Source organism: Bacillus sp. LBG-1-113, assembly GCF_020708615.1.
Lineage (GTDB): Bacteria > Bacillota > Bacilli > Bacillales > Bacillaceae > Bacillus > Bacillus mojavensis.
This window is the reverse complement of sequence record NZ_JAJFDG010000002.1, coordinates 57268-171826: the sequence shown is the minus strand read 5'-3', so window position 1 is coordinate 171826 and position 114559 is coordinate 57268. Positions and strand designations below refer to the sequence as shown.

The following is a 114559-nucleotide window of genomic DNA, read 5'->3' as shown; positions in this document are numbered from 1 at the left end:
GCGGAAGCGGCTGGGCCTACGGGAAAGGCGGACCTGCCTTTTACATCATCGCCTACGGCTGCCTGGCTTACATCCTTTCTTATTGGCTCCTGCCTGCGATATGGTCCTATGCGAAACAGCATAAGCTGATGTCGCAGTCCGATTTTTTCATCAAAAAGTACAACAGCCCGCTGCTTGGCGTGCTCGTCTCACTGGTCGGCATCGCCGCTCTTATTCCTTATCTTGTGCTGCAACTGAAAGGGCTTGGATTAATTGTATCGGAAACATCTTACGGAAACATTTCTCCCACTGCTGCCATTTGGATCGGCGTTATTTCAATCACAGTTTACGTTATGGTATCCGGCATCCACGGGTCCGCCTGGATATCCGTTGTCAAAGACATCATGATTTTGGCTGTCGTTTTATTCTTAGGCGTATATTTGCCGATTCATTACTACGGCGGATTTCAAGACATGTTTCAGCAGATTGAAAACGCAAATCCCGGTTTTATTACCCTGCCCGAAACAGGGCAAAGTGCTGCATGGTTCAGTTCAACCGTGCTGCTGACGGCGCTGGGCTTTTACATGTGGCCCCATACGTTTTCCGCTTCCTATTCAGCAGAAAACCCAAAAGTCTTTCGGAAAAACGCCATTATTATGCCCTTATATCAGCTGGTCCTTCTATTCGTCCTTTTTGTCGGCTTTGCGGCTATCCTGCAAGTTCCCGGTCTGAAAGGCGCAGACGCGGATTTATCACTTTTGAGACTGTCTCTTCAAACCTTTGATCCTTGGTTTGTCGGAATCATCGGAGCAGCCGGACTGCTGACGGCGCTTGTGCCGGGGTCTATGATTTTAATGTCGGCCTCCACTTTGTTTGCCAAAAATGTTTATCAAGTGTTTGCTCCCCGCACGACGGAACAGCAAGTATCATTATTGGCTAAATGTTTAGTGCCAGTGATTGCGCTGATTGCTGTGTACTTTACATTCAAAGGCGGGAACACAATCGTTACGCTTCTCCTGATGGGCTACAGCCTTGTCACACAGCTATTTCCGGCCCTGCTGTTCAGCCTGTTCAAGCATCATATCGTGACCAAACAAGGAGCATTCGCCGGCATTATAACCGGTGTCGGAGCCGTTTCTTATATTACGGTTACGGAAACAACAATCGGCACGTTATTTCCGGCGCTGCCACAAGCAGCGAAAGACTTAAACGTCGGCATTGTCGCTTTGCTGCTGAATGTTACGGTCATGATGGCGGTCAGTCTCATGACAAGAAAAACGAAAAACGCTGCTGCTGATCAAGCCGCTTAAACAAGAAAAAAGCAATCTGGACAACAGATTGCTTTTTTTCTTTAGCGTTCGCAGGCGATAAAATCTTTATCACGGTCGCTCTTTTTATTGGCGTCATAAAGCGCCTTTGATACGTAAGGCTTGTACTTCGTTTTTCCGCCTTTATTTTTCACTTTGGACGTACGGGCTACCCCGCCTTTGTATACTTTGTTTAATTCCTTGCAGTTCTTATACGTCTTGACCTTCGTTTTGGCTTCCGCCACATGGTCAGCTCCGTATGAAAAACCGAAAACGAGACCGAGTGACAGCAAAAGCGCCGCGGCTTTTTTCATGACAATATACTCCCCCCATACCCAATATTTAGTTGTTTTATAGCGATTTTATCATAATTCAATTCATTCTATTTTACAAGATAAATATGGAAGGAGCGGCATTTTTTTCGGCTTTCTTTGTCTTGCAGAGATGCAAACTGCCAAAACATGTTTTCCTCACTTTGCTCAAGGGTACACATACGAATGTACACCACACACAAAAAAGGAGCGTTGATGATGTCTGATACAAAACGAAACAATCCTTTAACAGCATTTTTTCACGATGAATTTCCTGAACAATACCAAGAACCGCCCGGCTTGCAGCAAAAAATGAAGCCGGTGCCGGACTGCGGAGAAAAAAGCTATAAAGGAGCTGGCAAACTAAATGGCCGAAAAGCTCTTGTCACCGGCGGTGATTCCGGTATTGGCCGCGCTGCTGCCATCGCTTATGCCCGGGAAGGCGCCGATGTGGCAATCAACTATTTGCCCGCGGAACAGCCTGATGCAGAAGAAGTAAAAGAACTGATTGAAGCAGAAGGACGCAAGGCAGTCCTGATTCCAGGTGATCTGAGTGACGAATCGTTTTGTCAGGATTTAGTCAAACAAGCGCATAACGAACTCGGCGGGCTGGATGTGTTAGCGCTCGTTGCCGGTAAACAGCAAGCAGTGCAAAACATTGAAGACCTTCCTACCGAACAAATCTATAAAACGTTTGAAGTGAACGTCTTCTCCCTATATTGGGTGGTTAAAGCGGCGCTTCCGTATTTGCCGGAGGGTGCGTCTATTATTACCACAACTTCAGTTGAAGGCTACAATCCAAGTCCGATGCTGTTAGATTATGCGGCAACGAAAAACGCCATTATCGGCTTTACCGTTGCGCTCGGAAAACAGCTTGCACCCAAAGGCATCAGAGTGAACTCTGTTGCGCCAGGGCCAATCTGGACTCCGCTGCAAATTTCCGGCGGACAGCCGACTGAAAACATTCCGAAATTCGGCAAAGGGACGCCGCCGTCACCATTAAACCGCGCGGGACAGCCGGTGGAACTGGCAGATGTTTATGTATTCTTAGCTTCAGAGAATTCAAGCTATGTGACATCTCAAATATACGGCATCACCGGCGGAATTCCGACGGCCTGACCTTTAGAAGGAGCTCTCCTTATTTTACTGGAGTGCTCCTTTTTAATATCGATATACAAACTCTACAATTTGAGGTTACATATTAATCACGTTTTTAAATTTGTAAATTTTGTTAACTTCTTGCTGGACAAAAAGGATTTTCCAATTAATTGAAGAAATTTAACTATGTATTAAAAAAAGGAGGAATAACAATGAATAAAAAAATTCTTTCAGGAGCATTAGCTGTCGGACTACTAGTGACAGGAGGCACAAATGTTTTTGCAGCTGAAAACCACACACCAGCACAAAAAGCATCCACAATTAAACCAATGAGTGCTGCTTATACAACCGTAACGGCTAGCAACAATCAGGTTACCTTATCAATCAATGGGCTATCAAACCCGTTCACATCCAAATACTATAATATGGTAGCTTGGACAACTGATGGCGGCCAACCTGACAGCACGAAAAGCAATATCTTAGCAACTAAAAGAGCCGGAGATACAACGTCTATCACTTTATCCCTTGATGAAGTAAAAAGAAAATTGGGTACAGGAACTAGAATTTACGGATGGGCGCAAGCAGCAAATGGAACTTGGTACACTTGCGGAAGTGACTCAATTTCCCTTTAACAATTTAATAAAGAGCTCAATACATTAAAATGTATTGAGCTCTTTAATTTCACCAACACTTTTTTATTTCTGGAATGTCTTAGCTTTATTTCCCTAAAAAATTTCATGCTAAAGCATTCTCAAATCCACTTTTCTCCTTCTAATACCGCTCCCCAAGCTCACGCAAAATAAAATCATAAATCATCTTCGTCCGCTCTTCCTTCGGATACAGCATAAATTCCTGCCGTTTCGGGACACGGTGTTCGATTCTGTCCTGAAATTTGGTTCTGAGCCAGGCTGTCCGGTATACCTGATTCTCGAACGAATTGCATGAGACCGGCAGCTCCAACGTTTTTCCGTTTGAAAACGTCACTTCCGTATCGTCGAATTCAGTCGGTTTGAATTCTTTTACATGCACATGGGAAATCCAGCCGCATTGGGGTCTAGTCGAAGAAAGTGTAGGGAATAAAAAGATTTGGTTCGAAGGGTCCACCATGATTGGCGGTTTGTGAGAAATTTTTGTCACTTCATAAGTTCCCGCTTTTCTTCCCGCGTAGCTTGATCCGAAAAATCGGCAGCTTCGGTCGACAATTTGCAGCGGCTTCATGCTGACGTAAAACATACAGTCTTTTTCAATGATTTTTGAACAGATTTTGCCGTCGATTTCTTCTGGCAGCACGGCAATTGTTGCGCTGTTTACTTCATACGATTCTAGTGGTGCGTCAGTTTTCTGACTCATGTTATGGCCTCCATCCTTTTTCTGCAAATTTTATACTAATAATCTATCATCTGTGTTTATAAAACGACAGGATTTTTTAACAAATGAACTAAAATCATCTTTTATTTATATTTTTTAGTTCTATTTTACTAGTAATAAACCGATTTTACTTTACTATATGATCTCATAACACAGCACTTCGCAGGATATGTCGATAGATTGCCAAGTATTAGTTGTCTAAAAATTATAAAAATTTATTGATTTTTTCGACCGTTATCCATATACTATAAAAAAGGCATTGGGGGGATTCTTTATGAAAGAGAAAAAGTCGTACACTGAGCTCATGAAGTCCCGCAACACGCAAAAAACAAAAGAATTTGATGTAACAATGATGGATATTTACATTCAAATGGTGCTCGATGAATCCTTGTTTAAGCGTCGGTTGACCATGCTGACTGACCAAATCAACAAAGCCTTGGACGAAAAAGATAAAGATGCGTTTCTTACGCTCTCTAAAGAATATGCAGCGCTCAAACAGAGCGAATAAGCCAATCCTTAAGGATTGGCTTTTTTAATTATCCATTTACAATCGTTCCCCCGTTGACATGAATGGTCTGCCCGGTGACGTAAGTAGAATCATCGCTGGCAAGATATAAATAGCTCGGCGCCACTTCCACCGGCTGGCCCGGCCGTTCCATCGGCACATCCGAACCAAACACTTCCACATCTTTTGCGGCAAAGCTGGCCGGAATGAGCGGTGTCCAGATTGGCCCCGGCGCAACCGCATTGACTCGAATGCCCTGCTGGACAAGCGATTGGGAAAGGGATCTTGTAAAAGTGACAATGGCTCCTTTTGTCGCTGAGTAATCGATCAGTGTTTTATTGCCTTTGTACGCGGTGATCGATGCTGTATTGATAATACTGCTTCCTTTTTTCAAATGAGGCAACACAGCCTTCGTTAAATAAAACATAGAGAAAATGTTTGTCTGGAAGGTTCTGATCAGCTGGTGGCTAGTGATTTTTTCAATGCTCGGCTGCACATGCTGCTCAGCGGCATTATTGACCAAAATATCAATGGATGAAAAAGCCTGGCTGGCCTGTCTTACCACCTCGTTACAAAAGGCTTCATCTCCGACATCTCCTGCAATCAGCAGGCACTTCACCCCTTCTTTCTCTACATACTCCTTTGTTTCTTCGGCGTCCTGATGTTCATTAAAATACACAATGACCACATTCGCCCCTTCTTTTGCGAATAACACCGATACAGCGCGTCCGATCCCGCTGTCTCCACCTGTAATAATGGCCGTTTTGCCCGCTAGTTTTTTTGCCTTCTTCGGCTTATCAAATACCGGGCGGGGATCCATCAGATATTCGAATCCCGGCTGCTGGTCCTGATGCTGCGGCGGCAATGTTTTCTTTTTCTCATTCGCCAATGCAATCACTCCTTTTCAACCCTATTATGTTATGAATAAAGCCTGCTTCCTATGTATGAAAAGATAGAAAGTGGAAAAATTAAGAATAAATGATATTGGAGGTACAATGGCTTGGCTAATCAACATTTTTCAAAAGAAGCTCCTGAAACATATTGGAGAACATCGGCGGACTTGCCTTCTTTTCCGGCGCTGCAAGAGGATACGGAATGTGATGTCACTATTATTGGAGGAGGCATTACAGGAATCACGACGGCCTATGAGCTGTCCAAAAGAGGCTTCCGAGTCGTTCTGATTGAAGCAAATCAGGTTCTCAATGGCACAACGGCCCACACAACAGCAAAAGTGACAGCTCAGCACGATATGATCTATGATGAATTTATCCGCAACTTCGGGTTGAACCACGCAAGGCTTTATTATGAAGCGAACCAAAATGCAATTGATTACATAAAAGGGATTATTGATGAACATCAGATCGATTGCGAATGGACCAAACAAGATGCTTACCTTTACACAACAAGTGAAGATGCTGTACAAAAAATCCGCACTGAGCATGAGGCATATACAAAACTAGGGATTGAGAGAGACCTCGTAAAAGATCTTCCCCTTCCCGTCGGCTCTAAGCTGGCGCTTGTAATGAAGAATCAAGCCCAATTTCACCCGCTTCACTTTTTAACCGCGCTCCTTGATCAGATCGTGCAAAAAGGCGGACGGATTTTTGAAGAGACTGTTGCGCTTGATATTAAAAAAGGGGAAATGCCTGAAGTTGTTACAAAAAGCCGGCACGCCATTAAAAGCCGATTTATCGTATGCTGCTCCCATTTCCCTTTTTATGACGGGGGCGGATTATATGCAGCAAAAATGTATTCTGACAGATCCTATGTCCTCGCCGTCAAGCCGAAGATCGACTATCCTGAGGGCATGTATGTAAGTATAGATCAGCCGTCAGTTGCGCTTCGCTACACCATTGCCAACGGAGAAAAGCTGATTCTATTCAGCGGAGTAAGCCATAAAACAGGCCAAGGAAAAGACATGTTGACACATTACGAAACGCTGAGACAATTGGCAGAAAGCACTATTGGAATCGAAAGCATTCCCTATTACTGGTCCACACAGGATCTCGTGACTATCGACAAAATCCCATTCATCGGGCCTATGTCTGAAAACGAAGACAATATTCTCGTTGCGACCGGCTTCAAAAAATGGGGCATGACATCATCAGCTGTCGCAGCTCAGCTTTTGTCAGACCTTGTGGAGAAAAAAGACAATCCATATGAGAGCATTTTTACACCGTCGCGTTTTCATCTGAATCCCGGCTTGCAAAAGGTGATTTCCTACAATGCAGATGTGGCCAAGCATTTCATTAAAGGAAAGCTTGAAAAACCCGACGTCGAGTTTGAAGAGATTGCGCCAGGTGAAGGAAAAGCCGTCACCATTAACGGCAGACGCGCGGGGGCATTCAGAGATGAAACGGGGTGCCTGCATCTTGTTGATACAACCTGCACCCATTTAGGCTGTGAAGTGGAATGGAACGATGGAGAGCACACATGGGATTGTCCGTGCCACGGATCACGCTTTAAACCAAACGGCGAGGTAGTTGAAGGACCGGCCATCAAACCATTAAAACAAATTGACCTTGATTAAACCGTTCAGTGAACTGAACGGTTTTTTTATAAATAATTTCTATCTGGCGTCTTCATTCGTGCTCCCCTTGACCGATAAAAAAGAAAAAGGCTTAAAAAACCAAAAGATAAAATTATTTCCCAAGGGGGATCACTGTATTGTTATTTAAAAAAGATAGAAAAAAAGAAACAGCATATTTTTCAGATTCAAACGCCCAGCAAAAAAATCGCATTCAGCTCACAAACAAGTTCTCAGATGTGAAAAAACAGCTCAAAATGGTCAGACTGGGAGACCCAGAGCTGCACGTGCTGCAGGAGCTTCAGCCCTTAATCCAAGAAAACATTGTTTACATCGTGGACGCTTTCTATAAAAACCTCGACCATGAGAGCTCATTAATGGATATTATTAACGACCACAGCTCAGTTGACCGCTTAAAACAAACGTTAAAACGGCATATTCAGGAAATGTTTGCCGGTGTCATTGATGATGAATTCATTGAAAAACGAAATAAAATTGCTTCTATCCATTTACGAATCGGCCTTCTGCCAAAATGGTACATGGGGGCGTTTCAGGAATTGCTTCTATCAATGATTGATATTTATGAAAAATCAATTTCAGATCACCATGAACTGCTGAAAGCAATCAAAGCGACAACCAAAATCTTAAACTTGGAACAGCAGCTTGTTCTTGAAGCGTTTCAAGCTGAGTACAACAAAACTCGCGATGAACAAGAGGAAAAGAAAAATCTTCTGCATCAGAAAATCCAAGAAACCTCCGGGTCGATCGCAAATCTGTTTTCAGAAACGAGCAGATCCGTTCAAGAGCTTGTTGACAAATCTGAAGGCATTTCCGAAGCATCCAAAGCCGGCACAGTCACATCCAGCACCGTTGAAGAAAAGTCGATCGGCGGGAAAAAAGAGCTTGAAATCCAGCAAAAACAGATGAATCGAATCGATACGAGCCTCGTCCAAATCGAAAAAGAAATGGTCAAGCTGGATGAAATCGCACAGCAAATTGAAAAAATCTTCGGCATCGTCACAGGCATTGCCGAACAAACGAATCTTCTGTCACTAAACGCATCTATTGAATCAGCCCGTGCAGGCGAACACGGCAAAGGCTTTGCCGTTGTGGCCAATGAAGTGCGGAAGCTGTCTGAAGATACGAAAAAAACCGTTTCTACAGTGTCCGAGCTTGTGAACAACACCAATACACAAATCAACATCGTGTCGAAGCATATTAAAGACGTGAACGGGCTTGTCAGCGAAAGCAAAGAAAAAATGACACAAATTAACCGTTTATTCGATGAAATCGTTCACAGCATGAAAGTCAGCAAAGAACAATCCGGAAAAATTGACGTCGATCTGCAAGCCTTTCTCGGAGGGCTCCAGGAAGTCAGCCGCGCCGTTTCTCATGTGGCTGCTTCTGTTGATTCGCTTGTCATACTTACAGAAGAATAATCATCAAAAACCGGCCGAACGCGGGGCCGGTTTTTTTACGCCCCTTTGTAAACCTTCATCAATATTCAGTTGACATAAATGCTGTCTGCATTTATTGTAGAACCATATTTTATTCGTTGCTGGAGGGTTTCATATGAAATTAATAGACATGATGCACATTGCAATCTTTACTGCACTGATGGCAGTGCTTGGCTTTATCCCCCCTCTTTTCTTATCCTTTACACCCGTTCCCATTACGCTGCAGACGCTCGGTGTTATGCTGGCCGGCAGCATCCTCAGACCCAAAGCCGCTTTTTTAAGCCAGCTTGTCTTTTTGCTGCTCGTCGCCTTTGGAGCACCGTTATTGCCCGGCGGCCGTGGCGGGTTTGGCGTTTTTTTCGGACCGAGCGCGGGTTTTCTGATGGCTTATCCGTTCGCCTCATGGCTGATCAGCCTAACCGTTCACAGACTGCGTAAGGTAACGGTGTTCCGTCTCTTTTTCATTCATATTGTATTCGGCATCGCCTTTATTTACCTGCTTGGGATTCCTGTACAGGCTTTTATCATGCATATGGATCTGTTACAGGCGGGTTTTATAAGTCTTTCATTTGTGCCCGGCGATTTATTAAAAGCGGCAGCATCTGCGCTGCTTGCCATTAAAATCACCCAAGCCTTGTCTCTTTCTGATACGATGTATACAAAAGGAGGCTGACATTCTGTGCCCATTACACATACATATAGATCCTTTGCCGATAAAAATCCAAGCCGGATTGCAATCCAGACTGAATCTGAACATATTACATATCGGGATTGGAATCGGCTGGTCACCCAAACCGCCAATTGGCTGCGGACACAGCCAAACGTTCCAAAACGTGTAGCCATCCTGCTCCCAAACAGCCTTGCATTTTTACAGCTATTTGCCGGAGCTGCCGCGGCCGGGTGTACGGCGGTTCCCATTGATACACGCTGGAGTGCGGCTGAATGCGGGGAGCGGCTGGCAGTAAGCGGTGCTGATTTTGTGGTGGCTTCATCTCTTTTTAAAAACAAACTGACAGATAGTCTGACACCCGTTGTTTGGCTGGAAGACTGTATGGCGCATATCGCTGAGGCATCCGCTGATCCGGCTCCAGCCGTTGACCCTGAGCTTCCCTTTTATATGGGCTTTACGTCCGGCTCAACAGGCAAGCCGAAAGCATTTACGCGCTCTCACCGCTCTTGGGTTGAAAGCTTTCATTGTACAGAAACAGATTTTTCGGTCTCCTCAAATGACAAAGTTCTGATTCCGGGAACGTTAATGTCTTCTCACTTTTTATACGGCGCTGTCAGCACTCTGTATCTCGGGGGAACCGTTTGTTTGCTTAAAAAATTCATTCCCGCTCAAACGAAGGAGTGGTTCACACAGAAATCCATCAGCGTACTCTATACCGTACCGACAATGACAGATGCCCTCGCCAACATTCACGCTTTTCCTGACAGCTCCATTACAATCATTTCATCGGGAGCGGACTGGCCGGCAGCATCCAAGGAGAAGCTCGCAGCCAAATGGCCTCATTTGAAGCTGTACGATTTTTACGGCACATCTGAGCTTAGTTTTGTGGCGTATCTCTCACCGGAAGACAGCAAACGAAAACCTCATTCAGCGGGCCGCCCTTTTCATAATGTCCGCATAGAGATTCGCAGCGCCGCCGGGGACCTCTGTCAGCCGGGGGAAATCGGGAAAATATTCGTCAAAAGCCCGATGAAGTTCTCAGGCTATGTAAACAGCCGCACACCAGATCAATCGGAATGGATGACAGTAGATGACATGGGCTATGTTGATGAAGAGGGATTTCTGTACATTGCAGGACGAGAAAACGGAATGATCGTATATGGCGGATTAAATATATTCCCTGAAGAAGTTGAGCGTGTGCTTCTCTCCTGCCCAGAGGTTGAAAAAGCAGCTGTGGCGGGCATTCCGGACGAGTATTGGGGAGAAATCGCAGCGGCCGTCATTTGCGGGAATACAGACACCAAAAAACTGAAAGCCTGGTGCAAGCAGAAACTGGCATCCTACAAAATCCCGAAAAAATGGGTGTTTACAGACTGTATGCCGGAAACTAACAGCGGCAAAATTGCCCGTTCCAGCGTAAAAAAATGGCTGCGGGGTATGGTGGATTGAACGCGGTGATTGCAGATGCAAAACGAACGATTTTCGGAAAAGAAAACGGACTGCTGAAGCAGTTTCTGCCGGAGGATTTGGCCGCTCCTCTCATCAGCTGTCTCGGCCGAAAGTTAGAGGATCAAATCGATGAAGTGATTTTGGGAAACGCCACTGGCAGAGGCGGCAACCTCGCCCGGCTGTCAGCACTTCAAGCCGGACTTCCTTTATCTGTTCCCGGCATGACAATTGACAGACAATGCGGCTCAGGGCTTGAAGCAGTGCGTTCCGCATGCAATCTTATCAAAGCGGGTGCCGGAAACATTTATATCGCAGGCGGCTCAGAAAGCAGCAGCCGATCTCCTTTTTCAGAAAGAGCCCGCTTTTCACCGGACACTGTTGGTGATCCCGATATGGGCATGGCGGCCGAATATACAGCAGCACGCTATGCCATCCCAAGAAGCATACAGGACGAATACGCGCTTCACAGCTATCACCGCAGCTGGAGTGCTCATACCGAAGGATTGTACCGTGAAGAGATTGTTCCTCTCGGGGAGTTGGAATCAGACGAAGCTTTCTTGAAAAGACGGCCGATGGAAGCAATCATTTCTCGTGCAAAGCCGGTGTTTGACACCAGCTCCGGAACGGTTACAGCCGCCAACAGCAGCGGCATATCAGATGGGGCGGCTGCACTCCTTGTCATGGAAGAGAAAAAAGCTGCATCCCTCGGCTATAAACCTGTGCTGCGCTATATCGGAAGCGCCGTTAGCGGCATTCATCCCAACTATCCGTCCGCCGCTCCGGTTGAAGCGATCAGAAAGCTTTTAGCTGCAAACGCGCTGACGACTGACGATATCGGTTTATACGAAATCAACGAAGCCTTTGCCGTTAAAATATGCGTCTGCTCACAAGAACTTGGTATTCCCTATTCGAAAATCAATGTGCGGGGCGGCGCATTAGCTCTCGGCCATCCTTACGGCGCTTCCGGGGCTGCACTGGTCACCAGATTGTTTCATGAGGCGCAAAGACGGACAGGCTGTCAATATGCTGTCGCTGCCATCGGAAGCGGCGGCGGAATCGGTTTGGCTTTATTATTTGAGGTGTTGGCATAGGCTTTTTCATAGGATGCATGCCTCTGATTTAGTATAATAACGATAAGATCAAAGTCAGGAAGGGGATTTTATGACAGCCGTTTGCTTAGTAAGACACGGAGAAACCGATTGGAACCTGCAGCAAAAATGCCAAGGGAAAACAGATATCCCGCTGAACAAGACAGGCGAATGCCAGGCAAAGGAAACCGGAGAATACTTAAAAGATTTCTCTTGGGATATCATTGTCACCAGCCCGCTGAAAAGAGCCAGAAGAACCGCGGACATTATTAATGAATACCTCAATCTTCCTATCGTCGAGATGGATGACTTTAAGGAGCGTGATTACGGGGACGCGGAGGGGATGCCGCTTGAAGAACGGACAAAGCGCTATCCGGACAAGAACTATCCAAACATGGAAACGCTGGAAGAGCTCACGGACAGGCTGATGGGCGGATTGGTAAAAGTAAATCACGCATATCCAAATCAAAAGGTACTGATTGTCGCGCACGGCGCAGCGATTCACGCACTGCTGACAGAGATTTCCGGCGGTGATCCCGAGCTTCAAAATACGCGCCTTGTCAATGCCTGCCTCAGCAACATTGAATTTGCAGAAGAAAAATGGAAAATTAAAGATTATAACATCAATAGCCACTTATCCGGTTTTATTCAATAAGAAAAGACAGGCGTTTGCCTGTCTTTTTTTTATTTATTTTCCGCTGCCATATCATTTTGAAGCTCATCTAAAATGGCATTCGCTCCATCCACACTGCGGCGCAGAGACCATACCTGACGGTCAACATGGTACACATGTCCGTTTTTCACTGCCTTCAGCTTCTTCCACAGAACGTTTTTTTCGATCGGCCGTTTGCCGTCCGCGTCAATATCGTCTGTTTTTCCTGTCATCAGGATGATTACATCCGGGTCTGTTTTCAGCAGCTGCTCAAGTGTCATTTTCATGTTCACAGAGTCGCCGCCATTACCGGTTTTTTTGTTATCGGACGTGCTGATCGCATATTGATAGCCGACTTGTGTTAAAAGTCTCGATGTGAAGAAATTTTCATCTCTGGCCATAATCGTGTCATTTGTATTTCCAATCAAAAGCACAGATTGGCTGTTCGCACTGATCTTTCTCTTTGTGTCATTCAGTTTTTCTTCATGCGCTGTCAGCTTTTTCTCCATATCCTTCTCTTTGCCGACTGCTTTTGCAATGGTAAGCGAAACGTCAATTGTATCCTGATAATCAGCATTTAAATTATTAAGCGCGATCGTCGGCGCGATGTTTTTCAGCTGATCATATACTTTCTTATGACGAGTCGTGTCCGCAATAATTAAATCGGGTTTTAGCGAAGAAATTTTTTCCATGCTTGGCTGTGATCGTGTGCCGACAGATGTGTAGCCGTCAATTTTTTTCAGTACATCCGTGTTGATCAGCTGCTTCGCTTTATTGTCATCCGCCACTCCAATAGGCGTAATGCCGAGATCAAGCAAAGTGTCGATGAAGCCAAGCTCAAGCACAACGACCCGCTTCGGATGCTCAGGCACGTTCGTTTTCCCTAAATCATGTGTTACCGCTACTTTATTTTCTTCACTGTTTTGATTGCCGGCTGAAGAAGAACAAGCCGCCGTCAAGACAGAAAGAAGTAAAACTGTAAGAATAATCAGTGTTTTTTTCATAATATTCCAGTCTCTCCTGTATCTCAATTGAGGTGTCCAAAAGATAGTATAACACGGAATGATAATCATTATCACTATTATTATTGAAAATCAGAATAGAAAGTTTCATTTGGAATGGGGTGACGATTGGGAGGAATGTTTAAAACGGATATGCTTTCATGTGATACAGAAGCTATGAATGAACTTGTATATTCTAGACAAACAAAAAAGCTTGCAGAAATAGCATCTTTTTTTCTGCAAGCCGAAACTTCTTATTTTACAGTTTTACAAGGACCCTTCCTTGAATGTGATTTTGCAAAATATCGTTTAACGCATCAGGTGCTTCTGTTAAAGAGACTTCCTTGTCTACGATGGTCAGCAGCTGATCAGGCTTGAGATCAGAAGACATGCGCTCCCAAACAGCGGCTCTGACATCCATCGGACAGTACACTGAATCGATTCCCAGCAGACTGACTCCGCGAAGAATAAACGGATACACCGTTGCAGGAACCTCTCCCCCGCCCGTTAAACCGCTGACTGCGACAGATCCGCCGTATTGAATTTTGCTTAAAAGCGAGGCAAGCTGCTTCCCGCCGACAGGATCAACGGCTCCTTGCCATTGCTGCTTGGACAGCGCCTTACGTTTTCCATCATAGACATCTTCCCTGCTGATCACTTCATCAGCACCGAGCCGCTTCAAATAGTCAGCCGCCTCCCGGTTTCCTGTGCTTGCGACCACATTGTAGCCGCGTTTGCTGAGCATCGATATTGCAATTCCGCCGACACCGCCGGTTGCTCCGGTGACAAGCACGCTCCCTTTTTCAGGAGAGAGTCCGTTCTGTTCAAGACGATGGACAGATAACGCCGCTGTAAACCCCGCCGTTCCGTACGCCATCGCTTCCTGCAGCGAAAGGTTCTTTGGCAAAGGCACCAGCCAGTCGCCAGGCACTGAAACATATTCGCTTAATCCGCCATGGCGTGAGACACCAAGCTCATAGCTTGTCGCAATGACTTCATCTCCTTCGGCAAAACGCGGATCATTTGAAGAGACAACCGTACCTGCGGCATCAATGCCTAAAATAAGCGGATATTCTCTAACAATATTCCCGCCTGCTTTTCCGGCCAAGCCGTCTTTGTAGTTGATGCCAGAATATGCTGTTTTAATCAGCACGCCGTCTTTCGGCAAATCCTCTGTTGATATGGTTTTGACATTGACTGAAACATCATCTGCATTTTTTTCTGCCAGCAATGCTTGAAATAACGTTGACATTCGGCACACTCCTTTTCATCTTTATCGTAACCGAACATCAGCCAAAAAACCAAATCATGAGGCCTCTATTTTCACTTCTCCGGCACATTAAGACTGTAATGCACAAATGCCGACTCCTCTTCATAGCCGTTTTGCTCATATAAACTTCTTGCCGTCCGGTTGTGATGTTCCGTCTGCAGCTTTACACATTTCGCTCCGTTTTCCGAGGCGTAATCCTTTGCAGCGGAAAGCAGCCGCCGGCCAACTCCCTTTTTTCGTACAGAAGGAGCGACAAATAAATCATTTAATATGTAGATTCTTTTCATAGCCACGGAAGAAAAGGCTGGGTAAAGCTGTGTAAAACCTATGAATTCCCCATTTTCTTCCGCGATAAAAATAGCAGACTCTTTATTTTCCAGGCGTGCTTTCAAAAAAGCCTCTGCTCCTTCCAGATCAGACGCCTGCTTATAAAATTCCCGGTACTGATTAAAAAGCGGCGCAACGGCTGCCGCATCTGCTGTTTCAGCTTGTCGAATGTTCATCCCTTTTCCTTCTCTCTATATGTTGTTAAGAATTTCATTTTATATTTAATAGAATTTTCTGTAAACCACATTGTTCAGAATACTTTTTTCAGCATGCATGGAAAAAATATCACGATAATATCCATTGATCTCAAAGAAAAACATGCAGGTCATTGGAACTGATTTATTCGACAGGGTTCTTTCTGGTCGCGGGAGAATTTAACCTGAAAAAACATGAAATTTCAACATAATGATTATTTACTCATGTCTATTTTCGTTCTTTTCTGTATGTATACAGTTATTTCGAGCCACTATAAAAATAGCGAGAGATGATATACCTAAATAGAAATAAAACAATCTCAAAAAAATGGGTCTACTAAAATATTATCCAATCTATTACAATAAATTCACAGAATAGTCTATCAATAGGCTGCTCTGAAATTGTAAAAGGAGAGGGTAAAGAGTGAGAAGCAAAAAATTGTGGATCAGCTTGTTGTTTGCGTTCACGCTAATCTTCACGATGGCATTCAGCAACATGTCTGCACAGGCTGCCGGAAAAAACAGTGAAGAAAAGAAGTACATTGTCGGATTTAAACAGACAATGGGGGCTATGAGCACCGCCAAGAAAAAAGATGTTATTTCTGAAAAAGGCGGGAAAGTTCAAAAGCAATTTAAGTATGTAAATGCAGCCGCGGCAACATTGGATGAAAAAGCTGTAAAAGAACTGAAAAAAGATCCGAGTGTTGCTTATGTGGAAGAAGATCATGTTGCACATGAATATGCGCAATCTGTTCCTTACGGCATTTCTCAAATTAAAGCGCCGGCTCTTCACTCTCAAGGCTACACAGGCTCTAATGTAAAAGTAGCTGTCATCGACAGCGGAATTGACTCTTCTCATCCTGACTTAAACGTTCGAGGCGGGGCAAGCTTCGTACCTTCTGAAACAAACCCATACCAAGACGGCAGTTCTCACGGCACACATGTAGCCGGTACTGTTGCCGCTCTTAATAACACAATTGGTGTTCTGGGCGTAGCGCCTAGCGCATCGTTATATGCAGTAAAAGTGCTTGATTCTACAGGAAGCGGCCAATACAGCTGGATTATTAACGGCATTGAATGGGCGATTTCTAACAACATGGATGTCATCAACATGAGCCTTGGCGGACCTACTGGGTCTACAGCGTTGAAAACAGTAGTCGATAAAGCGGTTGCAAGCGGTATCGTCGTTGTTGCCGCAGCCGGAAACGAAGGAAGTTCAGGCAGCACAAGCACAGTCGGCTACCCTGCAAAATATCCTTCTACTATTGCGGTAGGCGCAGTAAACAGCAGCAACCAAAGAGCTTCATTCTCAAGCGCAGGTTCTGAGCTTGATGTGATGGCTCCTGGCGTATCCATCCAAAGCACACTGCCTGGAGGCACTTACGGCGCTTACAACGGAACGTCAATGGCGACTCCTCACGTTGCCGGAGCAGCAGCGTTAATTCTTTCTAAGCACCCGACTTGGACAAACGCGCAAGTCCGTGATCGTTTAGAAAGCACTGCAACATACCTTGGAAGCTCTTTCTACTATGGAAAAGGGTTAATCAACGTACAAGCAGCTGCACAATAAGATAAAAAAGAAGCAGGCCACTCCATACCTGCTTCTTTTTTATTAATCGGCCCCCTGTTCTGAGGCCGGGTGTTCTGATGTATTTTCATCGGTTTCCGCATGTTGAATCCGCTCCATGATCGAAGGATGGCTCCCTCTGAAAAGTTTCACGAGAAAAGGCGGATCAACCTGGCTCAGCCCCGTAACAGCCAAATCCTGAAACGTTCTGACTGCGGCTTCGCTGTCCCCTGTCAGCTCAATTCCATATTGGTCTGCCTTATTCTCCTGATAACGGGAAACGGCATTAGAAAAAGGCGTAACGGCAAAACTCAAAACAGACACGATAAGCAATAACAGCGGCAATGCCGCAAGATCATGCCGGCCCTCTACATGAAACAGATTTCGTGCAAAGCGTACCCCCCGCTTGTAAAGCTTATCAACCATATAAAATCCCGCTAGCGACACGATTAAATAGCCGGCCAATCCGATATACACGTGCTTCATGACATAATGGCCCATTTCGTGCCCCATAATAAAGAGAATTTCCGAATCGTCGAGTTTATTCAGCGTTGTATCCCACAGAACAATCCGCTTATTGGCCCCAATTCCTGTCACATAGGCATTAAGCGCGGTTGTTTTTTCTGACATATTCACTTCATACACATGATCAGCCGGGATATCGGCTTCATCTGCCAGTGCTAAAATTTTGCTTTCCAGCTCTTTGTTTTTCAATGGATAAAAATCGTTGTATAAAGGATCAATAATCACCGGCTGAATAAAAAACAGAAACAGCGAAAACGGCACTGTTAACAGCCAGGCGTAAAACCACCATTTTTTTTCATGCTTTTTGATCAGCCAATAAAACACGAGAACGCAGAGCGTAAAGATCGGAAAACTGATCCAAAAGTCTATGACCTGATCCTTAGCCCAGCTAGAGGCTGTCTGCGTCGAAATATTGTAATCAAGCGATACCTGATAGCCTATCCAATCTAAAGGCAGCGTCACTAACGTTGTGATAAGCGAAAGCACAAACACAAAACCAATGATCTTCAAAAAACGAAAGGGCACGGCCGCTTCCATCCATTTCTTGATTTTCTTTGAAACGCCGCTGACCAGCAATACAAAAAACAGAAACCAATCAAGAGGAATACTGATAAAAAATAAAAAGTTCTTCACGTCAGAATACTGTTCGGCGACAGCCAATTGAGACGGCTTCATGAAAGAAGCCGGGTCAGCCTGTGTTCCTTTCACGGCCTCCGGCACAGCGGAATCGCCGGACATAAAGAAATACCAATAGAAAAAAATCCCATACAGCACATATGCAAGCCCTGCACCCGCAATCCACTTGCGCATAACGCCTCACTCCTCACATCTAGATCCATTACTTCTATTGTAATCATAAATCCAATTTCTTAGAACCAAGCTGTGAGTTCGGACTTTTCCGCATGGAATCACCCACTGATGGAGAAACTAGCAAATGTTTGGAGTGATGCAGATGAAAAAATTAGTAGCAGCTATCGTGGTTATCGGTCTTGTGTTTATTGCATTTTTCTACCTTTACAGCCGGTCAGGCGATGTGTATCAATCGGTCGATGCGGAATTGATCACCCTGTCTTCAGACGGGCGGGAAAAGATTGAAATCGAAAAAAGACAGCACGTCAAAGATATGCTGGACATTATGAATCAGGGAAAACAGCTGAAAACTGAGAAAACATCAGCTCCTGATTATGAAGGCACGGTAAAATTTCATAAAGACAGATTTGACTCATTCAGATTATGGATTGACAATAGCCAGCAAGCCGTTTTTTTGAAAGACGGCACGTATTACAAATTAACGCGAAACGATACCAAAGCGCTGCAAAACATCATTAAAAAAGAAGCAAAGGATTAAAAATGAAAAAGCGAAGCCCGCTGCTTCGCTTTTCTCACATTAATGAGGCAACATGTCTTTCAGCGCCCGTCTGAGCATTTTGCCTGTCGCATTTTTCGGAATGTCATCAAGAAAGATGATCGCGGCAGGCCGTTTGTATTTTACCAGATGCTTTTCGCAATGCGCCATCATTTCTGCTTCTGTGACACCAGACCGTTTCGGTACGACATACCCCTTTACCGCTTCGCCGCTTTCAGCATCAGGCACGCCGATGACAACAGCCTCCTTTACGTCCGGGTGGCTGTACAGCACCTCTTCCACTTCACGCGGATACACATTGTACCCGCCTACAATAATCATGTCTTTTTTCCGGTCTACAATGTAAAAATAACCATTCTCATCCCGCCTTGCCAGGTCTCCCGTATAGAGCCACCCGTCCTTTAAGGCGTGCTTCGTTTCCATCGGCATATTATAATAGCCCTTCATCACATTGGGCCCTTTTACGATCAATTCGCCCACCTGGTGATCAGGGACTTCACGTCCGAGCGGATCGACAACCTTGTTTTCGACGTGCAAAATACTTGTCCCGATGGAGCCTGGTTTTCTCCCTCTGTCAAACGGGTTAAAGCATGTGACCGGCGATGCTTCTGAAAGCCCGTAGCCCTCCAAAATGGTTACGCCGAATTTCTCTTCAAATGCTGTAAGCAGCGCGACCGGCATAGCTGCGCCACCCGAGATGCACAGCCGAATAGAAGAAAAATCATCTGCCTTGCCTTCTTCATACTGGAATAAATAATTATACATCGTAGGCACGCCGGCAAAAATGGTTGCCTGCTGCTGCTTTACAAGCTTAAAGACAGATGCAGGGCTGAACTGCGGTTCAATCAGCACGCATGCGCCGCTCATCAGCGGAGCATTCATGCAGACAGTTAAGCAAAAAACATGAAACATCGGAAGAGCGCAGACTATATTGTCTCTCTCATCCATTCCCAAATACCCGGCGACATCGTTTGCATTGCTGAACAAATTCTGGTGGGTCAGCATCGCGCCTTTCGGTTTTCCCGTTGTTCCTGATGTATATAAAATAACCGCTGTATCATCAGGTACAAGCTCTGGATGGCGTGCAGCACCGGGTGTCGGACGGAACAATTTTGTAAACGTTGTCATTTTCATTCTGACCTCGGGATCTGAAGCTTCCGGCTCATTTTCTCCCGTCCGGCATAAAATGACGAGTTCGACCTTTGGCAAAGATTCATGCATGCTTTCATAAATCGGCAAAAGCTGATCTACTCCTACGATTGCTTTGACATCACCGTTTGTCAGCATATAGCCGATTTCTGTCGGCGTGTACGTCGGATTAATCGGCACCACCACAATACCAGCCTTTAATGCGCCGAAAAATGCGATGACAAAATCAGGCGAATTGCCAAGCAGCAAAGCAAGATGGTCCCCTTTTTCCATACCCGCTTCCTGAAGGCCATCCGCAAAACGCTGAATATTGTCATTCAGTTCCTTGTAAGTAATCACTTGATCCCTAAACCTGCATGCGATGCTGTCCGGCTTCTCAGATGCTGTCTCTTCTAATTTCGAAACCAGATTCATTCTCCCACCCCTTAAAGTGAATGAGTAGTCATTCATTATTGAAGATAAGCTTTCCTCTTCATTATAGAGAAACACAAAAAAACACTCAAGAGCAAAAAGCCCCGAGTGTCAGTACTGTTATAGATTCTTCAAAGCTTCGGCAATCGGTGTATCTCCTTCAGTCAGATCAAAAGCCCGATTTTCCGTGTTGGTCTCATCTAAAGAGGCAATGACTGCAGCCGCAACATCTTCACGTGATATATAACCCCGCTCTAGATCTGGAGCTGCGGAAACCGTTCCTGTTCCCGGTTCATTGCGAAGGCCTCCCGGACGAATAATCGTATAGGCTAAGCCGCTGGATTCCAGAATTTTATCAGCATAATGCTTGGCCACGTAATAAGGTTTAAGTGCCTCATTCCAATTTTCACGGCGGTGGGCCTGCAGGGCGCTGACCATAATAAAACGTTTGATTCCCGCGATTTCCGCAGCCTCTATTGCTTTTGCCGCTCCGTCAAGATCCACCAGCAGCGTTTTGTCATAGCCTGTGCTGCCCCCGGAACCCGCCGTAAAAATAATCGCATCACAGCCTTTTGCCGCGGCTGCGATTTCTTCCGGGCTTCCTTCTAGATTTGCTAGCACAGCTTCCGCGCCGGCCGCCTCCAAAGATGCTTTCTGTTCTTCTTTTCTGACCATCGCTCTGACGGAATGATCAGCATTCTCTTTGAATAAAGAAACAAGTCTTTGTCCGATTTGTCCGTTCGCTCCGATTAAAAACACTTTCATGTGAATCCCTCCTGCCTCCATTATTTCAAAACACAAATTTCCTTTCAAACAATGTGTTTCACATTAATAAATCAGATCAAGAAAATCTTCTTTCGTAATGTTCCCAAAATAATGCTTCAGATTCACATCAGCCAGGGCATCAGCAATCACACTGCGCTCATATTGCTTTCCAATCAGCAGGTTTTCGATTTCCGATACATTGCCCACACCGAAGAAATCACCGAAAATTTTGCAGTCTTCAATTTTCCCTTTTTTTACTTCCAAACGTAAATCTATGGACCCAATCGGATAACGCTTCGAATGGTTCAGGTTAAATTTGGGTGAGCGGCCGTAATTCCAGTCCCAATTTTGATAGCGTTCTTCCGAGATTTTGCGAATGACTTCCCAATCTTTTTCAGTCAGCTTATACTCCGGCACATCTTGAATGTGATTTGTATTGAAAATATGTCTGAGCAAATGACTGCGGAATTCGTCGGTCGTCATTTTATCATCAAGAAACTCACTGATGTTTGCCACACGGCTTCTGATTGATTTGATGCCCTTTGATTCAATTTTATCCTTTTTGACTTTTAAAGCGGACACAACATGATCAATGGCTGAATCAAACATGAGGGTGCCGTGGCTGAAGATGCGGCCTCTTGTGGCAAATTGGGCGTTCCCTGATATTTTGCGTCCATTTACCACAATATCATTCCGGCCGCTTAATTCCGCTTCCACTCCAAGCTGATGTAACGCTTGAATCACCGGCTCAGTGAATTTTTTAAAGTTATGAAAGCTGTCACCGTCATCCTTCGTGATAAAGCTGAAATTCAAATTCCCTAAATCATGATACACAGCCCCGCCGCCTGATAAACGGCGGACGACGATAATTCCGTTTTCCTCTACATACTTTGTATTGATTTCTTCTATTGTATTTTGGTTTTTTCCGATGATGATAGACGGCTGATTCACGTAAAAAAGCAAATACGGCTGTTCAGGGTCTAAATATTTCAGGCAATATTCCTCGATGGCCAGATTGATCCGCGGATCATTGATATGTTGATTGTCAATAAATAACATGGTGCTCCTCCTTTATCCTTCCCACACAAAACCAGATTTCGCAATGTTCACTTCCCCGTTAAAAACGGTCTTGGCTTCTTTGCGAAGATTGTCATGCACGCCGAAATGAGGCAAATGGGTCAGCAGCAGCTCGCCCGCTCCCGCTTCTTCTGCAATTCGCCCTGCTTCCAAGCTGTTCATATGGCCTGCGCTTGTCCCGTCTTGATCAGCATAAAAATTGCATTCTGAGATCAATAAATCAGCGTTTGCCGCAAACGGAATAAATGAATCCTGATAGCTCGAATCAGCAGTATACACAATAGTATGGCTGCCGTCAGTAATCCGCATCGCATAACAAGTCACCGGGTGAACCGTTTTTAAAAAGGTGATCGTAAACGGACCGACAGTCAGCGGCTGATCAGGCTGATAGGCAATCCCTTGTGTATGCGTTTTATATGTAAGCTTTTGAAACTGTTCTATATCAGCATCATGTCCGTAAATCGGAAGCGTGTGCTCTCCTTTGCCGAGGAACGATCCGACTTGCTTGGCAAATTGCAGCGGCCCGATGTCGGCAATATGGTCATGGTGATAATGAGACAGAACCACAGCATTCAGCTTTTCCGCCGGGACATATCCAAACAGCTTAGATAACACGGCACTTCCGCAATCCACAAGCAATGAATAATCCCCCAATTGAAACAAGTAGCCCGACGTCGCTTCATTTGCGGCCGGAAAACCGCCGTAGCATCCGATAACTGTAACTTTCATAATGTCCTCCTTCTTTTTAAAAGAAAATTGATCCTCCTTCAATATACCCATTTTTCTAAAAAAAAGCATGTTTTAAACATTGTATCAAAACAGATATTGAATTTTACTTTCTGTTATATTACAATGAAGACATTACAAAGGGGAAAGAGGGATTGGTTATGCTAGGGAAAATTACTGAATTTTTTAGAAACCTGCCTTCGAAAAAGTGCACGGAATGCGGAAAAAAGATAGATGAGCAGCATGAGTGCTATGGAAATATTTGCAACGACTGTATAAAAGTAAGCGATATGTAAAGAGGCGAAAATCTCACGCATACAGTGTGAGATTTTCTTCATTCTTCTAACTTCTCTTTATATTGAAATAATAGTTGGGGTTGGGTCAAAGCTCACCCGTTTTTAGATAATTCTGGTGATTCGCTTTCTATTTTTGAATATTCTATATTTTCGAAATATAATTTACTATAGACGAACCTATTTCTTATCTATTATAATTTGATCTAATAGTGAGATTAAATATATGTCTATTCATGATATATGTTGATACTTTGTTTTTTGGGAGGTAATCTATGAAAAGAATTAGGTTTGGATTAGCCACGCAAATATTCGTTGGACTTATTCTAGGTGTTATTGCTGGCGTTATTTGGTACGGCAACCCAGCACTGCCTACTTATCTGCAGCCAATCGGGGATCTCTTTTTACGCTTAATCAAAATGATAGTGATTCCTATTGTTGTCTCCAGTTTAATCATCGGTGTAGCCGGAGCCGGAAATGGAAAGCAAGTTGGTAAATTAGGCTTCAGAACAATTCTGTACTTTGAGATTATTACGACCTTTGCCATCATTCTCGGACTAGCCCTTGCAAACATCTTCCACCCGGGTACAGGAGTTAATATACACGAAGCTCAAAAAACAGACATCAGTCAATATGTTGAAACAGAAAAAGAACAAAGCAATAAATCAGTGGCAGAAACATTCCTGCACATTGTGCCGACAAACTTCTTCCAATCCTTGGTCGAAGGGGATCTTCTTGCCATCATCTTCTTTACCGTACTATTTGCGTTGGGAATTTCCGCAATCGGTGAAAGAGGCAAGCCAGTATTAGCCTTTTTTGAAGGCGTTTCCCATTCGATGTTCCATGTGGTAAATCTTGTGATGAAAGTAGCGCCGTTCGGGGTTTTCGCTCTAATCGGAGTTACTGTTTCTAAATTCGGACTCGGTTCTCTTCTATCTCTCGGAAAGCTTGTTGGATTGGTATATGTCGCGCTTGCTTTCTTCTTAATCGTCGTTTTTGGGATTGTCGGAAAAATTGCCGGCATCAGCATCTTCAAATTCCTAGCTTATATGAAGGACGAAATTTTATTGGCGTTCAGTACGTCCAGCTCTGAAACCGTTCTTCCGCGCATCATGGAAAAAATGGAGAAAATCGGCTGTCCGAAAGGTATTGTATCTTTCGTTATCCCGATTGGATATACGTTTAACTTAGACGGCTCCGTTCTCTATCAGTCTATTGCCGCGCTGTTTCTGGCACAGGTATACGGCATTGATTTAACGATTTGGCACCAAATTACGCTTGTATTAGTTTTGATGGTGACATCTAAAGGAATGGCTGCCGTTCCGGGAACTTCTTTTGTCGTTTTGCTTGCAACACTGGGCACGATCGGTGTTCCGGCAGAAGGACTTGCCTTTATTGCCGGTGTAGACCGTATTATGGACATGGCACGTACAGTTGTAAACTTGACTGGTAACGCACTTGCTGCCGTTGTCATGTCTAAATGGGAAGGCATGTTTAATCCTGCAAAAGCAGAAGCTGTCATGACCCAATCTAAAGCAGATCAAAACGCAACCATTTCCGGTTAATCAAAAAGCCTGCGGGGTTCTTATCGCCCCGCAGGCTTTTTTTAATCTTGAACTAGCTCAAACAGCTCTGTAATTAAAACGGTCTCCTCATTCAGCTCCATTTCGCCGTTTTTGATCAGCTCCGCCCATGCTCTCCAATGGTCCTCCTGAAATTCATCAATTCGGTCTCCGTTGCCCTCGCCTTTGACTAATCTCATATCAGGCGCTCCAAAGGTCGTTTCAAACACATCTGTCACTTTTATATTGCATCTCGGGTTATCATGTTTATCATAAACGGTTACAAGCTGTCCCGCTGTTTGATATACCTCACTCAGTTCATCATTTGTATATAACGACTTTGGCGCGCAGGTGGCCGTTTTTTCTCCAGCAAGGATTTGCTGGATCAGCTGTTCTCCAAGACCTTCATCGCCTTCCCAGCCAAAAGTGCTTTTCAGTTCATAGATTTTCATTTATTTTCTCCCTCTTATACCATCGGTGATTGCACATAATAATACAGAAGCTTCGCTGTATGGCGGAGGGAAGACTTATGCGTGCGCTCAAAAGCGTGCGAAGCGTCAATTCCCGGCCCGATCAGGCCGTGCACGATATCGTGACCTGATTTGATCGCTGCTGAGGCGTCCGACCCGTAATATGGATAAATATCAAGCTTATAGTCAATATGATGCTTTTCAGCTAAATCGACCAAATGCTTTCTCAGCTGATAATGATACGGACCGCTCGAATCCTTCACGCAAATCGAAACCGAATATTCGTCTGTCGCCTGCCCGTCGCCGATAGCGCCCATATCCACCGCCAAGTATTCAACAGTTTCAGCAGGAATATTGGAGTTTCCGCCGTATCCGATTTCTTCATTATTAGAAATCAAAAAATGAGTCGTATACGGCAGTTCAATGTCTTCTGTTTGAATTTGATGAATTAAGCGAAGCAACAAGGCCACACTTGCTTTGTCATCTAAATGGCGTGATTTAATGAATCCGCTTGATGTAATCTCGACACGGGGATCAAACGAAACAAAATCTCCGACGCCAATGCCAAGCTCTTCCGTATCCTTACGGCAGTGCACAGGCTCATCCAGGCGGATTTCCATATTCTCTTGATTGCGCTCCGCTTTTCCCGCGTCTTTGTACACGTGAACAGACGTTTGGTGCATTAAAATGGTCCCCGTATACGTTTTACCCGAGGCCGTTTCAATTTGGCAATACTCCCCTTCAATCGAGTTGTAGCGGAAACCGCCGATCAAATCAATTTTCAGCCGGCCGTCTGGCTTAATTTCTTTCACCATTGCGCCCAGAGTGTCAACGTGCGCCGTCAGCATTCTGTGACGGGATGTATCGCGGCCCGGAAGTGTGGCAATCAAACCACCCTTATGGTTCAGAACCGTTTCGACCTTCCATTCTTTTAAAAGGTGTTCAACGTATTTGATCACCTCATATGTATTCCCTGTCGGACTTGGGATAGACACAAGTTCTTTAATCAGCTCCATCGTTTTCCGAACGGACGTCATCGGACATTCCTCCTTTTATTTTCTATTTAAAATATACTCTTTTCCTGATAGACCCGTCCAATCTTTTCCTATCAATCTAGCATATGCTGTAGAGAGCATGGGAAGAGGAGGGATATCTATGTGCTGTCGTCATTCACATGAACGGAAACATCATTGTAATTTTTGGTTTGATGATTTTTGGTTCTTTGACGAGTGGTTCGATAAAGATTTCCACGACCATTGCAAGAAAGAGAAAGAATGCCATGACCCTTGCGAGAAAAAAAAGAAAAAGAAAAGAAATTGCTCTTGCAAAAAACGCTGCCACTCTTGCTGTCATTGCTAAGGACTGAATCAGAAATATTCTGATACCCCATGCCTAAACGAATATTTCATTCATATTTTTCCAAGCGGGCTGTTACTGCTGCTTGGATTTTTTATTGAAACAGCCTTTTTGCCTTTACAATCCAAACCACTGATGCCGCGGCTATCACAGCAACGATGAGTTCAACAGCCGCCGCATGTTCTATCACTCCTTTTTGGTATAAAACAGCCGGTACATTAAACAGCCCGTGTAAGAGTATCGAATACAGCAAAAACAGCGGCCGGCGGCTTTTAACCGCATACAGCACAAATAGTGACAGACCGATTTGAACAGAGATGGCGCTGATTCTTTCCATTCCGCCGAGCAGCCATTCATACGAAGGTGTATTCAGCAGCTGCGCCTGAATCGGCATAAGTGCCTGCTTCACATCTTGATGAATCAAAAGCTGTTCAAAAGTGCCGCTATTGATCGCAAAAGCGTACACGATAAGCGTAATGCTGGACAAGCCGGTTATTAGGATCGCCTCCAGACCGCCGTGGCCCGCTCCGAAGGCCAGACCGTCCGCCCAAGAAAGACGGCGCTTCATAAAGAAACGCATCATGATATACCTTCCGCACTCCTCAAAAATCCCGGCCATCAAGCATCCGTAAAGGGCATACCAGACTGGATGCTTCATCAGTTCTTTCGTCGTTTCATTCATTTGCAGCACATAAACATGAACGCCGCCCTCCAACAGCTGAGCAAAGACAAAAAACGTAAGAGCGCCAATAAAAAACACCTTAATCGGAGCATGATACTTTCGCCTAAACCATATCATCAGTCCGATCGGCAACAAAAACGCAATAACCCCGGAAATAATCATAGAGGCTATCGCTCCTTGACTGACCATTTTTTTCCTCCTTTTCTGGTTTTCTACTGACAGTTTCTCTTTTTTTATCAAAAATCCTCTTTTTAGTACCAGATACTAATATCTAGTGTTATAATCTGATAATAAAAGGAGTTGTGTTATTATGTCAAAAGCAAACATTACAGCAATCGGCACCTATGCGCCGACCCGGCGTTTAACCAATGCGGATCTGGAAAAAATCGTAGATACGTCTGATGAATGGATTGTTCAGCGCACAGGAATGAGAGAACGGCGGATTGCCGATGAGCAGCAGTTCACTTCAGACTTATGCATTGAAGCAGTCAAAGATCTCGAGAGCCGTTACGAAGGAACACTTGAAGATGTGGATATGATTCTCGTCGCCACAACAACAGCAGATTATGCCTTTCCGAGTACGGCTTGCCGGGTGCAGGAATATTTCGGCTGGGAGAACACCGGCGCGTTAGATATCAATGCGACATGCGCAGGACTGACATACGGTCTCCATGTGGCAAACGGATTGATTACATCCGGGCTTCATCAAAAAATTCTCGTCATCGCCGGAGAAACATTGTCAAAAGTGACTGATTATACAGATCGAACGACATGCGTTCTGTTCGGCGATGCTGCGGGCGCACTATTGGTTGAACGAACTGAAGAGGCACCGGGATTCCTCGCCTCCGTCCAAGGAACATATGGAAAAGGTGCAGATATTTTGTATCGGGCAGGACTGCGGAGCGAACTCAACGGCATGCCGCTTGCGGATTCCGGGAAAATGGTCCAAAACGGACGCGAAGTGTATAAGTGGGCCGCAAGAACCATTCCCCGTGAATTTGAACATCTTTTACACAAAGCAGGGCTCAGCCGTGATGATCTTGATTGGTTTGTTCCCCACAGCGCCAACTTGCGCATGATCGAATCGATTTGTGAAAAAACACCGTTTCCGATTGAACAAACACTCACCAGTGTCGAATACTACGGAAATACATCCTCAGTCTCTATTGTTTTGGCCCTTGATCTGGCAGTGAAAGCCGGGAAGCTGAAAAAAGACCAGACCCTGATGCTTTTCGGATTTGGCGGAGGATTAACGTATACCGGACTTCTGATTAAATGGGGATGTTAAATCAAAAAAGACCTTGTTTCCTGAGAAACAAGGTCTTTTTCATTAGGAAGCCGGCTGTTCTTCTGAAGTGTCTTCCTTCCGGCTTAAGATCGTAAAGTAGGTAATGCTCAGCGCAATCATGACAAGAGCAATGCCGATTAAGACACCGGCCATCTGCCACATGTAGCCGAAATCTCCGTTTGAAATCACTGCTCTGAACCCGTTTATGCTGTAGGTCATCGGCAGCGCGCCATGGATCACCTGATAGAAATGCGGAAGCAATTCTAATGGAAAGGTTCCTCCGCTGGCCCCGAGCTGCAGCACTAAGATAATGACTGCAATAAACCGTCCCGGATTGCCCATCGTCGTGGCCAAAAATTGAATCATTGCAAGGAAAGCGAGACTCGTAATGATCGTAAACACGTAAAATCTCCATGTGCTCTCCACCTCGAGACCGATTCCGAGAAGAAGAACTGTCGCCACAATCAGCGATTGAATGATTCCCACCAGCATCATGACATTAAATTTACTGAAGAACCACTCAAATCCGTTTCTCGGACGGCCTGATGCTTCTTTCAGCGGGAATACGACTGTCAGCATAATGCCGCCGACATACAAGCCCATTGATAGGATATAAGGCGTCAGCCCTGTTCCGTAGTTAGGGACGGAATGAATCGCGTCGTCATTGGTTTTCACCGGATCTGCAAACATACCGTATGTTTCATCATCAGCGCTGATATCCCCTGTTTGATCAGCCGCATCATTCAGCTTATTAGACAGCTGTCCTGTGCCGTCCAGAAGCTTGCCTAAACCTGTATCAAGCGATTCAGATCCCTCAGCGAGTTTTGATGATCCATTTTGAATTTGTTTAGAACCGTCTAACAGTTTCAGTAAGCCGCCTGACACTTGGCTGCCGCCTGTCACCAATTGTTCTGAGCCTGCTTTTGCTTTACCAAACTGTTTATTGTATTCTCCAATACCGGCTGTCAGTTTATTTTGGCTATCTGTGATCTGCTGTGAACCGTTGTATATCTTCTCGGTTCCTTCAGTTAATTTGTCAATTGCATCCTGCGTCGCTTTTGCACCGTTATAAAGCTTGGATGTAGCTTCCGGCATTGCTTTCAGCTGTGCCGCCTGCTCTTTTACATCTTCAAGAGAGGCTTTAATCGTTGAAATGTCAGGAAGCTGATCCACTGAAGGGAGCCGGCTTATGATTTGGTCAAAATCAGGCGCATCCACTTGTGGTAGCTTCTTCTCAACAGAATGAATCAGCTGGCTTTTTTGCTCCGCTGTTAAGAACTCGCTTGAATTGATCAGATTTTCAAATGCCTGATCACGGTTTTTTAAGCTATTTTCAAACTCTGTCAGCTGCTTTTTAAATTCGTTCATCGCAGTTTCAGATTTTTCAAGGTTGCTGACAGCTGTTTCAAGCTGTGTCAAATCGACTGCGTTTATGACCTTCTCTGCTTTTTCTACTTTCTGAGAAGCCTCTGCGGCCTTTGTATTAAGCTGATCCAGCCCGTTTGTAATCTTTGGAAATCCCTGCTGCAATGTCTGCTGGCCGGCAAGAAGTTCATTCAGCTTGCCTGTCAGCTCACTTGACCCCGCGGCAATTTTTCCTGAATTTTCATAAATGGTATTGCTGCTGTCCTGGAATTTGCCGAGCGAGCTGTCAAGCGATTGAATGCCGCTTGTTACTTTAGCTGCCCCTGCTGCAAGCTGAGCCGTTTTGTCGCTGATTGTCGCAGTGCTTTCTGTCAGCTTCTCCAGGTTTTCTTTCAGCTTAGCGCTTCCGTTTTTTGCATCCTTGGTGCCGTCATCAATTTTTTTCGCTCCGCTGCTCGCGTCGCTGAGGCCTTTGGCAATATCTTTAAAGTTATCAAAAATCACTTTCGTATATTGCTCGGTCACTTCTTTAGAAACAGAAGCTTTCAGTTTATCAATCGCTTTTTCGCCGATCGTTGCCCCTACATAGTTTGAACCGGCATTCGTATGGTATTTCAAATCCAGTTTTTTCGGATTTTTGTCCATTACAGTGCTGGCGTTTTTAGAGAAGTCTTCTGGAATCTCGACTACTAAATAGTATTTTTGATTTAATAAGTCCTTTAATGATTGGTCGAGATCATTGGAAAAATGCCAGTCAAAGCTTTTATTATCCTTTAATTCTTTTACCAGATCATCACCGATTTGAAGCTTTTCTCCCTCATATGTCGTTCCTTTGTCCTGGTTAACGACAACGACAGGCAGCTGGTCAACTGTGCCGTACGGGTCCCAATAAGCCTTTAAGAAAACACCGCTGTAAATAAGCGGGACAAACAAAATGGCGATGATGGGAATCAATAATTTTTTACTCGTTACGATGTCTTTCCATTGACTTCGTATTGTGTTCATCCTGATGCCTCCATTCTAAAACTGACTCATCATGAAAAATGGTCATTTTCTTGTAAAGAGAAAGGATTATCTAGTTGGCTGACAATCCTTTGACAACATACAACTCAAGCAGTTCCGCAATCGTTTCTTTATCAAGCGGAGGATGCTGTTTTTCCCAATCAAAAATGAGCGCGATATAAAGCTTCAACATGACAAAAGCCGTCAGCTCAGGATCACATGGCTTGATATCTCCGTTTTCGACACCCTCTTCTATCTTATTTTTAATATAAGAAAGAATGGAACGCTCCATTTTCTGAATCACGTCCTGAACTGCCATTGTACCAATCTCAGCATTTTCTTGAAAAATTTTAATCGTCAGCTGATGTGTTTTCCTGAATTCCAGAATGGCAAACAGCGCCCTGTGGACATTTTCATGGAACGGGAGATCAGGCTCCATCGCTTCGTCGGCTTTTTGCTTCATTTCTCTCAATAACGTAGAGAAAATATCGTCAAACAGCTCTTCTTTATTTTTGAAAAACGTATAGATGGTTCCTTTTCCCACGTTCGCAAGCTTCGCCACCAAATCCATTGTCGTCGCTTTATAGCCAAACTGTGTGAAAGACTTTGTGGCAGCCTCCAAAATGAGCTTTTTTCGATCTATTGACATTTATATCACCTCAAAACTGACCATTTGAACATTTTAGTCAATAAGTACATATGCAAATGTATCATACCATGCTGAACAATTCAAACATTTTTTACACAATATTGCCATCACCTAGACACAAAAAACCTCCGTACCGGTACGGAGGTTTAGTCGAATAAATATTTCAGCGTATCTGACACAGCTGCTTTTCCTTGATCGATACAGTCCGGAATTCCAACACCCTCGAAAGATGCCCCAGTCATGTAAACACCAGGATAGGAGGAAGCCAGCGCTTCTCGGAGCTCATTGATACGCCGTTTATGGCCGACATGGTATTGAGGCATGCTTTCATGCCAGCGTGTGACACATGTCATTTCCGGCTCGCCGTTGATTTTCATTACTTTCTTTAAGTCTTCCAGCACAATGTTGATAATGTCGTTATCTGAGAGGTCGACGATGGATTCGTCTCCGGCCTTTCCGACATATGCCCGAAGCAGTGTTTTGCCTTCCGGCGCTGCGTGCGGCCATTTTTTGTTCGTCCACGTACAAGCTGTGATCGCGAAATCACTGTTCCTTGAAATGACAAAGCCCGTGCCCTCATGCTCCATCTGGACGGTACCTTCCGGAAAGCCTAAGGCGACATTCGCCACAGATGTGGAATGCATGTTTTTCAGGTTTGCAACAGCCGGCAAATCGGAAAGCATTCCCGCGGCAGCTTTATGCGGTGCTGTTACAATCACTGATTCGGCATCAAGGGATACGCCGTTATCAAGATCAAGCGAGTAGCCCGTGCCCTCTCGGCTAATGTTGGTAACCTTTGTGCCTTTGTATACCTTTGTCAGCTTTAATTGATTTTCAATCTCTTCGACAAGCGTCTGCAGGCCTGTTGTCAGCGTCTGAAACTGCCCTTGTTTTTTGGCTGTCAGCTGCTGGCCGGAGCCTTGAGGTCTTGTTTTTTTCATCCCCAGGATCAGGCTTCTGTGCTTTTGTTCCGTCTGATAGAATTGCGGGAATGTTGACATCAGGCTGAGTTTGTCGATATCACCTGCATAGATGCCTGACAAAAGCGGCTCGATTAAATTCTCGACAACTTCATCCCCGACACGTCTGCGGAAAAATTCACCCAGTGACTGATCCTCTTTTGATTTACTTGCGGGCAGGATAAAATCCATGGCAGCTCTCGCCTTCCCTGACAGAGAAAACAGCCCCGTTGACACGAACGGCGCGATTTTGGTTGGTATTCCCATTACAGCTCCCTTCGGCATCGGATGCAAAGTGCGGTTGACAAGCACGTAGGATTGTCCAGTCGCATTGTTCACAAGCAGATGGTCAAGACCTAAGTCTTTGACAAGCTGCGGAGCGCTTTTTTTTCGTTCCAGGAATGAGTCAGGCCCTCTTTCGATGATATAGCCTTCCTTCTTGACAGTCTGGATTTTTCCGCCTACTCTCGGGCTTGCCTCAATAAGCGTCAGCTCAAGCGGCAAATTTTTGTCTCTGATTTCTTTTTCCATGTAGAAAGCGGCGGCTAAACCGGTAATGCCGCCGCCGATGATGACTACATGCTTTTTGCCGTCACTCATGTTCATCGCCTTCTTTAACGTCCTAATTTTTTCATAACGACTGTTGCTAAAGCATCAATAAATGCCGGTTTAGCGTTCGGCATTTCCGGCCGGTAATAGCTGGCGCCGATATCGTCAGTCACCACTTTGCACTCATAATCGTTGTCATAAAGCACTTCTAAATGGTCCGCGACAAATCCGACAGGCACATATACGAATGCTTGATAGCCTTTTTGTTCAAATAAATCACGTGTCAGATCTTGCACGTCAGGTCCAAGCCACGGATCAGGCGTGTTGCCTTCACTTTGCCAGCCGACAGCGTATTCAGATACGCCTGCTCCTTCAGCGATCAACTTCGCGGATTCATGAAGCTGATCCGGGTACGGGTCTCCGTACTCTTTTATTTTTTCCGGGAGGCTGTGCGCGGAAACAATGAGCATCGCGTTTTCTCTTTCTTCCTTTGGCATTGACGCATACGTGTCCTTCACTTGGTCAACCCAATATTTCACAAACTTCGGCTCATCGTACCAGCTTTCAACAGACGTAATTGTTAACCCGCCGAGTTTTTCAGCCTCTTCTTTCGCACGTTTGTTGTAGGACTGCACGCTGAATGTGGAGAAGTGCGGTGCCAATACAAGGCTGACCGCCTCTGTAATTCCGTCCTTATGCATCTCTGCCACAGCGTCTTCAATAAACGGCTCGATATGCTTCAGCCCGATATACACTTTAAACGTAATCTCATCCTGAATCTCGTTTAAGTGCTGTTCAAGTTTATAAGCCTGTTCCTCTGTGATTTTGGCAAGCGGCGAAATGCCCCCGATTGCTTCATATCTGTCTTTCAGATCCTGAAGCATTTCAGGCTCAGGCTTTCTGCCTCTTCTGATATGTGTATAATAACGCTCTATATCTTCTTCTTTGTAAGGCGTGCCGTACGCCATAATGAGAAGCCCCATTTTCTTTTTACCCACTGTTTACACCCTCTTTAGATGATCTATCACAAAACAATTTTGACAGGCTTTTATCCTGATACCAAAAAATATGCTCAGGAGTATAGGCCTATTTTCTTTGATTGAGAATATTCATGTACAAATGCAGTCAGCTTTTTCAGCACTTCCGGACTGACATCAGGAAATACGCCGTGCCCGAGGTTAAAAATGAAGCTATCCGATTGTAAGCCTTGATCAAGAATTTCTTTCGTTCTCTTCTCGATCACTTCCCACGGAGCAAGCAAAATGGACGGGTCCAGGTTGCCTTGCACTGTTTTGGTGATGCCTTTTGATCTGGCTTCATCAATGCTAAGCCTCCAATCGAGCCCGACAACATCGAGAGGCAGGTCATGCCAATCCGTTGCTAAATGGCTGGCACCTACACCAAACATGATAAGCGGCACATTTTCCGACGCCAGCTCAGAAAAAATCCGGTTCATCACTGGTTTGATGTACGTTCTGTAATCCGCTTGATTCAGCGCGCCAACCCATGAATCAAAGATTTGAATGGCTTTTGCGCCCGCCTTTATTTGCGCTTTCGCATACACGATAATCATGTCGGCAAGCTTTGTCATCAGCAGGTTCCAGGCATCCGGCATGCTGTACATAAAGGCTTTTGTTTTATTGTAGTTTTTCGAAGGCCCGCCTTCGATCATATAGCTGGCAAGCGTAAAAGGCGCACCAGAGAAACCGATTAGCGGGACGTCAAGCTGTTCATTGACAAGCAGTTTGATCGTTTCGAGCACGTACGGCACGTCCTGTTCCGGCTCAAGCTTTCCGAGCTTTTCAATGTCCTGCAGAGAACGAATCGGCTGATCAATCACCGGCCCGATTCCATTTTTAATTTCAACATCCACACCGATCGACGGAAGCGGCGTCATAATATCTTTATAAAGGATTGCAGCATCGACTCCGTATTGCTCGACCGGAAGCCTTGTGACGTACGCACACAATTCGGGCTGATGTGTAATTTCGAACAATCCGTATTTTTCCTTCAGCTTACGGTACTCCGGCTGTGAGCGCCCGGCTTGTCTCATGTACCAAACAGGCGTGTGATCCGCTTTTTCTCCCCGCGCAGCTTTTAAAAACGTCTCGTTAAACGTTTCTCGTTTCCTCATTTGATTTCCACCTTTCATACTGCAACCATACGTTCGTGTTCCTTGACCATTACACTATACCTCGTTTTGGGCAAATGGTATAGAAATCCGGCCCAAAGTTCAAAAAATCGCCGAATTCCATTAAGAGGAAAACAACTTCGGCTGAACGTAATCGGTTCCTTCTCCTTCTTTTTTTGTCTGTGTATTATAAGGCACCACTTTATAGGAAGCACCCGAAAACAAATTGGCATATGGGATCTCATAGCTTCCCTTTCCTTCAACAGAATCAAGAAGCGTATCCTTGCCGTCCTTATTTACATAAATTCTGTATACTGCCCGATCATCCTCTTGCGCATCCCATTTTAATTCAATCGTAAACAGCCCCGCTGCCCTAAATGTATAGTCAGCCGTCAGCGTTTTGACAGGCTCAAGCTCAATAGGGCTTTCAAGTTCTTTTACTTTTTTAGGCTTCGTAAACGCAGAACCCGTTTCGCCAGCCTGTGTCAAAATATCCTTAAACATTCTGGTCGGATATGCGCTTCCGCCTTTTAAGTAATGGTTGTGATCTGTTTTGTCATAGCCCATCCAGACAGCACCCGTTATGTTCGGCGTATAGCCTGCAAACCAGGCATCCTTTGTGGCGCCGGAAACGCCAGTATATGAGGTAGAACCGGTTTTCCCGGCAAGATCGCCGTGATAGGTGCCGGACGTTGCCGTTCCCTTCTTAACCACCTGCTGAAGCATTCTCGTCATGTTCCAAGACGTTTGTTTGCTGAATACTCGTTTTCCTTCTTCTTTATGATCGGCTATTGTTTCCCCGTCCTCATCTGTTATGTTTGAAATAAAGTACGGCTCGGTGTATGTTCCATTTGCGGCAAACGTATGAAAAGCGCCGGCAAGCTGGAGGGGCGACACGCCTTTTTCTAAACCGCCGAGAGCTAGAGCAAGCCCCTCATCCGGTATATCAATACCGTTTGACTTTAAATAAGATTTTCCCGTTTCCACACCGATCTCATTCAGCGTCCACACTGCCGGCGCGTTTTTGCTGTAAGTGATGGCATCCGACATCGTGACTTCCCCTTCATAACGCCCGTCATAGTTTTTTGGTGTATAGTCTCCGTAGGATTGTAATTCATCCTTTAACAGAGAGTACGGCTTAAATTTCTTTTCCTGCATCGCCGGTCCGTATACAGCCAGCGGCTTAAACGTTGATCCCGGCTGGCGCACAGCTGTCACACGATTATATCCTTTAGCCGTGTAATCTCTTCCGCCGATCGCCGCTTCCACACCGCCCGTTTTATTGTTGATAAAAACTGCGCTTCCTTCCGCATCTTGATCTGTTCCGGGATAATAGCTGCCTTCCTTCATGACTTGATAAGCCGTTTTTTGCAGTTTTGAATCAAGCGGCACCTTAATCGTGTACCCGCCTTGAAGCAGCTGCTCTCCGGAAATGGAATACTTATCCTCCGCTTCTTCGATCACAAGGTCAATATAGCTGTCAAACCAAGGTGTTTTTGACTGTTTCTTCACGTTCAGCCCGAGCGTCCTCCCCTGCGCACTGACAGCCTCTTTCGCACTGATATAGCCTTGGTCATTCATCATCCCGAGAATCGTATCCCGCCGCTCCTTACTTTTATCAGGATGCAAAACAGGAGAATACGTAGAAGGCGCCTTCGGAATAGCAGCCAAGACCGCGCCTTCGGATACGCTTAGATCTTTAACTTCCTTATTAAAATAATAGTGGGACGCAGCTTGAATGCCATAAACCCCGTGTCCGAAGTATAGCTGGTTCAGATACATTTCCAGCAGCTTGTCCTTGCTGTAGTCCCGTTCAAGGTTGATCGCTATGATCACTTCTTTCGTTTTTCTTAAAAACGTTTTGTCATGTGTCAGAAAGATATTTTTGGCAAGCTGCTGGGTGATCGTGCTCCCGCCTTCTACTTTTCCTCCTGCTAATATATCGCGGTACACCGCTCTTCCAACAGATTTCACATCGATACCGTGGTGTTCGTAAAACCTCTTATCTTCCACTGCGATAAACGCTTCTCTGACCTCTTTCGGAATTTCATTAATAGAGACCGGTTCACGATTCTCTGTATACAAACTTGCGACCTCATCCCCGTTTTGGTCAACAATTTTTGAAGATGCGTGAAGGACCAGTTTCTTTTCATCTATGACATAATGACCGAGAAAAATGATTGAAATATATCCTATTAATGCGAGAAAAGCAGTTAACACTAAAATAATGATGGGAATGAAAAGTTTCTTTTTCTTTATCTTAAACATGAACTCACCTCGCCTTTCTAAAGGTAGTATGGGAAAAATTGTTTTGATTTATGTTTGAAGCAGTCGCCAATAGAAACTTATACCATTGTTTTGATATACTAGCAAGCAGGAGGTGGCTGATATGAAGGTATATATTACATATGGGACAGCCGATTTTTTGAAAAACATCGTGCAAAAACATTCCTCGGAAAATATGCTTTTGATGCAGGGACAGGAAAATGCGATTTTAATTCACGAAACAAACGGAGAAACGGTTTTTCAGGCCCCCCATTCTTATGAAGTCATTGACCAAGTCGGGGACATGAAGCATCCCGGTTTCGCAGTATTGAACAATATAGCCGTCACACAGGAAGGGCGGCCGCTGTTTGAAAACAGATTTAAAAACAGAGCGGGAAAAGTCGAAAACGAGCCCGGTTTTGAAGCCATTCGTGTCCTGCGTCCCCTTGACAGCGATACGTACGTCATTCTCACCTTGTGGGAAACAGAAAGAGCCTTCCAAGACTGGCAGCAGTCAGGCTCATACAAAGAAGCCCACAAAAAACGCGGCACGTCTGCCGGAGTTGACACAACGTCCATCTTCTCCCGGCCTTCGTATGTCACCACATATGTTGCTGTCGAATAGCTGCCGGAATGTCCGGCAGTTTTTTTTATGGCGAAAGGGAGGGAAGTGAGATGAAATATATTTGCCCAGTCTGCGGGTTTAAAGGGCTGACAGAACCGGCATATGATAACCGAGGGAATCACTCCTATGAAATCTGCTTGTGCTGCGGCTTCCAATTCGGATTCGACGATTATGAAATGATGAGTGAGGACGGCTCTTACTTAGAACCTTCGGAAAGCATAACCGCCTACCGAAAAAAATGGCTTGCTGCCGGTGCCAGCATCAGCAGCAGGCTAAAAAGGGATTGAAGCATGAGTTGGTCGAGCAGCTAAAACATATCCATGTTGATCTGAAGTAATATCTGCTATCGGATACCTTCTGTCCCAGCACCTTCCGCCCGCCTATGAATAATCTGTAGGAAGCGGAAGGAGTGATCAATGATGGAAATCGGGATTATGTCTGTTCATGTTCTTTATGTGTTTTTTATTGGAGCAATCATTCTTTTTATGCTGCTGCGAAAAGATACAACCTTTATATCGTTATTTGGGATTTTCATCATTTCGTTATGGGCCAGCCATTCGCTTTCAGCTTCGGTCAGCAGTTTATTCCACAGCTTCATCTACGCGGCATCTGAGCTGCTGCCTACGATTTTCATTATCTGTTTTATCGTATCTATGAGTGATGTGTTAACGAAAACAGGGATAAATGAAGCGATGATTTCTCCCTTTGTACGACTAGTTAAAGGACCTGTGATGGCATACTGGCTGATAGGCGGACTGATGTTTGCCATCTCTCTTTTCTTCTGGCCTTCGCCGGGTGTCGCTTTAATCGGCGCCGTTCTGCTTCCGGCAGCCGCCCGTGCCGGCCTGCCGCCTATCGCTGCCGCCATGGCAATGAATTTATTCGGGCACGGCTTTGCCCTTTCAGGAGACTTTGTCATTCAAGCAGCGCCAAAACTGACAGCTGATGCAGCAGGCATCCCTGTTGGTGATGTCGTCTCAGCAAGCATTCCGCTCGTTCTGATTATGGGCGTGACTACAACAACTGCCGCTTTCTTTATGATTCAGCGTGAACGCAAAAAACAAATGCGGCCCGCTTCTTTTTCCCCGATGATGTCAGCTGAACATGACACTTCAATGTATTTGCCGAAACGGCTTCGGTCTTTGCTGGCTCTTTTGATTCCTCTTGTATTTGCAGCTGATATCGCCTGTATGGTCATATTCAACCTTCAAGGAAATGATGCAACCGCGTTAATTGGCGGATCATCCATTTGCATCCTGCTGATCGTCAATTTCCTTGTGTATAAACAGAAAGGGCTTGAAAAAATTACTGGATATTTTATTGAGGGGTTTCAATTCGGCTTTAAGGTTTTCGGTCCCGTTATCCCGATTGCCGCTTTCTTTTATCTTGGTGATTCCGGCTATGAGAGCATATTGGGTACTGAACTTCCTAAACATTCACACGGCATTGTCAATGATCTCGGCATCGCCCTATCCCACGCGATGCCTATGTCCAAAGAGCTTGCGGCCGCAGCTTTGACTGCCGCTGGAGCCGTAACCGGACTCGACGGTTCAGGATTTTCAGGCATTTCCCTCGCCGGCTCTATCGCCAAGCTTTTTTCATCTGCTCTCCATGCTGATCCAGCCGTCCTGACTGCACTCGGGCAAATATCAGCCATCTGGGTGGGCGGCGGTACGCTTATTCCATGGGCGCTCATTCCCGCTGCAGCCATTTGCAAGGTCGATCCATTCGAGCTTGCCAGAAAGAACTTCCTCCCCGTTGTCATCGGGCTTTCGGTGACAACCATTGCAGCGATGATCATGCTTTGAAACACAACCAGTTGAAATATTCAGACTTTTTCTATACAATCATGGAAAAGCTTAGAAAAGGGGGAAGCGGCTTTGTCCATCAACACGCTGCAAAAAGAGATAAACAAACAGCTCGACAGCTGTTTCAATGAAATGGTGGAAATCAGGCGCCATTTCCATATGTACCCTGAACTTTCCAATCAGGAAGAAAAAACGGCCGCTTTTATTGCTTCCTATTACGAATCGTTAGGAGTCCCGATCCGCACCAAAGTCGGCGGCAATGGGGTTCTGGCTTATATTGAAGGCAGCGAACCCGGTCCTGCTGTCGCATTGCGGGCCGATTTTGACGCCCTTCCCATCCAAGATGAAAAAGATGTTCCTTACGCTTCCAAAGTGCCCGGTGTCATGCACGCATGCGGCCACGACGGCCATACAGCGGCTCTGCTTGCCGTTGGAAAGGTGCTTTATCAGAACAGGCATGATCTCAAAGGAACGTTTATTATGATCCACCAGCACGCTGAAGAGTACGCGCCAGGAGGTGCAAAACCGATGATTGAGGACGGCTGTCTTGAAAACGCAGACGTCATATTCGGTACCCATCTTTGGGCGACTGAGCCGATTGGAACCATTCTCTGCCGCTCCGGCGCCGTAATGGCCGCAGCTGACAGATTTACAATCAGCATTCACGGAAAGGGCGGCCATGGCGCTCACCCCCATGATACAAAAGACGCCGTCCTGATCGGCTCGCAAATCGTTTCCTCGCTGCAGCATATTGTCAGCCGCAAAGTCAATCCGATTCACTCCGCCGTCATATCGACAGGCTCTTTTATGGCTGATAATCCCTTTAATGTGATTGCAGACCATGCAACACTCATTGGCACAGCCCGTTCGTTTAATGACAATGTCCGCGACATTCTGGAAAAAGAAATTGAAGCCGTTGTAAAAGGAGTGTGCAGCATGCACGGCGCTTCCTATGACTACAACTACGAACGCGGATACCCAGCGGTAGTCAATCACCCCGCGGAGACGGACCACCTGGTAAACGTCGCAAAAAACACAGACGGCGTTCATCAGGTTCTTAAAGGTGAACCGCAAATGGGCGGCGAAGATTTTTCTTATTACTTACAGCATGTCAAAGGAACCTTTTTCTTTACCGGAGCCGCTCCTGAACAGCCTGAGCGTATCTATTCCCACCACCATCCGAAATTTGATATCAATGAAAAAGCGATGCTGACTGCTGCCAAAGTGCTTGCAGGGGCTGCAATCACTTATCATTTATCATAAAAAAACAGCCGGAGTTTTACTCTCCGGCTGTTTTCTTTAATATTCTTAGATGAAAAACGTGTCTTGCTGTATCTCCAAGCTGAGCAAGCAGTTTATAATTGGCAATTCCGCCGACTGCGGCCCCTACCCCTGGTAAAAGCTGAAAAAGCTTGACGACATCAATATAATCGCGATACTCCTGCTGAAATACTCTCCAGTCAATATCCTTTTTCTCCATCTCCCAGTTTTCAATGACAGAAAAAAGCGATTTGCGGCAGTCATCACTCGAAAAAGCAAGCTGAAATACAAGCAGCAAAAACATCCTTTCTTCTGCATTCTTCACTTCAAAGCCGTATATTGAGGACAAAGTGAATAAACATTTCATCTTAATGGAGAGCAGCAGCGGGAAATCAGCAATACCTAAAAAGATGCCGCCCGCCCCGGTGCCGACTCCTTCAGCAGCCGCCACTTTTTGATAAGAAGCGATCGTTTTTTTGGCAAGCTCGTTTTTTTCACTGAGTGAAAGTGTGCTTGTATCCTTCTTATAGGTAATGATATTAGATCCCGCCATTGTGGCTTCCACCATTTTTTTCACGCTTTCAGTTACCGCTGCATGAATTTTTTCAGGTATCCGTTCATTCACCTTTGTTTGCACACGCTTTGAGAAGCGCTCAAACATGGAATCCTTTCGCAAGAAATGCATTTTCCATTGAAGAGCTTCCTGCATCAGCAGATTCTCGCTCATTTGACCTACCCCTTTTTTCAGCTCACAGCTTCCCGTGTTTTTTTAATCTGGCGGTCATGTAGGACGGCAGAACAACAAAGATCAAGACGGCAGAGCCGATCAGCGCGTACAGAAAACCTGCAGCGCCCGCAGCATAGGCAGAGGCCGCTGCCATGAGCAGAGCCTGCACGCTAAGCGCAGCTTTTAATAGAGAGAAATAGCTTTTCAGCTTCGCTTCCTTTTTGACAGGATATAGCTCTTGAAGCGCCAGATGGTCAAAGTGGCCAAATAGCGGCAGAAACTGAATACCTGTGATAAAGACGGTAAACACAGTCAAAATCCCTGCGATCATCGGGCTTGCAGAGGCATACATAATGATCAGCGCAAAAATAACGGTTAATCTGACTTGAATGCCTAAGTAATCACTTGAACGAAAAAACGCGCGGGCAAACATGTAAGCAAACGTTTTACGCTGTTCAAACGGCACAAACCGCAGCAAAAAGTCGAGATACGCTCTCCGTTTCGCTTGTTTCTTTAAATGCGGCACATCCGTAAACAGGTTGGCAATCCGGTAAAAACGCTGCTTGCGTCTCAACTCGTATTCAATATGGCTCTCCCATTTGAATGTTTTTCCTTTTGCAGCGGAAGACACATAAAGATAAAGAGCCGCCATAATGATATAAATTACAAGCGCATACACATAAACCGATTGAAAAACAAAATACAGGACGACTGTATTAGCGGCAAAACGAATGACAAGATTCATCTGTTTCATGCTTCGGTCATTTTGAAACGTCATACGCCATTCTATGGCCTGATTCCACGCTTTCAGCAGCAGAAGCTGTACAAATACCGCCGCATACGACACGAGCGAGGCCCTCGGCGTGACAGCGAAATAAAGCGGCATTGCTACGAGGCTCAGTGCAATCAGCGGAAACAGCTGGGACACATAGCTGTAAACAAACGCCTGTCTCAAATACGGCTCCATCTTAGCCTCAAGCGGCAATAAGAAGACAAGGTCAGCCTCCTTTAAAAGCGTCCGCACATAAGACCCTGTCAGAACGAGTGAAAACAGCACGGCCATCACCCAAAAGGACGGAAAGTGGGCGGGAATGTCCCGTACCCATTTGCTGTACCAGCTCGCGGCACCTGCGATAAAAAAGATCAAAACGATAACGAGGTGATCGTTGAGCATATATTTCATGTACCTTCTTGTTTCTTTGATATGCTCCTGCAGCCGTGACTGCCAAATATCCAGCATGTTATTCATGGCCAGCGTCTTCCTTTGTGAGCTCTAGATACAAATCATCCAGCGCCGCGTCCTTCATTCCAAACTGCTCTCTGAGCTCTGACAGCGTGCCGCGCGCCCGCACTTCGCCGTTATGTAAGATGATAAACGAATCACAGTAGCGCTCCGCCGTTGCTAGGATGTGTGTTGACATCAGCACGCTCGCTCCGCTTTTCTTGGCTTCATTCATCCGCTCAAGCAGCGCATTGATTGCCAGCGGATCAAGTCCCAGAAATGGCTCATCAATGATGTAGAGCGCAGGCTCTGCCAAAAACGCACACATGATCATGACCTTCTGCTTCATCCCTTTAGAAAAATGAGCCGGGAACCACTTCAGCCTCTTTTCCATTCGGAATTCCTTTAACAGCGGAGGCAATCTTTTTTCCATCGTTTCTTTTGAAAGGCCGTAGGCCATCGCCGTCAATTCAAGGTGCTCCATCAGCGTCAGCTCTTCATATAAAACGGGAGTCTCAGGAATATAAGTGAATTGGGACCGATAGCCTTCCCGATCCTCGGCAAAGGTTTTTCCATTTAACTCAATAGATCCTTTGTGCGGGTCCATCAGCCCGATGATATGTCTGATTGTTGTACTTTTACCTGCACCATTTAAACCGATTAAACCGACAATTTGGTTCGGCTCAAGGCTAAATGACACGTTTTTCAAAACCGGATTTCTCGTATAACCGCCGGTTAAATCTTTTACCGATAGCAGAGACATAGTTTCTCCCCTTATATTGTTTTTCTTCATAGTACCAAAACAAAGCCTGATTTGAAACAATTCCCTTTTAACAAATGATGAATTTGCTGTCATAAAGAGACAGGTTCCTGGACATTATAATTGTTGTAGAGGAAAAAGCATATCAACTGAAAAATGAGGTGTTTGTCAAAGACGTCTTAGGCACAGTTGGATAGAAAATAAACATGTCCTATGCTCAAACCTTTTCTCCATTCACTGAATTGATAAATCTTCAATTTTGAAGCTGACTGTCAAATGAGGTGTTTATCGCAGGAATCGTTAGGCATTAAACAAGTCTTCATTTTATTGACAAATGAGGTGCTTACCAAAGGCATATCACATTTTCTTCATAAAGCTGATTCCTCTGCATTCAGGATGAACGCTCCGCCGTTCATCCTGTTTTCTATTTTCTGCATTTCTGTGGTACGATGAGTTTATACATAAAAACACAATTTCATAAGGAGGAACCCTCATGCATAGTGCAGAGAATTGTATCTTTTGTAAAATTATCGCCGGCGAAATTCCGTCAGCAAAGGTTTATGAAGATGAACATGTGCTGGCATTTCTCGATATCAGCCAAGTGACGAAAGGCCACACCCTCGTTATCCCAAAAACACATATTGAAAATGTTTACGAATTCACAGACGAATTAGCGAAACAGTATTTTCACGCCGTTCCGAAAATTGCCCGCGCCATCAGGGATGAATTTGAACCGATCGGCTTAAATACGTTAAACAACAACGGCGAAAAAGCAGGACAATCTGTTTTCCATTACCACATGCATATTATCCCGCGCTACGGAAAAGGCGACGGATTCGGAGCAGTGTGGAAAACACATGCAGATGATTACAAACCGGAAGATCTGCAAGACATTTCTTCATCCATTGCGAAACGCTTAGCCTCATCATAAAGATGAGGTTTTTTTATTGTGAACAATTCGCAATTTCTTTTGATAATTCTAAATTTTTATCAAAAAAACTGAATTTTTGTGATAGGATAATTGTATTATTTGTTACATTAACGTGGAAAACAGGGAGAGATCATGATGGAACGTACAACGAATTTTAACGCAGGTCCTGCAGCGCTGCCATTAGAAGTTCTGCAAACAGCACAGAAAGAGTTTATTGATTTTAATGAATCCGGCATGTCCGTTATGGAGCTTTCCCACCGCAGCAAAGAATATGAAGCGGTGCATCAAAAAGCGAAAAGCTTGCTGATTGAACTGATGGGCATCCCGGATGACTATGACATTCTGTTTCTTCAAGGCGGGGCGAGCCTTCAATTCTCAATGCTTCCGATGAACTTTTTAACACCTGAAAAAACCGCTCATTTTGTGATGACAGGCGCTTGGTCTGAAAAAGCGCTCGCTGAAGCGAAACTGTTCGGAAACACATCTGTGACGGCGACAAGCGAATCAGACAATTACAGCTACATTCCCGAGGTTGACCTTACAGATGTAAAAGACGGCGCATATTTACATATTACGTCTAACAATACGATTTTCGGCACACAGTGGCAGGAATTCCCGAGTTCTCCTATTCCTCTCGTCGCTGACATGTCCAGCGATATTTTAAGCAGAAAAATCGATGTATCCAAATTTGACGTCATTTACGGCGGTGCCCAAAAAAACCTTGGTCCTTCTGGTGTTACCGTTGTCGTCATGAAAAAATCATGGCTGCAAAATGAAAATGCCAACGTTCCGAAAATCCTTAAATATTCAACACATGTCAAAGCGGATTCTCTTTACAACACTCCGCCCACATTTGCCATTTATATGCTGAGCCTCGTCCTTGAGTGGCTGAAGAAAAACGGCGGAGTTGAAGCTGCTGAACAGCGCAACGAACAAAAAGCACAGCTTCTTTACAGCTGCATTGACGAGAGCAATGGCTTCTATAAAGGCCATGCCAGAAAAGACAGCCGTTCACGCATGAACGTTACCTTTACGCTCCGTGATGACAGTTTAACGAAAAAGTTCGTCCAGGAGGCGAAAGAAGCAAAAATGGTAGGCCTTGGCGGACACCGTTCAGTAGGAGGCTGCCGTGCTTCCATTTATAATGCGGTGTCACTGGAAGACTGTGAAACATTAACTGCTTTCATGAAGAAATTCCAGCAGGAAAATGAGTAAAAAGTCTGGCTGTGCAAACCGTTCGTTTGGTATACTGTTTGCATAACAAATTCTTTAAGCCTTCGCAATAAATGATGAGCATATTATTGGAGGGCAGAAAGCTTAGCAGAGGAGAGCATAGATATGAAAACAAAAGAGTTAGTCGTTATGGCTCTGTTTGCCGCAATCGGCGCAGCGCTCCATTCCATTATTCCGCCCTTTTTAGGCGGGATGAAACCTGATATGATGCTGATCATGATGTTTATGGGCATTCTACTGTTCCCGCGGGTGCAAAACGTTCTCGTTATCGGGATTGTGACCGGAATCATTTCAGCTCTTACAACCGCGTTTCCTGCCGGACAGATTCCAAATATCATTGACAAACCTGTATCAGCGTTTCTGTTTTTCTTACTGTTCCTTCTGGTGAGAAAGAGCCAGAAAACAGCTGTAGTCGCAGTTCTGACAGTCATCGGCACCATCTTATCAGGAACTGTATTTTTAACGTCAGCTTTATGTATCGTCGGTTTGCCTGGCGGTTTCGCCGCATTATTCGCCGCAGTCGTTCTGCCGGCAGCTGTATTGAATACAATTGCCATGATCATGATGTATCCGATCGTGCAAACCATTTTAAGACGCTCAAGTTTTATGGAAGCTGCAAAATAAATGTGACACAAAACCTCTTCCGCTTCCGGGAGAGGTTTTTTCTTAAAAAGAGCCCGCAGCATGTCAGTATGTTTTAAGCGATGAGTTTTGTGATAAAGATAAGACATAGTGTAAAGGCGGTTCCGGTTGAACAAACAAGCGCTTTCTGCCGAATGACTTTCTTCGGCGGATAAGAAGCAGCCTGGCTGAGAAGTCTGATATAGTAGATGGCGCCTGTTGCAAAGGCAAGGGTGATGCAGGATAACACAATCATAAAGACAGACAACCTTCTCCCTCCTTTTCACTTAAAAAATATGCTAAAATAAAGCAAGCTATGTATAGAAGTTCATTCTTCGAACAAAATGGAAAAATCTGAATGTATCATATTTCAAGAAAAAAACGGGGTGATTTTAATGGCGGACGGACGTTCTCTATTAACAGGACTATTTGTAGGCGGCATCATCGGAGGTGCTGCAGTTCTTCTATCAGCACCTTCTTCAGGTAAACAGCTGCGTGAAAAAATAAAAACCAATTGCGATTCTTTTGAAGAAACGATCAAGCGCTTAAAATCAGATGGCGTAACCTTAAAGGACCAGCTAGTAAAAGCGGCAAAAGAAAGTGCAGATGTCATTAAAGACGTAAGCGGTGAACTGCAAACCTCAATTAAAAAATGGCAGGAAGAGATCAAACCTCATCAGCAGGATCTTCAAAAAGAAATCGCCGATATTGAGGAAAAAATCAAACAGCTGGAGAAAACCTTACAAAACTAATATCCTATTCAAAGGAAAAAAGTGCGGGTCAAAACATGACCTGCACTTTTTTTATTCGCAAAAGCCTTTCCTAGCAACGGCTCAAGAATTTATTAAAAAATTCTTACATTTTCATCTTTATTAATCTTTATTTTATTGGCATAATAGAGAAAAAGATAAAGAGAAGCAGGTGACGTAATGAATCAAGTGGAACCGCCTTATGATGTGAAAGAGGCTCTGGTCTTCACCCAGAAAATGGCTCAGCTTAGCAAGGCTCTTTGGAAATCGATTGAGAAGGATTGGCAGCAATGGCTTAAACCGTATGACCTGAATATTAATGAGCACCATATTTTATGGATCGCTTATCAGCTGAATGGAGCTTCCATTTCTGAAATAGCAAAGTTCGGGGTCATGCACGTATCAACGGCATTTAACTTTTCAAAAAAGCTCGAAGAACGCGGGTATTTAAGGTTTTCAAAACGGCTGAACGATAAACGAAACACATATGTTCAGCTGACTGAGGAAGGAACTGAGGTATTCTGGAGCTTGCTTGAAGAATTTGATCCGACGCGCAACGCGGTTTTTAAAGGGTCACAGCCTCTGTATCATTTATTCGGAAAGTTCCCTGAAGTGGCAGAAATGATGTGTATGATCCGCCATATATACGGCGATGATTTTATGGAAATCTTTGAAACATCACTCACAAATATCGACAGCGACTTTGAAAGCGTAAACGGAAAACTGAAGAAAAAAGCAACGGACACTGCTGCGGATGAATCAGCCGAAGAACTTGAACCTGTAAACAGTTAATCAAAGTGTCTGATAATGTCTATAAAAACCTCCATCAGTTCTTTATAAAGCCCCTGCTCATACAGGGCAAAAATCGTTTCATGAACATCTAGTTTTTCATTCAGCTGTCCGGCAAAAAGCGCAAGGAGCTTATCAAAGGTTACAAATCCTTGCGCTTTTTGTGATGCCAGCTCCTCTGACAACTCACCGCATATGCGCACAACCTCTTCCCCTTCTTCTCTGCTCAGCCCTTTATCAATCAGCAGCGCATAGAAAGGGTACCTGTCCATATCCACTGTTTTCACTAATAATTGTATGTAATATTCCAATCGCTCAATGCGATGATCCATCGAATCCATCCACACCACTTCTTTCTATCTTTAATCTTATTTTAGCTGATAATTCACTGAGAAGAAAGTTCTAACCCCATATTTCATAGATTGTTTGCCCCTTTCAAAAAAATACCTGCTGAAAGATATTTTTTCTTAAAAAAGCATTGATTTTTTTTCTTGAGAGGAGTAAATTATTTTGAGATTCTACTCAAGATGTACGGAAGGATGACTTTGATGAATTGCTGGAAAACCATAAATCTGATGAAAGATTATGGTGCCGTTCGCATAATATTGATTGCTGTGTGTTTCATGATTATGGTTTTTATATCTAACTTCTTAGCATTTGAGCTTTTGCGGCCTAAAACAAGCTTGAGCGATGAATATGTACCGCTGTTCGGCGTTTTGCTCGTCGTTATTTTATTTGTACATAAAGTCATCCATGTCCTGCCGATCATCTGCAAAAAAAGAAAAATAGAAAAAAAGATTTACGTATGGCGTATGCGAACGTGGAAACGGATACCGAAAACGACGATGCTGATTTCACTGTTAAGCCCTTTTATGCTGATAACACCTGTATTATTTTACGCCGCGCTGGCGTTTCCGAATCACGCCCATTACTTCTGCATGATTTCAGGCATTCATGCAGGCTACTGTCTGCCGGACTTTTTGCTGGCTCTGAAGCTGATGCAAGCACCGAAAGCATGCTTTATCGATCAGGAAGCAGACGGCTTTGATATTTTGGTCGAAAAGTAGCTGACGCTTGACGCTGTGCCGATTTTTCAGTTTGCATTCTATCTTTTTTGATCAATATTTGGTAATGTAATATGGGAGCAGTTCAGAGAGAGGGGGAATCTCCCATCATATTATTCTATTTTATCGTGGCTGCCTTGTTTATTGTTTACTTTATAAACAGGCTCACCAATACATTATGCCTTGTCAGAGAGATTCCTGAAGAGCGCCAGGATAAGGTATTTCGATTTATCAATGTATGTATATTAATTTTACTGATCTCTTCATTTGTGGAGATATCCTTTACTGTTTAAATATGAGGAAAGTAAAGAAAGCATAGCTGCCGGCCTCGTTAGAACCGGCAGCTATGCTTTTTTACATTGATTAGTAGAGCCAAGAAGCGCCGATGATAATCAACAAGATAAATAAGACGACCAATAAAGCGAAACCGCCTGCAAATACTTCACCCATCTTAAAAAGCACCTCCTGTAAAAAGCTTTATTTTCCAATTACATCTTATGCAGTTAATTGATAAAACGATTAGGCGCTTGTGAAAGCAAAGGATCGCTTTTTCAAAAAGCGATCCCTTTTGCTGCTTAGTAGATGTAAGCTGCACCTACAATGATAAGCAAAATGAACAGTACAACAAGCAAAGCGAAACCGTTTGAATATCCTCCGCTCATGTTACATACCTCCTTTTCTTGATCAATATATTTGTATGTCATCAGGAAAAGTTTGACTAGACGAATGCCCTTTATTTAAAATCTTTTTACAGAAAGCCACAATATGTTATGATACGCATAGGCAATTCAATTTGGAATGATTAGGAGTGTTTGAAAACAATGAAGAAAATCGCAATAGCAGCTATCACTGCTACAAGCATCCTCACTCTCAGTGCTTGCAGCAGCGGCGACAAAGAAGTCATCGCAAAAACAGACGCAGGCGATGTAACAAAAGGCGAACTTTACACAAACATGAAAAAGCAAGCTGGAGCGAGCGTCCTGACTCAGCTGGTGCAAGAAAAAGTTTTGGACAAGAAATACAAAGTATCAGATAAAGAAATTGACAACAAGATGAAAGAATACAAAACACAGCTCGGTGATCAATATACTGCGTTAGAAGATCAATATGGAAAAGATTACCTAAAAGAACAAGTTAAATATGAATTGCTTACACAAAAAGCAGCTAAAGATAACATCAAAGTTACAGATGACGAAATTAAAGAATACTGGGAAAACTTAAAAGGCCAAATTCGCGCAAGCCACATCCTTGTCGCTGACAAAAAGACAGCTGAGGAAGTAGAGAAAAAACTGAAAAAAGGCGAGAAATTTGATGCCCTTGCGAAGGAATACTCTACAGACACAGGCTCAGCTACAAACGGTGGCGAACTTGGCTGGATTTCAAAAGATAACGAACAACTGGATTCCACATTCAGAAAAGCTGCATTCAAACTGAAAACAAACGAAGTCAGCGAACCTGTGAAAACACAATTCGGCTACCATATCATCAAAAAGACTGAAGAACGCGGAAAATATGAAGATATGAAAAAAGAGCTGAAATCTGATGTTCTCGACCAAAAACTTAATGACAACACAGCTGTGCAGGCAGCCGTTCAAAAAGTAATGAAAAAAGCTGACATCGATGTGAAGGATAAAGATTTGAAGGATACATTTAACACTTCTTCAAATAGCAGCTCTTCAAGCAATTCTAAATAAAAAAAAGCTGTGCAGGCTCACTGAGCTGCGCAGCTTTTTTTATGCGATGGAATGATTTTGGTTTTCTTCCTCACGCTGCTGGGACGTGCGGCGTTCTTTTTCTTTTTCCATCCTCTCAATGTAGATCTGACCTTCTTTTTCAATAAAAGACTGGTCTAACTTATCTTCCTCTTTGGCTGCTGACACTAGCTTATGTGCACTGAAAATGATGCCCACAATACAAAGATATACCCACCATGGAAAAAACAACACGGGCTTCTCCCCCTTTTGCATAGATTCTTTATTGTTAACCTTATGCAGGAATGAGACAGGTTATGAGCGGGAGAAGCATGTAAAAAAGGACTGAGCTGAACATGTCAGCATCAGTCCTTTTTCATTATTGATTATTTATGAAACGTCGGTTTATAAAAGGAACGGTTTTCAAGTGCAAATACACGTTCAGTGTACTCACCCGGCTTCACGCGTTCCAGCGCTCTGTCCATCATATTCATTTTCGCATCCAGATTATCAATATAGTGCAAAATTTCCGCTTCTTTTACCATCGGCGGTTTTGGGCTGCCCCACTCTGCTTTGCCGTGATGGCTCAGGATTAAGTGCTGGAGGATCAAAACCTCTTCAGAATCAATTTGAAGCTCCTCAGCCGCTTTTGACAGCTCTGTGACCATAATCGAAATGTGGCCTAGCAGATTGCCTTCTACTGTATAGGAAGTGGCAACTGGCCCCGACAGCTCTTTTACTTTTCCGAGATCGTGAAGGATAACTCCTGCGTACAAAAGATCACGATCAAGAGACGGATATAAATCAGCAATTGCTTTTGCCAGATTCAGCATAGAGACGACGTGATACGCTAAACCTGAGACAAACTCGTGATGATTTTTCGTAGCCGCCGGGTAATCCATAAATTCTGCTTCGTGCTTTTTGACCAAATATCTTGTTATCCGCTGGATATTTGGATTTTTCATTTCAAATATATATTGAGTGATGGTATCCAGCATTTCATTTTTCGGAATCGGCGCAGTTTCCAAAAAATCATCAATATTGACGTTTTCGTTCTCGCTCACCGGTCTGATATTTCTCAGCTTCAGCTGGGTGCGTCCGCGGTAATGGTGGACATCCCCCACCACCTTAACGATCGTCTGCGGCGCATAGGTTACTTCATCACTTTGCTTGGCATCCCACAGCTTGGCTTCAATATCACCTGACTGGTCTTGAAGCATCAGAGTTAAAAACGGTTTTCCATTGCTTGCAATCCCTTTTGTTAAGGATTTAATCAATAGATATTGGTCAACCTGTTCGCCAACCTCATGTAGCATAATCCCTTTAGCCATACTATTAAAGCTCCCTCCGTATCTTACATAATATCAGTATATCACATACCAATTATCAGCTATATAACCTCATTTATGACACTAAATGGGTGATTTGATCACTTTGAAACGCGGTTTTTACATGTTCATGGCATGTAAAATAGAAAATCTGCCGTTCCCCTCCTGATAAAACAGAAAGCATCTCCAGCACGCGGTTCAGTCGTTTCTGATCGAAATGGACAAAGCTATCGTCGAGCTGGAAGGGCAGCATAGCCCCATCCTGACGAGTAACAGCCAGAGCGAAACGAATTGCTGTATACAGCTGTTCACACGTGCCCTGAGACAGCTCTTCCGCCTGAAACACCGTTCCAGCACTGTTCATGACCAGGATGGAATCATCTGTTTCGGAGAAATAAATTGATTGATAGCTGCCGTCAGTCAGCGGGCGGAAGAATTTCTCGGCTGTCTCCAAAAGACGCGGCAGACCGACTTTTTTATGCCGCTCCATTTTGTTTTTGATCACATGTCTGACCATTTGAATCGAAGCCCATTTTTTTGCAGATTCTTTCACACGCTCTTTTTGCATTTCAGTTTGCAATTTCAGATCAGAGACCAATCCCGAAGCCTCTAACTGTTCCTGTTTAACCAAAAGCAATGCGATTTGAGCGCGCATCTGTTTCAGCTCCTCATCGAGCCGTTCTTTTTTTTCATGTTCCTGCAGTCGTTTTTGCTCCAATTCAGAAAGAGTGCCGGAGTCTGCCAGATTAAGTTCTGCTGAGCTGACACCTTGAAGCTGTGCATTTACGTTATACAGCTTTGTGTCAATATCCTTCCATTTCTTGCTGATGTCGGCTATGGCGAAAAACTCATTTCTGTCTTTTGCTCCCGCTTCAGTGAATAATTGTTCGATCTGTGCGTGGAAATAACGTATTTCTTGCTCCAGCTCCAGCACCTGCTCTTCGTGAAATTGGATATCTTTATTCATTTCATTTTTTTGCTTCTCAATCTCTTTTTCGCGTTCCGCGTTTTTCCGCAGTTCGTGAAGGACATCAGCAACGGGGGTTTGAGAATCGATTTTGTCAGGATGCAGCATTCTGACGCGTTCCTCAAATGTCCGCCGAAGCTTTTGTAGTCTCCCGGCTTCGATCGTCAGCTCATGTTTTTTCTTCACTTCTTTTTGTACGTCCTTCATTACATTGTAAGCATCCAGTAAGAAGGAAGGGTCTTCCTTAAATCCGAGTTCATTCATGAATTGCTCAGCTTGGCTGAAGGAGGGAGCCATATCGGCCTCCCACTGTTCAAATTGCTCAATGATCCTTTCGTAAGCTGCCTCTTTTTGCTGAAGCTCTGCCCGCAACGATATAAGGTGCTGTTTATTGCGGTCATCCTCCCATAATGCTTCTCTAATCGCTTCGGCTTCTCGCGGAGAAATATCCGTCTCTGGCTCTTTCGTCTCCCTTACTTCTTCAGAAGACAGCGGCTTTCTGCCCGTTGTAAAGGCATACAGCACGAGTGCGGCGCCGATGCATATAGCTGGAATCCATTGCTTCAGCAGCAGAAAGAGAACCATGAAGAGAATGCCTGCTGCCATCACGGTCTTCTTTTGTTTCGCCTGCTGCCTTTCGAAGAACTTCAGCTGTTCCCTCAGCTTCATCTGCTCTTGGTGCTGTCCCTGTGCTTCATCATATGCTTTAAGAACGGCTTCTTTTTCTTTTCTTTGGCTGTTTTCAAGGATGACGGAAGATATGTCACGAACTGCCCTTTCAGCGTCTTCCAGCTCGCGCCTCGCCACTTCAAACATTTCATCAAGCTGTCTTTTTCTGTCTCTCGCCTGCACGTAATGCCGCACCGTCTGCTGGAGCTGCCATTCATAGTCATAGGACGTGTTCATATTCAGCAATTCATTTTCATCTGTTTTATTTAGCTGCTCCAGCCCGGCCGCTGCCTGTGAAGAGGACTGGCGCAGCTGAGCCTGGATGGCGGCAAGCTGTTCCCCGTAGGATTGGTACATATGATACGCTGATGATAGCTCTGAGATAAGTGCTTCATTCTTCAATATGGCCTCATTTGGGTTAAGCTTTTGCAGCTGTTTGTCCAACTCTGCAAGTTTAACCCGAAGCGCCTCCAGCTGTGCGGATTTCGGATGAAGATGGGATTCATACTTTTCTAAACGATGTAATCCGTCAGCAGGGAATTGCCCCGCATGTTCCGGATATTGTTCAATCGCCTGTTCCAGCGCAGTTTTTTCGATTAGCACCGGTTTCAGTTCAATGGCTCTTTCGATGTTTCGAAAATGTTCCGCAGTCTCTTTCAGCTCTGTTTCAGCGGCTGCAAGACGGGATTCGAGCGTTCTTTTCTCCTCAAGAAGCTGATGATAGCCCGCCTCCTCCGTCTCAGCCTGTTTCAGCTTTGCTGCCAGCTGCTTCAGCGTTTCCAATTCCTGATTCAAATGAGGGTTTCGGCCGTTTGGTTTAAAGAGCCTTTCGCTTTCCTTCGTCAGCCTTGAATCAAGCTTTGATACAGCCTCAGCGCCAAACAGGCTGGAAAACAGCAGGAATTCCCCGATCTTGTCCCGATTAAAGGTGTGAATTTCCTGCAATCCGAATACATCAAACGAGTAAATGGCTTTGTACAGCGCCCTGTCCGTGCCCTGGAACAGCTGCTTTAGAAAATCTTCCTGCTTTACTTCCCCGGATTCTGTGTACACCCTTACCTTCTCAGCGGCTCCTTTTGTCCGTTCAATCTTCATCACGCCGTATGCAGGGTGCTCAGCCTCAAGGACACCGCCATACACGCCGCCTGATTTCGGTTCATATTTTTTCGATTTCGGAAATCCAAACAGCATGCTTTCTATAAATGACATCATCGTCGTTTTTCCTGCCTCATTTAATCCATAGATTAATTGGACAGGCGAGGCGGAAAAGTGAAAGGTCCGGTTTGAAAATTTTCCGTATTGGTAGATATGTAATGATATGATTCGCATAGCTTTCACCGCCTCATGTCTCAAGCACCTTAAGCTGTCTTTTCAATAGAACCTGTGCCTGCTCTTTTATTTCCTTTGTCTCCTCTTGACTAAACCGGTCTGCGTGTCTCCTATATACCGGATGCCGTTCAAGCCCTTCCAGCACGCCTGCCAGATCAGTCTGCTCAATGTCTTCCAATAAACCGCCAAAAAAAGGATCAAGGCTGTTAAGCTCTGCTTCATTGTCCATCTCATCTTCCAATGAAAGCGGCCATATAAAATTTTCCTCGTCCGCCTCTTGCTCCTGAAAGGCTTCAAGCAGCTCGTCCAGTGAACCTCTCGGCGCATCCAATAACCATTCTGGCGCTGTCCCCTGTAATACGAGCTTCACACATGCAGGAGTCCCCTTTTTCCGCAGTTTTGAAAACGTGTCCTCGACAATTTGAAAGAGCGCGGTCATATTCTCTGCCGCTGACACATCAATTTCTGCTTTCTCCCATAGGACGTCATGCGCTTTCTTAAATTCATAGGACATATCTCCGCGCTCCACACGGACAAGATAAAAGCCTTTATCTCCTGTCTCCTTCATATGGCGCGCTTGAGGATTTCCTGGATATATCGCGGCCGGGTGTCCGGCTACAAGAACCTGGCGTTTGTGAATATGGCCAAGCGCCCAATAATCCATTCCGCTTTTCACAAGATCGTCCTGAGTAAACGGGCAATATGGATCGTGTCCTTCAGAGCCTGATAACGTGCCGTGGAGCATCCCGATATGAAAGGGCGCGTCAGTTGATTTCCGGTAGCGGGCGGCTAGATTTTCCGTCACGGCTCTGGTCTGATAGCTGAAACCGTAAATGCTTGCTGCGCGCCTGCCATCCTTATAAAACGATTTTTCTTCAGGGACTGGGGATGTAAACATGTGAACATTCTCCGGCCATTCAATCGGTGTCCATTCTCCGCCGAGATGATCATGGTTCCCAAAAATCACATAGACTGAAATCCCGTACTCTCTAAGTCTATCGAACTGTTTTTTCAAAAAGAGCTGCGCCTTTAAACTTCGATTGGCCTCATCAAACAAATCCCCCGCCAGCAAAACGAAATCAACGCTCTCTGTGATTGCAGCGTCTATGATATGTCTCACGCTTGAAAACGTGCTTTCTTTGATCCGGGCAAAAATGGGTTCCGGCAGATGCGATATCCCGTAAAACGGGCTGTCGAGATGAAGATCTGCCGCATGAATAAAGGTTAGATCAGTCAACATTCTGCTCCTTTCCAGGATGAAGTACCCTTATTTTAGCACCGATTTCTTACGAATGCACGTTCTGTCAGAACGAATACAATCAAAAAACAGCCTGAGCATTCCCAGGCTGTTTTTCAATCAGTTTTTCGCCAAACGCAGCGCTTGTTTGATTGCTTTAAACGCGCTTGAGTTGCCGTAAATCAAGACGCCGCCTTTATAAATTCTGGCGCCAATGACGGCAAGTAAGATAATGGTAAGCAGAGTTATCCCGATGCCGACAGCCGCCTGCCAAAACGGAATATCCAGCATGCCGACGCGCAAGAACATAATCATCGGCGTAAAGAACGGGATAAACGATGTGACCGTAATAAATCCTGCTTCAGGAGCGTTTAGTCCGAACATGGCAATCATAAAACCGGCAACCACCAAAAGCGTCATCGGTGTGATCGTTTGCTGCACGTCCTCTATTCTGCTGACGACGCTGCCAAGAAACGCGGCCAGTGTCGCATACAAAAAGTAACCGAGCAAAAAGAAAATAACCGCATATATCACGGTGGAGACGGGAACGTCGGTCAGATTAAGAAAACCGCCGACAGATGAAGCCGTTTCGCTCGTTTTGTTCAGCTTCAGCGACAGATATCCGGCAGAAATAATGACAGCAAGCTGTGTTATTCCGACGAGCCCGATGCCTAACAGCTTTGCAAACATTTGCTGGATCGGCGGCATGCTTGAGATGAGGATTTCCATGACACGCGAAGATTTTTCGGTCGCAACCTCCATCGCAATCATGCTGGCATACATAATAACGGAGAAATAGATGACAAACAGCATAATGTAAACAAGCCCCATCGCCTGCCCAAGCTCTTCCTCAGACTTTGCACCCTCTTTCAGCGCCTCCTGCCCGACAGTGACAGGCGCATAGAGGCTGCTGATGGTTTCCTGCGAAACGCCGAGCTGCTCTGTTCCAACAGCGGTTTTTGTTTGCGTTAACGCCTGCTGCAGTGTTTGAACCGTGCTTTCATCCGAAATCGTTAACGCTTTATACGTCCCTGAGATCGTCCCTTTTTCATCTCTTTTGATAATGAGCATGCCGTCAAGCGTTTCATCTTTGACCTGCTTTGTAACTTTTTCCTCTGGTTGCTTAGACTGCTTCACATCAAGATCGCTGTCTGTATCGACTGCTTTCAGCTGCTTTGAGAAAATCGGATATAATTCGTTTGTTTCATCAATAACAGCAATTTTCTCTTTTGTATCTTCTCCTTGAAACATAGAAATAATCGATTCTAAATTAGTGACAGCCAAAACAAGCAAAACCGTGACGACAGTAGAAATAATAAAAGATTTTGCCATAATCTTATTTTTATATGTATGAGAAAGCATGATCAAAAATTTATTCATAGACGGCCCCCACCTTTTCTATAAAAATATCATGGAGTGACGGCTCTTCAAGCTCAAACTTTCGAATAAATCCTTTTCCTTGGAGCATGGCGAAGATCTCTTGAGAGATGTCTTCATTGGCAATTTGGAGCTTTACGCCGCCGGCTGTTTCCTTCCATTGCGTAATGCCTTCGTGCCCCTGTAAAAAATGCAGATCGTCATCGGAATGTATGGTCACATTCTTTTTGCCGAATGAACGTTTAATTTCCTTCAGACTGCCTTGCACAACAGGCTTTCCTTTTTGCAAAATACAAAGGTGCTCACACAGCTCCTCGACATGCTCCATCCGATGGCTGGAAAATAAAATCGAGACACCGCTGTTTTTCAAAGAGATAACAGCCTCCTTCAACAGCTCGACATTGACAGGGTCCAGCCCGCTGAATGGTTCATCGAGAATCAGCAGCTCAGGCTTATGCAAAACCGACGAAATAAACTGGATTTTCTGCTGGTTTCCTTTTGAAAGCTCATCTACTTTTTTATTCTCGTATTCTGTTATATTGAAGCGTTCAAGCCATGTTCCGAGCTCTTTTACAGCCTCACCTTTCTCCATACCTTTTAATCTTGCCAGATAGACAAGCTGGTCCTTTACCTTCATTTTTGGATAAAGTCCGCGCTCTTCCGGCAAATACCCGATTTTGTTGCTCATACTGTAGTTGACGGGGCGGCCTTTCCAGCTGATCGTACCCTTCGTAATGCTTAATAAGCCGAGAATCATGCGAAAGGTCGTCGTTTTTCCCGCTCCGTTTGCGCCTAAGAGGCCAAACATTTGCTGTTCCGGGATTTCTAAATTCAATCCGTCAACCGCTTTATAATCTCCAAATGTCTTCGTTACGTGATCAATCGTCAGCACCGAATCTCCTCCTTCCTCGACCCATTATATACTATATATGGTTAAAACATAATAAAGGATTTTGGTTTGCTTTTTTAGAATATAAATGGAGAAGGAACGATAATTGATATAGTTGGAGGCGAAATATGATGGCGGAGTATTTTCTTACGGCTTTTGATCCTTCGGGAGAAACACTGATAAACGAGCGATTTGAGGCGGAAAACGAAGATGCGGCAAAAAAGCAGGGTGAAGCCCTGTTAAAGGAAAAAGAGCTTCATCATCATACCCATCGTTTAGTGAATGCAGCCGGAAAGCTGATTTTGTTTCAGAGATGATCAGCTTCCCGGCTGATCTGTTACGCTTGAAACTTTGGCTCCCGTTTCTCTAAAAACGCACGGATTCCTTCCTGGTGATCTTTTGTCCTCCTCATTCTCTCCTGGGCACTTCGTTCAAGAGCCAGCACCTTCTTCAATTCATCAATATGGAGGCTCTGAAAAATGGCTTTCGTCTCAATCATTGCCAGTAGGGGCGAGGCTAAAAGTGTTTCAACATAAGGTCTTGCACCTTCCGCAGGCTCTCCGTTAAATGTACCATCCAAGAGACCCATGCCAGCCGCTTCTTCAGCGGATAGCTTTTTCCCGCTCCAAATCAGCTTTTTCGCTTTCGCTTCCCCAATCCTTTTTTTCAGCAAATAATGGCCCCCGCCATCAGGAACAAGTCCGATGCCAATAAAGTTCATTGCAAGTACAGCATTTTTCTCTGCAAGCACAATGTCAGCACAAAGTGCTAAACTCAGACCCAGTCCCGCGGCAGCGCCATGGACAGCGGCAATCGTCACTTTTTTCATTTCGTATAACGTTAAAGTGATAGCTTCGATCGTATCCATCAGCTGTCTAAATTGATCAGGATCATGATCAGAGGTCATCATCCGTATATCGCCGCCTGCCGAAAAACCTTTTCCGGTACCTCTCAGGAGGACGATGAGCGCCTCGCTTTCAGAAACCTTTTCACACGCCTCCTTCAGCTCAAACAGCATTTGCTCATTCAAGGCGTGATGAGCATCAGGGCGATTCAGCACAATTTCTGCCACAGGCCCCTTCAGTTCATATTGAATATAATCCATATGAAACACCTCCATGTATACGCTTTCTTTTTTTCTTTCTCATATACATTCCCCGCCGTCCTTAAAGAAACCTTTTTTATTTTTCAAGGTCAATAGATACTGAAAAATGCATATCATTTGAATGGGAACATAAAGTTTTATATAGTGAAATGGAAGGGATATAGAATGAGAAAGGGGGAAGGTAACATGGATAAATTGCTGATCAGCTTTCTATTAAGCTTATTTATGGTGTACTTTCCCCCTTCTGACGTGGTCCTGCCCTCCCAGTTTGATGCAAGCACTGACAGCTATGTGCCAATGTCCTCATATCCAAAAGAATCACAATCAGCCAAAACGCCGTCACCGGGCAGTCTGCATCTGGCGGAGTTTTTGAAAGAGTACAATCCATTGGCGCAGTCTATCAGAACGTTATCTGCCAAACCGCTTGATGATCCTCACATCAACAGGCTGGAAAGGGTTTGTGCCATCCCGATCAAATACCAGTCTAATTACCTCCGAATATGAATGGATACCGTTTTGTTTGTACCCTGTCATTATGCCAATACTACATTCGGAGGGATTCTCATTGAATATAAAAGAAAACGACCTGCCGGGAATCGGCAAAAAATTTGAAATTGAAACAAGAAACCGCGAAAAAATGACGATTATTATTCATGATGACGGAAGAAGAGAAATCTATCGGTTTGATGACCGGGATCCGGATGAGCTTCTTTCCAATATTTCATTGGATGATTCCGAAGCAAGGCAAATTGCCGCGATTTTAGGCGGCATGGTCTATAAGCCGCAGGCGCTGGAATCCATCGAGATGGCGTTTAGCGACCTCATTATTGAGTGGTTTAAGGTGGAAAAAGGCGCGAAGTCAATCGGGCGCACCCTCGGGGAACTTGATGTCCGTCAAAACTATGATGTCACTGTCATCGCCATCATTAAACACAACCAGCAAAAGTTTTTAAATCCAGGCGCTGACTCGGTGATTGAAGAAGATGATACACTTGTCCTCTCAGGTGAAAGAAAGCATCTGAAAAAGCTGACTCATGATTTTCTTTCTAGAGAGGGCGTGTGATCTGCGGATGGATCATCTTGTGTTTGAAGTCGGAACCGCGCTTGTGCTTGTGGCGATTGCCAGTGTCATCGCAAATAAAATTAAGTTTTCAATTATCCCGTTTCTCATTATTTTAGGGATGCTGCTAGGCCCTCATGCCCCTAAAGTCGGGATTATTGACCTCACGTTTATAGAGAGCAGTGAAATCATTGAGTTTTTCGGGCGGATGGGCGTGCTTTTCCTCCTTTTCTATCTCGGACTTGAATTCTCTGTCGGAAAGCTGATCAAGTCTGGAAAATCCATCGCAATTGGCGGATCAATTTATATCTTGATTAACTTCAGCCTTGGACTGCTTTATGGCTTTATCACCGGGTTTTCTTTCCTGGAAGTCCTCGTGCTGGCAGGCGTCATCACCATTTCTTCAAGCGCGATCGTCGCAAAAGTGCTGGTCGATTTAAAAAGAACGGCCAACCCGGAAACCGAACTGATTCTCGGCATTATTATGTTTGAGGATATTTTCCTTGCCGTGTATTTGTCTGTTGTTTCCGGCCTTGTGCTTGGAGACGCGACATCAGTCGGGAGTGCGCTTTTGTCCATTCTGATCGCATTTGGCTATATGCTGCTGTTTTTTATCGCAGCCAGAAAGCTCCCACCGCTTTTGAATAAGCTGTTGGACATTCGCTCGAATGAAGTGTTTATTATCGTCATTTTTGCAGCGCTCTTTTTCATCGCCGGGTTTTCAGAGACAATTCATGTGGCAGAAGCCATCGGCGCGCTGCTGCTCGGTTTGGTCTTTTCAGAAACAGAGCATTCCGATCGGATTGAGCACCTTGTCGTTCCGTTTCGCGACTTTTTCGGCGCGATGTTCTTTTTCAGCTTCGGCCTCAGCATAGACCCTTTTTCACTTGGTGAAGCGGTTTGGCTGGCATTGGGAGCTGTGATCCTGACCATATTCGGAAACTTTGTCGCCGGAATGGTGGCGGGACGCCGCGCAGGGCTTTCTCATAAAGCCTCATCCAATATCGGTCTTACGATCGTATCACGGGGAGAGTTTTCGATTATCGTCGCCAACCTCGGCATAGCCGGCGGCCTGTCAGCCACATTAAAGCCATTCGCCGCATTATATGTCCTTATTCTGGCGATTTTGGGGCCATTATTAACAAAAGAATCAAAATGGATTTACCGCCAGCTGAACAAGGTGTTTAAATGGAAGCCGGACGTTCAGCCTGTGAAAAAACAGCGGGGATAAAAAAAAGCAGCACTGTGATCAGTGCTGCTTTGTCGTTCTCTCAAAAATCTGCTCTAAATATTTGATCTTTTCGTCCGTGTAGTGCTCAAATCGGTCATTGTATGATTTCGGGTCTTTCGGATTGGCAAAGTGTGTGATTTTCCCTGTATCCGGATCAATAAATTTACTTGCCGCACCGCAGCCGATGCCGATAATCGTCTGCACTTCTTCCATAATCATAATGTTGTAGATGCTTTCCTGGCCCGGAATCGAATACCCCACGTTTTCCAGATTTCCAAGAATATTTTTCTGGCGGTATAAATAATAAGGCACGTATCCATGCTCTTTCGTCCAAGCTACCGCATCATCCATCATTTGAGAAACCTCTTCTCTCCCGGCAACTTTGTATTTATGTTTATTTCTTGTCATTTCTGACGCCCGTTTAAAGGAAAGGGTGTGAACAGTCAGCGATTCCGGCATCAGTTTCCCGGTTTCTGAAAGGCTGTGTCTGAACTCCTTTACGCCTTCTCCAGGCAATCCGATAATTAAATCCATATTGATATTATTCATGCCATGCCGGCGTGACAGATGATATTTTTCAATGGTCTCTTCCACCGTATGATGACGGCCGATCGCCTTGAGCGTTTCGTTTTCATAGGATTGCGGGTTAATGCTGATCCGGTCAATATCATATTTGTTCAACACGGCAAGTTTTTCTTCAGTAATCGTGTCGGGGCGGCCCGCTTCCACAGTAATTTCACGTATGTTCTTCACATCCGGGAAGGAGCGGACCATTTCTTCATACAGAAGATCCATCTCTTCCGCTGTAATGCTGGTAGGCGTCCCGCCGCCAAAATAAATGGTTGTGACCTTGACGTCATGCTCCTTCAGCCATTCGCCGATTTTCTGCATTTCGTAATGCAGCCCCCACAAAAATGAGCCGACTCTGCCTGCTTGTCCTTGGATGGCGTATGCAGGGAAGGTGCAATACGCACATTTGGTCGGGCAGAAAGGAATACCGATATAAATACTGACTTCTTCTTTTACTTGATACAAATCAGGCACCGCCGCCAGCTGCCGGTCGACAATTTGCTGCATCAATTCGATTTTCTCATCATGAATTAAATAGTCTTTTTTCAATTCTGCATGCGCCTGTTCCTTCGGCATCCCGCTTTGCAGCTTTTTATGAAGCAGCTTCGTCGGGCGGATTCCCGTGAGGATTCCCCACTTTTGCGTGATGCCCGTATGCGCTTGAAGAAGATTTAAGTAAACATAAGAAATTGTGTTTTTTACTTGTTTGAAAGCTTCTTTTTCATTCATATCAGGAGAAAAAGATTTCGTATGGTGTTCCTTAATTCCGGTTCCTTTCACTTCTCCTGAAACCGTCACATGCTCATCCGTTTGCGTGCACGCTAAAGAGATGACAAGATCCGCCGGCTCCTCTCCGCCGTAGACAAGATCGCATTCCTCATAAAACAAATTTGCGATATTCTGCAGTGGCCGATGAAGGCGGTCATCGTGTATGCCTTCTATTTTCATTTGCAACTTCATCACCTAATTTATCAGATTCAAAACTTTCTTAAGTGTACAGAAATAAGTAGCTAAAATCAATCCGGCAAAAAAGCCGCCGCACCTGTCTGGGCGCGAGCGGCTTTTTTATACGCGTTTCATGTGGAACTTATCGAGGAACCCTTTTCGCTGCTGCATACGGAAATATTCCTTCATCATATATGCGACGCCTTGCTCGTCATTTGACCTCGTGACCCAATCGGCCTTTCTCTTAATTTCCGGTGCAGCGTTCCCCATTGCTACCCCAAGGCCGGCAAGCTCAATCATCGGAAGATCGTCTTGCTGATGGCCGATAGCGACTACATCCTCCATCGCCAGTCCCAGTTCCGAAGCGACAAGTGCAAGGCCCGCTTCCTTCGAAACTCCCTTTGGAACAATGTTCATTTTCTCATCGTTTACGCGAATCACGTCAACCGCCGGGAAGGCTTTTGTGATCGTTTCTGTAATGTCTTGCTGAATATCGTGTTCTGTATACACTTCGATGACGGGCGCACTAACCGGTTCATCCATCAGAAGATCGCTTAACGATTCAACAAACTGAACCGGGTAAAAGATGGGATCTGACGGGTGGATCAGCGCTTTTCCAAGCAAATTTGAATTGACCTTTTTCTTGTTTCCAATCGAATATTTCTCGTGAAGAAGCCTGATGTTACATTGATAGCTCTCAAGCACTTGAACGATATTAAAAGTATGGTCGTCAGAAATTCTTTTTTCAAAAAAAGGCGCGTCTATTTTCTCAGCGATATAGGCGCCGCTGTGGGTGATCAGCTTTGCATCAAGCTTCAGCGATTTTGCTATTTTCTGAGCTGAGCGAAAATGGCGGTTGGTGACAAGTGTGACGTAAATCCCTTTTTTCTTAACATATTCAATCGCATCTTTCGTCGCCTGATGAATTTTCCCGTTCGACCGAAGCAGCGCTCCATCTATGTTTAAGGCAAGCAATTGTTTTGACACAGAGATGTCCCCCTCCTTGATGACTGTACTTGTGTATAGGATATGACCCTGTCTCTGTGTTTAGAACAACCTTTTCTGTACAGCAAAAAAAGCCTGACTCAGCAGGCTTTATTTATGCAAACATGATAGGATACGATCGAAGCAGCCATTCTCCCTAATATCGTTATTTCGATTTACGAAAAATCATGTATTAGGAACCCCTTATTTGACCAATGATGCGCTCCGAACACTTACTCTCTGTTGCTTATCCCCTCTATATAACGGCATGATATGCGACCGTATCCATTTGAAATAGGTAAGTGTAGGCGCTTTCAATGTTATTATCGCAGTTTTCTCTGCAGAAGACAAGGGTTTTTTTAACTAAAAAAAGTAACCAATATCTGTGTAACTAAGGTAGCGTAGAATGTTAATTATTGGATATCATCACTTGAACAAGAACATATATTCGCATATAATAGAAACAATAAACTGAAAAGCGGTGGTCCGATGACTGGTTTAAAAGAAATTTATAATCAAGAACTGATCTCTCAATTAATAGATACTGTAAAAGAAACCTATCCAGCGTTCAACAAAGACAGATTCGAGGAACTCTTAATGCAGGAAGAATGGCCTGCGCTCGCTTTAAAAGAACGCATGCGCCGCATTACCGTTGCTTTATACGAAACACTGCCGAAACATTACGGTGAAGCGCTTGCAGTATTATGGGATGCAGCTCCTCATTTTAAGGGACTCAGCGGAATCATTTTTCCTGACTATGTGGAACAGTACGGATTAGAGCATTGGGATGATTCAATGAAGGCGTTAGAATACTTTACGCATTATTCTACTTCAGAATTTGCTGTGAGGCCTTTTTTGCTTTTAGATCAGGAAAAAATGATTGCGCAATTGCTAATATGGTCTAAGCATGAAAATGAGCACGTGAGAAGACTTGCGAGTGAAGGAAGCAGGCCCCGCCTTCCATGGGGAAAATCGGTACCCGCTTTAAAATCGGACCCCTCCCCCGTGCTGCCGATCCTTGAGCAGCTGATGAAGGACGAGTCTTTGTATGTGAGAAAAAGTGTGGCCAACAACCTTAATGATATATCAAAAACACATCCTCACTTGCTGAAAAAAGTCGCTGAACAATGGTATGGAACACATCCTCATACAGACTGGATCATCAAACACGCTTACCGGACCTTGTTAAAAAAGGGCGATAAACAGGCTTTATCACTTTTTGGCTATCATGATGCTGATTCGATTCAACTGCAGGATTTAACGTGCGAGTCCAGCCGTATTTCTATTGGTGAAACCCTCAAATTTACTTTTCACATTCATTCAAACAGGGATCAAAAAGCAAGAATTGAGTACGCCATTGATTACGTAAAAGCCAGAGGCCAGCGTCATCGAAAGGTATTTAAAATAACAGAAACGAATATAGGAAAAAACGAAACAAAATCATATACCAAAACGCAATCATTTAAGGATTTATCTACAAGAAAACATTACAAAGGAATTCACACATTATCAGTGATCATTAATGGAGAGGTCAAAAAGTCGCTGGATTTTCAAATTTGCTGAACGAATAAAAAAATCCCTTCTTATCCAGAAGGGATTTTGATAGATTAGCCTTCGACACTGCCGTAAAGCTCTTCTAAAGGCTTCATGATGATTTTGTTTAATTCGCCGATCAGCATACTCATACGCTGCTCCGCTTCCATCAGCTGAGAAATTTTTTCGTGCTGCTGCACAAGCGCAACAGTTTTTTGAGCCTGCTGCACTTCGTCTTCTGTAATTTCTTCTCCAGCCATTTGTTTTTGCTGAAGTCTCAGCTGCACATCCCGGAAGTTTTCGAACATCCGTTTCGCAGACTCGTCTGCGTTTACTTCATCATACAGGTTTTTTAAACGGGTAAACTCTTCGCTCCCGCGCAATGCATTTTCCAGATCATACGCTACATCATAAAAATTAACAGCCATTGTACATAGCTCCTTTCATCATTGCCAATTGACATACCCCTCCACTATAACAGACTATGGAGCTCCTTTCATTAATCGAAACCCGTTTCTTCTTAAAAAAGGATGACAAACAAAGCTTGAATCGCACCTATGATTCCGCCGAGAAGCCCGCCCAAATAGGTTATCATTTTAAATTCTTTTTTCGAAATCGACAGCACCATTTCTTCAAGACGCTGTACCGGGAACTGATCCACCTGCTCCTTTACAATTTCCTCAAGACGCATTCGTTTTAATACACTTTCGAGATTGGTTGAAATCCCCTCAAGCAATTTGTCTAAAAGCGCCGGCAGGACACGATGGTTTAGATCATCTTCATAGCGGGCAGTAAGCGAGCCAATCGTATTTTCAAAAAACGGAGCAGTTGAAAATGCTTGCAGCACTCTTCGTTTCAGGCTAAAGATTAATACTTTTGCGTTCCATTTTTCGTCCGCTTCATTAAATGTATACTCCTTCAGCTTGCCCCATTCGTTTTTCAGAAGATCAGAAAGCAGCTTATTCGTTTCCTCATTCCGCAAAAACTTCAGAAGCTCCGGCAGCACGCGATCAGCAAGGCTTGAATTGCCGAGAAACATTTGCACCATGCTTCCAAGCATACCGCGTTCTTTTAAGAAGTCATCAATCATATTGCCGAGACGGATTTTTCCTTCTTCACTTTCAAAATAACGAATGCTTCGCGATAAAATATAGCCTGAAATCATCGGTATCTTCTCTTCAAGCTTTTCCTGCACTTCCAATGGCAGTGCTTCTTTTAACGTTTGATGCTCATATTGGCGGAATAGTTCATTCAATTTATCATCCGTCCAGCGGCTGATCCAGGCATCTGCCGCTTCACCCGGATGCTTTACTCCGATTTTTTCAAGCGCTGCTTTTACTGTCATTTCAGATAACGACAGGTTCTGAATCAGCTGTTCTCCGACTTGCAGCGCCTGCTTTTTGGCTGAATCTGAGACAAGCCGCTTTTTAATACCCTCAGGCGTTAATAAGTGGTTTACCACCATCAGCCCCATTTGTTTCGCAAGCTCATCACGTCTTCTTGGAATCAATCCCGGAGTAAAAGGGACTCGTTTTCCAAACAAATAATATGCCTTATACGGCCTAAATAGCATTTGAATTGCTAAATGATTGGTCACCGCGCCGATAACTGCGCCGATCACGATCATAAATATAAAGGTTCCTGCAATACCCATTCCTGCTCATCTGCCTCCATCTGTGCTTTTACTTTTTCATAAATAGAATGACCTATTTGTATTATAGAGGTTGGTGTGATCACTTAGCAAACAAGGAGACAAAACACAGTGCCATAAAATCAGCTTGTTTAACAGGAATAGGGCAAGATGCTGAATCGTAATCTGTAAAGTAGACTACCGACAGCTGTGTTCCTGATGTTTTTTGAAGCGTTACGCTGCTGACACCCGCCGGCAGCTTTTTAATAAAAGGGGGAGTCTCACCATGATAACACTCGGTTTTATGTCCTTAACCCGCCAGCATGAGCAGGATTTTTCCGCAGAATTGGCCGTAAGAGCGCCCGAATTCGGCATACGTTTGATCCGCTTTACACCGTTTGACATTTTGCCCGACACCCTGCGTGTCAAAGCGCTCGTTTATCACCCAGCGAGCAGCAATTGGAACGAAACAGAACTTGCGATTCCCGATTATATTTATGACCGCTGTTTTTATGGGAAGGATTCACAATCCCAAAAAGCAAAGCCGATCGTTGAATGGCTCAAAAAATATCCGAAAACCGAATTTATCGGGCGGGGTCTTCCTGATAAATGGACGGTGCTTCAAGATTTGCAGGAGCATTCTGTGATCAATCCTTACATTCCAGAAACCATGAAGGTGAGCCGATTTGAACAAATCCATTCGTATTTATTGAAAGAAAAAGCCTGTATTTTAAAGCCGGCGTTCGGTGCTGGCGGCAGAGGCGTTATACTTCTGGAGCTCGGCAAAAAAAACATAACCGCCACCTACCATATCGGAAAGGATAAACAGACAAAAGCCTTTTCTAACCAAGCTTCTTTTAAAACCTGGTGCAAAAAAGTGCTGCAGCACCAATATTTGATACAGCCTTATTTAAATATCCAAGATAAGGAGCAATACCCGTGTGATATCCGGCTGTTTATGCAAAAAAATGAGGACGGTGAATGGCATACCGTTGGAAAGGCAGTGAGACGCGGATACAAAAATGGGCTGCTGGCCAATTTATCAGGCGGATCGGATACGCTTACATTTGATACATGGTTTGAAAATATTCCGAAAAAACAGCAGGTAGTTCTACTGGATGACGTATTCTCGATTACCCAATCGGTTCCTTATTATCTGGATGAGCGATACGGGCCGTTATTTGAACTTGGTCTGGATATATGCCTTGCGAAGGACGGGAGAATCTGGATCCTGGATATCAATTCTAAACCAGGCAGAAAATCAATACTTCATGTTTCCCCTGAGAAAAAAGAACATCTATTTACTTGTCCTCTTAAGCGGTGCAAATATCTATTTTCGCTGCAAAACCAGAAAGGAGTCCTTCCGCGTGAATCGTAATCGGTTTTTGATCGGCATAGACAAAAACAGTGAAAATACTATATTTCTGCCCTCCGCAATGAAGCAAGACGGCCTTTTGTCTGCCTCATTTGGAACGAAGGTTGTCAGATGCCATGTTACTTTCAGACGAAATCTCGAACAGACGGTGCTCCTCTCTGAAAATTTGTTTCACGAACTGTTGATACCGCACCGCAGCCGGGCTGATATTCTCATTCATGATCATTCGGTGCACATTGGTCCGTTAATCGGCATCTTCACCGCGGGGTTTACCGCCTCACTTGAGCGCCCTTTTAAGGATCGATCTCTCTTTTTTTCTAAACTGCTCACTTTGCATGAACAAACAGGAAGCTATTGCTTCGTGTTTGGCGCGCACCAAATCAATTGGCAGGAAGGAACGATTGAAGCGCTTCTATACAGGGAAAACGGCTGGGAGAAACACATTGTCCCGCTGCCGAACGTCGTGTATGACCGTTTGCCAAACAGAAAAATCGAGAATTCAATTGTCTTGCAGAATACCAAAAACCGGCTGATCAATGAATATCAAATTCCATGGTTCAACAAAACATTTTTCAACAAATGGGATGTTCATCAATTGCTGGAAAAAGACCCAAGAACGGCTCCTTTTTTACCAAAATCAATCCTTCATCCTACTGTTGAGCAGATTGAAGAGCTGAGTGATTCATTCGGCAAGGTTTATATAAAACCGGCGGACGGAGCACTCGGCACCGGGATTTATCAGCTCGCCAAAACGGAATCCGGTTTGACTGTGAAACATACGAATGATGCTAAATCTTTTTCTTCAATCGACTATCCCGATGCTTCCGCATTTTTGGATGAATTTCAAAAACAGCATGATCCCGCTGTCTTTCTCGTTCAGCAAGGGGTGCATTTAATTGAATTTCAGGGAAAACCAGCCGATTTCCGCGTTCATACAAATAAAAACGGGAAAGGGAAATGGACTGTGACTGCCATCGCAGTAAAAATTTCAGGAGAAAACAGCATTACAACACACCTATCCAATGGCGGGGTAGTGAAAACACTGGCCGAAGTATACGATGATCCGACGGAACGAATACATGTCATTAAAAAGCTTTCTGCGGCGGCGCTGACCGCCAGCCAAGTGCTTCATGACCATATCGATGGGTTCGTTGGCGAGATTGGTTTTGATTTTGGCATTGATCAAAACGGTAAGGTATGGATGTTTGAAGCGAATTCACGTCCGGGCCGCAGTATTTTTTCTCATCCGAATCTGCAGTCTGTCGATTCTTTGACAAAACGAAGAAGCTTTGAATATGCGTCATATCTTTCGAAGATGGCGATTACCTCCCATGAATCGCTGTGGCCATCCTAATTTGCCCGCTTTATGTAAAAGCGGGCTTGAAGTTTATTCATCGCTGGGACAAGTCACATCATAAAGTCCCTTCAATGATGTTTTGCAACAATGATACAATGAATATAATTCGTCCGTATCCATGTCAATTGATATCAACTTCAAGGAGCGTGGCCCTGATGATTTCTCATTTCAGCTGGAAACCTTTGTTTCAAAAAGAAAAACTGCCCGGATGGACCATTTCGTTTTACTATAAAGGCACGCATTATGAAGGCATCTATCATAAAAACGGCGAGATTGAATGGGGAGGTTTGTATCCCGCCCGTGCTGATGAGCCTGCACTCAAAAACGAGGTACATGAATTGATGCTTTTTCATATTTACGATTAGCTTAGCCTGAACGGCTAAGCTTTTTTTATGTTTCTCAAGATTTACCACTAAAATGCCCGCATGAGTTTCAGTCAAATCTAACATAATACGTAGTAACAAGCCGGCAAAGCATTGGGTTACGCCGAGACGGCAGTGACACCCGAGTCGGGTCCACAGACTGGTGCAACTCCAGTTAACCCAACCATATCAAATAAAAAAGGAGATTTTACACATGGCTAACCAAAACTCTTCAAATCAATTGCTAGTACCTGGCGCAGCTCAGGCTATCGACCAAATGAAACTTGAGATCGCTTCTGAATTCGGCGTTAACCTTGGAGCGGATACGACTTCCCGCGCTAACGGTTCTGTCGGAGGAGAAATCACAAAACGTTTAGTATCTTTCGCTCAGCAGAACATGGGCGGCCGCGTACAATAACAATTCAATAAATGGCTGACAGAAGGCGCGGTTTCCGCGCCTTCTTTATATTTGTCACCCTTTTTTCCTGCTCCACATATCCTAGAAAAAAAGGGAGGGAATCAGGGTGCCATTCATCGCAATTGTGAATTGGGAGCTGGTGCAGTTCGTAAGTATATCCATGATTAACGAATATGTTTCCCATCGTTCTGCATTCTTGTACAGGTATTCTTTCCCACGCTGTTCAAACTGAGTACATCCTTTTATAATGGGGGCGAGGAGGTTTTTTCATGAAAATTGCTTTATTTGGGGCAAGCGGCCGGGTCGGACAAGCCTTTTTAAAATTGGCAGGGAACGATGAACAACTTGATATTTACGCCTTGCTCAGGTCACCAAATAATAAACTTGGCCTGCCGAAAGAACGGATCGTTATCGGGAATGCTCGCTGCCGGGAACATGTGAAAGAAATCATGAAAGATGCTCAAATCGTCATCAGCTGTCTCGGTACAGATGGTGATGATACGTTGTCAGCTGCCATGACACATATTCTTGCCATTATGCAGGAACAGCATATCCAACGGGTCATAACGATCGGCACCGCGGGCATTCTTAATTCACGGATTGAACCAGGAAAATATCGATTTGAAACAAATGAATCAAAACGAAAACTGACTCGCGCTGCCAAGGAGCACGCAAAGGTATATAAAATGCTCAGAGCTTCGTCCTTAGACTGGACCATTATCTGCCCCACATATCTTCCCGACGGAGAAGCAGCAGGTGAATACCGTGCAGAACGCAACGTCTTGCCGGTAGAAGGCAAAATGATCACTGTCGGCGACACAGCGGCTTTTCTGTATCACGAGCTTCTTACAGGAGACTATATCGGCTGCCGGGCAGGACTGGCTTATTAATGCGTACAAAAACCCAAAACATTGGATGTCTTGGGTTTTTGAAAGCTATGCAATGGAATGCTTCTGCCCTTTTTGCAGCTTATACATTTGATAATATTGCCCTTTTAATTTCATTAGTTCCTCATGATTCCCTTTCTCAACAATTTCTCCTTTTTCAAGCACTAAAATTTGATCCGCGTTTCTGATGGTTGAAAGCCGATGGGCAATGACAAATGTCGTGCGCCCTTGTTTCACTACATCCAGCGCCTTCTGGATCAGAGCCTCTGTCTCAGTATCAATATGCGCTGTTGCTTCATCCAAAATCAAAATGGCGGGATCGTACGCCAGAGCTCTTGCAAAGGAAATAAGCTGCCGCTCTCCCGATGATAGCGTGCTGCCTTTTTCAATGACAGGTTCGCTGATGCCTTTCGGAAGCTTTTCAAGAAGCGACTCAGCCCCGACTTGCCGCAGTGCTTCTATGATGTCTTCTTTTGAAATTCTTTCATCCTCCAGACTGACATTCGAACCAATTGTTCCTGAAAATAAATAAGGGTCCTGAAGCACAATTCCCATATGGGATCTAAGTTCCTGCCTTGACATGCTGTAAATGCTTCTCCCATCGATGAGCACATCCCCTTTTTGCGCATCATAAAAGCGGAAGAGGATATTTAAAATCGAGCTCTTGCCTGATCCGGTATGGCCGACAAGCGCTACAGTTTCGCTTTGTTGTGCTGTAAAGGAGATGTGTTTCAAAACATTTTCTCCTTCTTGGTAAGCAAATGATACGTCTCGAAATTCAACCCGCCCCAGCGCGCGCTCCTTCGCCGGTTCACCCGCTTCTTCCGTTTCCTTTTCTTCAAGCAGTTCAAAAACACGCCCGGCGGACACCCGCGCCAGTTCCAGTTTAGAAAACTGATTGACAATACCTGTAATCGGCTGGAATAAGCGGTTTAAGTAATCCACAAACGCGTACAGCACACCGATGGAAACAATTCCTGCCGCGTTTAGGCTTGCGCCGCCAAAATGCCAGATCAGACAAACAAACGCAAGGTTGCGGATAACATTCACAAGGTTGTGTGACATTAAAGAGTTTAAATTCAGCATCCTGTTCTGATAGTAATAATGAGATTCATTTAATTCCTCAAACTCTCTCATTGTTTCTTTTTGATGGCGAAAAGTTTGAATGATCGGCATCCCTTGAATGGACTCATTCATTTTTGCATTAATGTCACTATTGATCGAACGGATTTGATGATTATAATAGGAAGCGTATTTCCGGTAGATAATCGACCACAGCCAGATGATCGGCACAATCGCCAAGCATAAAAACGCGAGCTTTACATCCAGCAGGAACAACGCCGTAAATATCCCGATCATATAAATGCCGCTTGTCACAAACGTCGATAGCACTGTCACATATAAATCTCTGATTGCCTCGGTATCATTTGTAATTCTTGCGACTACTTTGCCCGCGGGAAGATTATCAAAATAACGGATCGGCAGTTTCTGAATGCGGGAAAACACATCCTGTCTCATCTTTTGAATAATGCGGTTGGCACTCATCTGCAATAAATAATGCTGCCCATATTGGAAAAATACCGAGAAGACAAGCAAACCGGCATACAGAAAAATGAGAAACGTCATCCCCTTCATTTCCGGCTTATAGAACTGAAAAATCTCCTGCTTTGTCAGCTGTTCAGCAGGATACGTCCGGCTTTCGTTCCTATTAGTGATCATCAGCTTTCCGTCAGAAACCGTTCTGTTCCCGTCAAAGCTGACAGCCTGATCAACGAAATAAAACGCCATTCCCACTTGATAAATATGCACTTCTTTCTCTTTAGCAGCCGATTCCTGCATCCGGTCCTCCCTGACGTAGGAAGTGCCGTTAAATTCAACTGCATTTTTATCTTTTTCTGAGACCTCATACCATGTTTTTTCAATGCCGAGAATGTGGTCGTCAATCATTTTTTTGCCGATAAACGGTCCGGCCAGCTCTGCCCCGACTGCAATCGCAAGCAACAGGACGGCAGTGATGAGCAATTTTTTATATAGGAGTGCGTATCTCCATAAGGTTTTTCCTGTCTTCATGCCCCTGCTCCCCCTTCTTCCACATTGAACAGCTGCTGCCTTTCGTATTGTTCCCGATACCATCCGTTATTGGCCATCAGCTCTTGATGTGTGCCTCTCTCAGAAATCACGCCGGCGTCCATCACAAGGATGAGATCGGCATGCTCCACAGCGGATAAACGGTGCGTCAGAATAAATGTCGTTTTCTCTTGGCGGTTTTTCCTGATATTGCTGATAATGGCCGCCTCCGTTTTCGCATCTACAGCGGAAAGAGAATCATCCAGGATTAAAATCTCCGGATTCGCCATCAGCGCCCTCGCGATTGAAATTCTTTGTTTTTGCCCTCCAGAGAGTGCGACACCTTTTTCACCCACCATTGTCTCCAGACCGGCCGGAAGCATTTGCAAGTCTTTTTCAAAATGAGCTTCTGAAACAGCCTTCTCTACCTCAGCATCACTTGCATCAAGCTTTCCGTACAAGATGTTTTCTTTTACAGACCGGGAAAACAGTAAATGATCCTGCGGCACATATCCGATCCACCCGCGGAGCCGATCAAGAGGAATCTGCTCAATCGGCACACCTGAACATGTGATGCTCCCTTCACCGGCTGGATACTGGCGCAAAAGCTGCTTAATGATCGTCGTTTTCCCGCTCCCAGTTTTACCGGCAATCCCGACAGTCTGCCCTTTTCGCACGGTAAAAGAAATATCCTGAATATTTACATTTGTTGAGCTTGGATATGTAAAGCTGACATGGCTGAAAACGATGTCTCCAGGCTCTTTTAGATCAGACGGCCGCTTCGGATCTGTCACGTCCGGTTCATAAGAAAGGGTTTCATTTACCCGATCTAAGGACGCGTTGCCGCGCTGCATCACATTAATTAATTCACCGATCGCAAACATCGGCCAAATCATCATGCCCAAATAGACATTAAAGGAAACAAGCTCGCCCAGCGTCAGCTCATTGCGGAAAACAAGAAACGCTCCATACCCCAGCCCAATCAGATAGCTGGCGCCGACAAGCAGCTTAACAGTCGGCTCAAACAGAGAATCGATAAAGGCTACCTTCATATTCTTCCGGTACACGTCGGCCGTCATTTCATTAAAACGGCGCTCATCATTCGTTTCCTGCACATAAGCTCGAATCACTCTCACACCAGAGACCGATTCGAGCACCCTGTCATTCAGCGCTCCGAAAGAATGTTGTGCCTCTGTAAACCTCTCATGAATTTTACTTCCGTATATGCTGATGGCAACAGCCATAATGGGTAGCGGTAGTATGGCTGCAAGCGTCAGTTTCCAGCTGATCAAAAATCCCATCGTCAAAAAGATCGTCATCATAAACATCGTGGAGTCGACTAATGTCAAAATGCCAAACCCCGTCGTTAAACTGACAGCCTGGAGATCATTTGTCCCCCGCGCCATTAAATCTCCTGTTCTGTATTTTTCATAAAACGGCGGTGCCATTTTCAGCAAATGACCCATCAGCTTAGAGCGGAGAATTTTCTCCATCACATTCGCTCCGCCGAACAGCTGGTGCATCCAAAAATAAGACATGATATACACCACCGCCGTCAAACCTAAAAATACGCTGACATAAAACAGCAGCCCGCCTGAGGTAAACTCCCCCGATTTCATATCGTCGATGGCGTTCCCCAACAGTTTAGGCGGAAACATCTCAAGTACATTTACACATAATAAAAGCACAATCGCAATCGTATAGCGCAGCCAGTAGGCTTTAAAAAACCAGCCCAGCTTTTTCAATACTGAAAACATCCATCCCCATCTCCTTTATCTCGTCAGCCGCCTTCTATTTTTTCCTTGCAGCTCTTTTCGTTCAGTTTGTCATAACCAATCCTCGCCTCTGTATTTGTCTTCACATCCGATACACCTGTCTTTCTTAAGATTTTGTATATAAAAAAGGCATGAAGCGTCAGCTCCATGCCTTTTGTTATCGATTATGCTGTACAGAGCGCTTTTCGGCGCGCGGATTAACCCAAATCAAAAAAACAGAATAAGGGTTTGCCGCGCCAATATGAAACTGTTCTGTAAGACATATCATTCCTTGGCATAGCAAACCCTCCATTCATTCTGATTTTTCACTCTTTTTTCATAATATAAACAAAACCTTTTTTTGTCAATCATTACTACCGAGAAAAAGATTAAATAGATTTTATTTCGGGTATTGTATTGTACGACGTTTTTGAAAGGGTGAGAATGATGTTTCATGCTGACCGTATTATTGTTGCGTTTGACGGAAGTGAAAACAGTAAGAAAGCGCTTCAGACAGCCATTGATCTTGCGAAAACGGTAAATGCAGCCATTACAGTCGCCCATTCACATGATATGAAAGACAACCAGACCATCATCGACCCGCCGAGGCCCGCAGCAGGGGCAAGCTATATTGGCGGAGGCATGACAAGTGTTCCTGATCCGCTGATATCAGATGTTGCACCACCGGAGCCAATGATTTATGAAGACCGTACGGAAGAAGTCATCGCCGAAGCCAGAATGATGCTGAATGATCAGCTGACAGAGGGAGATATCGATATATTAGAAGGTGACCCGGCTGAATCAATTATCGAGCATGCCAACCGGGTTTCAGCCGATCTGATTGTAACCGGAAGCAGAGACCAAAACAGACTGAAGAAACTTTTGTTTGGAAGTGTAAGTGAAAAGCTTTCGGCGAAATCAGACATACCGGTTCTGATCGTAAAGTGAGCACGCCATGTGCTCGCTTTTTTAAATTCATAATTGTGAAAAAACACGGATTTTCGTTTTTTTCTGATATAATGCTTTCGTGCCCAAAAGCACAAAAGCATTAAAGAAAATGGTGGGGTGTTGTTTTGGATTCTCAAAAAAAGCTGACGTTTCCGTTAGCCGTCGGTTTATTTATATTCATGTTAGGAGTCATTATCTCCTGCTTATTTTTTCTTCATACAGAACCGCATATCCCGCTGTTCCTATGCGTTGTCCTGCTTTCAGCAGCCGGTTTATGGTACGGTTTTTCCTGGAACAGCCTTGAAAAAGGAATTGTAAACGGGATTAAAAACGGTGTACAGCCGATTATCGTTCTGGCGCTGATCGGTATCTTAATCGGCGCTTGGATGTACAGCGGCGCCATACCGTCCGTTACTGTTTATGCATTGTCCTTTATTGAACCGAGCCACCTTCTTTTGACTGCTTTGTTTTCCTGCATGATCATCAGCACACTTGTCGGCTCAAGCCTGACAACAGTAAGTACAATTGGCGTGGCACTGATCGGCGTGGCAAGCGCGGCAGGCGTTCCGCTCGAATGGACGGCAGGGGCAGTCATTTGCGGAGCCTGCTTTGGTGATAAAATGTCACCGATGTCGGATACAACAAATTTTGCTGCGGGTATAGGCGAAATATCGATCTTTGAACACATTCGCCACATGATGGGCACAACCATTCCCGCCTTGCTGATCACTGTTGTCCTTTTTTACTTTCTTGGTTTATCAGTCTCAGCGGACGCTGCTTCAACAGATGATATTGCACACGTTATTGCCGGAATAAAAGATGCAGCAAATGTCACACCGTGGACGATTCTTTCTCCGCTCTTAGTTGTTTTGCTGGCGATTAAGCGCGTGTCCGTTATTCCCGTTCTGACTGCGGGTATTATTTCCTCGGGAATTTTGACAGCCATTTTCGTTCCCGACAGCAGCATTCAGGCTTTTATGTCAGCCCTGCAAAATGGCACCATGTTCGAAACTGACAATGAGGCAGCCGCTAAAATCATCAACAGAGGCGGACTGCAATCCATGATGGGCTCAGTTTCTCTTATTATGATCGCTTTTGCACTCGGCGGTTTAATGGAGAAAATCGGCCTGATCTCCGCACTATTGGAGGGTGTGATGAAAGGAATCCGTTCAAAGGGCAGTCTCATTGCATCAACTGTCTGCTCAAGTATCGGTGTCAATCTTGCAACAGGCGAACAGTACTTATCTATATTAATACCAGGACAATCTTTTAAGTCTTTATATGACAAACAAAACATTCAGCGGAAGTTTTTATCAAGATCATTAGAGGACGGCGGAACCTTAATTAATCCATTGATCCCTTGGGGCGTCAGCGGGGCTTTTATGGCAACCGCGCTTGGTGTTCCCGTCATTGATTATATCCCATTTGCATTCTTCCTCTATATATCCCCGATGATCTCGATTTTAGTTGGATATGTAAAAAAATAAAAAGAGCGCCGCTTGCAAAGCGGGCTCTTTTTTACCATTAAAATGATACGCGGGCTGCCTGCTGAATGCATTCTTGAAAAGCCGCCTGCAGCTGTTTTGTCACCGGTCCGGGCACTCCGCTTCCAACTGATTTCCCATCAAGCGTCACAACCGGAATAATTTCTGCCGTCGTGGAAGAAATAAAGATTTCGTCCGCCTGTCTCAGCTCTTCCTCAGTAACGGGCTTTTCATCAAGCTCTATGCCGTTCTTTACGATGAGATCCAAAATATTCTTTCGTGTAATCCCATTTAGAATCATTCGGTTAGCTGGATGCGTCCGCACCGTACCGTTTAAAACGGCATAAACATTAGAAGATGTACCTTCTGTAACAATTCCGTCTCTTATTAAAATGCCTTCAAATGCTCCCGCTTCATAAGCTTTCTGTTTTGCCATCACATTATACAGTAAATTCAGACTTTTAATATCACATCTCAGCCAGCGAAGATCCTCATCCGTGATGGCAGAAACGCCATATGCCTGCTCCTGTTCAGGCTTTTTAACAGAAAATGTATAGGCAGTCGTCTGCGGCTTAAGCCCCGCTTCATATTGGTGTTTTCGCGGAGCAACCCCTCTGGTGGTTTGAATGTAAACCGCTCCGTCGCTGACCGCATTTTCCTGCACAAGCTTTTGCAGGTCCCACTCTAAATCTTCTAAACTGAACGGCAGTGAAATTCCGATCTCAGCCGCGCTTCTGAATAAACGCTCCGCATGCTCGCGTAAGCCGAATAATACTCCTTTATACACCCTGATAACCTCGTAGATTCCGTCTCCAAACTGATAACCGCGATCTTCCACATCAATGGATGCCTCGTTCCGCTCCACCAGCTGGCCATTAACTAAAATCTTCATATAAGCCCTCCCTTTTTCGTATTTATCATGATGTCTAATCAAGCTGTCATTGTCACTCATTCTACCATATCAAACCAGCTGAAAAACAGAAAGATCAAGAGCTCGATAGCTGGGAAGGAGATTATTTTTTCCTTAAAATCTGACATTTCGACATTTTTTCTATGTTCTTTCCAGTTTTATTCCTGTATACTTGACTCGTAATACATAGGTTGTAAACAATGGCACCTTCAGAGCTGCCAATACAGCGGTATGTAGAGATTTTATGCCACTGGAGAGATTGATATGCGACAAACGAGAGGAGACGCTTCTCCTTCTGCAGTTTCGCTTGCTTTTAAATTTGCAAGTTTAGCAGTTTTATGTGTGCTGCTTTTGCTTATGGTGATTTTAGGTTATTCCAATAGCTCCTCGAAAGCAAAAGAAATCACTGTCACAACAAACAGCCAGCTTCGTGATGAGAAGGAAAGCCTGAAGCTGAAAGACGACTCCCCAGGCCTGCTGATAAAACATTTGCAGACCGAACAAAATATGGGAGACAAAACGGTTTACTTAACATTCGATGATGGCCCATCAGCCTATACAAACCGCTTGCTGGACGTATTGAAAAGCGCCGATGTAAAGGCGACATTTTTTATGCTGTCACCGCGAATGAACGAATTCAAACACGCGGTTAAAAGGGCCGAAAATGAAGGGCATGCACTCGGCTTACACGGAGTCACGCATAATAACAAATTGTTTTATCAAACGCCGACATCGCCGCTAAAAGAAATGCAGCAGGCGCGTGACACACTGGAAAGCATTACAGGCTATCGCACCGATCTCGTCAGAACGCCCTACGGGAGCAAGCCGTCTCTTACAGATTCACAAATTCGCAATCTAGAAAAAGACGGTTTTGTATACTGGGATTGGACGATTGACAGCATGGACTGGAAATACCGCAACTCAACATACGTAGCAGAAGTACTGCAGCAGCTTGACAATATGGAACACAGCCATTCAAATCGGCCGTATGTGATTCTCATGCACGATCTTCCTGCTACAGTAAACGCACTGCCGGTGCTCATCCATAAACTGAAAGAAAAGGGCTATTCCTTCGGTGTGTTAAAAAACACAATGGTTCCTGTTCACGAATAAAAAAGTGAGGCGCTTATCTGCGGCCTCACTTTTTTATTCCCAAGCTCCGGGCAAACTCTCCGATTTTTTGATGGATGACGAAATCAAACAAACTGTCGCAGTACGTCGGCTCCAGGTTAATAATAGCTTTATTAATGCCTGGAATCCGGCTTGCATCCTCAGGCACAAATCTGGCGGGAGCAACTTCAAGAGACGTGCCGATTACCAATAATAGGTCGGCTTTATCCAGCTTTTCATAAAGCGTGTCAAAATGCAAAACGGCATCGCCAAACAGAACGACATCGGTTTTTAATACCGTTCCGCACACCTCACCGTCATGTCCGACCGCAGTACACTCCGGCACATCATGCTTCAGCAAATGAGGGAGATCATATCGGGCGCAGCATGAGAGACAGCTCGCTGTTTGGATAGAGCCATGCAATTCGTATACATGTCTGCTGCCGGCTTTTCTATGAAGGCCGTCAATGTTTTGTGTGAATATATCCACCTGCTTCCCTTGTTTCTCCAGTTCAGCCAAAAGCAAATGCCCTTCATTCGGTTCAAAGCTCCCGCTCAACTTCATTTGAAACAATTCTTTGAACTTTGGCCAAAACAGACGCGGTTGGCTTAAAAAATAATCGAGGCTCATCGCCTCCATCCTTGAGGCATCCTCAGTCCAGATGCCGCCGGCTGAGCGAAAATCGGGTATGCCTGATTCTGTGCTCATTCCCGCTCCGGTCAGCACGACAATTCGCTGTGCTTCATTCAGCATGTTTCTGAATGCTTCCAATTCAACACCGCCTTACAGTCATGTTTTCTCTTATTTTACCATGAAAAAGACTTCGCCTCTTTGCAGACGAAGTCTTTCTTTTTTATGCCCGTTCCTTTTCCTCTTTATTTAGATTCACTTGAAACGGATCGTTTTGGTGCTTTTGCTTTACAACAACCATTTGGCCGGGATATGCAAACTCGACACCCTCTGCGCCAAGGATTTCGATGATTTTATAGTTGATGTCCTCTCTAATATCGAGGTTTTCAGCCCAAACCGTTGTTTTTGTATAGAAGTTGAAAAATAAATTGTAATAGCTGTCGGCAAACGTATCAAAATTGACCATGATCGTTTCATTATGAACGCCCTCATGCTCTAAGAGCATTGTTCTGAGAGAACGAATAGAGCGTTCAAGGTTCTCAATTGGCGTAGCGTAGGATACATGAATGGAAAACGTAATCTGGCGCTTGGTCATTCTCGTCCAGTTCGTGATGGCTTCCATCGACAGCGTGGAATTTGGCACCGTTACTAGCGCACCCTGCGCTGTTCTGAATCTTGTGCTTCTGAAGGTAATATCCTCTACAGATCCTGTCACTGTCGCCGTTTCCACCCAATCACCGATTGTAAACGGTTTTTCAGTGATAATGATGATCCCGCCAAAGAAGTTGCTGATCGTGTCTTTCGCAGCTAGCGCAAAAGCCAATCCGCCAAGCCCAAGACCAGCCACAAACCCATTGACGTCATAATTAAATTCCTGGGCGATCACGCTCACACTGAGCGCTATAATGACAAAACGGAGCAGTTTAGACAAAAACGGCGCCAGAATGTCATCCATATCCAGTTCGAAGCGCTGATTCACTTTATGAAAAATAAAAGATGATGTAGCAGTCAAATTACAAAGCCCCCAGCACAACAGCGCTACAATCAGGGAGCGATATATTTTGCTGATCAGCGGCATCTGCTCATCTAAAAACGGTGAATAACGGATCGCCAAAAACAGCCCTAAGGCAACAAAAAACCATCTGGCAGGCTTATCGAATGCCACAACCACCTGTTTAAAAATTTCAGTTTTCGGTTTGTTTGTCATATTAAACAGCAAATTAAAGAGATATCTTGTAAACAGTTTTCTTAGTATAAGAAACAACAGCAAAATTGCCAAACTGATGCCGGTTTGAATGATTTTATCAAGCGTGAAATATTGCTGCAGATAATCTAGCATGGCAGTCTCCCCTCTATCCCATTCGAATGTTTATTATACTAAAACATTCGGCAAAATGCTCCTCTAAATGTCTTCTTTATAACATACAAAACCCCGGCGGAGCGCCGGGGCAATTTCTCATTTTAACCATTCAGCCAGATTCAATAGGGACAGTCACTTACTTTTTTTCGTTTGTGTCTGATCAAGGAGAGTTGCTTTTTGCATTTCAGCATCTGTTTCGGCCTTAATTCTTTCCTCCACTCTGATTCTCCCTTTTCCCATGATCTCGCCTCCTTTTTTGCTATTATAAAGTAACAGAATATTTTGTGAATATGTCGAAAGCACTATTTTTCTGTAGAAGTATGCTTGGATACGATGGGTGTTCCTGTTTCAGTTATACGTTGCGGTCAGCCTGGACTATTCAACTATGACAGAAAAAAATTCACAAGTTGGTATCGCGGCGCATATATGGATTTGATACAATAACAGAAATGCCCATATGAGGAGCTGACAAGCTTGTACACCATTGCCCACCGCGGAGCATCCGGCTACGCTCCCGAAAATACAATTGCTGCATTTGATCTCGCGGCAGAAATGAATGCAGATATGATTGAGCTGGATGTCCAGCTTACAAAAGACAGGCAGATTGTCGTTATACACGATGACAGAGTGGACCGGACAACAAACGGCTCAGGCTTTGTTAAGGATTTTACACTGAAGGAGCTGCAGGCACTTGATGCAGGAAGCTGGTACGGCCCCGCTTTTCAAGGAGAAAAAATCCCAACTCTTGAGACGGTGCTCAAGCGCTACCACAAAAAAATCGGCCTTTTAATTGAACTAAAGGGTCACCCTTCGCAAATCGGGATTGAAGAAGAAGTGGGACAGCTGTTAGGACAATTTTCTTTTTCTATTAACAATATTGTTCAATCCTTTGGTTTCCGTTCCATCCAAAGGTTCCGCGAGCTTTATCCATCGATTCCGACAGCCGTTATTACAAGACCGAATTTTGGCATGCTGTCCAGAAATCAGCTGAAAGCCTGCAAAGCTTTCGCAAATTATATCAATATCAAATACACACGTCTCAATCGTCTCATGATCGCTTCCGCCCATAAAAATGGATTAAAAGTGTTTGCATGGACAGTAAAGCATCAGAAAACAGCAGCCAAACTGCAGGCCATGGGCGTTGACGGGATTGTCACAGACTACCCGGACTACGTATTAAAGGATGGAAAACATGAATAGATATAGTGCAGTTTTTATTGGAGGCGCCCTTGGCGCTTGTCTCCGATACGGATGTAACATCGGCATAAACAATAATATATTTCCGGCTGCAACTTGGCTGGAGAACGCGGCAGGCAGCCTTCTTTTAGGCATTCTGACCGGTTTTTTTATGATTAGGGCGAAACGGCCTTTGCTATCGGCTTTTTTAGGCACCGGTTTTTGCGGAGGCTTTACAACCATGTCAACGTTTTCTAAAGAAACGGTCATGCTGTTGCAATCTCATTCGTCATTAGCTGTTTTGTATATGGCGGTCTCATTCATATCCGGAATCGGGCTTGCACTCTTCGGCGTTTTGGCAGGACGGCGAATAGCCCAATTTCAATTAGGAAAGGAGCGGAAGCAATGATGACACTGTCTGGTATTTTCGCAGCGGGAGGACTCGGTGCTGTGCTGCGTTTTTGGCTTGGCAACATCATAACATCTAAAACGCAAAGCCTTCGTTTTCCAGTCGGCATATTGACCGTTAATATACTGGGTGCCCTCGGTCTTGGGCTTTTTACAGGGCTTCATGTGACAAATTCATCTGCAGCACTCATCATCGGCACCGGCTTTTTTGGCGCCTTTACCACATTTTCCACTTTCAGCGTTGAAAGTGTTCAGCTCTTGCTGGCCAAGCGTGTAAAGGAAAGCATCCTATACATCGTTGTAACGCTTTGCGGGTCCCTTTTGGCATTTTGGTGCGGCTGGATGCTGCTGACATAAAAAAACCTTGAGCTTATTTCTCGCTCAAGGTTGCACTGTTCAGCATGACCGGCTCGGGCATCGGCAGCGTATGGTGGGCCGTAATCCCGGTTGTCTGGCTGATTTCTTCTTTTATATCTATTTGCTTAATCAAACGGCCATCCATCTTCAGCACCTTTATTGTATATGATCCGATGCGAATGGATTCGCCAGCCTCAATATCAATGTTTTCTTTCAATATCAGCCCGCCGATAGTGTCCACGTCTTCTTGAATCGACGCGCCGAGAAGGCTGTTCACCTGATCCATGCGAACCTTTCCATCCATAACATAATGGCGGTCGCCAAGCTTTTGAATCAACGGCTGTTCGTCTTCATCAAATTCATCTCTGATCTCGCCGACGATTTCTTCAAGAATGTCCTCTGTCGTGACAAGCCCCGAGGTTCCGCCATATTCATCCGACAAAATCGCCATATGAATGCGTTCACGCTGCATTTTAATCAGCAGATCATGAACCGGAATTGTTTCAATGACTTCGATCACTGGCCGCACATACGGATGGATCGTCATTTTCATTCTTTCCTCTTCTGTCATAAACAGCAAGTCAGAAAACAAATGCTTCGTATTGACCAAGCCGATGACACTGTCTTTGTCCCCATCTGTGACAGGCCAGCGGGTGTATTTTTCTTTCAGCAAAACCTCCAGCATCTCAGCCATTGTCATATCCGTTGATACAGCGGCCATTTCCTTCCGCGGTATCATAATTTCTTTGGCAATGCGGTTATCAAATTCAAATATCTTATTCACATATTTATATTCAGACGGATTAATCTCTCCGTTTTTTAAACTCTCAGACAACAGCATTCTGAGTTCTTCTTCAGAATGAGAACCCTCATGTTCTGACGCCGGCTTCAAACCAAACATGCCGCATAAAAGCCGCGCCGATCCATTCAGGATCCAAATAAACGGAAACAGAAGCAAATAAAATAGTCGCAACGGACCCGCTATCAGCAAGGTTAGCTGTTCAGCCTTTTGAATCGCGACCGTTTTCGGGGCCAGTTCACCTACAACAACATGCAGAAATGTAATCAAGCCGTACGCGACTGCAAAAGAGACTGCATGAGAAACCGATTCCGGCAGGCCGAGCGGTTCAAACAATGGATGCAGCAGCCGTTCAAATGCCGGCTCCCCCAGCACGCCGAGTCCAATTGATGTCACTGTAATGCCCAGCTGGGATGCAGATAAATATTCATCCAAATCTGTAATGACACGCTTTGCGAGTATCGCCCGTTTGTTTCCTTCTGTTATAAGCTGATCAATTTTGGATCTCCTTACTCTAACAATCGCAAACTCACTTGCGACGAAAAATGCAGTTAAAGCAATGAGCACACCAATTAAACTCAGACTGTCAATATCGTCCATTTAACCTTATCCCCTCATTAAAGGATAAGGAGTCACCTCCTGATATAATCATTTTTCCTTAACATTGAGGTACGCGGTGTATTGTTGCCTAAGCAGAGGGCCCCATCATACCACCTCCAAGTCAAAGTTTGATTATAAATTGTATATTTTATTGTAACACAACTCATTCCAAAAATGATTTTTAATTTTTAGACTTCTATCATAGGATAGCCTATTGATTCATCTGGCCAGCAGGTTCTTGATATCCGTACATATCCTTTCAAGACGATGCAAAGATTATTGGCAAGGTGCTGTTCACTGAAATATCGGACATATATCTGTTTTTCAAGCTGAAGCTCGTACGGCTCATTCGCTCGTATCTGCTTCGGCGACGTGCATAGGATAAGATCATGACGTGTGCTTTTAAATGCTTACTAGATGTGTCTGGTCACACAACACAGGCAAGGGCCAGGAATGGGCTCGACCAGTTTGCGTTATAAACGGTTTCTATCTTCAGGCCGGCTCTGCTGTTATGGTTGAATTTGGCGGTTTATTCGAGGGAGAGATAAAATCAGGAATTGAAAAACGGGCCAAAGCCTGGGGCATACGGCAAATAAAAAAAGATAACAGCCTCGGGATCGCTGTTATCTTTTTGTGCGAGATGGCTTATAAAAAATCTTTATATAAGGCGGTAAAAATGTCGCGTGATTGTTTGATTTGCTCCAGCGGCACACTGAAGGATAAACGGAAGTGCCCTTTCATCCCAAAACCGCTGCTCGGCACAATTAACAATTTATACTTTTGCGCTGCATGCACACAAAATGCGACTTCATCTTCAATTGGCGACTTCGGAAAAACGAAGAAACCGCCTTTTGGCATTTCAAATTCAAAGCCGGCTTCCTTTAAAATGTCAACCATGACATCTCTGCGTTCTTTATAAGCGCTTGCGTCTATTCTTAAATCATCCATTCTCGCCACAGCCCGCTGCATCATGACAGGTGCATTTACAAACCCAAGTGTTCGATTGCAGTACACAAAAGCATTTATCAAAAGGTCGGCATCCGGCATGCTGCTGTCTAAGCCGATATAACCGAGCCGCTCCCCTGCTATGCCGAGGTCCTTACTGAATGAACTCGCCAAAATGACACGATGATACGATTGAAACGGATTTGCCAGTTCTTCATCATAAATCAGCTGACTGTACGGTTCATCAAACAGTACATAGATGGTTTGGCCGTTTGTCTCTTCAATCTCTTTTAACAGAGCGCCTAGATCATCTATATTTTTCTGGCTGAGTACGGTTCCTGTCGGGTTATGAGGTGTATTCAGAATGAGTCCTTTCGTCTGCGGGGTAATCGCCTGCCTTACCGCTTCAATGTCAATCTCGAACCGGGCTGTCAGCGGGCAGCTGACAGCCTTACCCCCATAGTTCTCAATATACAATTTATATTCTGCAAAAAAAGGAGCGAGAATGATGACCTCTTCTCCCGGATTTAATATACTTTTTAGCGCCACATTCAATGCGCCGCCCGCACCTACTGTCATGACAACACGCTCAGCTGAAAACTCGGCAGCAAAGCGCCCGGCCAGAAATTGCGCGACTTTTTCTCTAGCTTCAGGAAGGCCCTGATTTTGTATGTATCCGTGATTTCCTTTTTCAGCTTCTTCTATTAATGCTCTCGTAAAGGCTTCAGGCGGTTCAACGACCGGGTTGCCGATTGAAAAATCAAACACCTGGTCATTTCCGAACTCTTTCTTCAGTCTCGCTCCTTCATCGAACAGCTTTCGAATCCACGATCCTTTATTTAGGTTCTCTTCAATTTCCCGCGATAAACCAGCCAATCTCATCTGTCCCTTCTGCACATATAAATTGAACTTTCTATCTATCTATGTTACTTCAACCAGAATTCGGATGCCACTTTTTCCATATCCGGCTTCCCGAAAAAACAATAAACTTGTGTAAGGCACCCTTCATATATTAAACTATTCTCATAACTATAACGTGATGGTTGGGAGGGATTTAGATGGGGCTGAGACTTATCGTATCAGTGAACTAGCGGCACTTGCCGGAGTAACGAAACGAACAGTTGATTATTATACGAATCTTGGTCTGCTGACGCCGGCCAGATCCTGTTCAAATTATCGTTACTACGATGAAAACGCACTTAAACGACTCATATTTATTGTAGATTGCAAGCAGCAGCGATTGGCCCTGTCCGATATTAAAGATCGACTGGAGAACCAGTTTCCCTCTTCAGCCATAGATCATGATGAAATTGGAAATCTGGCATCTGAAATTGATTATATGAATCAAAACATCTCCGGAATCTTGCATCGGTTTGAACGGCTGAAGCCTGAGGATCGTGACGAGCTGAAAAGCAAACTTACGCCCGAAAAGCTCGCCGTGTTCCAATCATTTATGCTGCTGTTAAGTTAAAACCATTTTACTAACAGGAGGTGTTACCTTCATTCTCATTGTAGAGTGAAGGTTCTAATTGGACATAGTGAATTTGATTTTAGTCGCTGTTTTAATTGCCCTGACGGCATTTTTCGTAGCATCTGAGTTTGCCATTATCAGAATCAGAGGCTCACGGATTGATCAGCTGATCGCGGAAGGAAATAAAGCAGCAATTGCCGCAAAAAGAGTGACCACGCATCTTGATGAGTATCTATCTGCGTGTCAGCTTGGAATTACATTGACTTCCATTGGATTAGGGGTTTTAGGGGAATCAACGATTGAAAGGCTTGTTCATCCGCTTTTCGTACAATTGGACGTACCAAGTTCCCTTTCACATATCATATCGTTTATTTTGGCGTATGCCATTATCACGTTCCTGCACGTTGTTGTCGGAGAACTTGCACCTAAGACAGTTGCCATCCAAAAGGCGGAAGCAGTGTCTATGCTGTTTGCGAAACCGCTGATTTGGTTTTACCGCATCATGTTCCCGTTCATCTGGCTTTTGAACAATTCCGCACGGTTATTGACAAAAGCTTTTGGCCTGGAGACCGTATCAGAAAACGAATTGGCTCACTCTGAAGAAGAGCTAAGAATCATTCTGTCGGAAAGCTATAAAAGCGGTGAAATTAACCAGTCAGAGTTTAAATATGTGAATAAAATCTTTGAATTTGACGACAGGCTCGCGAAAGAAATTATGATCCCGCGGACCGAGATTGTCAGCCTTCCGCACGATATTAAGATTTCTGAAATGATGGAAATCATTCAAATTGAAAAATATACCCGCTACCCAGTAGAAGAGGGCGATAAAGATAATATTATCGGGGTTATTAATATTAAAGAAGTGCTGACGGCCTGCATCAGCGGCGAGGTTTCTGTTGATTCCACCATCTCTCAATTCGTGAATCCGATCATTCATGTGATTGAATCTGCGCCGATCCATGATCTACTTGTCAAAATGCAAAAAGAAAGAGTGCACATGGCAATCCTGTCAGATGAATACGGCGGGACTGCCGGACTGGTGACGGTAGAGGACATTATTGAAGAGATCGTTGGCGAAATCCGCGATGAGTTTGATATTGATGAGATCAGCGAAATCCGCAAGATCGGCGAAGGCCATTACATGCTGGACGGTAAAGTCTTAATCGACCAAGTGAACGACCTGCTCGGCATTCATTTAGAGAATGAAGAAGTCGATACGATCGGCGGCTGGTTCCTTACTCAGAAATACGATGTGGAAAAGAACGATTCTATTATCGAAGAAGGCTGTGAATTTATTATTAATGAAATTGACGGCCACCACGTCGCTTATATTGAAGTGAAAAAGCTCGCAGCAGAAGAGCTGATAGAAGTTGGAGAGTCGCAAGAAGCATAATTTTGAAAAAGACACCTTTTATTGAGGTGTCTTTTTTATTCTGGTTCGTTTTTGACATTGTCATACCCCTCTTCTGAAAACTGCTGCTAATAAATCGGTCATCCGCGGGAACTCTAAAAAGGTGCAATTGCGATAAAAACGAATATTTCCGCATCATTATAGAAAGGAGCGAAAACATGAAAGTTGTCGTAACTGGAGCAGCAGGTAAAATCGGACGCTGGGCTGTAAGAACGTTATTAGAGGCCGGCCATGATGTGACAGCATCAGACAGAGTATTAAAAGAAGAGTCCGCATCGAAAACATTTATTCAAGCAGATTTATGGGATTACGGCCAGGTATGTCAGCTAATCATGGGCTGCGACGCTGTGGTTCATCTTGGGAATATCCCTACAGATGTCAGGAATACCTCCCAGGCGATATTTGAAAATAATATGCTTGTTAATTTTAATATCCTGGAAGCCTGTAAAGATTTTAAAATCCGTAAGCTTGTGTGGGCTTCAAGTGAAACGGTGCTGGGATATCCATTTGTGCCGGACGAGCTCAGTTACCTTCCCGTAGACGAGGAGCATCCAACGATCGTAAAGTCATCTTATGCGATGGCAAAACGGCTGACCGAAATCCTCTCAGATATGTATTCAAAGCTGATCAATACACAAATTGTCACTCTCCGCTTTGCGAATATATATGAGCCTGATGAGTACGAAAAAATCCCAGGCATGCACTGGAACGAGCAGCAAAAGGATATTCAAAAGAAAAATGCATGGGCGTATTGTGATGTCAGGGATGCTGCACATGCTTGCCTTCTAGCACTCGAAAAAAACAATCTCGGAAATGACGTCTTCCATATTACTGCACCCGATACCATCATGAAAGAGCCTAGTGAAGACTTAGTAAAACGATTTTTCCCCGATGTATCTTTAAAGAGAGATATAAAAGGATATGAAACGCTGATGGCAATCGATAAAGCCAAAAAGGTTCTTGGCTATGAACCGCGTTATACATGGCGCTCTGTATTAAATAATGACGGCTCTCTTAAAGCACTGCCAGAGGATCTGCTCTCATTATCAAAAATATAAACACCACAAAAAAAAGCAGCAGGTGATCATCGGACTCCTGCTGCTTTTTTTATATCATAATCATCTAAATTGATATCAAAATCCATTCTAAGGGCCAGCTTCGCCAACTGCTCCCCCATATAGGGGCCCATTGTTAAACCAGACGATCCAAGACCGTTTGCCACTATCACCCCATCCCAGCCGGGAAGAGATCCGATCACCGGCACATCACCTGGTGTAAAGGGGCGTAAACCGACTCTTGCCTCTTGAAAGGTGCTGTTCGCTAAGCCGGGAGCCATTTCTAATCCCTTGTTTAGAAGTTCCTGCAGCCCGCCAGCCGTTATCCTTACATCACGTCCGCCTATCTCATCTTCACGTGTCGCGCCGATAGCTATTCTATTGTCATGATAAGCTAAAAGATACTCTTTAGAGGGCGGCATCACAGCAGGCCAGCTGTCCATATGATTTACATTCGGCACCTGCACATACACAATTTGCGCTTTTTGCGCACTTACTTTGAATTGAATGCCTAAAGGCGCTAACAATTGGTCTGCCCAAACACCGGCACAAACAATAACCTCATCAGAAGAATAGATTTCATTACCGACAGTTACGCCTGTGACACGATTCGAATGATGTCGAAGCGCAGCATCACCTTTTAAAATGACTGCGCCGTTTCTTTGAGCAGATCTCAATAATGTATCTCGCAGCACTTCTCCATCCACACGGGCGGCTCCGCTTATATGAACAGAATGGTACCGTTCAGCAAGCAGAGGAAACAAATCTGCGGTTTGTTTTTCATGAAGAAAGGATATCTCACCGATTTCCAAGGCAGCATGTTTACGCTCCCGCACACGTTTTTCGATCGTTTCGATCTTTTCTTTATCGTGATGAATACTGAGAGCACCGACTTCAGCATAACCAATGTCCGTCTCGCCTTCTTTTTTAAGTTCTTCTATGAACCGAGGATAAAAGCGTGCTCCGTCCTTTGCCAGCCGGTACCAAGCCTGATCACGACGAGGAGACAGCCATGGACAGATAATGCCTTTCGCTGCATGGGTGGCCTGGCCCTTATCTTTCCGATCTATAACCAGAACCTCTGCACCCATTTTGGCTAGCTGATATGCTGTTGATGCTCCCAAAATTCCAGCCCCGACTATTATCATTTTTTTCATGAACCATAACCTTTCCCAATGATCAATTCCTCATTTAGTATAGCTAATGGCCCAGGAAATTATAAACAATCGGGATATTGGCGAGTGCAATGACTGATGAATTACAGTTGTTCCAGCTTCTTTTCAAGCTCTTTAATGCTGTGATTCAAAGCCTCTGTCATAGCCGCCAGCCTTTCCTTAGACGGAAGGTGGGCAAAATCAGCCTGCTGCAAAGGTTTACCGATAATCAGCTTCATTTTTCCTTTTTTGAACAACGCCTTTCCGCTTGAAGGTCCTTTATAAGCAGCCGGAACAAGGGGTGCTTTCCCCATTTGCGCAATTGTCACTGCGCCTCTCTTCAAAGGCACATCCTCAGAAGTTCTTGTTCCGCTTGGGAAGATTCCGACAATCTCTCCTTCTTTCAGCAGCTTAATCGGCGTTTTAATGCTGCTTGGGCCAGGATTTTCCCGGTCTACCGGAAAGGCATGAATTTTCTTCAAAAACGAACCGATCCATTTATTTTGAAAAAGCTCTTTTTTCGCCATGTAGTGTATTTGATAAGGAAGAATCCCGACTCCGAGTGTGATCACATCAACCCAGCCAGAGTGTGTACACGCGATGACAAAACCTGAATCGGCCGGAAGGTTTTCTTTGTTATACACCTTCACTCCTCCGCGAAGAGAAAGAATAACTTTTAAAGCATTTGCACAAAACTTATACATATCGCACTTCCTTTGTCGTAATCAATGATTCTTTCTGTCACTTATTATAACAACATTTTTTATTACCTGGTACTAATTTTTTAAGATTTCTCTTTTCTTAACGTCAAAAAGCTGAGGAATCATCCTCAGCTTTTTGTTATATACCCCTCTCTTGTCGGAGGTGCCATAAATTCCGGTCCAACCGGGTTTGATATCGTATTTTTCAAAATGGTATTAATGTCTTTTTTATCTTCATTGCTCAGCGTCCAGCCGGTAATTTCTGATACCGCCTCTATTTGTTGAGGTTGTCTTGCCCCCCAAAGGGCGATTCCCGCTCCCGGCTGGTCTAAAATCCATCTCACGGCCAGATGAATCACAGATTTTCCATAACGTGTCTTCGCCAAGTCTTCTAATTGATTGACTGCAGAAAGATATTCTTTAAATCTCGGCTTCTGAAATTTCGGATCGTGATTTCGAAGATCGTCTCCCTCAAACGAATGATCTTCTGTCATTTTTCCCGTTAACAGCCCTCTGCATAAACTGCCGTATAATAGTGTTGTCATCTGTTTGTCTTTCGCATACGGGAGCACATTCTCTTCAATGTCCCTTTCAAACAGATTGTAAGGAGGCTGGATTGTATGTAGCGGAGCAACAGCCCGAAACGTATCCATTTGTTCAACCGAGAAATTACTGACCCCGATCGCGCGGATTTTCCCGGCATCATATAATTCCTTCATCACTTCTGCCGTTTCCTCTATCGGCACAAGCGGATCTGGCCAATGCACCTGATATAGATCGATATAATCTGTCTGCAGCCGTTGCAGGGAATCCTCGACTTCCTGTATAATTCTCGCTCTGTTAGCATGGCGGAACAGCTGATTGTTTTTCCAATCCAGCGCCGTTTTAGTGGCAAGAACAACCTGATCTCTTGCCCCATGCTGCTTGATCGCCTTCCCGACAATTTCTTCGGACTGCCCGAAGCCATATGCCGGCGCGGTGTCAATCAGTGTGATCCCCTTATCAAGAGCGGCGCGGATGGTTTCGATCGATGTTTTTTCATCAGTGCCTCCCCACATGGTTCCGCCGATCGCCCATGTGCCGAGTCCAATTCGGGAGACTTTTATTCCTGTGTCTGAGATACTGGTATATTCCATTGTGCCACTCCTTCATTTTTTCACTATGTTTTCCCTGATGGAAAAAATGTTAAACATTTCTCACCACTATCTTTCAGGGCGAATTTTTTGTACTATAGAGTAATGGTGTTTGATTACGTATTAAAAAGCCGTTTGCATGTAATGTGCAACTTTAAACCTTTCTTATGCGTGTATAACATAGAGGGGAGAAAAGGCAGTGACGATCGATGAAATTTACCAAATGTACATGAATGATGTTTATAGGTTCCTGCTCTCCATGACAAAAGACAAGCATCTTGCCGAAGACTTGCTGCAGGAAACCTTTATGCGGGCATACATACACATTCACTCCTATGATCACAGCAAAGTAAAGCCCTGGCTTTTTCAAGTGGCGCGGAACGCCTTCATTGATTACGTCAGAAAGCATAAGAAAGAAGTCACCATTTCAGATGATTTGATTGGAAGCCTCTTTCAAACTGCTGTTCAGAGCCCTGCCCACCAGGTAGAGATAAAGGAAGTGCTGACTGGTTATATGTCCGAGCTCCCCGATAACTATCGGGAGGCGTTAACACTATATTATTTAAAAGAATTAAATTACAAAGAAGCATCCCATATTATGAATATTTCAGAGGCGAATTTTAAAAGTGTTTTGTTTCGTGCCAGACAGCGGCTGAAAGCACTTTATAATAGAGGTGTTAATGATGAATGAAGAATTTAAAAAGCGTTTTGATCAATATAAAAACGGTGAAATGAGCGATCAGGAAATGACCGCGTTTGAAGAGGAACTTGAGAAGCTCGAAGTGTATCAGGAACTGATTGATAGTGAGCTGCCAGACGATCATGATTGGGATGTCGACATCAGTCCTGAAAAACAAAAAGCCATTCTGGCCTACGGCAAACGGAAGTCTTATTTGCGTATTTCCGCTCTTGCCGTCATATCGACATTAATGATTTTGCCGCTATGTACGCTGGGAAGCTACCTCTATTACGGAATGGGAGGAAAACACAGCACCGGCAATGAATTTATGGAAACTGCCGCAGTCACTGTAGCCCTGACCATGCCAAATGTACTTGTCGATACTTCTGGACTGAAGAGCCAGGTGAAGCTGTTTGGCATGAATACAGAATTCCCGCTGCAAAAACAGATTGGCACGAAAACAGCCGCCGTGGGGAATGAAAGGGTGGAAATGTTTTATGACAGAGTGAAAGCGCCGGTCGTCAACTACTATGACTTAGAAATCCATAAAGGCGGCCATTACTTTACACACCCATCAAGCGGATCTGAACAAACAACCGCAAAAGCGGAAAAAACATTAAAAGCTTTGCCTGAAGGGACTGTTTCCGAGGTCTACCTTTCTTATGACCGGGCATATCCGACAAAAGAGGTGTATAAAAAATTCAGAGGTTATGATGTAAGCTTTTTGTGGAACGCGATTGAAACAGAGAACAATACAAAGGATACCGCTTACGCAGAGCCGCTTGGCTACCCAGGGAAAGACTCAAAGTTCCTGGCTGCGCTTAATACAAAAGGGAAGTCAAACGGCGACCAATTTATCGATGCTTTAACTTACATATCGAAGCACGAAAAATGGGCGCAGGTCATTTCAAAACGAAATGACTTAAAAGTAGATTCCCGCTTGGATTATGTAGAGAAAAATGGTGTTAATGTATACGGCTCTGTCGTTACAGGACCGACCAAGGAAATCCAGCGCATGCTGAAAAACAAATCAGTAAAATCAGCAAATGTCGGCGAGGTGGAATTATGGAATTGGTAAGAATTTTTAAAGAACATAATGTATTTGGCTGGATATCTGTCGGGACAGCGATTCTGTCTTTGCTCTTGCTTAATTTGGCGATTATCAGCAATGTGACCTCTTATTCTTATCAAATGCTGCCGTTTGCCATGGCCGCCGTTCCGTTTGGCATTATTGAGCTATTCATTAAAAGAGGACGAACTGGTCCCGGCCTGCTCGGCGTTGTCCTTAATCTCTTTGTGATTATCTGTGTGTATACCATCGTGTCTGTGGATACCAACTTACAGTTTGGCTTTTAGAAAAAAGACGCCTGAAACGGCGTCTTTTTTTATGACAGCTGTTTTCTGAATAAATAGCTTTCAATCGTAAATCCCATTTTATCCGTATAAAATCTGTGGGCGTCTTTGCGCTGAAGACCTGATGAAAGACTGACAGAACTGTAGCCTGCATCTCTTGCCCAGTTTGCCGCATAATCCAAAAGAAGTTTGCCGTACCCCTTAGACCTGTGAGACCTGCTTGTGACAAGATCCGCTATCCATACGTACTCTCCTTGATGAAGCGAAACCCTTGGCAGCGCGCCGCACAGTGCCCTGATCGCTTTATCCTCATATAAGGCAAACAGCATATACGACTCTTTTTGGACACAGCGCTCCAGCCTATGTAAATACGTCTCTTCATCCAGCTCTGTTCTTAATTCGTGCATCACCGGATATGCTTCCATCCACTCTTCTCTAGTCGTTAATTGTTTGATATGAAGCATCTTATCAATCCCCTCTCCATTCGTTACAATGATGATATCCGATTTATGGCATTCGCCAAATAGCCAAAACCAGAAAAAATAACCACGCCAGATGGAAAGGAGAGATAAAATGGATATCACGCCGTTTCTGGACAAAACAAGCAAAACACCTCTGTATGAACAGCTTTACACCTATTTCAAACAAGAAATGTCACATGCCAGAATCACCAAAGGAATGAGGCTTCCGTCAAAACGCAGGCTCTCCGGCTTGCTCGGTGTCAGCACGGCAACGGTAGAACGCGCCTACGAGCAATTAACCGCTGAAGGATATGTCAAAAGCAAGCCTAAAATCGGCTGGTTTGCAGCAGACATTGAACCTGAGTTTCCGGATGCTCCAATACCATATCAACCGCCTCCGCAACCGGTCACTCATAAAGAAGTAGAATCTGTTATTAACTTTCATCAAGGAAATGTCGATCTACTCCACTTTCCCTTTAACGCGTGGCGAAAAAGCATGGTGAAAAGTCTGGATCGGTATTCTGAACAACTTCACACCTCAGGCGATCCTCAAGGAGAACCTGCACTCAGAGAAATGATAGCCCGATTTGTCAGACTGTCACGCGGTGTCAATTGTGATCCCAGCCAAATTATCATTGGAGCAGGCACTACCGTCCTTCTGCAAATTCTTTGCCTTACGCTTCAGCCGGGAACAAAAATCGGTTTTGAAGAACCGGGATTTCACCGTTCAAGACGAATGTTTGAGGCCAATCACATGAACGTGATTCCCATTTGCACAGATGAAGAAGGAGTCCTGCCGGCTAGCCTTAAACACGAGAGCCCGCATCTCGTCTATACGACTCCCTCACATCAATTCCCGCTCGGGACCATAATGACGATCGCCCGAAGACAGGAGCTGTTGTCTTGGGCAAAAGAGGCAAATTCATTTATTATTGAGGATGATTATGATGGAGAATTTCGCTACAGCGGGCAGCCCATTCCATCGCTGCAAGGCCTTGACCTGAATGGCAGGGTCATTTACCTCGGCACTTTTTCAAAATCATTGCTCCCTTCCTTGCGGATCAGCTATATGATTCTTCCTGCTCCACTTATTGAACCCGTAAGAAAAAATGCGCTTTTGATGAAACAGACGGTCTCTTCCCATAATCAATTGGCATTGGCAGATTTCATTGAAAACGGCGAATGGCAAAAGCATTTGAACAGGATGAGATCCTTATATCGAAAAAAACACGCTGTTCTGCTCGAAGCGATACGAACTGAGCTGGGAGACAGCGTGGAGGTTCTCGGAAAAAACTCGGGGCTCCATATCCTCCTTCGGCTTATGTTTTCAGCCAGTGAGGATGAAGCGATAAAAGCCGCTGCCAAAAACAGAGTGAATGTCTATCCGGTATCTCCATCGTACAAGAGCCAGCCGCCGTTTGTTTCTGTCTTAATCGGTTATGGAGGGCTTTCTGAAGAGGACATCCGGCTCGGTATCAAAAAGCTGAAAACTGCTTGGGAACCGCTGATGAAATATTAATAAACAAAAAACAGGCCCCCAGCGGAGCCTGTTTTTCTAAAAGGATATAATTCCAATTAAATTTAAGAACACGATAATAATAGCCAGCGGCACAACGAAACGGAGCAAATAAAACCATATATAAAAGAATGCTTTTCCGGGATGTGATCCTTGTCTCATCTCTGCCCATAGGTCCTGTTTCGATATTTTCAGCGGAATGAAAATAGAAATTAACAGGGCGCCTAACGGCAGCAAAACATTGCTGACGGTAAAATCGACAACGTCAAAAAACGTCTTATCAAATATGCGCACATCGCTCAGCACGCCATAGGATAAGCAAGATGGGATACCGACTAAGAAGATCAAAAACCCGCTTGTCCATGACAGCTTTTTCCTCTTCGTTTCGTCCCCTTTGCCGATAATAGCTACAATCATTTCCACCATCGAAAAGGCAGAGGTCAGTGCGGCAAATAAAAATGCGACTAGAAAGCCGATGAAAAACAGGATACCGAACGGAAGCTGTTCAAAAACGGCAGGAAGCACTGTAAACAGCAAAGTCGGACCTTCATTCGGCTCCAATCCGAAGGAGAAAACGGCAGGAAAAATAGCCAAACCTGCCAAAAGTGTCACAATGATATTCATAACGACAATGGACGCTGCAGAACGCGGGATATTTTGCGTTTTCGGCAGATAGGAGCTGTAGGTCACCATGACCGAAACCCCCAGTGTTAACGTAAAGAAAGCCTGTCCCAGCGCAAACAAAACAGACTCCGGGGTCAAATCGCCGAAATGGGGCACAAGCAAAAATTTCACGCCTTCCATCGCATGATCCAGCGTGAGCGACCGAAGAACAAGCAGGACAAACAATATAAACAAAATCGGCATCATCACCGCGCTTACCCGTTCAATCCCTTTTTGAACCCCTCTGGCGACAACCAGCACAGTCAGCACCATAAAGATAAGCTGAGCCGCGAGCGTCTGCACGGGATTTTGAATAACAGAGCCAAAAAGTGCACCGTACTGTTCCTGGGTGAGCCCGGACAGTGAACCCGATGCTGTTTTCACTATATATAGTAAAATCCATCCTCCGATAACACTGTAAAACGATAAAACTAAGAAACAAGCCGCTACACCGACCCATCCTGTGAGAAACCAAGCTGTTCGCGGCGCTTCTTTTTTATATGCATCAATGGCATTCGTTTGGTTCCGTCTTCCAAAGATAAATTCTCCCACTAAAAGCGGATAGCCCAAGAGAATAGTAAATAGCACAAAAATAAGGAAAAAGGCGCCTCCTCCATTCGTCCCCGCTACATAAGGGAACTTCCAAATCGCGCCTAAGCCGATGGCTGATCCAGCGGCAGCCATGACGAAACCGATTTTTGAAGCCCATTGGACTGGTTTTTGCTCAGACAATGATGTCACTTCCTTTCCAGCCTATATTATCTCTTATTTTCATGCTGATTTCTATAAATTCATTTGATGAGAATAGAAAAGAGAGCGGCCAGTGTAAGCCGCTCTCTTCATTGAGAGTTATTGATTTAATTTTGAATGCTTTCTTGAATATAAGAAATAGATCGCCATGCCAATTAACAGCCATACAAGGAAGCGGACAATCGTCACCCAGCCGAGATTTAAAATTAAGAACAGGCAGAATAGAATTGCTAAGCCCGGGATAACCGGAACCCCCGGACATTTAAAGGCTCTCGGAAGATCAGGCTGTTTCTTTCTCAATACAATAACCGCGACAGAAATCAGCACAAACGCTGAAAGCGTTCCGATGTTTACCAGCTTGGCAAGCTCATCAAGCGGAACAAGTGAACCGAGGAGCGCCGACATTATGCCGAAAAACCAAGTCGCAACATAAGGAGTTTTATGCTTCGGATGAACCTTAGAAAGCGATCCCGGAACCAGGCCGTCACGAGACATAGCAAACATGACACGTGTCTGTCCATAAAGCATCACAAGCATAACCGTTGTCATTCCCAAAACCGCGCCGATATCGATAATGCCTGCCACCCAGTTTTGCCCCGCGCTTTGAAGAACGAGTGAAACCGGATGATCGATGCCTTCAAACTGGGCAAATGGAACAACCCCTGTCATGATGGCTGATACAGTAACATATAAAATGGTACAAACCAATAATGAGAAAATAATTCCTTTCGGCAGATCCTTCCCAGGGTTTTTCGTCTCTTCCGCGGCAGAGGATACAGCGTCAAATCCGATAAAAGCAAAGAAAACGAGTGCTGCTGCACTGAATACGCCGCCAAAGCCCATTGGCATAAACGGCTGCCAGTTATCCGGCTTCACGTAAACAGCTGCCACTGCAATAAATAAGAGAACGACCAGTACTTTTAAAATTACCATAATGTTGTTGACTCTTTTAGATTCTCTGATGCCTAAATAAAGCAAATACGTAATGGCAAGAACAATGACAAACGCAGGCAGATTAAAAATGGTAAAGGTTCCTTTTACAGCCCCCGGAGCAGCCGTTAAGGCCACCGGAAGATGAATGCCAAGCCCGGACAAAAATGATTGAAAATACCCAGACCACCCGACTGAAACGGCACTTACCGCCAGCATATACTCTAAAATTAAATCCCACCCGATAATGAAGGCCAAAAGTTCTCCCATTGTAGCATAAGTAAATGTATACACCGAACCTGAGACAGGCACACTTGAAGCAAATTCAGCGTAAGACAATGCAGCGAATAAACAAGCCAGCGCTGCGACAACAAATGAAACGGTCAGTCCGGGTCCGGCAGTAACTGCCCCTGTCCCCGTCAGTACAAATATCCCAGTACCTATAATGGCCCCAATCCCAAGCAGTGTTAAGTCAAATGCCCCTAATTCTCTTTTTAAAGATTTTTCACCTTTTGTTGCAGCGATTAAATCCTGAATACTTTTCTTCCTAAATACGCTTCCTTTCATTCCCCTTCAACTCCTAGCTGATGATTTCTTTATATTTTATTTGAATTTTCTGAATTCATGAGCAGCAATGACCGTTTTTCTTTTTTTCTACTATATTTGTACTGGTGATGAATCATTCCTTTCTCCTACTCAATATTATATATAAAAATCTAAAAATGAAAACTAAATTTTTAAAAAATTCGACAAATTTCTGCACTAGCCTATTTTCATGCACAAAAAAACCAGCAATTCTGCTGGTTTTTTGTACATTATGTTGAAATAAAACGGCCGCCATTCACATGAATCGTCTGTCCCGTCATATAGGAAGATTCATCAGATGCGAGTAAAACGTATACACCTGCATGCTCAACCGGCTGTCCCGGTCTGCCCATCGGTGTATCAAGTCCATGCTGTTTCACTTTTTCTTCCGGGAATGTCGCCGGGATCAGCGGTGTCCAAATCGGGCCGGGCGCCACCGCATTTACTCTGATGCCTTTATCCACAAGAGATTTGCTCATTGATCGTGTAAAGGAGACAATTGCACCCTTTGTACTGGAATAACCAATTAATGCGGTATCTCCTTCATAAGCGGTAATCGATGTCGTATTAATGATTGCGCTCCCTTCTTTCAAGTGAGGCAACGCTTTCTTTGTCATATGAAACATGGCAAAAATGTTCGTGCGGAAGGTTTTTTCAAGCTGTTCTGTTGAAATATCAAGAATACTGTCCTGCGGGTGCTGTTCAGCAGCGTTGTTAACCAAAATATCCAACTTTCCAAAATGGTCTACGGTTTGCTGTACAGCCTGTTCACAATGCTTCTCATCTCCGATATCCCCAGGAATCAACAGGCAGCGGACGTTTTCCTGTTCAACTTGTTTTCGCGTTTCCTCCGCGTCAGAATGTTCGTCCAGATAAAGAATGGAGACGTCTGCCCCTTCTTTTGCATACGCAATTGCTGCCGCTCTCCCGATTCCGCTGTCGCCTCCTGTAATGATCGCGACTTTTCCTTTCAGTTTTCCGCTTCCTTTATAATCACGGTCTTCTGTTAAAGGAAAAGGATTCATTTCAGACTCAATCCCCGGCTGTCGGTCCTGCCGCTGCGGTTCTTGTCCTTCTGTTTGTCTGTCCATTGGGTTCATATTGATCACTCCTAGACATGATGATATTGAATGTTTACCACATCACAGAAGCGAATAAACTGCAAAATATGTTATGAAAGTACTTCTTCAGGAATAGCCCCTGTATATTTAGCTGACGGACGGAAAATCACGTTGTTTTCTGCTTGCTCCAGCACATGTGCGCACCAGCCTACCATTCGGCTTGCTGAAAACGTCGGTGTAAACAAGTCATCATCAAAATCAATCGCCTTCATGACAGCAGCTGCATAAAATTCAACGTTTGTGTACAGCTTGCGGCCCGGTTTGTAGATGTCCAGCAAACGAATCGCTTCTGCCTCCACATGCAGCGCCAGATCCAAATCACGGTCATCGCCTGCAACCTCTTCAGCTTTCTGTCTCAAAGCTTCTGCCCGCGGATCTTTCGTCTTATACACGCGGTGCCCAAATCCCATCAGGCGTTCTCCTTTTTCAAGCTTTGCTGTCAAATACGCTGCAGCATTCGCTTTTTCTCCAATGTCTTCAAGCATTTTTGTTACAGCAGAAGGAGCCCCTCCATGAAGCGGGCCTTTCATCGTGCCAAGCGCCGCGGTAATGGCCGATACCAAATCACTCTCTGTAGACAAAGTAACCCGTGCCGAAAAAGTTGATGCGTTCATGCCATGCTCCATGGCCAGAATCATATATGTTTCAAGCGCTTTCTTTTTTGCTTCTGAAGGCTGTTCACCTGTGAGCATATAATAATAGTTTTCAACATGTCCGTACTGGGAAGATGGCTCAATGGCTTGCTCGCCGCGCACCCAGCGTTTTCTGTAAGCGATAATAGACGGCGTGATGGCAATCAGCCGAATCGCTTCTTCTATTTTTGGATAAAACGTGTACGTATTTTCCCCTAATGCTGAAACAACCGTTCTCAGCACCGACATGTCGTCCATGTTATTAGGCAGCGACTGAATCAAACTTTCAATGCGGCCAGGCAGGTTTCGCTCCGCGATCAGCTTTTCTTCAAATATCCGTAATTCATCTGATGCCGGCAGTTTTCCAAATAAAATCAAGTAAGCGGCTTCTTCAAAGCTGTGTTGCAGCGCAATGTCTTTTGCATGATGCCCTCTGTAGATAAGGCGCCCTTTTTCGCCGTCAATATGGCTGATTGATGTGTCCACACATGTAATTCCCTTTAATCCGTAATGTACCATTTGTATTCCCCCTATCCTTTTCTGTTATTATAGTAAATATAATATTTAAAAAATATTGAATATTTTAAAGGGAATTAATTAAAAATATTAATCAGAGGGAGAATGGAAATGGATTTCAAATGGCTTCACACCTTTGTGACCGCTGCGAAATATGAAAACTTCAGAAAAACAGCGGAAACGCTTTTTTTATCTCAGCCCACTGTAACTGTACATATCAAGCAATTAGAAAAAGAAATCAGCTGCAAGCTGTTCGAGCGAAAAGGCAGACAGATTCAGTTAACCGATGAAGGCAGGGCTTATTTGCCGTTTGCACTGAGGCTGCTTGATGACTATGAAAACAGCATGGCAGAGCTCCACAGAGTAAGACAAGGCTACTCTCAAACCTTACAGCTCGCGGTTTCGCCGCTTATTGCCGATACTGTGCTTCCATCTGTTATGAAACGATACACATCAATGAATACTGAAACAGAAATTGCAGTGAAGATTTTTGAATCGGCAGAAATCTCGTCTCTGATTAAATCTGGCGAGGCGGATATCGGACTGAGCTGTTTAAAAGTCCAGTCTTCTTCTTTAACATGCCACTGTTTATATAAGGACCCAGTCGTCCTCGTTGCGCCTCCTGATCGGCGCTTCACAGCAGACGAAGAAATTGATGCCAAAGAGGTGATTGAGCAGTACCTGCTTTTGACCCACAATCATCCTGACTACTGGGACGACTTACTCCGTCAAGTCAGAGTGACCCTTCCTTTTGTGAGGACAATGAAAGTCACACAAACCCATATAACGAAACGGTTTATAAAAGAAGGACTTGGCGTTTCATTCCTCCCCTTATCTACAGTAAAGCGCGAATTAGAGGAGAAACAGATGATCAGAATCCCTTACCATTCTGTGCAGCTGCCCTATGCCGGTGCTTATGCGATCGCCCTTTATGAAAATAAGAAGGAAAAAAAGTTTTTGGACTTTTTATCACATTTTCATTTTTAGATGTAACCAAAACAAAGATGCTCCGTCTAATGAAAAAAACCCGTTCTATGAACGGGTTACTTTGTAAAATTAGAATCTTTTCGCACCGAGGTAGCGAGGCTTCCAGTAGCTGTTGTTCAGGCTGCTGATTTGTACGCCGTCAGATCCTGCATGAACGAAACTGTTGTTTCCAACGTAAATCCCCATGTGAGAAGGGCCGGATTTATATGTTGTAAAGAATACGAAATCACCGACAGACGGGCTGGCAATGCTCTTCATGGAGCTCCAATATCCCGCAGTGCTCGTTCTTGCCACACTTGTTTGTTTGTTTAATACGTACCAAATGAATCCGCTGCAGTCAAAACCGGAAGTTGTTGTTCCGCCCCATTTGTACGGCGTTCCAGTTAGCGCTTTTGCATCAGAGACCAGTTTGCTTACGTTAAGTGATGTAGATGATACTTTGCTGCTTGAGCTGGACGAAGGCTTAGATGAAGTTACAGTTTTTGAACCTGTTCCTTTCACCTTCAATACTTGTCCGACATAGATTAAATCTGATTTTAAGCCATTGAGACTCTTTAATTTGCTAACCGTTGTACCGTATTTTTTCGCGATTTTAGATAGACTGTCGCCGCGCACTACTTTGTATGTAGAAGTTGCAGACGTAGACACGTTTGATGAGTTTGAACTGCTTGAACTGCTTGAGCCCTTCACTTTCAGAACTTGTCCGATACGGAGAAGATCTGATTTTAAGCCATTCAGTTTTTTCAGTTCATTGATCGTCATGCCGTATTTTTTGGAAATTTTCCAAAGGCTGTCGCCGCTCACTACTTTGTATGTAGAAGAAGATGAACTGCTTTTTGAACTTGATGCTGTCGATTTACCGTTAATGGATAAAGTCTGTCCTGCGTAAATGATATCGGAATGAAGCTTGTTTTCTGATTTAATTTTACTTATTGTCGTGCCGTATTTTCTTGAAAGATCCCATAACGTGTCGCCTTTTTTTACCTTGACGCTTTGTGCAGATGCCGCTCCTGCAAATAAAGTCGATCCTAAAACAACCGCTGTTGTAGCTGTAATGATTTGCTTTTTCATGTTTTCCTCCCTAAATATGTATATCTATGTTTATCTCTTTTTTTAATTAATCATCTTGTTTTCTATTATAAGGTTGTATTCCCAATAGAAATAGTCTTGACTTCACGTGACAAATTTCTTAATTATTCGTTTTCAAAAAAAGTTTTTAAGGGTATTAAATATTTCATTTTCGTTTCAAAGGTGACAAAAAACGAGTGCTTTTGTCATGTTATTTGGGCACTTTATCAACAATTAGGAAATAATTGAAGGGGATTTAGGTATTTAGAACATAGCGGAAGAATGAGAGACTGATAGCATTCGATAAAAACTGCGATTATTCGCAGTTTTTTTATTTAAACAACCATATCACGCATCAAACATGTGGTAAAGATTTTTCTGGAAAAATGAATGCTTTGATAAAAGAAAGGCAAGATAACGGAACAGCCATTTTATATTCATCACAATCCTTTACTGAATATTTACAGGATCAACTGCCGCACTTTACAAACATTCCCTATCGTAATAAGCAGAACAAATTAAAGGAGGCCTGCAAGAAAATGAGCCTGTTTCAAAAAATGAAATCAAAATTGCTGCCAGTCGCAGCTGTTTCCGTGCTTACAGCCGGTATATTCGCCGGTGCAGAGCTGCAGCAGACCGAAAAAGCAAGCGCCAAAAAACAAAACAAAGATGAGATCAGAAATGTCATTGTGATGATTGGTGACGGCATGGGAGCATCATACATAAACGCCTACCGTTCCTTGAAAAATAACGGTGAAACACCGAACAACCCGGCGTTAACTGAATTTGACCGGAACCTGACAGGTATGATGATGACGCATCCGGATGACCCTGACTATAATATTACAGATTCAGCAGCAGCCGGAACAGCATTAGCGACAGGCGTTAAGACATATAACAATGCAATTGGCGTCGATAAAAACGGAAAAAAAGTAAAATCAATACTTGAAGAAGCCAAACAGCAAGGCAAGTCGACAGGGCTTGTCGCAACTTCTGAAATTAACCACGCCACACCCGCAGCATACGGCGCCCACAATGAATCCCGGAAAAACATGAACCAAATCGCCAACAGCTATATGGATGATAAAATAAAAGGCAAACAAAAAATTGACGTTTTGCTTGGCGGCGGAAAATCCTACTTTACCCGCAAGGACAGAAATTTAACGAAAGAATTTAAACAAGCGGGCTACAGCTATGTGACAACAAAACAAGCGCTGAAGAAAAATAAAGATCAGCAGGTGCTCGGGCTTTTTGCAGACGGAGGGCTTGATAAAGCGCTCGACCGCGACAGCAAAACCCCATCCCTGAAAGATATGACTGTTTCAGCAATTGACCGGCTGAATCAAAATAAAAAAGGATTTTTCTTGATGGTCGAAGGCAGCCAAATTGACTGGGCCGCTCATGACAATGATACTGTCGGAGCCATGAGCGAGATAAGAGATTTTGAACAGGCGTATAAAGCTGCCATTGAATTCGCGAAAAAAGATAAACATACACTGGTGATAGCAGCTGCTGATCATACGACAGGCGGATTTACCATTGGGGCAAACGGTGAAAAAAATTGGCATGCGGAGCCTATATTGGCCGCGAAAAAAACACCTGAATTTATGGCCAAAAAAATCAGCGAAGGCAAACCTGTCAAAGATGTGCTGGCCCGCTATACAGATCTGGATTTTACACGTGAAGAAATCAAAAGCGTTGAAGCCGCTTCACAAGCTGACAAAAGCAAAGGCGCATACAAAGCCATCATCAAGATTTTCAACACCCGTTCTAACAGCGGCTGGACCAGTACCGATCATACCGGTGAAGAAGTGCCGGTATACGCGTACGGCCCCGGAAAAGAGAAATTCAGCGGACTGATCAACAATACCGACCAGGCAAAAATCATGTTTAGGATTTTGAAAGCAGGAAAATAAAAAGGATGCAGATCGCTGCATCCTTTTTTCTTATAAATACCTGCGGTGAACCCCTTTTCCGTCATACGAAAACATCACTTGCTTATCCTCCAGCACGGATTCGATATGCACGCTTCTTCCCCACAGCTGGTATAAATAAGGAAGCACTTTCTCCAAGTATTTCAAATCCAGTTCTATGCCCTCATACCAATGCTTAATTAAGAGCTCGTTATTTTTCAAATAATCCCCGTCGTCTACAGTCAAATACGGAAACCCACCGTTTACCCGCATGCTCACAAGCTGGTCGCGCACAGCCTCCCACTCTTTATCGACGATTTTGTAGTCTCTGCCCTGCTTTTGGAACAAGTAAAGGTCCTCGCGCATCACTAAATCTTTTGTTAAATAATTGCGGATGAATGAGATATCTGATTCAATCTCTCTGACTTCAAACATTTTTTCCCGGCCCGCGTTCGGCTTGAGGCCCATTTTCTTCATTTCCTCAGTCGGATTGTTATACCGTTCCTCAATATCTTCAAAAATCTTCAGTCCCAAATAATAAGGGTTGATTCCCGTTTTTGACGGCTGGACAACCCCGGCATTCAGCTTGGCGAACTCTATCGCTTCATCAGAGGTTAAATCAAGCTCCCGGATAATTCTTTGATGCCAGTATGAAGCCCATCCTTCATTCATTATCTTCGTTTCCAGCTGAGGCCAGAAATAAAGCATTTCTTCTCTCATCATCGTCAAAATATCACGCTGCCACGGCTCAAGTTCCCTTGAATGCTCCTCAATAAAAAGCAGAATATCTTTTTCGGGCCGAGGCGGGAAAGGTTTTTTTGATTTTTTCAATTGTTTTCTCGGTTTCTTCTCATCTAAATTCCATAGATCATCGTACGGCGTAGACATTTCCTCACACTCTTCTTCCTCATCATCCACACTCCACTGGAGCTTCGGACGCACCAAAGACGGATCGATATGCTCCTGGATTGAAAGAATCGCGTCTAAAAAGGCCTCTACTTCCTGTATTCCATGAATGCGTTCATAATGCTTAATCCGCTCCGCCGTGGCTGCCATGCTTTCCACCATGTCACGCTTCGTGTTTTGGAAGCGGCAGTTGTTTTTGAAAAAGTCACAGTGGGCGAGAACGTGGGCGACAATCAATTTATTTTGAATCAGTGAATTGCTGTCCAGCAAAAAGGCGTAGCATGGGTCTGAGTTAATGACAAGCTCATAAATTTTGCTTAATCCAAGGTCGTAATGCAGTTTCATTTTGTGAAACTGTTTCCCGAAGCTCCAGTGGCTGAATCTCGTCGGCATCCCGTACGCGCCGAATGTATAAATAATTTCAGCCGGGCAGATTTCATACCTCATCGGATAGAAATCAAGGCCGAATCCTTTTGCTACTTCAGTAATTTCCTCAATCGCCCGCTGTAATCCCTTTTTCTCCTCCGCGTTCAACCGAATCCCCCCTACTTGGACTTATCTATAATGTATGAGCCCGCCTGACAAAAGATGATAAGTCACATTTCTGCCTGACAAAAACGTGCCCGGCACACTAACCTGTTTGCCGAATGTGTCATTGAACGCAACATTCAAAAGATGAAGTTGATTACGAAAAACCGTTCAAAACAAAATCCTCCGAATGACATGCACTAAGAAAATCGTATGCTCAGCTTCTATTAAAAGGAAAATTCCTTTTTTTTCATTTTATAATAGATTGTGATAAGATATAGAAAATGTCTTATTCCGAGGTCTTAATATGAAGTTAACAAATTATACAGATTATTCATTACGAGTTTTGATTTTTCTGGCTGCAGAACGTCCCGGAGAACTTTCAAATATAAAACAGATCGCCGAAACGTATTCTATTTCAAAAAATCATCTCATGAAAGTCATATATAGGCTCGGTCAGCTCGGATACGTGGAAACGATACGCGGACGAGGCGGCGGCATACGTTTAGGCATGGATCCTGAAGACATTAATATCGGGGAGGTCGTCAGAAAAACAGAAGACGATTTTAATATTGTTGAATGTTTTGATGCGAATAGAAATCTCTGTATTATTTCTCCGGTGTGCGGCTTAAAACACGTGCTTAATGAAGCGCTTATGGCCTATCTTGCCGTTTTAAACAGATACACACTGCGAGACCTTGTCAAAAACAAAGAGGAGATTATGCAGCTTTTGAAAATGAAGGAATAATTGATGATTCCTTCTTTTTTTATGCCTTTTTACATGCGTTCTGTTAAGAAAATGTGACTGATTTTTTAAAAAAGCAAAACGATGAGATGAATCTGCCGATATAAAAAAGAAACAGCATATTCAAAATCATTGGGGGAAAAAGGAGAGCTCAGATGAAAAAAAAATTAGCAGCAGGGCTGACAGCAACCGCGATTGTCAGCTCAACATTAGCGATTACACCCGCTGAAGCAGCAACGATTAAAGTCAAAAGCGGAGATTCCTTATGGAAGCTGGCGCAAACCTATAACACAAGTGTAGCAGCCATTTCATCCGCCAACCATCTTTCGACGACCGTCCTGTCAATTGGCCAGACGCTTACCATTCCAGGCAGCAACTCCGACACTTCATCATCTTCTTCAGGGTCAAAAAAGAAGAGCGGAAATGCTGTTTACACAGTGAAAAATGGCGATTCACTATGGCTGATTGCCAATGAGTATAAGATGTCGGTACAAGAACTGAAAAAGTTAAACGGATTGAACAGCGACATGATTCGTGCAGGCCAGAAATTAAAAGTATCCGGAAAAGTTTCTTCACATTCAAGTTCCGGCACTTCAAGCAGCTCCAAATCGAGCTCAAGCCCTTCAGCTAAGACTGGCACTTACAAAGTGCAGCTTGGTGATTCGCTTTGGAAAATCGCAAACAAAGTCAATATGTCCATCGCTGAATTGAAGGTACTGAACAATTTGAAATCAGATACCATTTATGTGAATCAAGTGTTAAAAACAAAATCAGCGGGTTCTCATTCGTCATCCAAAGACAATTCATCCAAATCGAATCAATCAGCGTCAGCAACAACGAAGTACACCGTAAAAAGCGGAGACTCACTTTGGAAAATCGCAAACAAATATAACCTGACTGTACAGCAAATCCGAAACAGCAACAATCTGAAATCAGACGTTCTGTACGTTGGACAAGTGCTAAAGCTGACCGGCAAATCATCTTCCGGCACATCAACATCACCGTCTTCGTCAAATTCCAGCTCCGGCACCACGACGACTACATATACGGTGAAGAGCGGTGACTCCTTATGGGTAATCGCTCAAAAGTTCAATGTGACAGCCCAGCAGATTCGGGAGAAAAACAACTTGAAAACCGATGTTTTACAAATCGGCCAGAAGCTCACGATTACAGGCAAAGCTTCATCCCCTTCTTCAAGTTCCGGATCTTCAGGCAGCACCATCTCAACCAGCGCGAAGATTAACAAAATGATCGCGGCCGCTAAGGAGCAGCTTGGCGTTCCATATCGCTGGGGAGGAACGACACCGGCCGGATTTGACTGCAGCGGATTCATTTACTATGCGCTAAACAAAGTCACATCTGTGTCCAGATTAACGGCGGCCGGCTACTGGAATACCATGAAATCTGTCAGCCAGCCTGCAGTCGGAGACTTTGTCTTCTTTTCGACATACAAAGCCGGTCCTTCTCACGTCGGGATTTACCTTGGAAACGGGGAATTCATTAATGCCAACGACTCCGGGGTTGTCATTTCAAATATGAACAACTCATACTGGAAACAGCGCTACCTCGGTGCAAAGCGTTATTTCTAAAAATGAAACTGTATGGCCTTTGTCGGCTGTACAGTTTTTTATTAAAGACGAAACACATTGATGCTGATCATATGTTTTGTCACAGGGTGAAAATATACTTCAGCTCGCACGGAAAATGTTTCGTCATTCTGGCTGACGGTCACCCGAAAAACATCCTTTGTCTGCTGGTCATTCACCTCGGTCCGCCCCATATAGGCGTAATCGGAAAAAGAAGCCCCTTTATATTCATCTTGAATTTTACTCCAAGCGAGCTGTTCCCACTTTTGAACAGACTCGTTCATGTTTTCTGAATGCCCTTTTGCAGCCATTGATACGAGGATTAGTCCGCAAAAAAGAAGCGCAATCGTATACGGCAGAGATTTCATGTGTTCAGTCTCCTGTACCCAGATTATTTTCCTCTTAGGTTTTCCAAAACCGCTTTCTTCATTCAGACATTTTCATTTTATGTCTCCCTCATATTGCTACCCCAGTTCTGACGCAGACACCAAGTTTTGCACCGTCAATAACAGCTGATACGGCATAAACTAATCCTGAACTTCTCACACAGGAAAGGAGAAGCGGTTGACATGGATTATGCTGATTATGACAAAGCACTGTATTACACCCATCGTTCCCAGTGGGATAACTTATTAATTTTAATGGTGCGGACAGAGGATGATTTGTTATCAAAACGAATTGAGCACTTTTTGCATGCATACCATTTTGAACAGGATTATGCTGTATTAGAAAAGGTGCTGTATTCTCTTCTCCGCTATATTGACCATGCCACTGAGCTGACATATGAGGATCAATTAACGCTTCTCACATAAAACAAACCCCGGGGTTAGACGCCGGGGTTTCCTGTATTTGCGAACATGTGCAATTCTTCCATCAGCTCTTTTATGCTGACCGCCATGTGTTCTGTTACTGTTGCATTTTCCACATCAATTGTTACCGGATCAAGCACAAGCTGCCTCGGAATGACATTGGCATATAAGCCCCGCATCACGGTTCTCATATTGTTCAGCGCATTGATTCCGCCTTTTCCGCCGCCTGCTGCTGCCAAAAGTGCTACTGGCTTATATTTGAATTGTTCGTTGCTTAAAAAATCCAGTGCATTTTTTAAAGTTCCGCTCATGCCGCTGTGATATTCAGGAGATAGTAATACAATCGCATCCGCTTCGCTGACACGCTGCTTCAGCTCCTGTACCCGCATAAGTTCAGCCTGGTCGGCTTCACCGTTAAATAACGGCAATATAAATTCGCTTAAATCAATCAAATCCGTGTGATACAGAGATGATATAAAGGCTGCCGCAACTCTTGTCCTGCCATGTTTTCTCGGCGAGCCGCTCATGACTAATATGTTCATTTGGTGATCTCTCCATTCAGGTTGTATTTCACTGCAAATAGCGCCGCTTGTGTGCGGTCCGCCAGCTCAAGCTTTGCTAAAAGATTAGACACATGAGTTTTTACTGTTTTTTCTGAAATAAACAACGACGCCGCGATTTCTTTATTGCTTTTTCCGCAAGCAATTTCATTTAGCACATCTCTTTCCCGCCGGGTTAATTGATAATATTTTTCTTTTTCGGGTTCATTCTGTTTTTTCATATGTGTCAGCACATGGGGCATAATAGCTGAAGACAGCATGTATTCGCCTGAATAGACCTGTCTCAATGTTTTCACCAATTCCTCCGGCTCTGTATCCTTCAGCTGATACGCCTTCGCTCCTGCCTGAAGCGCAGGGATGACATGCTCCTGGTCAGAGTAGCTCGTCAGTATGATGATATGCACGCCGGGAAATTGCTGTACTGCTTTTTTTGTTGCCATTATTCCATCCATTTCCGGCATCGACAGATCCATCAGCACGAGATCCGGCTTTGTTTCTTCAATGACACGGAGGGCCTCAATTCCGGTTGCCGCTTCTCCGACAACGTCAATGTCTTCCTTGGTGGCAAAGAAAAAACGAAGCCCCTTCCGGACAACATGGTGATCATCCGCAATGACAATTCTCATCTCACTGTCCTTCCTTTCTGATTGGTAAGCGGAAGCCTGACGGACAGCTTCGTGCCCGCTCCAAGTTCTGATTCAATGGAAAATTCCGCGCCGGCATTTTCTGCCCGCTCTTTCATTCCTTTGATGCCAAGTGAAGGCAGTCCGGCGTGCGCTTCATAACAAAACCCTGTCCCATGATCGATAATATCCAGTTCTGCATAGGACGAAGAAGAAGCCATTCGGACATATGCCGTATCAGTCCCGGCATGCTTTTTGCAATTATTGAGGGCTTCCTGCGCGACACGCCACAGCATATGCTCCTCTTCATCACGAAGGACCGGACATCCGTTTTGTGTAAAGACGACATTCAATCCGATCAGTGTGCCGTAGCTTTTAATGGCTTCAGCCAGCCCTTTTTCTAATCCTCCGGGGCGAAGCTGCCAGATTAAGGACTTCATTTCAGCCAGAGCATCCTGCGATAAAGTTTGAATAAAATCAATCATTTGCTGCAGGGTCTCGTCCTGTGTTAATGTCTTTGCCGCTTTGGCAGTTAAACTGACGGAAAACAGCATCTGGTTGACTGAATCATGCAGCTCCTGAGCGAGACGGTTCCGCTCCATTAAAAGAGCGTTTTTTTGTTCGTATTCAGCAAGCCTCATCCGCTGTATTGCCGTTCCGATCTGAAAAGCAACGGCCTCCAGCAAATGAAGCTCCTCCTCATCAAAAAGTGTTTTTCCGGCCGCCGCCACATTTAATAAACCAAACCGTCTGTCTCCATCTTCTAAGGGAACGGTCGCATGATGGGTAATCCCTTCTGTGTCAAAACAATGCAGCTCTTCAGCTGATTCTATGCGTTTACAGTTCATAATATTGGCTGCTTTTCTAAGTCCGCCGTTATTGAATTTCGTCAGGCAATAGCACTCCCCCTCACACATCAGCACTTTTTCCCTGCGGCTTAAAGCAGGCGGCAGGTATGCGTCTGCGGCTAACGTATAGGAACCGTCCTCTTCAATGAGAAAGATCCATCCAGACTGAAGATTCGTTAAGCTCAGCAATTCTTTTAAAACTTCATTCAGCGTTGCTTTGACATCGTGTCCTTGATTTAAAGTCTCCGCAATGGTTTTCAGCGTTCTTAATTTTTCCATCCTCGGTTTGGTCACGTCTCTCACTCCGGCTATGGTTATTATCTAAGATTATACCAGTTTTTCGAATATTGTTACTTCGCATGACGGATGATTTTCTTTCAGACTTTTGGATGAGAATAGAAAAAAGCTGGATCACACTGCATGATCCAGCTTCTTTTGAATTATTTTGCTGTTGCTTCGACAATTTCGTCAACTGTCTTCATGACATCGTCAGAAAGAGCGGCAAGGCGCTGTTCGCTGTCTTGTAGAGATGTTCCTTTTACAGCGAAATAAAATTTGACCTTCGGCTCAGTACCAGAAGGACGGAGGCAGAACCAAGATCCGTCTTCCAGGAAGTATTTCAGCACATTTGATTTTGGCAGGTCGATGGCTTCTTCTTTATTTTCCGTCAGAACCATCCGTTTGCTTACAGCGTAATCCTCGGCTGTTACAACCTGTTTACCGGCCATTGTTTTCGGCGGATTTTGTCTGAAGGAAGCAAGAATCGCTTCAATCTGCTCCGCTCCCTGTTTTCCTTTCAGTGTCAGTGATTTCAGTCCTTCACGATAAAATCCATATTCTTTGAAGATATTCATTAACGCTACATATAATGACGTTCCTTGTTTCTTATAGAACGCGCAAACCTCAACTGCCAAAAGCGCGGCTTGAATGGCATCCTTGTCGCGGGCGAAATCACCGATTAAATAACCATAGCTTTCTTCATACCCGAATTGGAAGGTGTACTTGCCTGAGGCTTCGTATTCTTTAATCTTTTCACCGATAAACTTAAAGCCTGTCAGTGTATCAATCGTATCGAGTCCGAATGAAGATGCGACATCGCGTCCGATTTCACTTGTTACGATTGTTTTGAGAACGACGCCATTCTCAGGCAGGATTCCTTGTTTTTTCTTTTCAGAAAGCAAATAATGAAGCAGCAGCGCGCCGGTTTGGTTTC

Annotated in this window: 117 protein-coding genes and 2 pseudogenes (2 of these 119 running past the window's edge); 58 read left to right on the top strand and 61 right to left on the bottom strand. The window is 44.4% G+C overall.

Annotated features, from left to right (window positions below):
• Positions 1-1289: the 3' portion of a sodium:solute symporter family protein gene (locus LJF29_RS06950; protein WP_229147753.1), read on the top strand. It extends 181 nt beyond the left edge of the window; 1289 of the gene's 1470 nt are visible here — the last part of the coding sequence; the start codon falls outside the window, past its left edge; it ends in the stop codon at positions 1287-1289.
• 41 nt (positions 1290-1330) lie between these two features.
• Here the strand turns inward: LJF29_RS06950 and LJF29_RS06945 are convergent, their stop codons facing one another.
• Complete coding sequence (locus LJF29_RS06945) at positions 1331-1600, bottom strand: excalibur calcium-binding domain-containing protein (RefSeq protein ID WP_010333640.1); 270 nt, start codon at positions 1598-1600, stop codon at positions 1331-1333.
• 216 nt (positions 1601-1816) lie between these two features.
• Here LJF29_RS06945 and LJF29_RS06940 point away from each other — a divergent pair, with 216 nt between their 5' ends.
• Positions 1817-2716, top strand: coding sequence for an SDR family oxidoreductase (locus LJF29_RS06940; RefSeq protein ID WP_168747353.1), 900 nt, complete (start codon positions 1817-1819; stop codon positions 2714-2716).
• A 191-nt stretch (positions 2717-2907) separates the two neighbouring features.
• Positions 2908-3327 carry a hypothetical protein gene (locus LJF29_RS06935; protein WP_229147752.1) on the top strand — a complete coding sequence of 140 codons (420 nt, stop codon included), beginning with the start codon at positions 2908-2910 and terminating at the stop codon, positions 3325-3327.
• Between the two features lie 139 nt (positions 3328-3466).
• Here LJF29_RS06935 and comK read toward each other — a convergent pair whose 3' ends face one another.
• Positions 3467-4045 carry a competence transcription factor ComK gene (comK, locus tag LJF29_RS06930; protein WP_010333638.1) on the bottom strand — a complete coding sequence of 193 codons (579 nt, stop codon included), beginning with the start codon at positions 4043-4045 and terminating at the stop codon, positions 3467-3469.
• Between the two features lie 292 nt (positions 4046-4337).
• Here comK and LJF29_RS06925 point away from each other — a divergent pair, with 292 nt between their 5' ends.
• Positions 4338-4571, top strand: coding sequence for an IDEAL domain-containing protein (locus tag LJF29_RS06925; RefSeq protein WP_010333637.1), 234 nt, complete (start codon positions 4338-4340; stop codon positions 4569-4571).
• 28 nt (positions 4572-4599) lie between these two features.
• On the opposite strand, the gene LJF29_RS06920 is transcribed toward LJF29_RS06925, so the two are convergent.
• Positions 4600-5457 (bottom strand): SDR family oxidoreductase, encoded by an 858-nt coding sequence (locus LJF29_RS06920; protein WP_010333636.1) that lies wholly within the window; start codon positions 5455-5457, stop codon positions 4600-4602.
• Positions 5458-5568: 111 nt separating this feature from the next.
• Between LJF29_RS06920 and LJF29_RS06915 the strand changes: the two genes are divergently transcribed.
• The 7 genes and pseudogenes from LJF29_RS06915 (at position 5569) to LJF29_RS06890 (ending at position 12414) form a co-directional block, all read left to right on the top strand.
• A complete protein-coding gene (locus tag LJF29_RS06915) occupies positions 5569-7098 on the top strand; it encodes an FAD-dependent oxidoreductase (protein ID WP_229147751.1) in 1530 nt (509 codons plus the stop codon).
• Between the two features lie 254 nt (positions 7099-7352).
• Positions 7353-7730 (top strand): annotated as a pseudogene (locus LJF29_RS21290) (protoglobin domain-containing protein); the annotation flags it as partial.
• Between the two features lie 288 nt (positions 7731-8018).
• Complete coding sequence (locus LJF29_RS21285) at positions 8019-8534, top strand: methyl-accepting chemotaxis protein (RefSeq protein ID WP_411802034.1); 516 nt, start codon at positions 8019-8021, stop codon at positions 8532-8534.
• Between the two features lie 133 nt (positions 8535-8667).
• The gene (locus LJF29_RS06905) at positions 8668-9225 is read left to right on the top strand and encodes a biotin transporter BioY (RefSeq protein WP_010333633.1); all 558 of its coding nucleotides are present in this window, start codon (positions 8668-8670) and stop codon (positions 9223-9225) included.
• A 6-nt stretch (positions 9226-9231) separates the two neighbouring features.
• Positions 9232-10671: an acyl-CoA synthetase gene (locus LJF29_RS06900; protein ID WP_229147748.1), complete on the top strand. Its 1440-nt coding sequence runs from the start codon at positions 9232-9234 to the stop codon at positions 10669-10671.
• On the top strand, positions 10668-11762 hold the full coding sequence (locus LJF29_RS06895; RefSeq protein ID WP_229147747.1) for an acetyl-CoA C-acyltransferase: 1095 nt from the start codon (positions 10668-10670) through the stop codon (positions 11760-11762). The genes LJF29_RS06900 and LJF29_RS06895 overlap by 4 nt, the downstream gene beginning before the upstream one ends.
• A 70-nt stretch (positions 11763-11832) precedes the next feature.
• A complete protein-coding gene (locus LJF29_RS06890) occupies positions 11833-12414 on the top strand; it encodes a histidine phosphatase family protein (protein ID WP_229147745.1) in 582 nt (193 codons plus the stop codon).
• A gap of 29 nt (positions 12415-12443) precedes the next feature.
• Here LJF29_RS06890 and LJF29_RS06885 read toward each other — a convergent pair whose 3' ends face one another.
• The 3 genes from LJF29_RS06885 to LJF29_RS06875 form a co-directional block, all read right to left on the bottom strand.
• Positions 12444-13415 carry an ABC transporter substrate-binding protein gene (locus LJF29_RS06885; protein WP_229147743.1) on the bottom strand — a complete coding sequence of 324 codons (972 nt, stop codon included), beginning with the start codon at positions 13413-13415 and terminating at the stop codon, positions 12444-12446.
• Between the two features lie 256 nt (positions 13416-13671).
• Positions 13672-14664 (bottom strand): NADPH:quinone oxidoreductase family protein, encoded by a 993-nt coding sequence (locus LJF29_RS06880; protein ID WP_168747346.1) that lies wholly within the window; start codon positions 14662-14664, stop codon positions 13672-13674.
• Positions 14665-14735: 71 nt separating this feature from the next.
• Positions 14736-15185 (bottom strand): GNAT family N-acetyltransferase, encoded by a 450-nt coding sequence (locus LJF29_RS06875; protein ID WP_229147742.1) that lies wholly within the window; start codon positions 15183-15185, stop codon positions 14736-14738.
• Between the two features lie 442 nt (positions 15186-15627).
• On the opposite strand from LJF29_RS06875, the gene aprE reads away from it, so the two are divergent.
• The gene (aprE, locus tag LJF29_RS06870) at positions 15628-16773 is read left to right on the top strand and encodes a subtilisin AprE (RefSeq protein ID WP_010333625.1); all 1146 of its coding nucleotides are present in this window, start codon (positions 15628-15630) and stop codon (positions 16771-16773) included.
• A 42-nt stretch (positions 16774-16815) separates the two neighbouring features.
• Here aprE and LJF29_RS06865 read toward each other — a convergent pair whose 3' ends face one another.
• On the bottom strand, positions 16816-18105 hold the full coding sequence (locus tag LJF29_RS06865; protein WP_229147740.1) for a M48 family metallopeptidase: 1290 nt from the start codon (positions 18103-18105) through the stop codon (positions 16816-16818).
• 142 nt (positions 18106-18247) lie between these two features.
• On the opposite strand from LJF29_RS06865, the gene LJF29_RS06860 reads away from it, so the two are divergent.
• Positions 18248-18643: a hypothetical protein gene (locus LJF29_RS06860; protein WP_229147739.1), complete on the top strand. Its 396-nt coding sequence runs from the start codon at positions 18248-18250 to the stop codon at positions 18641-18643.
• Between the two features lie 39 nt (positions 18644-18682).
• On the opposite strand, the gene LJF29_RS06855 is transcribed toward LJF29_RS06860, so the two are convergent.
• The 4 genes from LJF29_RS06855 to LJF29_RS06840 form a co-directional block, all read right to left on the bottom strand.
• Entirely contained in the window at positions 18683-20224 is a 1542-nt protein-coding gene (locus LJF29_RS06855) for a fatty acid--CoA ligase family protein (RefSeq protein ID WP_229147737.1), read from the bottom strand.
• A 117-nt stretch (positions 20225-20341) separates the two neighbouring features.
• Positions 20342-20986 carry an SDR family oxidoreductase gene (locus LJF29_RS06850; RefSeq protein WP_229147735.1) on the bottom strand — a complete coding sequence of 215 codons (645 nt, stop codon included), beginning with the start codon at positions 20984-20986 and terminating at the stop codon, positions 20342-20344.
• 63 nt (positions 20987-21049) lie between these two features.
• A complete protein-coding gene (gene lplJ / locus LJF29_RS06845) occupies positions 21050-22045 on the bottom strand; it encodes a lipoate--protein ligase LplJ (RefSeq protein ID WP_229147733.1) in 996 nt (331 codons plus the stop codon).
• A gap of 12 nt (positions 22046-22057) precedes the next feature.
• The gene (locus LJF29_RS06840; RefSeq protein WP_229147732.1) at positions 22058-22792 is read right to left on the bottom strand and encodes an MBL fold metallo-hydrolase; all 735 of its coding nucleotides are present in this window, start codon (positions 22790-22792) and stop codon (positions 22058-22060) included.
• Positions 22793-22950: 158 nt separating this feature from the next.
• Between LJF29_RS06840 and yhfH the strand changes: the two genes are divergently transcribed.
• Both yhfH and gltT read left to right on the top strand, forming a co-directional pair.
• The gene (gene yhfH / locus LJF29_RS06835; protein WP_010333618.1) at positions 22951-23085 is read left to right on the top strand and encodes a protein YhfH; all 135 of its coding nucleotides are present in this window, start codon (positions 22951-22953) and stop codon (positions 23083-23085) included.
• Positions 23086-23357: 272 nt separating this feature from the next.
• Positions 23358-24647: a glutamate/proton symporter GltT gene (gltT, locus tag LJF29_RS06830; RefSeq protein WP_229147730.1), complete on the top strand. Its 1290-nt coding sequence runs from the start codon at positions 23358-23360 to the stop codon at positions 24645-24647.
• A 41-nt stretch (positions 24648-24688) separates the two neighbouring features.
• Here the strand turns inward: gltT and LJF29_RS06825 are convergent, their stop codons facing one another.
• Complete coding sequence (locus tag LJF29_RS06825; protein WP_229147722.1) at positions 24689-25096, bottom strand: ASCH domain-containing protein; 408 nt, start codon at positions 25094-25096, stop codon at positions 24689-24691.
• Between the two features lie 14 nt (positions 25097-25110).
• A complete protein-coding gene (locus LJF29_RS06820) occupies positions 25111-26151 on the bottom strand; it encodes a M42 family metallopeptidase (protein ID WP_229147721.1) in 1041 nt (346 codons plus the stop codon).
• A gap of 137 nt (positions 26152-26288) precedes the next feature.
• Between LJF29_RS06820 and LJF29_RS21280 the strand changes: the two genes are divergently transcribed.
• Complete coding sequence (locus LJF29_RS21280; RefSeq protein WP_420709688.1) at positions 26289-26480, top strand: hypothetical protein; 192 nt, start codon at positions 26289-26291, stop codon at positions 26478-26480.
• A gap of 84 nt (positions 26481-26564) precedes the next feature.
• On the opposite strand, the gene LJF29_RS06810 is transcribed toward LJF29_RS21280, so the two are convergent.
• A complete protein-coding gene (locus LJF29_RS06810) occupies positions 26565-27341 on the bottom strand; it encodes a YhfC family intramembrane metalloprotease (protein ID WP_229147717.1) in 777 nt (258 codons plus the stop codon).
• A gap of 121 nt (positions 27342-27462) precedes the next feature.
• Here LJF29_RS06810 and fabHB point away from each other — a divergent pair, with 121 nt between their 5' ends.
• Positions 27463-28440, top strand: coding sequence for a beta-ketoacyl-ACP synthase III FabHB (gene fabHB, locus LJF29_RS06805; protein ID WP_229147711.1), 978 nt, complete (start codon positions 27463-27465; stop codon positions 28438-28440).
• A gap of 42 nt (positions 28441-28482) precedes the next feature.
• On the opposite strand, the gene LJF29_RS06800 is transcribed toward fabHB, so the two are convergent.
• The 6 genes from LJF29_RS06800 to LJF29_RS06775 form a co-directional block, all read right to left on the bottom strand.
• Entirely contained in the window at positions 28483-30810 is a 2328-nt protein-coding gene (locus LJF29_RS06800; protein WP_229147710.1) for a YhgE/Pip domain-containing protein, read from the bottom strand.
• Between the two features lie 70 nt (positions 30811-30880).
• Positions 30881-31456: a TetR/AcrR family transcriptional regulator gene (locus LJF29_RS06795; protein ID WP_229147708.1), complete on the bottom strand. Its 576-nt coding sequence runs from the start codon at positions 31454-31456 to the stop codon at positions 30881-30883.
• Positions 31457-31602: 146 nt separating this feature from the next.
• Complete coding sequence (gene hemY / locus LJF29_RS06790; RefSeq protein ID WP_168747333.1) at positions 31603-33015, bottom strand: protoporphyrinogen oxidase; 1413 nt, start codon at positions 33013-33015, stop codon at positions 31603-31605.
• Between the two features lie 14 nt (positions 33016-33029).
• Complete coding sequence (gene hemH, locus LJF29_RS06785) at positions 33030-33962, bottom strand: ferrochelatase (protein ID WP_229147706.1); 933 nt, start codon at positions 33960-33962, stop codon at positions 33030-33032.
• 74 nt (positions 33963-34036) lie between these two features.
• Complete coding sequence (hemE, locus tag LJF29_RS06780; protein WP_010333608.1) at positions 34037-35098, bottom strand: uroporphyrinogen decarboxylase; 1062 nt, start codon at positions 35096-35098, stop codon at positions 34037-34039.
• Positions 35099-35218: 120 nt separating this feature from the next.
• Entirely contained in the window at positions 35219-37363 is a 2145-nt protein-coding gene (locus LJF29_RS06775; protein ID WP_229147705.1) for a transglycosylase domain-containing protein, read from the bottom strand.
• 121 nt (positions 37364-37484) lie between these two features.
• Here LJF29_RS06775 and hmoB point away from each other — a divergent pair, with 121 nt between their 5' ends.
• The 4 genes and pseudogenes from hmoB (at position 37485) to LJF29_RS06755 (ending at position 41056) form a co-directional block, all read left to right on the top strand.
• On the top strand, positions 37485-37985 hold the full coding sequence (gene hmoB / locus LJF29_RS06770; protein WP_044156545.1) for a heme-degrading oxygenase HmoB: 501 nt from the start codon (positions 37485-37487) through the stop codon (positions 37983-37985).
• Between the two features lie 50 nt (positions 37986-38035).
• Positions 38036-38322 (top strand): annotated as a pseudogene (locus tag LJF29_RS06765) (hypothetical protein).
• 79 nt (positions 38323-38401) lie between these two features.
• Positions 38402-39793 carry a hypothetical protein gene (locus LJF29_RS06760; protein WP_229147702.1) on the top strand — a complete coding sequence of 464 codons (1392 nt, stop codon included), beginning with the start codon at positions 38402-38404 and terminating at the stop codon, positions 39791-39793.
• A gap of 72 nt (positions 39794-39865) precedes the next feature.
• On the top strand, positions 39866-41056 hold the full coding sequence (locus LJF29_RS06755; protein WP_010333602.1) for a M20 family metallopeptidase: 1191 nt from the start codon (positions 39866-39868) through the stop codon (positions 41054-41056).
• Between the two features lie 16 nt (positions 41057-41072).
• Here the strand turns inward: LJF29_RS06755 and LJF29_RS06750 are convergent, their stop codons facing one another.
• Genes LJF29_RS06750 through ecsA form a run of 3 tightly spaced genes read right to left on the bottom strand, consistent with a single transcriptional unit; the run spans position 41073 to position 43765 of the window.
• Positions 41073-41780 carry an EcsC family protein gene (locus tag LJF29_RS06750; RefSeq protein ID WP_229147700.1) on the bottom strand — a complete coding sequence of 236 codons (708 nt, stop codon included), beginning with the start codon at positions 41778-41780 and terminating at the stop codon, positions 41073-41075.
• Positions 41781-41802: 22 nt separating this feature from the next.
• Positions 41803-43029, bottom strand: a complete 1227-nt coding sequence (locus LJF29_RS06745; RefSeq protein ID WP_229147698.1) for an ABC transporter permease — start codon at positions 43027-43029, stop codon at positions 41803-41805.
• Positions 43022-43765 carry an ABC transporter ATP-binding protein EcsA gene (ecsA, locus tag LJF29_RS06740; RefSeq protein ID WP_010333599.1) on the bottom strand — a complete coding sequence of 248 codons (744 nt, stop codon included), beginning with the start codon at positions 43763-43765 and terminating at the stop codon, positions 43022-43024. The genes LJF29_RS06745 and ecsA overlap by 8 nt, the downstream gene beginning before the upstream one ends.
• Positions 43766-44255: 490 nt before the next feature.
• Here ecsA and LJF29_RS06735 point away from each other — a divergent pair, with 490 nt between their 5' ends.
• From LJF29_RS06735 to LJF29_RS06725, 3 genes are all read left to right on the top strand, one after another.
• On the top strand, positions 44256-44693 hold the full coding sequence (locus LJF29_RS06735) for an HIT family protein (RefSeq protein WP_003327743.1): 438 nt from the start codon (positions 44256-44258) through the stop codon (positions 44691-44693).
• 135 nt (positions 44694-44828) lie between these two features.
• Entirely contained in the window at positions 44829-45908 is a 1080-nt protein-coding gene (gene serC, locus LJF29_RS06730) for a 3-phosphoserine/phosphohydroxythreonine transaminase (protein WP_168747327.1), read from the top strand.
• A 123-nt stretch (positions 45909-46031) separates the two neighbouring features.
• Entirely contained in the window at positions 46032-46550 is a 519-nt protein-coding gene (locus LJF29_RS06725) for a tryptophan transporter (RefSeq protein WP_229147697.1), read from the top strand.
• Between the two features lie 73 nt (positions 46551-46623).
• Here LJF29_RS06725 and LJF29_RS06720 read toward each other — a convergent pair whose 3' ends face one another.
• Positions 46624-46815, bottom strand: coding sequence for a hypothetical protein (locus tag LJF29_RS06720; protein ID WP_010333595.1), 192 nt, complete (start codon positions 46813-46815; stop codon positions 46624-46626).
• 127 nt (positions 46816-46942) lie between these two features.
• Here LJF29_RS06720 and LJF29_RS06715 point away from each other — a divergent pair, with 127 nt between their 5' ends.
• Together LJF29_RS06715 and LJF29_RS06710 are read left to right on the top strand one after the other, a co-directional pair.
• Complete coding sequence (locus LJF29_RS06715) at positions 46943-47299, top strand: YtxH domain-containing protein (RefSeq protein WP_010333594.1); 357 nt, start codon at positions 46943-46945, stop codon at positions 47297-47299.
• A 177-nt stretch (positions 47300-47476) separates the two neighbouring features.
• The gene (locus tag LJF29_RS06710; protein ID WP_010333593.1) at positions 47477-48088 is read left to right on the top strand and encodes an HTH-type transcriptional regulator Hpr; all 612 of its coding nucleotides are present in this window, start codon (positions 47477-47479) and stop codon (positions 48086-48088) included.
• Here the strand turns inward: LJF29_RS06710 and LJF29_RS06705 are convergent.
• Entirely contained in the window at positions 48085-48426 is a 342-nt protein-coding gene (locus LJF29_RS06705) for a YhaI family protein (protein WP_229147695.1), read from the bottom strand. The genes LJF29_RS06710 and LJF29_RS06705 overlap by 4 nt on opposite strands.
• 207 nt (positions 48427-48633) lie before the next feature.
• Here LJF29_RS06705 and LJF29_RS06700 point away from each other — a divergent pair, with 207 nt between their 5' ends.
• Both LJF29_RS06700 and LJF29_RS06695 read left to right on the top strand, forming a co-directional pair.
• Positions 48634-49152: a DUF3267 domain-containing protein gene (locus tag LJF29_RS06700; RefSeq protein WP_029441201.1), complete on the top strand. Its 519-nt coding sequence runs from the start codon at positions 48634-48636 to the stop codon at positions 49150-49152.
• Positions 49153-49223: 71 nt separating this feature from the next.
• Positions 49224-49442 (top strand): hypothetical protein, encoded by a 219-nt coding sequence (locus tag LJF29_RS06695; protein WP_081720768.1) that lies wholly within the window; start codon positions 49224-49226, stop codon positions 49440-49442.
• Between the two features lie 70 nt (positions 49443-49512).
• Here the strand turns inward: LJF29_RS06695 and yhzE2 are convergent, their stop codons facing one another.
• Both yhzE2 and yhzE1 read right to left on the bottom strand, forming a co-directional pair.
• Positions 49513-49599: a sporulation protein YhzE2 gene (gene yhzE2 / locus LJF29_RS06690; RefSeq protein ID WP_003155248.1), complete on the bottom strand. Its 87-nt coding sequence runs from the start codon at positions 49597-49599 to the stop codon at positions 49513-49515.
• 125 nt (positions 49600-49724) lie between these two features.
• Positions 49725-49811, bottom strand: coding sequence for a sporulation protein YhzE1 (gene yhzE1 / locus LJF29_RS06685; RefSeq protein ID WP_003327753.1), 87 nt, complete (start codon positions 49809-49811; stop codon positions 49725-49727).
• A 159-nt stretch (positions 49812-49970) separates the two neighbouring features.
• Here yhzE1 and LJF29_RS06680 point away from each other — a divergent pair, with 159 nt between their 5' ends.
• Positions 49971-50843, top strand: a complete 873-nt coding sequence (locus LJF29_RS06680) for a peptidylprolyl isomerase (protein WP_168747326.1) — start codon at positions 49971-49973, stop codon at positions 50841-50843.
• A gap of 39 nt (positions 50844-50882) precedes the next feature.
• Here the strand turns inward: LJF29_RS06680 and LJF29_RS06675 are convergent, their stop codons facing one another.
• The 6 genes from LJF29_RS06675 to LJF29_RS06650 all read right to left on the bottom strand — a co-directional run bounded on the left by LJF29_RS06675 (position 50883) and on the right by LJF29_RS06650 (position 58639).
• The gene (locus tag LJF29_RS06675; protein WP_229147693.1) at positions 50883-51095 is read right to left on the bottom strand and encodes a sporulation YhaL family protein; all 213 of its coding nucleotides are present in this window, start codon (positions 51093-51095) and stop codon (positions 50883-50885) included.
• Positions 51096-51226: 131 nt separating this feature from the next.
• Positions 51227-52171 carry a 3'-5' exoribonuclease YhaM gene (gene yhaM, locus LJF29_RS06670; protein ID WP_168747325.1) on the bottom strand — a complete coding sequence of 315 codons (945 nt, stop codon included), beginning with the start codon at positions 52169-52171 and terminating at the stop codon, positions 51227-51229.
• Positions 52172-52244: 73 nt separating this feature from the next.
• Positions 52245-55142: an ATP-binding protein gene (locus LJF29_RS06665; protein WP_229147691.1), complete on the bottom strand. Its 2898-nt coding sequence runs from the start codon at positions 55140-55142 to the stop codon at positions 52245-52247.
• Positions 55143-55146: 4 nt separating this feature from the next.
• The gene (locus LJF29_RS06660) at positions 55147-56373 is read right to left on the bottom strand and encodes a metallophosphoesterase family protein (RefSeq protein WP_229147689.1); all 1227 of its coding nucleotides are present in this window, start codon (positions 56371-56373) and stop codon (positions 55147-55149) included.
• 117 nt (positions 56374-56490) lie between these two features.
• On the bottom strand, positions 56491-57750 hold the full coding sequence (locus tag LJF29_RS06655) for an ABC transporter permease (protein WP_229147687.1): 1260 nt from the start codon (positions 57748-57750) through the stop codon (positions 56491-56493).
• Complete coding sequence (locus LJF29_RS06650) at positions 57743-58639, bottom strand: ABC transporter ATP-binding protein (RefSeq protein ID WP_010333585.1); 897 nt, start codon at positions 58637-58639, stop codon at positions 57743-57745. Before LJF29_RS06650 ends, LJF29_RS06655 begins: the two co-directional genes overlap by 8 nt.
• Before the next feature lie 128 nt (positions 58640-58767).
• Between LJF29_RS06650 and LJF29_RS06645 the strand changes: the two genes are divergently transcribed.
• A complete protein-coding gene (locus LJF29_RS06645) occupies positions 58768-58953 on the top strand; it encodes a YhzD family protein (RefSeq protein ID WP_010333584.1) in 186 nt (61 codons plus the stop codon).
• Between the two features lie 20 nt (positions 58954-58973).
• On the opposite strand, the gene LJF29_RS06640 is transcribed toward LJF29_RS06645, so the two are convergent.
• The gene (locus LJF29_RS06640) at positions 58974-59741 is read right to left on the bottom strand and encodes an enoyl-CoA hydratase (protein WP_010333583.1); all 768 of its coding nucleotides are present in this window, start codon (positions 59739-59741) and stop codon (positions 58974-58976) included.
• A gap of 165 nt (positions 59742-59906) precedes the next feature.
• Between LJF29_RS06640 and LJF29_RS06635 the strand changes: the two genes are divergently transcribed.
• The 3 genes from LJF29_RS06635 (at position 59907) to khtU (ending at position 62032) form a co-directional block, all read left to right on the top strand.
• A complete protein-coding gene (locus LJF29_RS06635; RefSeq protein ID WP_168747320.1) occupies positions 59907-60245 on the top strand; it encodes a hypothetical protein in 339 nt (112 codons plus the stop codon).
• 61 nt (positions 60246-60306) lie between these two features.
• Positions 60307-60804, top strand: a complete 498-nt coding sequence (gene khtT / locus LJF29_RS06630) for a K(+)/H(+) antiporter subunit KhtT (protein ID WP_010333581.1) — start codon at positions 60307-60309, stop codon at positions 60802-60804.
• A 7-nt stretch (positions 60805-60811) separates the two neighbouring features.
• Positions 60812-62032: a K(+)/H(+) antiporter subunit KhtU gene (gene khtU / locus LJF29_RS06625; RefSeq protein WP_229147686.1), complete on the top strand. Its 1221-nt coding sequence runs from the start codon at positions 60812-60814 to the stop codon at positions 62030-62032.
• An 18-nt stretch (positions 62033-62050) separates the two neighbouring features.
• On the opposite strand, the gene LJF29_RS06620 is transcribed toward khtU, so the two are convergent.
• Positions 62051-63556: a coproporphyrinogen III oxidase gene (locus tag LJF29_RS06620; RefSeq protein WP_229147678.1), complete on the bottom strand. Its 1506-nt coding sequence runs from the start codon at positions 63554-63556 to the stop codon at positions 62051-62053.
• 111 nt (positions 63557-63667) lie between these two features.
• Entirely contained in the window at positions 63668-64534 is an 867-nt protein-coding gene (locus LJF29_RS06615) for a Cof-type HAD-IIB family hydrolase (RefSeq protein ID WP_010333578.1), read from the bottom strand.
• 486 nt (positions 64535-65020) lie between these two features.
• Between LJF29_RS06615 and LJF29_RS06610 the strand changes: the two genes are divergently transcribed.
• The gene (locus LJF29_RS06610; protein WP_229147677.1) at positions 65021-66094 is read left to right on the top strand and encodes a DNA alkylation repair protein; all 1074 of its coding nucleotides are present in this window, start codon (positions 65021-65023) and stop codon (positions 66092-66094) included.
• A gap of 44 nt (positions 66095-66138) precedes the next feature.
• On the opposite strand, the gene LJF29_RS06605 is transcribed toward LJF29_RS06610, so the two are convergent.
• Complete coding sequence (locus tag LJF29_RS06605; protein WP_010333576.1) at positions 66139-66492, bottom strand: YlbF family regulator; 354 nt, start codon at positions 66490-66492, stop codon at positions 66139-66141.
• Positions 66493-66584: 92 nt separating this feature from the next.
• The gene (locus LJF29_RS06600) at positions 66585-67718 is read right to left on the bottom strand and encodes a DUF445 domain-containing protein (protein WP_229147675.1); all 1134 of its coding nucleotides are present in this window, start codon (positions 67716-67718) and stop codon (positions 66585-66587) included.
• Positions 67719-67980: 262 nt separating this feature from the next.
• Between LJF29_RS06600 and LJF29_RS06595 the strand changes: the two genes are divergently transcribed.
• The 6 genes from LJF29_RS06595 to LJF29_RS06570 all read left to right on the top strand — a co-directional run bounded on the left by LJF29_RS06595 (position 67981) and on the right by LJF29_RS06570 (position 72096).
• On the top strand, positions 67981-69072 hold the full coding sequence (locus LJF29_RS06595) for a YheC/YheD family protein (RefSeq protein ID WP_229147674.1): 1092 nt from the start codon (positions 67981-67983) through the stop codon (positions 69070-69072).
• On the top strand, positions 69062-70423 hold the full coding sequence (locus tag LJF29_RS06590; protein WP_229147672.1) for a YheC/YheD family protein: 1362 nt from the start codon (positions 69062-69064) through the stop codon (positions 70421-70423). The genes LJF29_RS06595 and LJF29_RS06590 overlap by 11 nt, the downstream gene beginning before the upstream one ends.
• Before the next feature lie 149 nt (positions 70424-70572).
• Positions 70573-70791: a YheE family protein gene (locus LJF29_RS06585; RefSeq protein WP_081720766.1), complete on the top strand. Its 219-nt coding sequence runs from the start codon at positions 70573-70575 to the stop codon at positions 70789-70791.
• 211 nt (positions 70792-71002) lie between these two features.
• On the top strand, positions 71003-71206 hold the full coding sequence (sspB, locus tag LJF29_RS06580) for a beta type acid-soluble spore protein SspB (RefSeq protein WP_010333571.1): 204 nt from the start codon (positions 71003-71005) through the stop codon (positions 71204-71206).
• 106 nt (positions 71207-71312) lie between these two features.
• On the top strand, positions 71313-71438 hold the full coding sequence (locus LJF29_RS06575; protein ID WP_081720765.1) for a hypothetical protein: 126 nt from the start codon (positions 71313-71315) through the stop codon (positions 71436-71438).
• A 37-nt stretch (positions 71439-71475) separates the two neighbouring features.
• Positions 71476-72096, top strand: coding sequence for an NAD(P)-dependent oxidoreductase (locus LJF29_RS06570; protein WP_229147671.1), 621 nt, complete (start codon positions 71476-71478; stop codon positions 72094-72096).
• A 45-nt stretch (positions 72097-72141) separates the two neighbouring features.
• On the opposite strand, the gene LJF29_RS06565 is transcribed toward LJF29_RS06570, so the two are convergent.
• Positions 72142-74163 (bottom strand): ABC transporter ATP-binding protein, encoded by a 2022-nt coding sequence (locus LJF29_RS06565; protein ID WP_229147664.1) that lies wholly within the window; start codon positions 74161-74163, stop codon positions 72142-72144.
• Positions 74160-75917: an ABC transporter ATP-binding protein gene (locus tag LJF29_RS06560; RefSeq protein WP_229147657.1), complete on the bottom strand. Its 1758-nt coding sequence runs from the start codon at positions 75915-75917 to the stop codon at positions 74160-74162. Before LJF29_RS06560 ends, LJF29_RS06565 begins: the two co-directional genes overlap by 4 nt.
• A gap of 444 nt (positions 75918-76361) precedes the next feature.
• Here LJF29_RS06560 and LJF29_RS06555 point away from each other — a divergent pair, with 444 nt between their 5' ends.
• Together LJF29_RS06555 and nhaC are read left to right on the top strand one after the other, a co-directional pair.
• Positions 76362-76862, top strand: a complete 501-nt coding sequence (locus LJF29_RS06555) for a universal stress protein (protein ID WP_010333566.1) — start codon at positions 76362-76364, stop codon at positions 76860-76862.
• 125 nt (positions 76863-76987) lie between these two features.
• Complete coding sequence (nhaC, locus tag LJF29_RS06550) at positions 76988-78349, top strand: Na+/H+ antiporter NhaC (protein WP_229147655.1); 1362 nt, start codon at positions 76988-76990, stop codon at positions 78347-78349.
• 37 nt (positions 78350-78386) lie between these two features.
• Here the strand turns inward: nhaC and dat are convergent, their stop codons facing one another.
• Positions 78387-79238, bottom strand: coding sequence for a D-amino-acid transaminase (gene dat / locus LJF29_RS06545; protein WP_010333564.1), 852 nt, complete (start codon positions 79236-79238; stop codon positions 78387-78389).
• Positions 79239-79520: 282 nt separating this feature from the next.
• On the opposite strand from dat, the gene LJF29_RS06540 reads away from it, so the two are divergent.
• Positions 79521-80369, top strand: coding sequence for a polysaccharide deacetylase family protein (locus LJF29_RS06540; RefSeq protein WP_229147654.1), 849 nt, complete (start codon positions 79521-79523; stop codon positions 80367-80369).
• 25 nt (positions 80370-80394) lie between these two features.
• On the opposite strand, the gene LJF29_RS06535 is transcribed toward LJF29_RS06540, so the two are convergent.
• The 3 genes from LJF29_RS06535 to LJF29_RS06525 all read right to left on the bottom strand — a co-directional run bounded on the left by LJF29_RS06535 (position 80395) and on the right by LJF29_RS06525 (position 82597).
• Entirely contained in the window at positions 80395-81138 is a 744-nt protein-coding gene (locus LJF29_RS06535; protein WP_229147653.1) for an NAD-dependent protein deacylase, read from the bottom strand.
• Between the two features lie 82 nt (positions 81139-81220).
• Complete coding sequence (mscY, locus tag LJF29_RS06530; protein ID WP_010333561.1) at positions 81221-82336, bottom strand: small-conductance mechanosensitive channel protein MscY; 1116 nt, start codon at positions 82334-82336, stop codon at positions 81221-81223.
• Between the two features lie 153 nt (positions 82337-82489).
• Entirely contained in the window at positions 82490-82597 is a 108-nt protein-coding gene (locus LJF29_RS06525; protein WP_003224203.1) for a YhdX family protein, read from the bottom strand.
• Between the two features lie 234 nt (positions 82598-82831).
• Here LJF29_RS06525 and LJF29_RS06520 point away from each other — a divergent pair, with 234 nt between their 5' ends.
• Genes LJF29_RS06520 through crcB form a run of 3 tightly spaced genes read left to right on the top strand, consistent with a single transcriptional unit; the run spans position 82832 to position 84298 of the window.
• Positions 82832-83557, top strand: a complete 726-nt coding sequence (locus LJF29_RS06520) for a glycerophosphodiester phosphodiesterase (protein ID WP_229147652.1) — start codon at positions 82832-82834, stop codon at positions 83555-83557.
• The gene (locus LJF29_RS06515; protein ID WP_229147651.1) at positions 83550-83942 is read left to right on the top strand and encodes a fluoride efflux transporter FluC; all 393 of its coding nucleotides are present in this window, start codon (positions 83550-83552) and stop codon (positions 83940-83942) included. The genes LJF29_RS06520 and LJF29_RS06515 overlap by 8 nt, the downstream gene beginning before the upstream one ends.
• On the top strand, positions 83942-84298 hold the full coding sequence (gene crcB, locus LJF29_RS06510) for a fluoride efflux transporter CrcB (RefSeq protein ID WP_229148168.1): 357 nt from the start codon (positions 83942-83944) through the stop codon (positions 84296-84298). The genes LJF29_RS06515 and crcB overlap by 1 nt, the downstream gene beginning before the upstream one ends.
• A 13-nt stretch (positions 84299-84311) precedes the next feature.
• On the opposite strand, the gene LJF29_RS06505 is transcribed toward crcB, so the two are convergent.
• Both LJF29_RS06505 and LJF29_RS06500 read right to left on the bottom strand, forming a co-directional pair.
• Entirely contained in the window at positions 84312-85697 is a 1386-nt protein-coding gene (locus LJF29_RS06505) for a hemolysin family protein (RefSeq protein ID WP_229147650.1), read from the bottom strand.
• Between the two features lie 645 nt (positions 85698-86342).
• Positions 86343-87524, bottom strand: a complete 1182-nt coding sequence (locus tag LJF29_RS06500; protein ID WP_229147646.1) for a pyridoxal phosphate-dependent aminotransferase — start codon at positions 87522-87524, stop codon at positions 86343-86345.
• Positions 87525-87681: 157 nt separating this feature from the next.
• Between LJF29_RS06500 and LJF29_RS06495 the strand changes: the two genes are divergently transcribed.
• The 3 genes from LJF29_RS06495 to LJF29_RS06485 all read left to right on the top strand — a co-directional run bounded on the left by LJF29_RS06495 (position 87682) and on the right by LJF29_RS06485 (position 90582).
• Positions 87682-88113 (top strand): MerR family transcriptional regulator, encoded by a 432-nt coding sequence (locus tag LJF29_RS06495; RefSeq protein WP_010333555.1) that lies wholly within the window; start codon positions 87682-87684, stop codon positions 88111-88113.
• 58 nt (positions 88114-88171) lie between these two features.
• Positions 88172-89506, top strand: coding sequence for a hemolysin family protein (locus LJF29_RS06490; RefSeq protein WP_010333554.1), 1335 nt, complete (start codon positions 88172-88174; stop codon positions 89504-89506).
• A 176-nt stretch (positions 89507-89682) separates the two neighbouring features.
• A complete protein-coding gene (locus LJF29_RS06485) occupies positions 89683-90582 on the top strand; it encodes an NAD-dependent epimerase/dehydratase family protein (RefSeq protein WP_229147644.1) in 900 nt (299 codons plus the stop codon).
• Between the two features lie 26 nt (positions 90583-90608).
• Here the strand turns inward: LJF29_RS06485 and LJF29_RS06480 are convergent, their stop codons facing one another.
• The 3 genes from LJF29_RS06480 to LJF29_RS06470 all read right to left on the bottom strand — a co-directional run bounded on the left by LJF29_RS06480 (position 90609) and on the right by LJF29_RS06470 (position 93570).
• The gene (locus LJF29_RS06480; protein ID WP_229147642.1) at positions 90609-91736 is read right to left on the bottom strand and encodes an NAD(P)/FAD-dependent oxidoreductase; all 1128 of its coding nucleotides are present in this window, start codon (positions 91734-91736) and stop codon (positions 90609-90611) included.
• 101 nt (positions 91737-91837) lie between these two features.
• Positions 91838-92437 carry a 1-acylglycerol-3-phosphate O-acyltransferase gene (locus LJF29_RS06475; protein WP_010333551.1) on the bottom strand — a complete coding sequence of 200 codons (600 nt, stop codon included), beginning with the start codon at positions 92435-92437 and terminating at the stop codon, positions 91838-91840.
• Positions 92438-92562: 125 nt separating this feature from the next.
• Positions 92563-93570, bottom strand: a complete 1008-nt coding sequence (locus LJF29_RS06470) for an aldo/keto reductase (protein WP_229147635.1) — start codon at positions 93568-93570, stop codon at positions 92563-92565.
• A gap of 196 nt (positions 93571-93766) precedes the next feature.
• Here LJF29_RS06470 and sigM point away from each other — a divergent pair, with 196 nt between their 5' ends.
• From sigM to LJF29_RS06455, 3 genes are read left to right on the top strand one after another with little or no spacing between them, the layout of a single operon-like run.
• On the top strand, positions 93767-94258 hold the full coding sequence (gene sigM / locus LJF29_RS06465) for an RNA polymerase sigma factor SigM (protein WP_024120735.1): 492 nt from the start codon (positions 93767-93769) through the stop codon (positions 94256-94258).
• Positions 94248-95324, top strand: a complete 1077-nt coding sequence (locus LJF29_RS06460) for an anti-sigma factor (protein ID WP_229147633.1) — start codon at positions 94248-94250, stop codon at positions 95322-95324. The genes sigM and LJF29_RS06460 overlap by 11 nt, the downstream gene beginning before the upstream one ends.
• Positions 95312-95602, top strand: coding sequence for a hypothetical protein (locus tag LJF29_RS06455; RefSeq protein WP_010333547.1), 291 nt, complete (start codon positions 95312-95314; stop codon positions 95600-95602). Before LJF29_RS06460 ends, LJF29_RS06455 begins: the two co-directional genes overlap by 13 nt.
• 29 nt (positions 95603-95631) lie before the next feature.
• Here LJF29_RS06455 and LJF29_RS06450 read toward each other — a convergent pair whose 3' ends face one another.
• Positions 95632-96063, bottom strand: a complete 432-nt coding sequence (locus LJF29_RS06450; protein ID WP_229147631.1) for a GNAT family N-acetyltransferase — start codon at positions 96061-96063, stop codon at positions 95632-95634.
• A 109-nt stretch (positions 96064-96172) separates the two neighbouring features.
• Here LJF29_RS06450 and LJF29_RS06445 point away from each other — a divergent pair, with 109 nt between their 5' ends.
• The gene (locus LJF29_RS06445; RefSeq protein ID WP_229147629.1) at positions 96173-97579 is read left to right on the top strand and encodes a PLP-dependent aminotransferase family protein; all 1407 of its coding nucleotides are present in this window, start codon (positions 96173-96175) and stop codon (positions 97577-97579) included.
• Positions 97580-97615: 36 nt separating this feature from the next.
• Here the strand turns inward: LJF29_RS06445 and LJF29_RS06440 are convergent, their stop codons facing one another.
• The 4 genes from LJF29_RS06440 to citA form a co-directional block, all read right to left on the bottom strand.
• Complete coding sequence (locus LJF29_RS06440) at positions 97616-98971, bottom strand: sodium-dependent transporter (RefSeq protein ID WP_010333544.1); 1356 nt, start codon at positions 98969-98971, stop codon at positions 97616-97618.
• A gap of 117 nt (positions 98972-99088) precedes the next feature.
• The gene (gene bcaP / locus LJF29_RS06435) at positions 99089-100486 is read right to left on the bottom strand and encodes a branched-chain amino acid transporter BcaP (protein WP_168747299.1); all 1398 of its coding nucleotides are present in this window, start codon (positions 100484-100486) and stop codon (positions 99089-99091) included.
• A gap of 248 nt (positions 100487-100734) precedes the next feature.
• Positions 100735-101604, bottom strand: a complete 870-nt coding sequence (locus LJF29_RS06430; RefSeq protein WP_229147627.1) for an SDR family oxidoreductase — start codon at positions 101602-101604, stop codon at positions 100735-100737.
• A gap of 71 nt (positions 101605-101675) precedes the next feature.
• The gene (gene citA / locus LJF29_RS06425) at positions 101676-102776 is read right to left on the bottom strand and encodes a citrate synthase CitA (protein WP_010333542.1); all 1101 of its coding nucleotides are present in this window, start codon (positions 102774-102776) and stop codon (positions 101676-101678) included.
• A 108-nt stretch (positions 102777-102884) separates the two neighbouring features.
• Between citA and citR the strand changes: the two genes are divergently transcribed.
• Complete coding sequence (gene citR, locus LJF29_RS06420) at positions 102885-103760, top strand: transcriptional regulator CitR (RefSeq protein WP_229147625.1); 876 nt, start codon at positions 102885-102887, stop codon at positions 103758-103760.
• 69 nt (positions 103761-103829) lie between these two features.
• Here the strand turns inward: citR and LJF29_RS06415 are convergent, their stop codons facing one another.
• Positions 103830-104831 carry a LysM peptidoglycan-binding domain-containing protein gene (locus tag LJF29_RS06415; protein WP_229147624.1) on the bottom strand — a complete coding sequence of 334 codons (1002 nt, stop codon included), beginning with the start codon at positions 104829-104831 and terminating at the stop codon, positions 103830-103832.
• A gap of 536 nt (positions 104832-105367) precedes the next feature.
• Here LJF29_RS06415 and LJF29_RS06410 point away from each other — a divergent pair.
• Positions 105368-106744: an alkaline phosphatase gene (locus LJF29_RS06410; RefSeq protein WP_229147622.1), complete on the top strand. Its 1377-nt coding sequence runs from the start codon at positions 105368-105370 to the stop codon at positions 106742-106744.
• Between the two features lie 30 nt (positions 106745-106774).
• On the opposite strand, the gene spoVR is transcribed toward LJF29_RS06410, so the two are convergent.
• Positions 106775-108181, bottom strand: coding sequence for a stage V sporulation protein SpoVR (gene spoVR / locus LJF29_RS06405; RefSeq protein ID WP_229147621.1), 1407 nt, complete (start codon positions 108179-108181; stop codon positions 106775-106777).
• A 301-nt stretch (positions 108182-108482) separates the two neighbouring features.
• On the opposite strand from spoVR, the gene nsrR reads away from it, so the two are divergent.
• Complete coding sequence (gene nsrR / locus LJF29_RS06400) at positions 108483-108923, top strand: nitric oxide-sensing transcriptional repressor NsrR (RefSeq protein WP_229147619.1); 441 nt, start codon at positions 108483-108485, stop codon at positions 108921-108923.
• A 152-nt stretch (positions 108924-109075) separates the two neighbouring features.
• Entirely contained in the window at positions 109076-110509 is a 1434-nt protein-coding gene (locus LJF29_RS06395) for a LysM peptidoglycan-binding domain-containing protein (RefSeq protein ID WP_229147618.1), read from the top strand.
• A gap of 41 nt (positions 110510-110550) precedes the next feature.
• Here LJF29_RS06395 and LJF29_RS06390 read toward each other — a convergent pair whose 3' ends face one another.
• Positions 110551-110874 carry a YqzG/YhdC family protein gene (locus tag LJF29_RS06390; RefSeq protein WP_229147617.1) on the bottom strand — a complete coding sequence of 108 codons (324 nt, stop codon included), beginning with the start codon at positions 110872-110874 and terminating at the stop codon, positions 110551-110553.
• A gap of 201 nt (positions 110875-111075) precedes the next feature.
• Here LJF29_RS06390 and LJF29_RS06385 point away from each other — a divergent pair, with 201 nt between their 5' ends.
• Positions 111076-111318 (top strand): YhdB family protein, encoded by a 243-nt coding sequence (locus tag LJF29_RS06385; protein ID WP_010333534.1) that lies wholly within the window; start codon positions 111076-111078, stop codon positions 111316-111318.
• A 14-nt stretch (positions 111319-111332) separates the two neighbouring features.
• Here LJF29_RS06385 and LJF29_RS06380 read toward each other — a convergent pair whose 3' ends face one another.
• The 4 genes from LJF29_RS06380 to LJF29_RS06365 all read right to left on the bottom strand — a co-directional run.
• Positions 111333-111857 (bottom strand): NADPH-dependent FMN reductase, encoded by a 525-nt coding sequence (locus tag LJF29_RS06380; protein ID WP_168747291.1) that lies wholly within the window; start codon positions 111855-111857, stop codon positions 111333-111335.
• The gene (locus LJF29_RS06375; protein ID WP_229147616.1) at positions 111854-112501 is read right to left on the bottom strand and encodes a response regulator; all 648 of its coding nucleotides are present in this window, start codon (positions 112499-112501) and stop codon (positions 111854-111856) included. Before LJF29_RS06375 ends, LJF29_RS06380 begins: the two co-directional genes overlap by 4 nt.
• Positions 112498-113640: a GAF domain-containing sensor histidine kinase gene (locus LJF29_RS06370; RefSeq protein ID WP_229147615.1), complete on the bottom strand. Its 1143-nt coding sequence runs from the start codon at positions 113638-113640 to the stop codon at positions 112498-112500. The genes LJF29_RS06375 and LJF29_RS06370 overlap by 4 nt, the downstream gene beginning before the upstream one ends.
• A gap of 146 nt (positions 113641-113786) precedes the next feature.
• On the bottom strand, positions 113787-114559 hold the final stretch of the coding sequence (locus LJF29_RS06365) for a phospho-sugar mutase (protein WP_229147614.1). The gene runs 973 nt beyond the window's last position; only the last 773 of its 1746 coding nucleotides appear in the window; the start codon falls outside the window, past its right edge; the stop codon is at positions 113787-113789.

Coding starts and splice junctions, on each gene's coding strand:
- LJF29_RS06945 (WP_010333640.1), bottom strand. CDS start 1,600: ATGAAAAAAGCCGCGGCGCTTTTGCTGTCACTCGGTCTCGTTTTCGGT.
- LJF29_RS06940 (WP_168747353.1), top strand. CDS start 1,817: ATGTCTGATACAAAACGAAACAATCCTTTAACAGCATTTTTTCACGAT.
- LJF29_RS06935 (WP_229147752.1), top strand. CDS start 2,908: ATGAATAAAAAAATTCTTTCAGGAGCATTAGCTGTCGGACTACTAGTG.
- comK (WP_010333638.1), bottom strand. CDS start 4,045: ATGAGTCAGAAAACTGACGCACCACTAGAATCGTATGAAGTAAACAGC.
- LJF29_RS06925 (WP_010333637.1), top strand. CDS start 4,338: ATGAAAGAGAAAAAGTCGTACACTGAGCTCATGAAGTCCCGCAACACG.
- LJF29_RS21285 (WP_411802034.1), top strand. CDS start 8,019: ATGAATCGAATCGATACGAGCCTCGTCCAAATCGAAAAAGAAATGGTC.
- LJF29_RS06905 (WP_010333633.1), top strand. CDS start 8,668: ATGAAATTAATAGACATGATGCACATTGCAATCTTTACTGCACTGATG.
- LJF29_RS06890 (WP_229147745.1), top strand. CDS start 11,833: ATGACAGCCGTTTGCTTAGTAAGACACGGAGAAACCGATTGGAACCTG.
- LJF29_RS06885 (WP_229147743.1), bottom strand. CDS start 13,415: ATGAAAAAAACACTGATTATTCTTACAGTTTTACTTCTTTCTGTCTTG.
- LJF29_RS06880 (WP_168747346.1), bottom strand. CDS start 14,664: ATGTCAACGTTATTTCAAGCATTGCTGGCAGAAAAAAATGCAGATGAT.
- LJF29_RS06875 (WP_229147742.1), bottom strand. CDS start 15,185: ATGAACATTCGACAAGCTGAAACAGCAGATGCGGCAGCCGTTGCGCCG.
- LJF29_RS06865 (WP_229147740.1), bottom strand. CDS start 18,105: ATGCGCAAGTGGATTGCGGGTGCAGGGCTTGCATATGTGCTGTATGGG.
- LJF29_RS06860 (WP_229147739.1), top strand. CDS start 18,248: ATGAAAAAATTAGTAGCAGCTATCGTGGTTATCGGTCTTGTGTTTATT.
- LJF29_RS06855 (WP_229147737.1), bottom strand. CDS start 20,224: ATGAATCTGGTTTCGAAATTAGAAGAGACAGCATCTGAGAAGCCGGAC.
- LJF29_RS06850 (WP_229147735.1), bottom strand. CDS start 20,986: ATGAAAGTGTTTTTAATCGGAGCGAACGGACAAATCGGACAAAGACTT.
- lplJ (WP_229147733.1), bottom strand. CDS start 22,045: ATGTTATTTATTGACAATCAACATATCAATGATCCGCGGATCAATCTG.
- LJF29_RS06840 (WP_229147732.1), bottom strand. CDS start 22,792: ATGAAAGTTACAGTTATCGGATGCTACGGCGGTTTTCCGGCCGCAAAT.
- yhfH (WP_010333618.1), top strand. CDS start 22,951: ATGCTAGGGAAAATTACTGAATTTTTTAGAAACCTGCCTTCGAAAAAG.
- gltT (WP_229147730.1), top strand. CDS start 23,358: ATGAAAAGAATTAGGTTTGGATTAGCCACGCAAATATTCGTTGGACTT.
- LJF29_RS06825 (WP_229147722.1), bottom strand. CDS start 25,096: ATGAAAATCTATGAACTGAAAAGCACTTTTGGCTGGGAAGGCGATGAA.
- LJF29_RS06820 (WP_229147721.1), bottom strand. CDS start 26,151: ATGACGTCCGTTCGGAAAACGATGGAGCTGATTAAAGAACTTGTGTCT.
- LJF29_RS21280 (WP_420709688.1), top strand. CDS start 26,289: ATGAACGGAAACATCATTGTAATTTTTGGTTTGATGATTTTTGGTTCT.
- LJF29_RS06810 (WP_229147717.1), bottom strand. CDS start 27,341: ATGGTCAGTCAAGGAGCGATAGCCTCTATGATTATTTCCGGGGTTATT.
- fabHB (WP_229147711.1), top strand. CDS start 27,463: ATGTCAAAAGCAAACATTACAGCAATCGGCACCTATGCGCCGACCCGG.
- LJF29_RS06800 (WP_229147710.1), bottom strand. CDS start 30,810: ATGAACACAATACGAAGTCAATGGAAAGACATCGTAACGAGTAAAAAA.
- LJF29_RS06795 (WP_229147708.1), bottom strand. CDS start 31,456: ATGTCAATAGATCGAAAAAAGCTCATTTTGGAGGCTGCCACAAAGTCT.
- hemY (WP_168747333.1), bottom strand. CDS start 33,015: ATGAGTGACGGCAAAAAGCATGTAGTCATCATCGGCGGCGGCATTACC.
- hemE (WP_010333608.1), bottom strand. CDS start 35,098: ATGAGGAAACGAGAAACGTTTAACGAGACGTTTTTAAAAGCTGCGCGG.
- LJF29_RS06775 (WP_229147705.1), bottom strand. CDS start 37,363: ATGTTTAAGATAAAGAAAAAGAAACTTTTCATTCCCATCATTATTTTA.
- hmoB (WP_044156545.1), top strand. CDS start 37,485: ATGAAGGTATATATTACATATGGGACAGCCGATTTTTTGAAAAACATC.
- LJF29_RS06760 (WP_229147702.1), top strand. CDS start 38,402: ATGATGGAAATCGGGATTATGTCTGTTCATGTTCTTTATGTGTTTTTT.
- LJF29_RS06750 (WP_229147700.1), bottom strand. CDS start 41,780: ATGAGCGAGAATCTGCTGATGCAGGAAGCTCTTCAATGGAAAATGCAT.
- LJF29_RS06745 (WP_229147698.1), bottom strand. CDS start 43,029: ATGAATAACATGCTGGATATTTGGCAGTCACGGCTGCAGGAGCATATC.
- ecsA (WP_010333599.1), bottom strand. CDS start 43,765: ATGTCTCTGCTATCGGTAAAAGATTTAACCGGCGGTTATACGAGAAAT.
- LJF29_RS06735 (WP_003327743.1), top strand. CDS start 44,256: ATGCATAGTGCAGAGAATTGTATCTTTTGTAAAATTATCGCCGGCGAA.
- serC (WP_168747327.1), top strand. CDS start 44,829: ATGGAACGTACAACGAATTTTAACGCAGGTCCTGCAGCGCTGCCATTA.
- LJF29_RS06725 (WP_229147697.1), top strand. CDS start 46,032: ATGAAAACAAAAGAGTTAGTCGTTATGGCTCTGTTTGCCGCAATCGGC.
- LJF29_RS06715 (WP_010333594.1), top strand. CDS start 46,943: ATGGCGGACGGACGTTCTCTATTAACAGGACTATTTGTAGGCGGCATC.
- LJF29_RS06710 (WP_010333593.1), top strand. CDS start 47,477: ATGAATCAAGTGGAACCGCCTTATGATGTGAAAGAGGCTCTGGTCTTC.
- LJF29_RS06705 (WP_229147695.1), bottom strand. CDS start 48,426: ATGGATTCGATGGATCATCGCATTGAGCGATTGGAATATTACATACAA.
- LJF29_RS06700 (WP_029441201.1), top strand. CDS start 48,634: ATGAATTGCTGGAAAACCATAAATCTGATGAAAGATTATGGTGCCGTT.
- LJF29_RS06695 (WP_081720768.1), top strand. CDS start 49,224: ATGGGAGCAGTTCAGAGAGAGGGGGAATCTCCCATCATATTATTCTAT.
- yhzE2 (WP_003155248.1), bottom strand. CDS start 49,599: ATGGGTGAAGTATTTGCAGGCGGTTTCGCTTTATTGGTCGTCTTATTT.
- yhzE1 (WP_003327753.1), bottom strand. CDS start 49,811: ATGAGCGGAGGATATTCAAACGGTTTCGCTTTGCTTGTTGTACTGTTC.
- LJF29_RS06680 (WP_168747326.1), top strand. CDS start 49,971: ATGAAGAAAATCGCAATAGCAGCTATCACTGCTACAAGCATCCTCACT.
- yhaM (WP_168747325.1), bottom strand. CDS start 52,171: ATGGCTAAAGGGATTATGCTACATGAGGTTGGCGAACAGGTTGACCAA.
- LJF29_RS06660 (WP_229147689.1), bottom strand. CDS start 56,373: ATGTTGACTGATCTAACCTTTATTCATGCGGCAGATCTTCATCTCGAC.
- LJF29_RS06655 (WP_229147687.1), bottom strand. CDS start 57,750: ATGAATAAATTTTTGATCATGCTTTCTCATACATATAAAAATAAGATT.
- LJF29_RS06645 (WP_010333584.1), top strand. CDS start 58,768: ATGGCGGAGTATTTTCTTACGGCTTTTGATCCTTCGGGAGAAACACTG.
- LJF29_RS06640 (WP_010333583.1), bottom strand. CDS start 59,741: ATGGATTATATTCAATATGAACTGAAGGGGCCTGTGGCAGAAATTGTG.
- LJF29_RS06635 (WP_168747320.1), top strand. CDS start 59,907: ATGAGAAAGGGGGAAGGTAACATGGATAAATTGCTGATCAGCTTTCTA.
- khtU (WP_229147686.1), top strand. CDS start 60,812: ATGGATCATCTTGTGTTTGAAGTCGGAACCGCGCTTGTGCTTGTGGCG.
- LJF29_RS06610 (WP_229147677.1), top strand. CDS start 65,021: ATGACTGGTTTAAAAGAAATTTATAATCAAGAACTGATCTCTCAATTA.
- LJF29_RS06605 (WP_010333576.1), bottom strand. CDS start 66,492: ATGGCTGTTAATTTTTATGATGTAGCGTATGATCTGGAAAATGCATTG.
- LJF29_RS06600 (WP_229147675.1), bottom strand. CDS start 67,718: ATGGGTATTGCAGGAACCTTTATATTTATGATCGTGATCGGCGCAGTT.
- LJF29_RS06595 (WP_229147674.1), top strand. CDS start 67,981: ATGATAACACTCGGTTTTATGTCCTTAACCCGCCAGCATGAGCAGGAT.
- sspB (WP_010333571.1), top strand. CDS start 71,003: ATGGCTAACCAAAACTCTTCAAATCAATTGCTAGTACCTGGCGCAGCT.
- LJF29_RS06570 (WP_229147671.1), top strand. CDS start 71,476: ATGAAAATTGCTTTATTTGGGGCAAGCGGCCGGGTCGGACAAGCCTTT.
- LJF29_RS06565 (WP_229147664.1), bottom strand. CDS start 74,163: ATGAAGACAGGAAAAACCTTATGGAGATACGCACTCCTATATAAAAAA.
- LJF29_RS06560 (WP_229147657.1), bottom strand. CDS start 75,917: ATGTTTTCAGTATTGAAAAAGCTGGGCTGGTTTTTTAAAGCCTACTGG.
- LJF29_RS06555 (WP_010333566.1), top strand. CDS start 76,362: ATGTTTCATGCTGACCGTATTATTGTTGCGTTTGACGGAAGTGAAAAC.
- dat (WP_010333564.1), bottom strand. CDS start 79,238: ATGAAGATTTTAGTTAATGGCCAGCTGGTGGAGCGGAACGAGGCATCC.
- LJF29_RS06540 (WP_229147654.1), top strand. CDS start 79,521: ATGCGACAAACGAGAGGAGACGCTTCTCCTTCTGCAGTTTCGCTTGCT.
- mscY (WP_010333561.1), bottom strand. CDS start 82,336: ATGCTAGATTATCTGCAGCAATATTTCACGCTTGATAAAATCATTCAA.
- LJF29_RS06525 (WP_003224203.1), bottom strand. CDS start 82,597: ATGGGAAAAGGGAGAATCAGAGTGGAGGAAAGAATTAAGGCCGAAACA.
- LJF29_RS06515 (WP_229147651.1), top strand. CDS start 83,550: ATGAATAGATATAGTGCAGTTTTTATTGGAGGCGCCCTTGGCGCTTGT.
- crcB (WP_229148168.1), top strand. CDS start 83,942: ATGACACTGTCTGGTATTTTCGCAGCGGGAGGACTCGGTGCTGTGCTG.
- LJF29_RS06505 (WP_229147650.1), bottom strand. CDS start 85,697: ATGGACGATATTGACAGTCTGAGTTTAATTGGTGTGCTCATTGCTTTA.
- LJF29_RS06500 (WP_229147646.1), bottom strand. CDS start 87,524: ATGAGATTGGCTGGTTTATCGCGGGAAATTGAAGAGAACCTAAATAAA.
- LJF29_RS06495 (WP_010333555.1), top strand. CDS start 87,682: ATGGTTGGGAGGGATTTAGATGGGGCTGAGACTTATCGTATCAGTGAA.
- LJF29_RS06485 (WP_229147644.1), top strand. CDS start 89,683: ATGAAAGTTGTCGTAACTGGAGCAGCAGGTAAAATCGGACGCTGGGCT.
- LJF29_RS06480 (WP_229147642.1), bottom strand. CDS start 91,736: ATGAAAAAAATGATAATAGTCGGGGCTGGAATTTTGGGAGCATCAACA.
- LJF29_RS06475 (WP_010333551.1), bottom strand. CDS start 92,437: ATGTATAAGTTTTGTGCAAATGCTTTAAAAGTTATTCTTTCTCTTCGC.
- LJF29_RS06470 (WP_229147635.1), bottom strand. CDS start 93,570: ATGGAATATACCAGTATCTCAGACACAGGAATAAAAGTCTCCCGAATT.
- LJF29_RS06460 (WP_229147633.1), top strand. CDS start 94,248: ATGATGAATGAAGAATTTAAAAAGCGTTTTGATCAATATAAAAACGGT.
- LJF29_RS06455 (WP_010333547.1), top strand. CDS start 95,312: ATGGAATTGGTAAGAATTTTTAAAGAACATAATGTATTTGGCTGGATA.
- LJF29_RS06450 (WP_229147631.1), bottom strand. CDS start 96,063: ATGCTTCATATCAAACAATTAACGACTAGAGAAGAGTGGATGGAAGCA.
- LJF29_RS06445 (WP_229147629.1), top strand. CDS start 96,173: ATGGATATCACGCCGTTTCTGGACAAAACAAGCAAAACACCTCTGTAT.
- bcaP (WP_168747299.1), bottom strand. CDS start 100,486: ATGAAAGGAAGCGTATTTAGGAAGAAAAGTATTCAGGATTTAATCGCT.
- LJF29_RS06430 (WP_229147627.1), bottom strand. CDS start 101,604: ATGAACCCAATGGACAGACAAACAGAAGGACAAGAACCGCAGCGGCAG.
- citA (WP_010333542.1), bottom strand. CDS start 102,776: ATGGTACATTACGGATTAAAGGGAATTACATGTGTGGACACATCAATC.
- citR (WP_229147625.1), top strand. CDS start 102,885: ATGGATTTCAAATGGCTTCACACCTTTGTGACCGCTGCGAAATATGAA.
- LJF29_RS06415 (WP_229147624.1), bottom strand. CDS start 104,831: ATGAAAAAGCAAATCATTACAGCTACAACAGCGGTTGTTTTAGGATCG.
- LJF29_RS06410 (WP_229147622.1), top strand. CDS start 105,368: ATGAGCCTGTTTCAAAAAATGAAATCAAAATTGCTGCCAGTCGCAGCT.
- nsrR (WP_229147619.1), top strand. CDS start 108,483: ATGAAGTTAACAAATTATACAGATTATTCATTACGAGTTTTGATTTTT.
- LJF29_RS06395 (WP_229147618.1), top strand. CDS start 109,076: ATGAAAAAAAAATTAGCAGCAGGGCTGACAGCAACCGCGATTGTCAGC.
- LJF29_RS06390 (WP_229147617.1), bottom strand. CDS start 110,874: ATGAAATCTCTGCCGTATACGATTGCGCTTCTTTTTTGCGGACTAATC.
- LJF29_RS06385 (WP_010333534.1), top strand. CDS start 111,076: ATGGATTATGCTGATTATGACAAAGCACTGTATTACACCCATCGTTCC.
- LJF29_RS06380 (WP_168747291.1), bottom strand. CDS start 111,857: ATGAACATATTAGTCATGAGCGGCTCGCCGAGAAAACATGGCAGGACA.
- LJF29_RS06375 (WP_229147616.1), bottom strand. CDS start 112,501: ATGAGAATTGTCATTGCGGATGATCACCATGTTGTCCGGAAGGGGCTT.